An 88485-nucleotide genomic window follows, 5' to 3' on the forward strand; every position below is an offset into this window, starting at 1 on the left:
ACTGGGGTTTGTGGGTGCCAGATGCTCCTTAGAAAGGAGGTGATCCAGCCGCACCTTCCGGTACGGCTACCTTGTTACGACTTCGTCCCAATCGCCAGTCCCACCTTCGACAGCTCCCTCCACAAGGGTTGGGCCACCGGCTTCGGGTGTTACCGACTTTCGTGACGTGACGGGCGGTGTGTACAAGGCCCGGGAACGTATTCACCGCAGCGTTGCTGATCTGCGATTACTAGCGACTCCGACTTCATGGGGTCGAGTTGCAGACCCCAATCCGAACTGAGACCGGCTTTCTGGGATTCGCTCCACCTCGCGGTATCGCAGCCCTTTGTACCGGCCATTGTAGCATGCTTGAAGCCCAAGACATAAGGGGCATGATGATTTGACGTCATCCCCACCTTCCTCCGAGTTGACCCCGGCAGTCTCCCATGAGTCCCCACCATGACGTGCTGGCAACACAGGACAAGGGTTGCGCTCGTTGCGGGACTTAACCCAACATCTCACGACACGAGCTGACGACAACCATGCACCACCTGTATACCAGCCTTACGGGGCACCTATCTCTAGATGTTTCCGGTATATGTCAAGCCTTGGTAAGGTTCTTCGCGTTGCATCGAATTAATCAGCATGCTCCGCCGCTTGTGCGGGCCCCCGTCAATTCCTTTGAGTTTTAGCCTTGCGACCGTACTCCCCAGGCGGGGCACTTAGTGCGTTAGCTACGGCGCGGACCCCGTGGAAACAGGCCCCACACCTAGTGCCCAACGTTTACGGCATGGACTACCAGGGTATCTAATCCTGTTCGCTACCCATGCTTTCGCTCCTCAGCGTCAGTAATGGCCCAGAGACCCGCCTTCGCCACCGGTGTTCCTCCTGATATCTGCGCATTTTACCGCTACACCAGGAATTCCAGTCTCCCCTACCACACTCTAGTCTGCCCGTACCCACTGCAGGCGCGGGGTTGAGCCCCGCGTTTTCACAGCAGACGCGACAAACCGCCTACGAGCTCTTTACGCCCAATAATTCCGGACAACGCTTGCGCCCTACGTATTACCGCGGCTGCTGGCACGTAGTTAGCCGGCGCTTCTTCTGCAGGTACCGTCACTTTCGCTTCTTCCCTGCTGAAAGAGGTTTACAACCCGAAGGCCGTCATCCCTCACGCGGCGTCGCTGCATCAGGCTTTCGCCCATTGTGCAATATTCCCCACTGCTGCCTCCCGTAGGAGTCTGGGCCGTGTCTCAGTCCCAGTGTGGCCGGTCACCCTCTCAGGCCGGCTACCCGTCGACGCCTTGGTAGGCCATTACCCCACCAACAAGCTGATAGGCCGCGAGCCCATCCCTCACCGATAAATCTTTCCACCCCCACCCATGCGAGCAGGAGTCATATCCGGTATTAGCCCCGATTTCCCGAGGTTATCCCGAAGTGAAGGGCAGGTTGCTCACGTGTTACTCACCCGTTCGCCACTGATCCACCCAGCAAGCTGAGCTTCACCGTTCGACTTGCATGTGTTAAGCACGCCGCCAGCGTTCGTCCTGAGCCAGGATCAAACTCTCCGTAAAAGTATCGCACCCACGCCAACCACACAGGCCGGACACGGGCGACTATCCATACGAAGACCAACCCAACCCCCACAACGAGAGCCAGGCGATCCCAACCAACCCCACCAACCCCAAGGAAAAGGAGCCAGCAGAGCCAAAAAAACAAACAAAAACATGAGAACACCACCCACCCGGCCCACCAGACGGCAGACCAGACACGATGACGCCCCCACATACATGGCATCAAAAACAATCACGCACTGTTGAGTTCTCAAACAACCCACCCACAACACACCAACCCAGAACCTTCAGTCCCAAGCCAGCCGCATCAGGGCAACTTGACTATCTTAACCACAAGTTCATCCGGCCGTTCACCACTTTCGCGGTTTGTGACCCGACTTACTTCCGGTCCATCCTCCGGAGCGTCAGCTGTACCGACATTCCCTGTGGATGTCCGCCTTGGCCCGGCGGATCTGGGGGCTGCTGCCCCGTTCGATCCGGTGCCCGGTCCGTGCGGCGAGAAGAAACATTACGCGGGCAGGATCGCGGCGGTCAAGCCAGATCAGGCCCTTTGGAGGTGACCTGCCACACCGGCCGGTGAGCGGCCGCACGGGGCTCACGGCGCGTCGCTGGTTGCGCCGCGACGGGCCGTATGACGTGTGGCCTGGGACCCTTCCGGCCAGGTGCGACAAGGGCCCCACCCGACCACAGCCGGGTCGGACGGGGCCCTGTCGGAGGAAGCCGGATCAGTCCCCCTGGGTCTCCACGATCGCCATCGACTTCTTGCCCTTGCGCAGCACCACCACGCCGCCGGCCAGGAGGTCGTCGGCGGTGAGGAGCCGTTCGTCGTCGTCGATCTTGTGGCCGTTGATCGATGCGCCACCGGAGGCGATGGTGCGCCGCGCGGCCCCGCGTCCGGCCTCCAGGCCGGTGGCGACGAGCAGGTCGATCACGCTGGACTCCCCCACCACGCCCCGCGCGCGGGGCAGCTCGGCGGTGGCGTCGCGCAGGGTGTCGGCGTCGAGCTCGCGCAGGTCGCCCTTGCCGAACACGGCGGCCGAGGCCGCCTGCACCCGCGCCGTCGCCTCGGGCCCGTGGACGAGCGTGGTGACGTCCTCGGCGAGCACCTTCTGGCCGACGCGCGCGAAGGGCCGCTCCGCCACCTCGGCCTCGAGCGCCTCGATCTCCTCACGCGTGCGGAAGGTGAAGATCTTGAGGAAGCGGATGACGTCGTCGTCGGCGGTGTTGAGCCAGAACTGGTAGAAGGCGTACGGGCTCATCATGTCCGGGGCCAGCCACACGGCGCCGCCCTCGGTCTTGCCGAACTTCGTGCCGTCGGCCTTGGTGATGAGCGGCGTCGTAAGGACGTGGACCGGGGCGCCCTCGACCTTGCGGATGAGGTCGAGGCCGGAGACGAGGTTGCCCCATTGGTCGTTGCCGCCGGTCTGCAGCGTGACGCCGTGGCGGCGGTAGAGCTCGAGGAAGTCCATGCCCTGGAGGAGCTGGTAGCTGAACTCGGTGTAGCTCAGCCCCTCGCTCGAGGCCAGGCGCGTGGCGACGGTGTCCTTCGCGAGCATGGCGGACATGCGGAAGTGCTGGCCGACGTCGCGCAGGAGCTCGATCGCCGTCAGCCCCGCGGTCCACTCCATGTTGTTGACGACGGTCGCAGCGTTGTCCCCCTCGAACGAGAGGAAGCGCGAGACCTGCTCGCGCAGCCGCTCGGTCCACTCGGCCACCGTCTCGGCGGTGTTGAGCTTGCGCTCGCCGCTCATCCGGGGGTCGCCGATCATGCCCGTCGCGCCGCCGACGAGCGCGATCGGGTGGTGCCCGGCGTTCTGCAGGTGGCGCAGGAGCAGGAGCTGGACGAGGTGGCCGTGGTGGAGGGAGGGCGCCGTCGGGTCGAAGCCGCAGTAGTAGGAGACCGGTCCGTCGGCGAGGGCCGCGCGCAGCGCGTCCAGGTCGGTGTGCTGGGCGATGAGGCCCCGCCACTGCAGCTCGTCGAGGACGTCGGTCACGACGCGGACTCCTTCATGTCTGTTCGGCGCGCCTCAACGGCGCGGGAAGCCGGTCACGGCTGCCGCGGTCCATCGTGCCACCAGGGCGGGGGCGGTCCGCGGTCAGTCCGGCGTCGGCGTTGAGGTGCTCGGTGCGGAAGCGACGCTGGTGGTGGGCGAGCAGGACGAGGCCGGCCACGTGGGCGGCGCCGGAGACGAGCAGGACCGGGCCGTAGCCGAAGGTCTCGGCGAGCATGAGCGCGAGCGCCCCGCCCGCGAAGGAGACGAGCATGGCGAACGAGCTGACGGCGGTGAAGTCGGTGCCGGGCGACTCCGCGCGGGCGTAGTCCATGTTGATCGTCCAGATGATCGTCGAGCCCACGGCGTAGGCCGCGAAGAACACCGCGACGACGGCGACGACGTACGGCAGCGGCGCCCACCCGTAGGCCACGGGCAGGAACCCGGCGAGGCCGATGGCGGTCAGTCCCCCGACGACGACGAGACTCCGCTGCCGCCCCATCCGGCGCAGGAGGGGGCCGATGCCCATGCTGACGAGGCCGGCGACGATCCCGCCGAACATCGTCAGCACGGCGGCGACGCGCCCGACGGACCAGCCGGCGTCGATGAGTGCGGGGTTGAGCAGGCCGTACGCGGCGGTGAGCCCGCCCCAGGTGACGGGGACGGCGGCGAGGACCCAGAGCTTCGCGCCGGGCTGGCGCAGGAGGGTCCAGGTGGCCGAGAACGGCACCGGGCGGTCGGGGCGCGGGTGCACGGGCTCGCGCAGTCGCACGACGGCGAGGGTCGGCAGCAGCGTGCACGCCGCGAGGGTGAGGAGGGCGACCTGCCAGCCGGCCACCTCGTAGAGCAGGGCGGTGAGACCGCCGCCGAGGATGTTGCCGACGAAGCTGCCGGAGACCTGGATGCCGTTGACGACCTCGCGCTCGCCGGGGCGGACGAGGCGGACGGCGAGCGCGTCGACGGCGATGTCCTGGGTGGCGCTGGCGAGCACGTAGATGGCCGTGAGCGCGACGAAGAGGGAGTACTGCTCGCCGATGTCGGTGAGGAAGGACATCGCCGCGAGCACCGCCGCGCACGCGGGCTGCAGGACGAGGAGCCACGTGCGGTAGTGGCCGCCGCTCCACGTGGGCCCGATGCGGTCGATGAGCGGCGCCCAGAGGAACTTGATCGCCCACAGCATGCCGAGCGAGGTGAGTACGGCGAGGGAGTCGAGCGAGGCGCCCATCTCCCGCAGGATCGAGGCTGTCCCGTAGAAGAGGAAGCCGATCCCGAGGTACTGGGAGACGTACAGGGCGAGCAGGAGCGGGTACCGCGGGACGCGGAGGTCGTGGACGGTGCCGGTGCCTGACGTGCTGGTCGCTCCGGGGGCGGAGGTCACGGGGTCGGAGGTCACGGGGTCGGAGGTCACGGGGTCAGAGGCGCGCACGGCCCACCTTCCAGTAGCCCGTGAACATGATCGAGCGGCGGTCCATGCCGCGCTCCTTGACGAGGTGCCGGCGCCCGCCAGCGGCCGCTGCGGCCTCGGCACACACCCAGCCGTAGTCGGCGCCGTCGAGGTCGGCGCCCGGGAGGGCGGCGAGCAGGGCGGTGCCGGGGGCGTCGTCGCCGCGGACGACGATGGTGATCTCGTCGGCGTCGACCTCGTCGGTCACGAGGTCCATCGAGGGCACCTCGAGGATCGCGGTGAAGCGGCGGTCGGGGTCGTCGCGGTGCACGTCGAGGATGGCGAGCATCGCGGGCAGGGCGGTCTCGTCGGCGAGGAGGACGTGGTGGCCGGTCGTCGGGGCGCTGCCGTAGGGCGCGGTCTGCACGCGCACGCCCACCTCGTCACCCGCGGCGACGCGCTCGATCCAGCGTGAGCCGGGGCCGTCGTGGCCGGTGGCGACGACGTCGACGTCGATCGTTCCCGAGCCGGGCTCCTGCGCGCGGATCGTGTACCAGCGCAGCTCGGGGCGCTCGGCCTCGGGGATCTTGCCCAGCGGGCCGCGCGGCATGAGCGCCGGGGCGGGCAGCCGCAGGGGCTTGCCGACGGGCGGCATGTAGACGCCGATATACTCGTCCGGGCCCAGGCGCTCGACGGTCGCGAGCTCCGGCGCCGCGATCCGCACGCGCCGGAAGGACGGCGTGAGGTCGACAACCTCCGTGACCGTGGCGGGGAACTCCGGGTAGAAGTCGCGCGAGGGCGAGATCGACATCGTGCGCGAGTAGACGGCGCCGACCGCCGAGAGGGCCGTGCGCTGGAGCACGGGGTACCGCTGGTTCATGAGGTCTCCTTGAGTGAGGCGAGCCTTACCTAACTCGAAGGATGCAGGTTGGGGCAAGTCCGTCCTTGTGCTCGTTGCCGATGGGCGGCTCTCGCGCGGCCCCTGCGGCGTCAGTCCGCCGAGCTCTCGCGCGGCCCCTGCGGGGTCAGTCCGCCGAGATCTCGCGCAGCGCGTGCGGGGTCAGTCCGCCGAGCTCTCGGTCTGCAGGCCGAACCGCTCGTTCGCCGCCCGGAGGAGCTCCACCAGCTCCCCCCGGTCGATCGCCAGCGGCTGGTCGATCGTCACCCGCTCGCCACGGATCTCGCGCGTCAGGGCCGTGCGGACCACCGGACGTCGGCCGATCCCGAACGCCGGACGCGCGATGACCGACGGGTAGCTCGGAGACTCCAGCTGCTTGCCGAACCGGACCGTGGTCACCAGCACGACGTTGCGCCAGGGGACCCGGTGCACGTCCTGCTTGTCGCCGTCGACCCACCGGAAGAGGGTGAAATCCTCCGGCGTGAGCTCGAGGAGATAGTTGTGCCGCAACCTGCGGGCGTGGACGACGGGGAACACCACGCCGAACACGACGACGAACACCAGTGCGGACATCGCGACGGTGCCTTCTGCTCCCATCAGCAGGACGACGAGGCCGAGCAGCCCGAGGAGCACGCACCCCACGATGCGAACGATGTACGCGCGGTCCCGGCCACGCGGGATCTCCAGCCACCCCTTCGTGGCGATGTAGTCGAGGCGAAGGGCGTTCCGTTCCGCCTTCGACGCGCCGGGAGGGAAGGTCGGCTCGGTCGCTCCGTCCGTGCCGGAGCTCCGCTGTCGCCCGCTCGGTGAGCTCGTCACTTCTGCCTCCCGTGCGTCACGGATCCACCGTACGTCGAGCGCTGCTGGTACCGGCCGTCCCCGGACGCACGATGGGCGGCAGGCGCCCTGAACCGCACTCTCGACACGTCGGCGATGGGCGCTCCGGTCAGCGGGAGCGCGGCTTGCCGGGGCGGTACGCGGAGACGCCCACGCCGCCGGGGACCCAGAATCGCCAGGGGTATTTCTCGCCGTCGCCGCCCTCGCCCGAGACGCCCACGCGCGGGCCGGTCCGGTACTCCGCACGCTCGTCGGCGAGCTCGAGCCATAGTCGCCCCGACGGCTGAAGCGGCGCTCCCGAGTCCTCGAGGCTGAGGCCGAGGGCCTGTCCGAGGTTCCCCGGTCCGCGGGCGAGGCCGGCATCGGTCCTGGCCCCGCGGCGTCGGGCGCGTGCGAGGTCGTGGCCCCGCACCACCTCTCCCCCGCGCAGCAGCGCACCCGTGGCGCGGCCGTCCTCGCCGCAGACGAGGTTGAGGCACGTGTGCATGCCGTACGTGAAGTAGACGTACACGTGTCCGGCGGGGCCGAACATCGGGGCGGTGCGCGCCGTCGGGATGCCGGAGCGGGCGTGGGAACCGGGGTCGTCCGGCCCGAGGTAGGCCTCGACCTCGGTCAGCCGGACGGCCACCTCCCCCTCGTCCGAGCGCACGACGACGACGCTCCCCAGCAGCTCCGGCGCCACCTCCGTCGCGGGCCGGGCAAGGAACGCGCGAACCGTGTCGAGCGTGGGCTCGCTCAGGAGTCGTCCTCGTCCGCGGTCTCCCCCACCAGGGCCGCGCGCAGCTGGTGGCTCAGCTCGCCGGCCCGGGCGAGCTGCTCGAGCACGCGCACGGGAGCCGTGCCGCCGTGGCCGTCGCGCGCGGCGACCGACCCTTCGGCGGACAGCACCTCGCGGACCTCGGGGGTCAGGTGCTCCGAGACGCCGGCGAGCTCGTCGTCGGTGAGGTCCCACAGCTCCTTGTTCTGGGCCTCCGCCACGCGCACGCACCCCCCGGCGATCTCGTGCGCCTCGCGGAACGGGACGCGCCGGCGCACGAGCCACTCGGCGATGTCGGTGGCCAGCGAGAACCCCTGGGGGGCGAGCTCGGCCATCCGGTCGGTGTGGAAGGTGAGGGTGGCGATCTGGCCGGCGACGGCGGGCAGGAGCACGGACAGGGTGTCGACGGCGTCGAACACCGGCTCCTTGTCCTCCTGCAGGTCGCGGTCGTAGGCGAGCGGCAGGCCCTTGAGCGTGACGAGCAGCGCGGTGAGGTTGCCGATGAGGCGGCCGGACTTGCCGCGGGTCAGCTCGGCGACGTCGGGGTTCTTCTTCTGCGGCATGATGCTCGACCCGGTGGAGTAGGAGTCGTCGAGGGTGACGAAGCCGAACTCCTTGGTGGCCCACGTGATGATCTCCTCTGAGATCCGGGAGAGGTCCACGCCGATCATCGCGGTCACCCAGGAGAACTCGGCGACGACGTCGCGGGCCGCGGTGGCGTCCAGCGTGTTCTCCTCGGCGCCCATGAAGCCGAGCTCGGCGGCCACGGCGTGCGGGTCGAGGCCGAGGGTGTTGCCGGCGAGCGCCCCGGCGCCGTAGGGCGAGAGCGCGGCGCGGACGTCCCAGTCGAGGAGCCGCTCGACGTCCCGCATGAGCGGCCACGCGTGCGCGAGCAGGTGGTGGGCGAGCAGGATCGGCTGGGCGTGCTGCATGTGCGTGCGCCCCGGCATGATCGCGTCCGGGTGGGCGGCGGCCTGGTCGATCAGCGCGTCGACGACGTCGAGCAGGAGGGACCCGATGTGCCGGGACTCCTCGCGCAGGTAGCGGCGCACGAGCGTGGCGATCTGGTCGTTGCGCGAGCGCCCGGCGCGCAGGCGGCCGCCGAGCTCGGTGCCGGCCCGCTCGATGAGGCCGCGCTCGAGTGCGGTGTGCACGTCCTCGTCATCGGTGTGGGGGGCAAAGGCACCGGAGACGACGTCGGCCTCGAGCTGGTCGAGGGCGTCGATCATGCCGGTGAGCTCGTCGCTCGTCAGCAGGTCCGCCGCCGCGAGGGCGCGGGCGTGGGCGCGGGAGCCCGCGATGTCGTGCCGCGCGAGGCGCCAGTCGAAGTGTGTGGAGCGGGAGAGCTCGGTGAGCGCGTCGGCGGGGCCGCCGGCGAAGCGGCCGCCCCACAGGCGCAGCTCGGCGGACTCGGACGACGACGGGGAGGCTTCGGTCATGGGGTCCATCGTGCCGCGTCGCGGGCGATGGGACGAACGGCGCCCACCGCACGACTCAGCGCGTCTGCCCCACCTGCGATCGTCGATAGGCCCGGATCAGGTTGTCCCGACGGCGCTCCTGCACCGGCCTGGGCTCCCGTCGCTCGAGGGCAGCCCGACAATCGCTGTCCTCGCGGATGCTCTGAATGTTCGCCCTCTGCCGGGTCAGCGCCTGCGCCTCGCGTGCCGAGGTGAATCTGTCGCTCATCGCCACTCGCCTCCGTGGGTGTCTGAATAGGAATCACACGCGCGTCAGAGCCCTGAAACCATGTACCCGTCGGCTCCGACGCTTCGGAGCGTAGTCACCAGGTTCGCGTCGAACGGAACCTCACAGGTCGGTCGTCAGCACTCGAAGGCCGAGCCGGTGAGGTTCGAACTCGACGTCGGCGCCTTCGTCCGAGCTCAGGAGATCGACGATCGACGGCGGACGCTCCTGGGCAGCGTCGGCCTGCACCGACCGAGCCTGGGGTCGCTCGACCGGGCTCCCGGCTGGCGAGGAGGCGGCATCGGTCATGGGGGTCCATAGTGCCGCGTCGCGGGCGGTACGACGAACGGCGCCCGGCGGCGCAACTCAGTGGCCGAAGTGCTCCCGCTGGGCCCGGTCGAAACTGAGCTTCGCCGTCAGGTCGATGTTCCGCGCGGCGAGGAAGAGGCCGGCGAACTGGATGATCTGTCCGATCCCCACGACGATCGTGCCGATGGAGACGAGCGGGCTTACCGAGACCGTGCCGTACAGACCGGTTTCGTTCTGGCTCGAACCGATGACGAGAAGGAATACGCCAACCACGGTAATGAGGAACCCGACGAGGATCGGGGTTGCACTCGTCTGGGGCGTGCCGAAAAAGCCTGGTCCGCCCGACTGAGCCGGAGGACCGAACTGCGGAGTCGGCGCCCGGCCGGCCTCATCCGCGGACCAGGAAGGCCCCGGTCCGTGCTGCCCCAGAATCGGCTGATCGTTGGTGGGGATGACGTGGCTCGGGGCGTGGTCGGGGGTGCTCATGTCTGCTCCAGGGGGAAGGGACTCGCTGGGTGGGCGGGAAAAGTGGACGGGTCCTGTCCGACGACAATCGGACCCTCGCGCCCATCCTCGCCGAATTCACTGACATCCCATCGAGTGACGAGGTGTGACGTCGACCAAGCGACGAAGGCGGGGCGCTCAGCCCGTCAGGACTTCGGGTCCTCCTTGAGAGCCTCGGAGAGCTCCGCGACGAACGCACGGGACTCGGCCTCGGTCGATCCGTGGGTGCGGCGGTGGTGCGCGGCGGCGTCGTCGAGCCAGCCCATCTGGACGAGCTGGATGAGGCGGGCGTCCTCCGGGGCGACGGACGGGTCGATCGAGCTCTTCGCCTTGGGCGCGAAGGTCACACTGATCGGGGCTCGCTCACCGTCTTCCTCGGGCGGCAGGAGTGGGGTGAGTTTCTCGAGGGTGCGGGCCAGCCGGTCCACCTCCGCGCTGAGGTCACCAACGCGCGTCTCGAGCCGGTACATGCGGTCGAACAGCTCGCGCAGGTCCTGCCGTTGACCCCAGTCCGTGAAACTCATGACCCGACCGTAGCGGCGCGCATACCGTCCGCGGCCGGGCAGGCACGGGGAGGTCTCCACGCTCCAGACGGGGTCTCCCGCCGGGGTGTTGCGCTGACAGCGGTCCGTCACCAGACGCCGGTCACCAGGCGCGCATCACCGTCGCCACCACCAACGACGACGACGCCTCCGCCCCGAAGGAGCACCCGGCTCCGATGCCACACCCTCCTCCGACCTCGACCCCGGTGTCCGGTCCTCAGCGCCTGCCGGGTCCTCCCGTGCAGCCCGCCACCCGCGGACGATCTCCTCGACGTCGGCCCGACCGACCGGTAGCACGGGCCCGGTCGGCATCCGGATCCACTCCACGACGCGGAGGTTGAGCTCGGAGACGCGCTCGCGCACGAGCTCCTCGGACGGCAGCGTCCGCACGGTCTCCGGCAGCTCGGCGAGCTCCTTCCGCAGGACGAGCACCGGCGGAAGCAGGGCGTCGCTGGGGAGGTTCTCGTCGCGGAGCTTGCGGCGGATCCACCAGTCCTCGTCGCGGGAGTCGATGTCCCGCAGCGGCTTGCCGGCGCCGGGCAGGTTGTCGAACTCGCCGCGCTCCTGCGCCTCACGGATCAGCTGGTCCACCCAGCTGCCCGTCGGCATCTCGGGCGGCTTGCGCTGCGTCATACCCGTCAGTGTCTCCGAGCGAATGCCGCGCCGGCATCCCCATTCCGACGGACAGCTCCCGCACGCCGGGAACCGTCATCGATCCAGCCACTTACTATCAGTTTGGACGTAACTGATAGTAGGGAGACGCTGGGGAATCAGTACCCGCACGCGCCGACGACGTCCACGACGCGTACGCAGATTCCGCCCGCTGCGACTGAGCCGCGCCCTCCGATGCGGCAGACTCCCCTGCCATGGACGACGCCGTGCCCGACACCCCGCCCGTGCCTTTCGTCGGCTCCGAGGTCGGACCGCTGAGAGAGATGATCGTCCACCGCCCGGGCGCGGAGCTCGAGCGCCTCACGCCGGCCACGATGGACGAGCTCCTGTGGGACGACCTGCTGTGGGTCTCCCGCGCCCAGGACGAGCACGACGCTTTCGTCGCCGTGCTCGAGGACGCAGGCGTTCTTGTCCACCAGCTCCCCGACCTGCTGACGCAGACCCTCGCGGTGCCGGAGGCGCGCGCCCACGTCCTCGACGCCACCTTTACGCGCGAACACCTCGGCCCGTCCCTAGCCCCCGCGCTGCTCGCGCACGCGGACTCCCTCGACGACGCCGAGCTCGCCGCTGTGCTCGTCGCCGGCCTCACGGGCCGCGAGGTCGCCGACCGGCTCGGCGGCGTCGACACCCTCCCGCTGCACGTGCGCGGGCCGGAGGCGCTCATCCTCGGACCGTTGCCCAACCACCTGTTCACGAGGGACGCGTCGTGCTGGGTCTACGACGGCGTCGCCGTCAACTCGATGCGGTACGCAGCTCGGGTGCGCGAATCTGTGCACTACGAGGCGATCTACCGCTGGCACCCGAGGTTCGCGGGGCTGCGCCTGGGCGGGACCGCCGACGAGACTGGACCCGGCCCCGGCGAGGTGGGCTCCGACGGCGAGGCGGGGCGGCCGGCAGGGCGCGGCTTCCACCGATGGGCGGCCGGCCCGGCAGAGGGGGCGGCGAACGTCGAGGGCGGAGACGTCCTCGTGGTCGGCGGCGGTGCGGTGGTCGTCGGGATGAGCGAACGCACGACGCCGCAGGGGGTCGAGCACCTGGCCGCCCGCATGTTCGCGGCCGGGTCTGCGGACCGCGTGCTCGCGCTCGCGATGCCGAGCCAGCGCGAGCTCATGCACCTCGACACCGCGATGACGATGGTCGACGAGCGCACGTTCCTGCTCTACGGTGGCCTCGGCGACCTGCCCAGCTTCACCCTCACTCCCGACGGTACCGGCGGTGTCGTCGTCACCGACCACGCCCCGGAGCGCATGCGGGCCGTGCTCGCCGAGATCGTCGGCCGCGACGACCTGCGGTTCCTCACGCCAGACCTCGACGCGCGCACCGCGGCACGCGAGCAATGGGACGACGGCTGCAACGCCCTCGCCCTCGCCCCCGGCGTCGCCGTCACCTACGACCGCGCGCCCGCCTCGAACGCGCACCTCAGGGCCAACGGCATCGAGGTCATCGAGGTGCCCGGTGGTGAGCTGGGGCGAGGGCGCGGTGGGCCGAGGTGCATGAGCTGCCCGGTGCGGAGGGCGGTCGCATAGTCGACTGGGCCTTCGAGGCACCTCCCGCACGGTGGCATGGTGGGAGCTGCCCGCCTCACAACGACTCAACGCCGCGCGACGCGCATCCTCCGCGGGGGTTCGCGAACACCAATACAGTTACGCTCATAGAAGGCGGGGTCTGCTGCACGAGTAGGTGACAGTGGTTCTCGGGCCACGAGTGCGATCTGAGTGGTCATGATGGTCTCGTACTCGATGGGGGTCAGACGACCGAGCCGGTCCTGGCGACGACGGCGGTGGTAGGTGCGTTCGATCCAGGTCACGATCGCGATCCGTAGCTCGGCCCGGGTCGCCCAGCGTCGTCGGTCCAGCACGTTCTTCTGCAGGAGCGAGAAGAAGGACTCCATCGCGGCGTTGTCTCCTGCGGAGGCGACCTGACCCATCGATCCGAGCAGGTCGTGGCGCCGCAGCTCGGCAAGAAATCGCCGAGCCCTGAATTGCGATCCGCGGTCCGAATGCACGACGCAGCCAGCGACGTCACTACCGCGGCGGGTGACCGCAGAGGACAGGGCATCGACCGCGAGGCGGGCCTTCATGCGGTCGCTGATCGAGTACCCCACGATCCGGCCCTAGTGACATCCTTGACCGCGCAGAGATAGAGCTCGCCCTCGCCAGTGGGGTGCTCAGTGATGTCGGTCAGCCACAGCTCGTTCGGCCTGGTGGCGGTGAAGTCGCGCCCTGCGAGATCGTCATGGGCCAGCGGACCGGGCCGCTTCCCGTTCGCACCTCGCTTCTTGCCGAACACGCTCCACCACCGGTTGTCCCGACACGTCCGCCAGGTCGTGCGGTCACAGGCGACGTGGCCTGCTTCGCGGGCCTCGTCGCCCAGGAGCCGGTAGCCGAACTCAGGGTCGTCGCGGTGAGCATCGACCAGGGCGTTGGCGAGGTAGGCCTGCTTAAGGTCGCGGGCACTGACCGGGGCAGCGATCCACCGGTGGTAGGGCTGGCGAGCGAGCCCCTGGACCCGGCACGTCAACGCCACGGGAATCCCGTCACCGGCGAGCTCTTTCACGAGCGGGTACATCATTTTCCCGGCAGATTGGCCTGGGACAGGTAGGCCGCAGCGCGGCGCAGGACCTCGTTCTCCTGCTCCAACAGCCGGACACGCTTCTTGGCCTCGCGTAGCTCAGCTGACTCGCTCCTGGTCACGCCGGGACTATTCCCGTCTTCGACATCGGCGGCCTGCAGCCAGTTGCGCAGGCATGACTCGCTGATCCCGAAGTCTTTCGCGATGTCCTTGATCGGAGCGTCTCCGCGGCGGGCCACGGCCACGACATCGGCGCGGAACTCCTTGGGATGATGTCTAGGCACGATCGACACCCTTCCAGCAGCACCTTCCGGCACCACAGATCAGGTGTCACCTGTCCGTGCAGCAGACCCCTCGATCGGAAGCAATGGGCCACCCGCGACCGGCTCCGGCTCCGGCTCCGGCTCCGGCTCCGGCTCGCGATCGTGCACTGGATCGAGCGGACCTACCGCCGACGTCGACGGCAACGTCGACTCGGCAAGCTTGCTCCGATTGAATACGAACTCGTCCGCCACTAGACCGTCACGCTGGCGAACTGACCCCGAAGTCAACGAAACAGTCAGCAGACCCGACGCCGAACCCCAGCGCTGGAACGTCAACTGACTGGACCTCGGCGTCTATACCACCACGATTACGAGTCGGGTGATGGCTCAGGTCACAGCGACGTTCGCCGAGAGGGAGCGGCGGCGCATTGCCGAGCGCAACCATAACGCTATGGCCACGCCGCCCGCCAACGTGCGCGACCGGATGCGGCGCGGTGGGCGCACCGCAGTCCTCGCCGCGAGGACAGTCGAGCGAGGACGCGCGCCCCAATACGAGGGCCTCACGCTCCAAGGGATCTGCAACCGCCTCACTAACGAAGCAATGCCGACCGCGACGGGCCAAAAGTGGTGGCACGCGACCGTGGCGAAGATCCTCGTGCGCGATGCAGTCCGACAGGGGCGGCGTGTGCTCCACGCCGCATAGTCTCATCCCATGTGGGACCTCCTGAGCAACATCTCGCTGGGATCCTGGCCTGACTGGATCGCCGCCATCGGGACGACTGCCGCATTCTTTGTGGCTGCGATCGCATATGCAAATGACGTCAAGCGGCGTCGTTGGGCGCAGGCGCGGCTCGTGTACTCTCAGCTTAAACATATCGAGTGGCACCCACCTGGGCAGGTGCTGCCCATTCTTGACCGAGGTGCGCAAACTGGCATTGGTGACGTGCCATTCACATCCCTAGGACGGAAAGACGATCGCACGTTCGTCAAGTACAGGGACGCTGTCGGCATCGCCACAGTCGCTGTCCACAACGGAGGCGACGAATTACTAAGCCACACTACGGTGCGAATATTCGGCCGCACTGGCGATGACGTGCCGTGGGACTTCGTGGGCTTCCCGTTGCCTATCGAGCCCCGGAGCCACAATGTCATCGAGCTTGCCTGCTCGAACCCCTTCTTCCCGGACGGACACCCCTCAGTCCAAGTCGAGATCACCTTCCGTGATTCTTCCGGTAACTACTGGCGTCGCCGAGGCCCTGAGGCCGTCTCCCCTACGCGCTTCTGGCCCCAGCGCTACAGGCGCCGCACAATCCGATGGCTCAGGGCCGCCTGGACTTGGCAGAGATCTCGCAGGGGAAGGCTCCGCGCCAGAGTGTCGGGTCGCTCGACCGAGAATGCCGACGCGACAGACGCTCCCGATTGAGGGCTCTTCGGCCTATTCGGACATCTGGTGGGGCTCAAGACCCGGAGCTGTCAATGATCCGATCTAACGAGCGAGCAGCACTCCGTTCGGTCACTCCATCGCCGTAACTTGGGTTTGGATGAACGTGATCTCGTCGGCGTCGAGCCCGTACTTTGTGAAGAGCTGCGCGTCGATGTCGGGGATCGTCTTGGTCCAGTCGATGTCGGACGAGTTCGAGAAGTCCTGAGCCGGGACAAACTTCCAGGTGCTACGAGGATTGTGCTGAGTCACCTTGAGCACGTAGAGCATTACGCGTGCGAATTTTGTCTTCACATACTTCAGACAGGCCCGCGCCTCGTCCTCGGTGTCAAGAGAACCGATGGTGATGAACGTCTGCGTGACTCCGACGCCCGGCTCTACTATCTCGGGCGCCGCCATCCAGCCAAGTTTGTTGCTTTCGTTCGCGGCTGGCAGAGCAACCTTGTACGCACCAAAACTCTCCGGACCGGAAACAAAATCGCTACGAATCCACCGTCGATGCCGTTTGTTCTTAATTACGCCGAGAATTTCAACATAATTGGCTCCATCCACGGGCTTGTCGGCGTGGTACAGGAAAGAGAATTGTTCAAACGTATTCGTATTGACTAGAGCCGCATTACCCTGCGGGCGCAGCGCGCGCGCCTCCGGGTACTCCTCATAGAGTTTCTCGGTGTATCGGTACGAGCGAGAACTCGTAATCCCAGTATCCACCAGGGACTCGGCACTTGATTCGCGAACTTTTTGCTGGATGGCGTTAAGCTCTTCGTATGCCGTAAATACCTCAATTGGCAATCCTGGGCGGTCTGCGTCCCGGTACGTCACAGCTATCCCAGCACGAATCTTGGTGCCAGGAAAGAGTTCTGAGCTGTCGCGAACGTAAATTGGGACCGTAAGGTGCGGGTCGGCGAGCATCCTCGCATTCCATGCCTTGGGTGTGAATCCTGCATTGAAGAGGAAGCGGGCTGGCGTGATGAGCACAGATTTGTGCGAAACTTCGTAAGCTGCGTCCACGAATAGGTGGTAAACTGGCGTATCGCGAGTGCCGCCGCCTTGGGCCTCCTCCTGATAGGGAGGGTTGCCGATGACGACATCGAACTTCTTGGTCACGTCAGTCGTCTCCTAGCATCTCGTTGACTACCTGTTCGCGTTCCTCGGAGGTCATGTGGGCGAGGTTGCCGACGCGGAAGTGTCCAGAGTCTTTCAGCCATGCCCGACGCTCTGGCACTCCACCGCTGACGGCCTCGAGGGTGATGTCGTGCAAGATCTCGTTGTGACTCATCTCGAAGACTTGCCGTGTGAGGATGTGCCGTAAGCGCTCATCCGGGTCAGGGATCACGTCACGCAGTCCGGCGTCGAGTCGGCGTACGATCTCCATGCAGAACAGGCCTGCGGTGGAAAACAGGTCGGCGAACGTTTTGTCGGGGTCGGAGAAGATGCCCGGGTCCTGTTCTTCCAGGGTGTCGCACATGAGCGTCACGACGCTCTTCGGTGTGAACACGAGTGAGGTCTTCTGTTGCGGGATGTACGCGAAGATGTCCTCGGCGAGGTCCGGGTTGAAGTAGTCGGCGAGCTCGGCCTTCTTGTTGAGGAACTCCTGGATCGCCTGGTTGAAAACTGCCTCGTCGAACAGGCCCGGGACCTTGGTGACCTCCCCGGTCGCCGGGTCGGTGACGTCACGACCGCCGCGGAGCTTGCGGAAGTCTTCCTCGGAAATCCCCGTGATCTCTGCGAATATGTCGTCGGGGGTGTAGTCGTCGAAGTTGGCGAGCGTGATGTTCCGGTCTCCGTACGCCATAAGAAACATCGGGATCGTCCGTGCGAACCCGCGCAAGTGGTCGCGGGCGATGTCCATCGTCTTGTTTGCAGCCGATTGAGCCTTCTTGGTCTCCTCACGTCTCACGACGGTCTCGGTGACGGTGTCGAGGGTGTCATGGACGACCGCGAGTATCTGTGCATCGAGCTCTGCCCTTGCCTCGGCCTTCCTGGAATCGAGTGCCTGGAACTCGGCCTCGGTCGCAGTGTCTTTGGCTTCGGCGTCGATGTGGTTCATGGCGATCTGGTGGTCCACGTAGGCCCTCTCCACCCTGGCCTTCACCTGGGCCTCGGTGGCTTTCTCATCGTTCTGGACCTGCTTGGCCGTCATCCCGTACTCGGCTCCGGCCCTGGCCCGTGTCTCACGCGCCTTCTCCGTCACGACCGCAGCGACCTGCTTGGCCGCCTCGGCCGCCTTCGTGGTTGCCGGGTCGAGCGACAGCACATCTTCGTCGGAGTAGATCGGCGTGCCCAACTCGGCGACCTTCGGGTTGATGACGGTGGCCGCGTCGACCTGCACATTTCCGTCAGCATCGGTGGTCGGCGGCGGGACGGGCACCTCGACCGGCTTGCCCTTATCGACCTTCTTCTCCTTGGCGACGGGGAGCTGATTGAGGATGTCCTCGAAGTGCTCCACTGCGCGGAAGATGCCGGACACGTTTGCGAAAAGAAGGTTCGACAGGAAGCCTTGCCGCACGACCTCGCGCGCCTTGAACACCTGCGGGAACGTGAGCACCTGCGCGGCATCGAGCTCGATCATCCGGCCCTCAGGGTCTTCACCTAGGATCGGGAAGAAGTTGAGCAGCTGGCGGATGTTCTCCCTGCGCTCAGCGGCATCGACCGGCGGGCGCGGCGCGAGGTTGTTCGCGAACGCATCGAAGATCGTCAGCGTCCGTTCGGGGGCGAAGTCGAAGATGTAGGCGTTCTTCTTCTGGAGCACCTTGTCGCCACGCATGAAAGTGCACGGGTTCTGCGAACGGAACGCTGCCTGCATGTAGAGCGCGGGCGAAGACAGGTTGGACAGCATGATGACCGCCGTCCACTCGGGCACGGTCACGCCCGTGGTCAACTGACCGACCGAGAGCGTGATCGTCTTGCTGCCTTCGGCCTCCGCCTTCTCGATCGCGTTACGGACCTTGTCGAGGGACTTGCCCACGGTGACAGAGTCGTCCGCGTCCTCGTCCAGGCCGTCGTTCTCGTCCGTGTGGGGTCGGCCATCGCCAGCCGCGAGGATCACCGTGTACTCGCCGAAGACTGGGTGCTTCTTGAGCATTCGCTCCAGCGCCTTCGCCGACGCGACCCGGTTGAGCAGCCAGAACGAGTGCCGGATCTCGTCCCTCAACTCCGAGGTGGAGAACGGGTACTTTTCCTGTGTCGCCAATGCGTCGAGGAACCGTGCCACGTCGGCCTCATAGACGAAGTATCCGTTCTCCTTGGTCGCGAAGAACTCCGCCAGGTCGAACGTGTAGTCCACATTGCCCGCCTCGTCGTCGAGCGCGACGCCCTCGGCGAGCTTGTCGGTGACCATCGGAGAGAGTTGATAGGTCAGCAGGTTGAGGGTCGGGAGCTGGGCATAGGGGTTGTCGACCGCGTCGTCCGCCCACTCCTCCTTCGCGGTCTGTTCGTCCTCATACGTCCAGTTGAAGATCTGGTCCTCACCGAAGCGCCCCGACGCCAGTGCCTTGAACGGGGTTCCCGACAGGTGCAGCGTGTGACGGCGCTTGATCTGGCTGAACGCGACGTCGGTTTTCGTCGTGTCGATGCCCTCGTGCGCCTCGTCGATGACCAGCAGGTCCCAGTCGAAGTCGGCGATGTGCTTGAGCTTGTCGAACGAGCCCCCGAAGTACTGCGACCCCTTGAGGTCCTGGAGCGAGACGAACTCGATGATGCGCGGATCGGCGTCGACGTTCTCTCGCGAGTACGCGCGCCACTGCTCGCGCGTCATCGGGCTGCGACCGGCCAGCGACGGTGAGTCGGAGACGAACTGGTAGCTGGTCTGGTGGGCGATGAACCGCTGGTAGTCGTCGAACCACGGGTTGGCGATCGCCGGTCGGTTGGTGACGATCAGCGCACGCTTGACGTCCAGCTTCCGCATCATGTCGTACGTCGTCAACGTCTTGCCGAACCGCGGCTTCGCGTTCCACAACACCTCATTGACGCCAGCCGAGCCGAACGACGCCGTTGCCTGTGCGACGGCCTGCTGCTGCTCTGGCCGCAACGTGTAGTCGTCCTGTGACGTGCCGGGCGGCGTTGTAAAGGATCTCGAGGCGAAGTCGAAGAAGTACTGCTGACTCGTCTTCGGGGCGCCGGCGAACTTGTGCCACTCGGTGCGATGCGGAGTGACGTTCGGGTCGATCTCACGCTCGATGCCCTGCTGCTTGAGGAACGCATGGAAGTCGGAGTCGCGGAACGTCCCTCCGTCCTCGGTCATGAACATCGCCCTGTACGCCCAGACCTTGATCTTCGAGATGTTGAGCTGGGATGCCTGCTGGCTGATGCGCGTGTCCGCCGAGTCCTGCTCGGTGTACCCGATCTTCTCCCACCCCTCGTACTTGGGGATGTCGGGGGTCCTCCACGAGTAGATGAACGGGACGACCTCACGGAACGTGCTGATGTTGGGAGCGTTGGTCACAACTGGTCGGCCTTCACTTCTTCGTGGACGCGGTCAATACGACACGGTACGTAACGGATGGGATCGATGAGCGAACCGAACAGGTCAGGCGATGGCGCCGCAGCTCGCAGTGAGTTGAAGGTGAACGGCTCGCGGACCACGAAGCCGGCGCCGGAGGGGTCACGGTGCCACCACGAGAACTCGATCTCCTCACCCTCGGGCGACAAGCCAGTGAGGGTGTTACCTCGGACGATATTGGTATCCACGAGAAACCTGGCGGCTCGAATGAGACCGGTGTCAGGGCCACACGGACGACCGTTGTCGGTGTGGAAGGCGAGGAAGACGTCGAGCATCGCGGCCTTGGCGTCGGCATGATTGTCTTCGAGGAGCTCGACGCCGTAGATCGACGCGAGAGCGAACAGGGACTCGTCAGCCCACCGGTCCGGCTCGTAGTGCTGCTGGATCGCGTGGAGCTTGCGCTGGAGGATCGCGACGAGGAAGTTGCCGTCGCCAGCCGCGGGCTCGAGAACCGTCTTGTCGACGAACTCCGGCCCGGTCTCGAGGTCCTCTCGGACCATGTCGAGCATCTGGTCGACCATGTGGCGTGGTGTGAATACCTCACCGTGGGCCTTGACTCGCCGACGCGACCTCACGAGCAGCTCCTCGTCGATGGTCTGCGTCACTCAGGTCTCCTCTACCGCGCCCGGCGGGCGCCCCACCAGGCTACAGCCTGAGATGCCCCGCCCCGAGCCTTCCGGTGGGTGGTCGTTTACGCGGCCCCGGGAGGCTCACGACGGTTCAGTCCTGCACTGAAGGAGAGCACATGCAATACGGCCCATCCTGCGTCGCCCTCAATTTCACAACGCACGGATTGCGAAAGTCGGCTCACGCAGACACGATCAGGACTGATGCTGTCGCTTCGTCAGCAACGTGCTGAACGTCGAACCTTCCGAGCGGCCTGAATGAGCGTCAACCTGTCCGAGCTGCTGCGGGACGCCACGCGCGCGGAGCACGAGCACGCGGAGACCCGCACCTTCGTCACCGACCTCATGGGTGGCGCTCTCGGCCGGGACGCCTATATCGACCTCGCCCGGCAGCACCACGCGATCTACACCGCCCTCGAGGAGGCGGGCGCACGGCTCGCGGACGACCCGGTCGCCGGCGCATTCGTCCGCTACGAGCTCCTCCGGGCTCAGGCCGCCGCGGACGACCTCCACACGCTCGCGGGCGCCGACTGGGCCGAGCTCGAGGTGCTCCCTGCGACCCGCGAGTACGTGGCGCGGCTGCAGTCGATCGACGACGCCGCCACTTACCTCGCGCACGCCTACACCCGCTACCTCGGCGACCTGTCCGGCGGCCAGATCATCGCGCGGATGCTGCAGCGCCACTACGGGATGACGCCCGACGAGCTGGCCTTCTACACGTTCGCCGAGATCCCCAAGACCAAGCCCTACAAGGACGAGTGGCGCTCCGCGATGGACGCCGCCGCCCTCACTGCCACCGAACGCGAGCGCTGCGTCGCCGAGGCGAAGCTCGCCTTCGACCTCAACGCGGCGCTGTTCGTCGCGCTCGACGAACGGCACAGGGCCCAGGTCGACGCCGAGGCGACGGCCTGAGCCCTGCCCCCGCGGGCCACACCCGCGCCTGACTGCTACTCCTGCGGCTCGACGAAGATCGAGTCGTAGTCCGGCTCCTCGGAGATCATCCCCTGCTCGACGGCCGCCGCGGCGAACGCGCGGACGCTGTCCTGGTCGAGCCCCGGCACGTAGGTCGCGAGGTTCGCACCGGCGACGAGCTCCGGGTCGAGGTCGAGGGTCTCGGCGATGACGCGACGCACCTCGTCGGGGTTGTCGGTCGCGTACTGGTTGGCCTGATCCATCGCCCGCTGGAAACCGGCAACCACCTCGGGGTTGGCCTCGGCGAACGCGCCGGAGGTGATGTAGTACCCGAGCTGGGTCTCCGGGAACGACTCGACGAAGTTCGAGCTGAGGTTGACGAAGTCGTGGCTCTCGGAGATCGAGCGGTGCGGCTCGACCGACCAGATCGCGTCGACGTCCCCGCGCTCGAGCGCCGCCGGCATGTCCGAGTAGTTCATCGGCGTGAACTCCAGCGAGGAGCCGTCCACCCCGGCCTCCTCGAGGGCGGTGATGATGGTGAGGTCACCGAGGTTGTTGACGGAGTTGACGGCGATGTTCGCGCCCTCGAGGTCCGCCGCGGTCTCGAACCCGCTGTCCGGCAGCACGAAGATCCCCGACGTGTCCGCCTCCGGGTCCGAGCCCGTGCCGCAGCAGTTGGAAACGAACTGGACGTCGAGGCCCTGGTCGATCGCCTGCAGGTCGCTGACCACGTTCGCGTAGCCGATCGGGCTCTCCTGGTTGACCACCGAGGGGACGATGGCCGAGCCGGCCTCCGCGATCTGCACGGTGACGTCGAGGCCCTCCTCCTCGAAGAAGCCCTCCTCCACACCGAGGTGCAGCGGGCCGGCGTCCATCGTCGTGATCTGCATGACCGTCAGCTCGACGAGGCCCTCCTCGTTCTCGGCCACCTCCTCTCCCCCGCCACCACACGCGGCGAGGGTGAGGGCGGAGGCGGCGAACGCTGCGGCGGCGACGAGGCGCCGGGGGGTGCTGGTCATCAGGGGTCCTTCGTCTGGATGGGTCGTGCAACAGGTCGTGCGGGTCGAACAGTCAGGTCGTGCAGTCGGGTCGCGCGACGGGCTGGTCGCCCGCCGCGGCGCGGATCAGATCGTGTACTCGGGATCCGGCTGCGGGGCGGTGACGAGCTCGCGGATCTCGGAGAACACGCGCGCCCGCAGCTCGGCGAACCGCGGCAGCGCCTTGGTGCGGATCTGGTCGCGGTCGGCCGGTAGGTCGATGTCGACGATCGTCCCGATGCGGCTCGGCGACTTCGTCATCACCGCCACGCGGTCGGAGAGGTAGACGGACTCGTCGACGTCGTGGGTGACGAAGACGACCGTCATCTCGGACTCGGCCCGCAGCGTGAGGACGAGGTCCTCGAGGTCGGCGCGGGTCTGGGCGTCCACGGACGCGAACGGCTCGTCCATGATGAGCACCTTCGGCCGGTAGGCGAGCGCGCGGGCGATGGCCACGCGCTGCTGCATGCCGCCGGAGAGCTGCCACGGGTGCTTGCGCCCGACGCCCTCGAGCCCCACCTCGGCCAGTGCCCGCTCCACCCGCTCGGCGCGCTCCGCCTTGCCCACGCCGCGCGCCTTGAGCGGCAGCCCCACGTTGGACGCCACCGTGAACCACGGGAACAGCGAGCGGGAGTAGTCCTGGAGGACCACGGCGAACTCGTCGGGCACGGAGGTCACGGCCCGGCCGTCGAACTCCACGGTCCCCGAGGTGGCGGGCTGGAGGCCGGCAAGGCAGCGCAGGAGCGTCGTCTTGCCGGCGCCGGACGGGCCGACGATCGACAGGAACTCGCCGTCGGCCACGTCGAGCGTGATGTCGGCGAGCGCCTGGAACGCGGTCGGGCCGTCGCCGTAGGTCTTGGTGAGCTTCTCGATGCGGAGCATGTCGGCTTTCTGGGGGTCGGGAGGTGGGGCGGACGGGGACGGGATCGGGTGCCGGGTCGGTGGTGGCCGTTCGTCGTCGTGCGTCAGTCGGCCTGGTCGTAGTGCCAGCGCAGGGAACGACGCTCGAGCGCCGCGAACGCCAGGTTGAGGAGCACCCCGAGCGTGCCGAGGATGACGATCGCGCCCCACACGGCGGCGAGGTTGAACGAGCTCTGGGCGGTCATGAGGATGTGGCCGATCCCCAGGTTCGTCCCCGTCATCTCGCTGGTCACCACGAGGATGAGGCCGAGCGGGATCGCCACGCGGATCCCGGACGCGGCCCGGGGTGCGATCGCGGGCACGACGACGAAGAGCTGCCGGAACGGACCGCGGATGTTGAAGCTGCGGGTCGTGTCGTGCAGCTGGGACGGCAGGGCGCGGCAGGCGTCGACCACGTTGAGCAGGATCGGGAAGAAGCAGCCGAGCGCGATGATGAAGATCTTCATCTCGGTGCCGATGCCGAACAGGACCATGGCGAACGGGACGAGCGCGGTGGCCGGGATGGCGCGGACGAACTCGAACGTGGGCGAGATGGCCCGGTCGACGATCCGCACCTGCCCCACGAGCAGCCCGATCCCGATGCCGGCCACGATGGCGATGCCGAGCCCGGCGAACAGGTTGATGAGCGAGGACACGAGGTGCTCGGTGCCCGGGCCGGTCAGCCAGTACTCCACGACGCCGGTGAGGACGTCGGGCATCGGCGGGTAGTAGATGTTCGTCGACGAGGCGGAGGTGGCCCACCAGATCGCGAGGGCGAGGACGGCGCCGAGCACCTTGAGCAGGTTGAGGCGGGTCGCGCGGCTCATCGGGTCCCCTTCCGCACGGACGGGTGCCAGGAGATCGCGCGGTCCCCCACCCACCGGATGGCGGCGTTGAGGACGAGCCCCACGATGCCGATGACGACGATGTAGGCGTACATGCGCGCGAGCTCGCCGCCGGAGCGGGCGAGGTTGAGGCCCTGCCCGAGCCCGGGCACGCCGATGAGGATCTCGGTGGTCACCACGATGACGAGCGCCATCGCCGACGCGATCCGCACGCCCGTGATGAGCTGCGGCAGCATCGAGGGCAGGTAGACCCAGGCGATGCGCTGCCGGCCGTTGAGTCCGAACGCGGCCGCGGTCTCCCGCGCGACCGGGTCGACGGAGCGGGCCGAGTCGATCGCCGCGACGAGCATCTGCCAGAACGCGGCGAACGAGGCGAGGAAGACCTCCCCGGTGCGGCCGCCGCCGATGAGGAGGATGACGAGCGGGATGAGCGCGATCGACGGCAGGGGGCGCAGGAACTCCACCAGCGGCGTGGTGAGCGCCCGGAGCGACTCGACGGAGCCGAGGAGGATACCGACCAGCGTGCCGAGCACCGCGGCGATCCCGAGGGACATCGCCCACCCGGTGACGGTGGAGCCGATGTGCCCCCACAGGGTGGCGCCGCCGAGGAGCGTGACGAGCTCGCCCCCGATCTCGGTGGGCGGGGGCAGGTAGTCGGACGGGATCGCCCCGGTCACCGCGAGGACCTGCAGGAGGGCGAGAAGGAGCACGACGACGCCGAGCGGCAGCAGCACGTCGCCCGCTCGGCGGACGCGCAGCCGGCTCCGGACCCGGGCGGGGGCGACGCTCACGAGGCCGCTCCGTCCGCGCGCGGCGACGTGCTCGCTCGCGCACTCGGCGCGAACCGCTCGGCCGCCGGGTCGTCCGGGCTCCCCGCCTGGTCGTCCAGGGCTGCCGCGAGCTCGAGGGCGCGGCGCTCGAGGAGGTGGCGGTCCACCTTGTTCGTGCCGGACAGCGGGAGCTCGTCGACCACGTGGACGCGCCGCGGGTGGGCGAAGGGCTCGAGGTGGTCGAGCGTGTGGCGGCGCAGCTCGTCCTCGCCGGTGGTGGCGCCGTCGGTGAGTACGACGAACGCGACCGGCTTGGCGCCCTTGATCTCGTCGGGCACGGGCACGACGGCGGCGTGCAGCACGGCCGGGTGCGCCTCGAGGACCTGCTCGACGGCGCGCGGGTATACGTTCTCGCCGCCCGAGGAGAACATGTCGTCCTCGCGGCCGGCGAAGAAGTAGTAGCCGTCGTCGTCGACCTCGAAGACGTCCTTCGAGTGGTAGAAGCCGTCCGCGGTCAGCGGGCTGGGGACGTCGGGGCGCTCGTGGTAGCCGCTCATGAGGGCCGGGCAGCGGATCTCGAGGACGCCGCGGCGCGGGTCGACGCTCCCGTCGGCTCCGACGAGCCGCAGCTCGACGTGCGGGGAGGCGAGGCCGACGCTGCCTGTCGGCGTCGGGCGGCCCGGGTCCTCCGTGAAGGCGACCGGGCCGGACTCGGTGGTCCCGTACCCGAAGCGGACGTGGGCGCGCGGGAAGAGGGTGGCGATGGCGGACAGGAGGTCGTCGCTCGCGGGCGCGGAGCCGACGAACACGAAGGCGACGGAGGTGAGGTCGAGGGACTCGACGAGGTCGTGCTCGCGCAGGAGGAGGGCGAACATCGGGGGCACGCCGGTCACCCGGGTCACGCGCTCGTCGGCGCTGACCTGGAGGAACGCGCGGGCGTCGAAGGCCTCGAGGAGGACCACGGTAGAGCCGGCGGCGAGGACGCCCTGGACGTTGGCGAGCGCGTTCATGTGGTACAGCGGCGCGGCCACGAGGGCGCGGTCGCCGCCCGCTCCCCCGCCGGACCCCATCCCGACGGCGATGACCCACAGGTGGCTGGCGTGCGAGAGGACGACGCCCTTGGGGCGGCCCGTCGAGCCGGAGGTGTAGAGGATCATGCCGGGCTCGGCGGTGTCGACTGTGCGGCGCGGGGCGCGGGCGATGGGCTCGGTGCGACCCGTAGGGGCGGCGCCGTCGAGGACGGAGTCGAGCGGGGCGATCGTCACGCCGGCGGGGACGTCGGTGACGGACGCCGGGTCGTCGGCCAGCAGGAGGTCGGCGCCGGAGTTGTCGAGGACGTAGCGCACGCCGTCGGCGGGCAGGCGGTGGCTGACCGGGACGGGGACGAGGCCGGCGCGCTGGGCGGCGTAGAAGGCCACGAGCCAGGCGCCGGAGTTGAGGCCGAGGATCGCGATGCGCGCGCCGGGGGCGTGGCCGGCGGCGAGGCGGTCGGCCTGGGCCTCGATCGCCCGCTCGAGGTCGGCGTACGTCCACCGCGTGGTGACGCCGGCGCGGACCTCGACGAGGGCCTCGGCCTCCGGGTGGTCGGTCGCGACGGCGGCCCCGAGGTTGTCGTACTGGGCGGTCATGCGGGGGTGTGCTCCTGGTGGGAGGTGTCGGGCCCGGTGGGCTCGGAGGTGGTGCCGGACTGGCCGGCCTCCTGCTGGTCGGCCTGCTGGTCGGCCTGCTGGTGCGCGGCGGCGCGGCGGGCGTCGGCGGCGGCGCGGCCCTGCTCGGCCACGGCCGAGAGGAACGACCCGCGGCCGACGGCGAGGAGGCGCCCGTCGGCGTCGTGGACCTCGGCCTCGGCGTGGCTGACCTGCCGGCCGGGGCGGATCGCGCGGCCGGTCACCCGCAGGAGCCCGGGCTGGGCGGCGCGGAGGTAGTTGACGGAGAGGTCGATGGTGGGCACGCCGGTGCCCAGCGCCCCGACGAGCGCCCAGTCCGCCGCGAGGTCGAGCAGCGTGGCGAGGATGCCGCCGTGGACGTACCCGGCGTCGACGTCCGCGATGAACTCCTCGCGGGCCTCGACCTCGATGACGACGCTGCTGCGCGTCACGTCGACCACGCGCAGACCGAGCCAGCGGTGGTACGGGCTGCGCAGGAGCTCGGCCTCGACCTCGGCGGCCGTGAGGAGGGGCAGCTGCTCGCGGGGGCTCATGCGGTCGCCGGCGTGGTCGCGGCCGCGGGCTCCTGGTTGGCCTGCGTGCCGGCGGCGGACTCCTGGCCGCTCTCGAGCCACGGGTCGACGACGACCTTCCCGACCACCCCGCGGTCCCGCACCTTCGCGAGCCCCTCGGCGGCGCGGTCGAGCGGCAGCACCTCGTCGACGACGGGGGCGAGCTTCCCGGCGGCGACGTCGTCGAGGAGGGCGACGAAGTCCTCCCGGCCGAACCCGTTGGAGCCGATGATCTGGAGCTCGAAGGTCCAGATGTAGCGCAGGTCCTCGACCGGGTCGAAGCCGGCGGTGGCGCCGCAGACGAGGATCCGGCCGCCGAGCGCCGTGCTCTTGAGCGTGGGCTTCCAGGTGTCGCCGCCGGTGAAGTTGACGATGACGTCGAAGCCGGTGTCGGAGGTGAAGCGGTTCGGCTTGCCGAGGTGCTCCTTGGTCCAGGCGTAGAAGTCCTGCTCCTTGTAGTTGATGACGTCGTCGGCGCCGAGCTCGCGCATGCGCTGCGCCTTCTCCTCGGACCCGACGGCGGCCACCACCCAGGCGCCGAGCTGCTTGGCGAGGAGGACGGCGGCGGTGCCGACGCCGCCCGACGCCCCGAGGACGAGCACGCGGTCGCCGGCGCTCACCTTGCCCTTGCCGACGACCATGCGGTGGGCGGTGCCGTAGGCGACGGGCAGGGCGGCGGCCTGCTCGAACGTCACGGCGTCGGGGATCGCGATGAGCTGCTCGGCGGCGACGAGGGCGTACTGGGCGAGGCCGCCGTCGACCATCTCGCCCATGAGCTCGCCGGTCTCGCGCAGCGGGTTGACGAGCACGCGGTCGCCGACGTTCCAGCCGGTCACTCCCTCGCCGAGCTCGGAGACCTCACCCACGACGTCGAGACCCGGCACGATCGGCATCGGCACGGTAATCCCGGGCATGCCCTTGACCGTGAAGATGTCGTGGTAGTTGAGCGAGGTGGCGCGGACCTTGACGACCGCGAAGCCGGGCGTCGCCTGGGGGCGGGGGTGGTTCTCCTCCAGGGTGAGGCCGTCGATCTCGCCGTGCTCGTGCAGGACGACTGCCCGCATGGTCTCCGTCATGGTCCTCTTCTCGTGGGTCGTGCTGGTGGTGGTGCTGGTTCGCGTGGTGCTGGTGGTCAGAACGTGAGCTCGCCGGCCGGGCCGCGGACGGTGAGGCCGAGGGCTCGCGCCGCTCCGCCTGGCGCTGCCGGCTCCCCCGCCGCGACCTCGAGGTCGGTGCCGAGGGCCGCGAGGACGCGTCGGTAGGTCTCCGGCTCCGGGTGGCTCGCGGTGAAGGAGACGAGCTCGAGCCGGGCGGCGGTGCTGGCCGCGGGCGAGGTGGTGCTCCCCCAGTCGATGAGGAACGGCACGATGCCGGTCGGCTCGGAGACGGGCCGCGTGAGTCGCCACTCGAGGAGCTCGCCGGACTCGGTGCGGCGGGAGCCGTCGTACGGGGCGCCGGGGTCGATGCCGACGTCGGCCGCGCGGGTCCGGGCGGCGTCGAGATCGCCGGGGTGGATCGCCCAGGTGGAGACGGAGGTGGTGGTGACGTCGTCGAGCCCGAAGGGTCGCCCCGAGGTGACGTCGGTGTTGGCCTCGTCGACGCCGAGCAGCTCGAGGTAGGTGTCGCCGCCGAAGGAGACGAGGTAGTTGCGCGTGCCGAACCGGGGGTGTGCGCCGCCAGGCTCCGGGGCGACTCCGGTGGTGCGCTCGACGAGCCCGACCGCGGCGGCGAGGTCAGGCGTCGTGACGACGACGTGGTCGAGGTCGCGTGGCGCGCTCAACGAGATCCCTCCGGGGGCGTGTGGGTCGTTCGCACGCCGAGGGGACCTCGGGTGCTCATCGACGCTAACGCCGCCGACGGCCCGGTCCATTCCACGACCGCCGTTGGCTCACACCGTGAGACAGCCGACCTCCCGGGCTTTCCCCTCGTCGTCGAGATTGCGGTTTGTCGTCGTCGAGATTGCGGTTGGGGCCCTAACCGCAATCTCGACGAACGCGACGTGCGGCCCTCACCCGCACGATCGACACCCAATGCAGGGTCAGGAGAAGGCGATGCCGCCGTCGACGACCAGGCTCTGCCCCGTGATGAAGCCCGCCGACTCGGAGGCGAGGAACAGCGCCGCCCCGACGAGGTCCTCGGGAACCTCCGCCCGCTTGATCGCGCGCTGCGCGACGACCTTGGGCAGGTAGGCGGGGTCGTTGACGGCGAGGGTCGCCTCGGACTCGACAAGACCGGGGACGACGACGTTGACGGTGATGCCGTCGTCGCCGAGCTCCTTGGCCAGCGAACGGGTGATGGCGTGGACGGCGCCCTTGGAGGCCACGTAGTGGGCGTTGAAGGGGACGCCGTGGACGGTGGTGGAGCCGATGTTGATGATCCGACCGCGGCCGCTCGCGCGCAGGAGCGGGTGGAGGGCCTTGACGGTCAGCCAGGTGCCGGTGGCGTTGACCCGCAGGACCTGGTCCCACTCCTCCAGCGTGATGTCGTCGAACGACTTCTTCGAGCCGATGCCCATGTAGTAGCTGGCGTTGTTGAGCAGGACGTCGACGTGGCCGAGGTGCTTCTCGCAGTGCGCGGCGAGGTCGGCGACGGAGTCCGGGGAGCCGACGTCGGTGGGGTGGAACGTGACGTCGTGGCCGTCGGCGGTGAGGCGGGCCGCGAGCTCCGGTCCCGGCTCACGGTGGCCGGCGATGACGACGCGCGCCCCCGCTGCCGCGAACGCCTCGACGAACGTGGCGCCGATGCCGCGCGCGCCGCCGGAGATGACGGCGGTGGTGCCGGGAGTGACCGTCGGGCTCGGGAAGGATGCGGTGTCGCGGGTCTGCGCGGACTCGTGCGCCGGGGGTGGGGTCTGGGAGGTCACCGGAGCGAGGGTACGTGAGGCCTTGGCGCGTGCCCGGCCTCTGCCGTTGCACGCGATTTCGTCGTACGGTTCGTCCTATGAGAACTCTGACGATCCGCACTGACTCGGAGGTTGAACGAGCGCTCGAGGCGCTCACCCGCGACGGAGCCTCCCGATCCGACGCTGCGCGCTCAGCGATCCTGGCCGCGGAGCGGGCCGACCGGCGAGCCCGGCTCCGTGCGGAGGCCGAGTCTCTGCGTAACGATCCCGACGACGTGGCCGAGTCGCGCGCGCTCGCCGCCGACATGGACGCGCTCCGTGCGTGGTGACATCTACCGGCTCAGGGCGCCGAAGGACTCACGCGGTCATGAGCAGGGCGGCGCACGGCTCGCCGTCGTCGTGCAGTCCGACGACCTCCCGCTGTCGACGTGGCTGGTCGCACCCACATCGACGGGCCGACGACCGGCCTCGTTCCGCCCGGAGGTCAGGGTTCTCGGCTCCACGACCCGAGTGATGCTGGAGCAGATGACCGTCGTCGACCCGGAGGTACGGCTCGGCGAATTCGTCGGAAGGCTCGACACAGCCGAGCTGCACGCCGTCGACGAGGCGCTGCTCCTGGTGCTCGGCCTGGACTGAATGCCGCGATGCCGGCCCTACGACCGCGCCCGCCCTGGTCACTCAGTCAACGTTCCACACCTCACCCACGCCCGACCGCCTTACTCGCTCCGCGCCCGTAGCACCGTCGCCGCGACACCCAGCACGGCGGCGATCCCGAGCCCGATCGCGAACAGCGTCGCGAAATCTCCCCGGTCGGCGAACACCGCGCCCAGGGCGGTTCCGGCCGCGCTGCCGATGAACAGTGACGACGCGAAGAGGCTGACAGTTGTCGCACGGGCGTCGGGCACGACCTCGGTGGCCCACTTCTGCAGCGTGGAGTGCATGAACGCCCACGCACCCGCCAGGAGGGCACACGCGACGAGCACACCGACGGTGCCGCGATCCAGGACGAGCCCCACGAACGCGCCGGCACCGGAAGTGCCGCCGACGGCGACCAGCTGCGTCTGGGTCATGCGGTCCGCGACGGCCTTGACGACGCGGGTGGCCAGGATGACGGCCACGCCGTAGGCCGCGGTGACGACTCCGGACAGCGTGGTGCTCATCCCCTGGTTCTGCAGCACCGTCGGCAGGAGGTTGAGCACGCTGAGCAGCACGACCCCTTCGACGAACGCGAGGGCGAAGACGACGAGCGCCCACCGGTTGCCGAGGACGCGCGTGAGCGCCGCCCGTACCGAGAGCCGCTCGCCCTGCGCCGTGACCTCCGGCAGACGGGACATCAGCACGACGACGACGAGCACCACCACCGCCGGGATCCCGAATGCCAGCCGCCAGCTCGCGAGATCGGCCAGGGCGGCACCCCCGAGCGTGGCCGCGGCCATCCCGACGGCCGTCATCATCATGATGTCCGTCAGCGGGCCGTGGCGTCGGGCCACAGGGACGGTGTCCCCCACGTAGATCAGAGCGCCAGGGACGATGGCTGCGTAGGCACCACCGGCGACGAACCTCGTCACCAGCAGCGTCGCCACGTCCGGCGCAGCCGCGGTGGCGATGCCCGCGACCGCCGCGAGGAGCAGCGCGAGACGCATGGTGCGCACGCGCCCGAGCCGGTCCGAGATCATGCCCCACACGATCTGCATGACCCCGTAGCCCACGAGGTAGACCGAGGCGATGATGCCGGCATCCGCCAGCGAGATCCCGAGATCGTCCGCGATCGCCAGCAGCAACGGCGCGATGACGAGGCGGTCGAACGAGCTGCAGAAGACCGCGAGGTGCAGGAGCCGCAACGACGGCTCCCTGGTCATGGCACTCACCTTGCCAGGTCGGATCTCGACAGGTCCGTCAGGACCGAGCACGACGACGACGGAGCACGCGTCCAGGCCGACGCCTCGCCTCCCGCGGGTCGCCGCATGCCGGAGGACGACACCGTGGAGTGCTCGGGGCCGACCGGACGCATCCTGCTGGGCGGGCCCTGCGGCCGGAGCCGTGTCCAGCCGCAGGCACTCGCGCTAGAGCACCCGGAGGAAGACCGGGGTGCCCGCGACCCAGCGGTTCGGGCCCTCGCGGGTGCCCATGCCGGGGTTCCAGGCGCCGATGTTCTGGCCGTTGCCCGTGTAGATCGCCACGTGGCCGGGCCACCAGATGAGGTCGCCCGGACGCGCCTGGCTCGCCGGCACCTGCTCGAAGTGGGCGAACGCGCCCCACGCCGTGGTGCGCGGCAGGGTGACGCCGAACTGCCCGTAGACGTACCCGGCGAAGCCGATGCAGTCCCAGCCACCCGGCGTGGTCCCGCCCCAGACGTACGGCGACCCGGTGTACTGGCGTGCCACCGAGACGACGGCGTCGCCGCGCCACGCTGGAGCGGCCGCCGGGGGCGGGGTGGGCTCGGGCGCAGGAGCGGGGGCCGGAGGAGCAGGTGCAGGAGCCGGCACGGGCGCCGGGGCCGGCGCGGGAGCAGGCTCAGGTGCCGGCGCAGGCCGCGGGGCGGGAGCGGGCTCCGGCTCAGGGGCGGGAGCTGGTGCAGGGCGCGGGGCGGGCTCCGGCTCGGGCTCGGGCTCGGGCTCGGGCTCGGGCTCGGGCTCGGGCTCGGGCTCGGGTGCAGGCTCCGGCGCGGGAACCGGCTCCGCCGCAGGCTCTGCCGCGGGAGTCGGCTCAGGCTCGGGCTCCGGAGCGGGTTCCGGCTCCGGGGTCGGCTCAGGCTCAGGCTCGGGGGTCGGCTCGGGCTCCGGCGTCGGCTCGGGCTCCGGCGTCGGCTCTGGAGTCGGCTCAGGCTCGACCACCGGCTCGGGCTCAGGTGCAGGCTCAACCACCGGCTCGGGCTCCGGCGCAGGCTCGGGAGTCGGCTCAGGCTCCACGACCGGCTCGGGCTCCGCCACCTGCACGGGCTCGGGCTCGACGACCGGCTCCGGCTCCGGCTCTGCGAGCGGGCCCCGGTCGATCGCAAACGTGCTGCGTCCGTCGGCGCGGATCCCGACGACGATCGGGTCGCCCGCCTGCCCGTAGTGGAAGACGTGGTCGGCGGCACCGTGGTCGCGGGCGTTACGCACGTACATGGCGTTGCCGCGGCGGACGGTCACGGAGACGGAGCCGTCGCCGTCCCAGTCGCCGACGAACAGGGCGTCGCCCTGGGCACCCGGCTCCATCGTCGTCGTGCGCGTCTCGTCGGCACCGGACAGCGGAGCGGCCGGCTCGTTCGAGGGCCAGGCGGCCATCGCGCGGGTCGGCGTGAGCGGCCGCGTGGACTCGGGGCCGAAGGTGAAGGCACTCGTCGTCGTCGATCCGAAGGTGAAGGCGCTCGACGCCGCGATCGGCCCGTGCATGGCGATCCGCGCGAACTGCTCCCCCTGGGGCGTCGTTCCCACGTTGCCGTCCGTGCCGTACGCGGCCGAGCTGGCCACGCACGCGATCGCCAGGCCCATGCCCGCACCTGCGGGCAGCCATCTCGTCAGACGCACAGTTCTCTCCTCGTTCGCGCTCAGGCCCCCCAGCCCCGTCCCACCTGCGTCGCTGCACGCGAGTTGTGGTGGCTGTCCCCGGCACGATGGCCGTGTTACTCGTGAGACTAGAGATAAAAAGAGTGCATTAGAGTGACTCGAGTGAAATGAGACGTACATCTCATCGAGACACGGTCGCCACCGAACCGTGACTCGGTCACGACGGTGCTACCAACACGGCCGCCGTTCGTCGTCGTGGGCCGTTCATCGCCTCGTCACCGGCGATTGAGCCGGTGTTCGACCTGGTCAGACATGGTGCGTGCGATCACGCCAGATCACGGCTGATCACACATCCATCCCAGGGGGACCACCATGCGCACGACCACTCGTCGGATCTCGACCGCCGTCGCCACCGCCGCCCTCGCGGCAGCCGTCACGGCTCCCGCCTTCGCGGCCCAGACCGACTCGCTCGAGTCGATCGCCCACCGCGGCGACAAGGAGCACCACCCGGACAACAGCGTCGCGGGCATCCGGAGCGCCGTGGACAAGGGCGCCGACCTCGTCGAGATCGACGTCATCTACAACCCGGACGGCGACACGTTCTTCCTCAACCACGACAACAGGTGCAGCGGCCCCGGCGGCTCGGCCACCATCGACCGGGACGCCTACGAGGTCGTGACCGAGCGGTGCGCGCTACCCGAGCTCGACGACGTCCTGGCCACGTACGGGAGCGAGGGCTACCTGTCGTTCGTCGTCGAGTACAAGTCGACGTCGCGGACCACCACGGAGTCGGCCGACGACCTCGTCGAGACGATCGAGGCGGCCGGCGCGATCGACGACATGTGGGTCTCGTCCCTCGACGACGACCTCCTCGCCGCCGTCCGGGACACCGGCACCGACATCTCGCTCATGCGGGTGCGTGGCTACAGCGGGCCGATCAACGTGGGCGACGCCTGGCTGCGCGAGACCGCCGAGCTCGGCTACGACGCCGCGAACGTCAACATCGGCGCCTGGACCCGCGCGAAGGCCGACCTCGCCGAGTCCCTCGGGCTGGAGACGGTCGGCTGGGCGTGGCCGACCGCGAGCGAGGGCGACAACACCACCGCGATCGAGTACGACCTCGACATGTTCATGACCGACCGGCTCGACGACCTGCACGCCCAGCTCGGCCGCTGAGCGATCGCGGGCTGGCCGGCCCGCCGAGCTCATCCGCACGAACCACCCATCCCCGACACCGCCCTGACTAGCACCAACGGGTGAACGGCCGCGTCGTCGGCCGTTCACCCGCGGGGCGGTCGACGGCCATCGGCCGGTCACTCGCGTTCCGCACGATGTCGGTCGGCGTCACGCCGGTCCCCCAGGCGCCGGTCCCGAGCCGCCGGTCCCTCCGACCGCCTTTCCCCTCCCCTGTGTTCTCCCCACCACCTCGTCAAGGAGCTTCATCTTGCGAACCACCCTGCGTGTCAGCGCCGTTGCGGGCGCCCTCCTCCTCACCGCCGCGTGCGGAGGTGGCGGGTCCGACGACGGGTCGGGCGGCGACGGCGGGTCCTCGGACGACATCGTCATCAGCTACAACACCCCCGCCGAGTGGGCGAACTGGGGCGGCGTGCTCGAGGCGTTCACCGAGGAGACCGGCATCGAGGCGCCGAACGACCCGAAGAACTCGGGCCAGACGCTTGCCGCGCTCGAGGCCGAGGCCGCCGCGCCGGCCGCCGACGTCGCCTACTACGGCATCGTCTTCGGCTACCAGGCCTCCGACGCCGGCCTCGTGACGAGCTACGAGCCCGAGGGGTTCGACGAGATCCCCGAGAACCTCCGCGACGAGGACGGCGAGTGGTTCACCGTCCACCAGGGCGCCGTGGCGTTCATCGTCAACACCGACGAGCTCGGCGACGTGCCCGTGCCGCAGAGCTGGGAGGACCTGACCGACCCGCAGTACGAGGGCATGGTCGGCTACCTCGACCCGACCCAGGCGGCCGTCGGCTACTCGGTCCTCACGGCGGCCAACCTCGCCCTCGGCGGCACGCTCGACGACCCGACCCCGGGCCTCGAGTGGGCGTCCGCGATGGCGGACAACGGAGTCGTCAACCCGGCCCAGACGGCCACGGCCTCCGTGCAGCAGGGCGAGATCCCCATCCTCATCGACGCCGACTTCAACGGCCACCAGCTCGCGGCGGCCGGCGACCCGATCGAGGTCGTCTACCCCGAGGAGGGCTCGCTCGCGATCCCCTACGTCATGAGCCTCGTGGCCGAGGCCCCGCACGAGTCCGCCGGCCAGGCCCTGCTCGACTACTCCCTCAGCGACGAGGCCCAGGCACTGTTCGCTGAGAGCTACCTGCGCCCGGTGCGCGACGTCGAGATCCCCGAGGAGATCGCCGAGGTCTTCCCCGAGAACTACGACGAGCTCGTGACGATCCCGGACTTCGAGGAGATGCAGACCGTCCAGGAGGACGTCCTCGCGCAGTTCGAGTCCGAGGTTCAGTGATCTCTCGGTCCATCGACGGGAGCCGCCGCAGCCCGGCGGCGGCCCTCGTCGCACCGATCGTCCTCGTCCTGCTCGTCCTCCTCGTCTGGCCGATGATCCTGCTCGTCGTGCGCAGCACGGGGGCGGAGGCGGGCGGCTGGAGCCTCGACCGGTACGGCGAGGTGCTGACGAGCAGCCGCTACCTCGAGTCGCTCCTGTTCACCGCCGGGATCGCCGTGGCCTCCACCGTGCTGGCCCTGGTCATCTGCGTGCCGGCGGCCCTGTACCTCGAGCGCGACCGCTCCCGCGCGGGCCGGCTCCTCGCGACGGCGATGACCATCCCCCTCAGCTTGCCCGGGATCGTCATCGGCTTCTTCGTCATCCTGCTCGTGGGCAACACCGGCGTGATCCCCAAGCTCTTCGAGGCGGCGACCGGGGAGCGGGCGCTCCAGATCGCCTACACGTGGGTGGGACTGCTCATCGCCTACCTCTACTTCCAGATCCCGCGCGTGGTGCTCGTGGTGCGCGGCGCGGCCGGGGCCGTCCGTCCGGAGACGATCGAGGCCGCCCGCTCGCTCGGGGCGTCCACCGCGACCATCTACCTCCGCGTCATCCTGCCCGCGCTCCGGCCGGCGATGGCGAGCTCGGCCGCGCTGGCCCTCGCGACCGGGTTCGGCGCGTTCGGCACGGCCGCCACCCTGAGCCGCGACCTCAACGTGCTGCCCGTCGAGATCGCCTCGGCGTTCACGGACGGCTTCCAGCCCGAGCTCGCGGCCACCCTGTCCGTGCTCCTCGCGCTCCTGACCACGGTGATCCTCGTCGGCGTCGGGAACCTCGGGGACGTCAAGGTGAGGAGGAGCGCGCCATGAGCGAGGCGACCACCCCTGCCGGGGTCACGACGACGAACGGCGCACCCGGGCTCTCCGCGGCACCGGACGCTCAGGGAACCCCGGACACCCCCGGGCCGACGACGACGAGCCGGCGCGCGCGGTCCGCCACCCCGCTCCGGCACGACGGCGTCACCCGGGTCGGCCAGGTCCTCGCGATCGTCGCCGCCCTGGTCACCACGCTGCCGATCCCCCTCGTCCTGCTCGTCGCGCTGAGCCGCAGCTGGCGCGAGGGTCCGCTCGGGGGCCTCACCCTCGAGTGGATCGTCGAGGCGTGGGACGACATGGCCGGCAACATCGGCGTGAGCGTGAGCGTGGCGCTGCTCGTGCTCGTCATCGACATGGCCATCGGCCTGCCGGCGGCCTGGGCCATCGCCCGCTACCGGTTCCCGGGCCGGTCGCTGCTCCGGGCCGTGACCAACGTGCCGATCGCCGTGCCGGGCATCGCGCTCGGCCTCGGCCTCATCCTCGCCTACCCGCTGCTGCGCCCCTCGGGAGTGCTGATGATCGGCGGGCACGTGCTCTACACACTGCCGTTCCTCCTCAGCGCGCTCACCCCCGCGATGGCCAGCCCCGCCCTGCGCCTGCAGGAGTCGGTCGCCGAGTCGCTCGGCGCCGGCCCCGTCCGCCGCTTCCTCACGGTGACCCTGCCCGCGTCCCGGGGCGCGCTGCTGGCGGCCACCCTGCTCGTCCTCACCCTGTCCTTCGGAGAGTTCAACGTGTCGTTCTTCCTGTTCACGCCGCTGCAGCAGCCGGTCCCGGTCGTGCTGTACGACGGCTACCTCACCGGCCGCCTCGAGGCCGCCGCCGCCGCGACGGTCCTCTTCCTCGTGCTCGTGGTCCCCGCGGCCCTCGCGCTCGAGCGGCTCGGCGGCGCGAAGATGGGCCAGGCATGAGCGTGACGACGACACCCACGACACCCGGCACGACGTCGACACCCACCGCCCAGGACGCCGCCGCCCTCACCTGCCGCGGCCTCGGCTTCCGCTACCACGGAGCCGAGGGCAACGCCCTGACGAACCTCGACCTCGACGCCGCGCCCGGATCGATCACCGCGCTCGTCGGCCCCTCGGGCTGCGGGAAGACGACGCTCCTCAAGCTCGTCGGCGGGCTCCTGCGTCCCACCGCGGGCACGATCCACGTCGACGACGTCGACACCACCACCGTGCCGCTGGCCAAGCGCCGGGTGGGGTGGGTGCCGCAGCAGTACGCCCTCTTCGACCACCTCGACGTCACAGGCAACGTGACGTTCGGCCTGAAGGCCCAGGGCGTTCCGGCCCAGAAGCGGGCCGAGCGAGTGACGGAGATGCTCGAGCTGTGCCAGATCGCGGACCTCGCCCACCGGCCGGTCACCGAGCTCTCGGGCGGTCAGCGCCAGCGCGTGGCCATCGCCCGCGCGCTCGCGCCCTCGCCCCGGCTGCTCCTCCTCGACGAGCCGCTCGCCGCCCTCGACCCCCAGCTGCGGGTCCTGCTCCGCTCCGAGCTCGCCGCGCTCGTGCGGGCCTCCGGCGTGACCACGCTGCTGGTGACCCACGACCAGGACGAGGCGTTCGCGCTCGGCGACCAGCTCGTGCTGCTGCGCGCGGGGAACCTCGTGCAGTCCGGGGAGCCCGCCGAGCTCTGGGACCGGCCGGCGACCTCGTGGGCGGCGGAGTTCCTCGGCCACGCCGTGGTCGTCCCCGCCACACGGGACGGCGAGCACCACGCGCGTCTCGCCGGCGGCCTCCGCCTCCCGGCGGGAACATCCCCCGACGACGACACCACCAACAGCCTGGAGGACACAGACATGCACGTCGCACTGCGCTGGACCGACCTGACCGCGTATCCCACCGACGCAGAAACCGCCGCGCTCACGAACGGGGCCGCCACCGGCACCGTCGTGACGTCCGAGTTCGCCGGCGACCGGTACCGCCTCACGGTGGCCCTGACCGACGGCCCCACCGTCCCGGCACACAGCGTCTACGCCAGCGAGGTCGACTCGGCCGTCGCCGTGCGGCCCAGCGGCTCGCGCGCGGTCCCGGTGGTGACCCGATGAGCGCGACCCTCACCGTCCTCGGCGCCTCAGCGACCGCGCCGTCCAGCCTCGGCGCCGCCGTCGGCTACCTCCTCCACCACGAGGGCGGGGCCACGCTCGTCGACTGCGGGCCCGGCGTCGTCGCGGAGCTCGCCACGCGCGGCCACCTCGGCGAGCTGAGCTCGATCGTCATCTCCCACGAGCACGCCGACCACTGCGCGGACCTCACGGCCCTCGCCTACCGGCGCGGCTTCCCCGAGCGGCTGCCCGCTGTGCCGATGTGGGCGCCGACGGGCTTCGGGAAGAAGCTCGTCGGGCTCGACGGCGTCTACGGGATCCCCTCGCTGCCGGCACTCGCGGCGCCCCTGAGCGACGGGTTCGACCTCACCGAGATCGAGCCGGGCGCCACCGTGACGGTGGACGGCACGACGCTGACCACGATCCCGGCCTTCCACCCGGTACCGACGCTGGCCATGCGGTTCGACGACCTCGGCCTCGCCTACACCGCCGACACGGGGCTGACGGACGAGCTCGTCGAGCAGTGCCGGAACGTGCCCGTCCTGCTGGCGGAGGCGACGTACCGGCACAGCGCCGGGATCGACGTGTCCAACCACGGCCACCTCACGGGCCGGACGGTTGGCGAGCTCGCCGCGGCCGCCAACGCCGGGCGGCTCGTCATCACGCACCTGGCCGACCCGGCGGACGGCGAGGAGATCCTCGCCGAGGCGCGCGCCGTCTACGACGGCCCGGTCGAGCTCGCGGCCCCCGGCCTCGTGATGCAGCTGGGCTGACCGGCCGGAAGGCCGACTCACACGCGGTCGTGACCGCGCGATGCCCAGATCAGGTGCACGAGCTCGGCCCGGCTGTGCACACCGGTCTTGGCGAAGATCCGCTTGATGTGCTGCTTGACCGTGTTCTGGCTGACGAACGCGATGTCGGCGATCTCCTTGGTCGTCATGCCCTTGCTGACGTACTCGGCGATCTCCTGCTCACGAGGGGAGAGCACCTCCCACGCGGGGAGCGCGCAGTCCTCCTCGTCGGGCGCCTCGAAGACGACGGCGATGATGGCGTCGTAGGTCGGCGCGATCGAGCACTTGATGATGAGGCGCTCCCCCGAGGCGTCGTCGCGCACGTTCGCCGTGAGTGCGCGCCGCCCTTCCGCGACGAAGTCGGCGACGACCGAGTCGATGAGCCCGTGCGCCGACTCCGGGAACCGGACCTCCAGGTTGCGCGAGGCGAACACGCGCTCACCGCTCGTGGCGTCGGCGACGACGACCATCTGGGAGAGGTGATCGAGCGCTCCGCCGAGAAGTGCGGCCCGGTCGCCGGCCTGCTCGAAGCGCCGCGCCCGTTCGAGCGCGAGGCTGAGGTGCTCGCTGACGAACCTGGCGGTCGTGAGGTCGACCAGCGTGAACGGTTCGGCGTCGGTCGCGCGGGCGAAGTTCACGGTTCCGGCGACCTCGCCGGCAATGAGGATCGGTGCCTCGAGGGAGTGCGCCAGGTTCTCCCGCAGCAGCACGGCACGGGCGCCGGACTCGAGCCATCTCTGTTCGCGCACGACGTTCGTCGAGTCCGCGGGCAGCACGTTGTCGGTGACGGCGTCGAGAACGGGATCGTCGTTGCGACCCTCGGCCTCGTACGCGGCCATGAACTCGTCGCTGAGGTTGGAGGCGAAGAGCGCAGGCACGCCGGGACTGGCGAACCGGTACATCCCGATCCCGTCCGCGGGGATGATGAGACTGACCGCCTCGTGATACGCACGACGGACCTCGTCCACGCTCACGGCGCTCTGGATCGCACGTACGTACTCGAACCGGCTCTCGAGCTGCCTGTTCTCACCTGTGACCATCAGTCCGTCCACCCCTTCGTCAGACCCCCTCGCCGGTCACCGGCTGCCTCGTCCTCGCGTCGCCGTCGACGCCTGGTGGTACCGCCCGCCGGGCGGCACCGGGTGATCGTGCCCGATGCCGCCCCGGTCGCGCATCGGCCGATCAGATCCGGTCGGCCATCCAGTCCGTCAGCCGGGACGCCGCAACCGCGAGGTGGTCGTAGTTGCAGTGCAGCGAGCCCGCGCCGTCGTAGATGTCGAAGGTGACGTCCTCGACGGTCAGTGCGTCGACGAACTTCTTCGCGCCCTCGATGTCCATGATGATGTCCTTCGTCCCGTGCATGACGTAGACCGGGACGTCGATCTTCTCGGCCACGCCGTCGAGCGTGAACTTCGCCAGCTTCTCGCGCGCCTCGGCATCGTCCTTCGAACCCGAGAGCCACTGCAGCTGCTCGTGGAGCGGGGGGTAGTACTCGTAGAAGTCCGTGAGGATGCTCCACGTGCCGCACCAGGCCGCCACGGCCTTGACCCGCGGCTCGAACGCGGCGGCGCGCGGCGCGTAGTAGCCGCCGAAGCTCACCCCGGCCAGACCGATGCGGTCCTTGTCGACGTCGTCCCGCTGCTCGAGGAAGTCGAGGATCGCCGCGACCGGGACCTCGTAGTCAGGTCGGCTGTAGAGCTCCTTGAAGCGCAGCGACGAGCCGCGGCCCGGGGTGTCGACCATGACGACGTTCATCCCGCGGGCGGGGAACTCCGTCCCGCCGAGGAAGTACAGCTCCTCGGCCCACGAATCGGCACCACCGAGGAAGAGCACGGTGGGACGCTTGGCACCCGAGTTGTCGGGACGCACGATGTAGCCGTCCATGGTGATGCCCTCGAAGGGCACGTGGATGCGCTCGATGAGTCCGTCGGTGAGCTCGGCGGCACGCTGGAAGTTCTTGGTCCCCTCCGTGTAGGCCTCGGTACGCCGCGGGTCGGACGAGTTGAGGAAGAACTCGCTGTGGCGCCAGTAGCTCATCGAACGGAAGAGTGCGCGCCGGCCGGTGGCGATGTGCCCCTCGGCGATGGCCTTCTCCCCCGCCGCCGCGGTGGCCTTGGCGGTGTTGCTCCACTCCTGCTGCCACAGCTCGGGGTCGGTCGAGTCGCCGATGCGCGCGGCGGTGCGGGCGCACTCGAACAGGTCGGATCCGCCTACCGCGACCTGTGCAAGCAGACGCATGGTCTGCAGGGACCAGTCCTCGTCCTGCGGGAACAGCTCGATGACGGACAGGGAGTCGTCCTGGGTCGGCGTCTCGGTCATAACTTCTCCTTGGGTGGTGTCGGACTGCTTGGTCAGGTTCGGTCGATCAGCGCACGGCCGAGATCGCGGCGGGTGCGATCTCCTGCCACGGCACCTGGTCGCGGATGGCCGTGCGGTACTTGACGAGCTGGCGGGGTGCGTTGACCGCCACGGCGCCACGGATGACGCCGTCCCGCCCGTACAGGGCGGTCAGGCGCGTGTCGGTCGCGTCCTCGACGACGACGTCGGTGGCAGCGATACCGGTCCCGACGAAGCGCATCTTGGCGGTGAACTGGTCGGACCAGAAGTAGGGGACGCTGCTGTACGCCTCGCTGGTACCGAGCAGCGTGTGCGCGGCGTGCCGGCCCTGCTCCACGGCGTTGGTCCAGTGCTCGACACGCATCTCCTCGTCGAAGAGCGGGTTGTACCAGCGGGCGATGTCACCGGCTGCGACCACACCGGGGACACCGGTCGACAGGTCGGCACCGGTGAGCACGCCGTTGGCGACACTCAGACCAGAGCCCTCGAGCCACTCGACGTTCGGTGTAGCCCCGATCCCGCCCACGACGATGTCCGCATCGAGCACGTCGCCCGTGCTGAGCTCAGCACGCACGCCGCCCCTGGTCGCCTCGAACCGCTCGACCGAGCACGTGCACACGATGTCGATGCCGTTGCGCGTATGAAGGTCGCGGAACCACGCACCGACCTCGTCCCCCAGCGCGCGGGCCAGCGGTGCTCGACCGACCTCGATGACGGACACGTCGACGCCCATCTGGCGGGCGGTCGCAGCGATCTCAAGGCCGATGAAACCGGCACCGACGAGCAGGAGGCGCTTGCCCGGACGCAGCTTCTCACGCAGCTCCGCCGCATCACCGATGTCGCGCACGACGTGTGCGTCCGGCAGCCCGGAGACGACGGGCAGCCGGCGGGCCCGCGACCCGGTCGCGAGCACGAGGCCCTCGTAGGGCACCTCGGTTCCGTCGGCGAGGTGGACGACGGTGTTCGTGACGTCGAGGCCGGCCGCCGCGGCCCCGAGCCGCACGTCGATCGCGTGGTCCTCGTACCACTGCGGCGAGCGCAGGTAGAGCTTCTCGACGTCGACGCCGCTCGAGAGTGCTTCCTTCGACAGCGGCGGGCGGTCGTAGGGCAGGTGCTGCTCCGCCGAGATGATGGTGATCTCTCCGTCGAAGTCGCGCTCGCGCAGGGCTTCGGCGGCGTGCACGGCGGCGAGCGACCCACCGACGACGACGACCCGTCTCATCTCAGTCTTCCTCGAGCGCGATGGCGCGCGCCGGGCAGCCACGCACCGCGTTCTCCGCGAGTGCACGATCGCTGTCCGGGACGTCCTCCTTGAGGAGGATCGCCTTCTCCGCCTCGTCGTCGAAGTCGAAGTAGCCCGGTCCCTCGATCAGGCAGTTGGCATAGCCCTGGCAGAGGTCGAGGTCGAGCGTGAGCTTGAGTGCCATGAGTAGTCGTCTCCTTCGTGATCCGGGCGGGTGCCCGGCGGTGCTCAGTGGCCGGAGGACGCCAGGTGCGCGAGCGCCGGCGTCGGCGTGACGGAACGAGCGGATGCGGGTGTGTTGCGGGAGCGCAGGGCGCGCACCTCTCCCCCGGTGACGACGGCGGCGATGCCGGGGATGTCACCGGTGGCCAGGGCGCCGTGCGCGTCTCCGGCGAGCGAGCCCCAGGGGGCGTCCATCAGGACGAGGTCGGCCGTACGGCCCACCTGGAGGAAGCCGGCCGGCAGGTCCCACGTGCGGGCGTTGTTGCCTGAGGCGGCGGCCCACAGCACGGCGGGATCGACGTCGGTCCACGAGGACAGCTCGGCGACCGTCTTGATGACACCGAGCGGCATGACGCCGGTCCCGGTGGGCGTGTCGGAACCGATGACGATCCGGGCCAGCATGCCCTTCGCGGCGGCCCGCTCGAGGATGCGCACCGAGGAGCGGAAGTTGCCGGCCTGGACCAGCTGGAGAGCCATGTCGGTCTCGTCCATGATCCGGTCGACCCCCGCGGGGTCCAGCGCGGTCGGCCCACCGTTGATGTGGCCGCAGATGTCCGGGGACAGGGCGAGCAGGTGGTCCGGGGTGATCGGCTGGCTCCCCGGGATCGACGCACCACCGGAGTGGCACATGACGCGGATGCCGTGCTGCTGCGCCCAGCGCACCTGGTCGGCGCCGTCGGCGGGGTCCTCGTAGAGGCCGAACCCGAACTTGGCGAGGTTGACCCCGGCCTCCTGCAGGTCGGCGAAGTCCTGCTCGGTGAGCGTGGGCTCGAGGACGACGGCGCCGGCGTGCACGGTCATGCCGCCGGGGCTGAAGTTCCGGAAGGTCGAGCGCGCCGCGATGGCGAGCGCCTTGACGCCGATCGCGTCGTGCGGTCGGCCCGGCGCGTGGATCTCGCCCGGCGACACCACGGACGTGATGCCGCCGTGGACGTAGCTGGCGAGGAAGTCGACCGTCTTCTGCCGTGGCGTGTAGTCGCCGAGCACGACGTGGCAGTGCGAGTCGATGAGGCCGGGGGCGAGCGTCATCCCGTCGGCGTCGAGGACCTGGTCGGCGGACTCGACCTCTGCGGCGAGCGACGCACGGGTCCCGAGGGCCGTGATCGTGCCGTCGGTGGCGATCAGCGTGTCGATCCCGTCGAGGACCGGAGAGTCGATGTCCCCGGAGAAGACGGCTCCCGCGCCGACGACAGCCAGGCTGGTCACGCCGTCGCCCCCTTCTCCTTCGCCTCGGCGAGCGACATGCCGCCGACGCGGGCGTTGATCCGGCCACGGTTGGTGACGGCGCCGATGATGAGCAGCTCGTCGGGACGGGGCGCGTCCGGGACGCGGACCTCGGTCGCGTCGTAGTGGCTGCGCACCCAGACGTCGTCCTTGAAGGCGGTCGGCACGTCGATCGTGTCGCCGGCCAGCCCGACCTTGGTCACCGAGGTGATCCACGCCTTCCCGCCGCCGATGGCGTCGCGGAACGCGTTGCCGTAGACGGAGGTCAGTGCCGCGTTCACGTGCTCCTGCTCGCCGTTGATGCCGGCGATCCCCGCCTTGCCGTAGCTCTCGACCGGCGCGCCGAGGAGTTTCGCCGCCTCGGTCCCCAGTAGCGTGCCGAGCTCGGCGGAGGCGTCGATGATCGGCTGGAGGTCCTCGATGAAGCCCTTCCCGGCGTAGGGGTTGGCCACGACGGCGGCGACGACGACCTTGCGCAGCGGCTCACCGTCGTCGGTCGCGCCGGCAGCGGTGTAGGTCACGTCGACCTGTGAGAAGAGCTTGCGGATCTCGAGCACGTGGTCCTCCGGTGGAGTAGTGGTGGCGGTGCGGGCGATCGGCCCGGCGACGGTGGATCGGACGATGGTCGGAACGCCGTCGCTACGCTGGTACGGCTCCTGTGATGCGTTCGATGCTAGGTCGGCGACGAGAAGCGGCCCATTACCCAGCCGGGTCAATTCGGCCCGTTCCGCACCGCCGGATCACCCGCTCAGGACCCGGTGCGGCCGGAACCGGCGGTGCCCGCGGCGCGCTCGCGCAGGTCCTTCTTGACGACCTTGCCGGACGCGTTCCGCGGCAGACGATCGAGCACCTCGTACGTTCTCGGCACCTTGTAGGCGGCAAGCCTGTCCCGCAGGTAATCCTTGAGCTGCTCACCGTCGACGCTCCCGCCGTCGACGAGCACGACGTACGCGTGCCCGACCTCCCCCCAGCGTTCGTCGGGAACGCCGACGACGGCGCAGTCGGCAACGGCGGGATGGCGGAACAGAGCATCCTCCACCTCGGCCGGGTAGATGTTCTCGCCGCCCGAGATGATCATGTTCTTCAGCCTGTCGACGATGTAGACGAACCCTTCCTCGTCCTGGATCGCCACGTCGCCGGATCGCAGCCAGCCGTCGGCGTCGACCGTCTCGGCGGAGGCTTCCGGCATCTCCCAGTACCCCCGCATGACGTTGGGACCGGAGAGGATGACCTCGCCCTTCTCGCCCTGACGTACGTCGTTGCCGAGCGGATCGACGATGCGGAGGTCGCTGAAGAAGCAGGGCGTCCCCGCGGAGCCGACCTTCTCGAGCGCCCGGTCCGCACGCAGGAAGGTCGCGTTGGGCGAGGACTCGGTCATCCCGTACCCCTGGAGGAAGGTCAGGCCCCTGTCGGCGTAGGTCTCGATGAGCGCGCGCGGCAGGGGCGCCGATCCGCACGGGAGCGTGCGCAACGACGAGAAGTCGGCGCCCGCCCAGCGGTGAGACTGCGCGAGAACCTGGAACATCGTCGGCACGCCGAGGAACATCGTCACTCGGTGGCGCTCGATGAGGTCGACGGCGAGATCGACCTCCCACGAGCGCATCATCACGGTGGTACCGCCCTTGAGGACGGTGGTGAGGAAGCAGTTGTTCATCCCCGCGGTGTGGAACAACGGGGCGACGAGCAGGCTGATCTCATCGGTACGGATGTCGATGTCGATCATCATGTTGATCGAGTTCCACGTGATGTTGCCGTGCGTCATCATCACGCCCTTGGGGTGTCCGGTGGTCCCCGATGTGTACTGGATCATGGCGACGTCCTCGAGCGTGACGGGTTCGTCGATCGGGGTCTCGGCACCTCCCGCGAGGACCTCCTCGAACTGCTCTGCACCATCGACCGGCAGGTCCCCGACGGCGATCCGGTGCTCGATCGGCAGGTCGTCGTCGAGGGCGGCAACGGTCTCGCGCAGGTCGCCGTCGTGGATGATTACCTGGGCCCGCGAGTCGGACAGGACGTAGGAGTGCTCGGAGGGGGCCAGGCGGACGTTGAGCGGGACGATGACGGCCCCGAGCATCGTCACCGCGAAGAACGTCTCGGCGAGCGCCGGGTGGTTCGGACCGAGGTAGGCGACACGGTCTCCGTGGCGGACACCCCTGGCACGCAACGCATGAGCGAGCCGCACGCTGCGCCGGTGGAGCTCGCGGTAGCTGAGCTCGGCACCCTCGAAGAGGATGGCGGTCTTGTCCGGGGTGGCTCGAACCTGGCGGGCGGGCCACGAGCCCACTCCTGCGTCGCGCATGGTGCTGCCCTCTCGTTGCTAGCTCTCGGACTGGATCCGCAGGAGCTGCACGAGCAGCTCCTCGCGGCGTCGGCGGACTGCTTCCGCACCGTCCGCCACGACGGCGGCGGCTTCCTCCTCGACACGGGCGCGCAGCTCGTCGTCGAGTGTCGGCGTGGTCTGGTCGGCCCAGATGGCCTCCATGGTCGGACCCATGCGGTCGTGGATGTCGGCCAGTCCCCCCTCGCCGCCGGAGAGATGCAGGTTGACGAACGGGCCGTACTGGGCCCAGCGAAGGCCGGGTCCGGCACTGATCGCCGTGTCGACGTCGGCCACCGAGACGGCACCGGTGGCGACCAGCGAGTAGGCCTCGCGCCACAGGGCACCCTGGAGGCGGTTGGCGACGTGGCCGACCAGCTCGGCCCGCACGTGGATGGGCCGCTTGCCCAGCGCGGTGTAGGCATCGAGCGCACGCCGCACGTCGGCGGTGCTCGACGCCTCTCCTCCCACGACCTCGACGAGAGGCACGATGTGCGGCGGGTCGAACGGGTGCCCGACCACGACGCGCCCCGGGCGGTGGTCGCAGTGCGCCTGCAGGTCCGTCGGCCGCAGTGCGGAGGAGCTCGAGGCGATGACCACCTCGGCTGCCGCAGCTGCGTCGGCGTGACTCAGCACCTCCTGCTTGAGGTCGAGATGCTCCGGCAGGTTCTCCTGGACGAGCATGACGCCGTCGACGGCCTCGGTGAGGTCGCCGACCACGGAGAGCGTGCCCCGATCTCGGTCGGGCGCGAGCCGGCAGGCCGCGTCCCAGCGCTTCCCGACCCCGGCCCTCAGCCGCTCCTCGGCATCGTCTGCGACGTCGTACGCCAGGACGTCGTACCCGCGGGCCAGGAAGTGCGTGGTCCAGCTCGCGCCGATGAACCCCGTCCCGACGACGCCGACGGAACCGGCACTCACGCGTCCTCCTCGCCGCCACCCGCGGGGCGCACCCGCTCGGACCGACCGGACAGGAAGTCGCCCAGCCTCGACCGAGCCTCGGTGTCCTGCTGCGCGACGGCCACCATGAGCGACTCGGTCACCAGCGCCGCCTCCTGGCCGGCGTCGTGCATCCGCGGCAACATCTGGGTGAGCGCGAAGTTCGTCATCCGCGCGTTGCCGGCGATCCGCTCAGCGATCTTGATGGCCTTCTCGGTCGCCTGCCCCTCGCCGACGAGGTACTGGACGATGCCGGCCCGTTCCCCCTCCTCCGCAGTGAGAACGCGGCCGGTGAGCATCATGTCCGTCATCAGGGCTGTGCCCATGAGCCGCGGAAGACGGGCTGTTCCTCCGCCACCGACGTAGATCCCCCGGGCCCCTTCGGGGAGAGCGAAGTAGGTCGACGTGTCGGCCACCCGGACGTGCGTGGCTGCGGCGACCTCGAAGCCCCCACCGATGACGGCGCCGTGCAGCGCACTGACGACAGGCACCGCCCCGAACTGCACCTGGTCCATCAACCGGTGCCAACGCCTCGAGTGGGTCAGTGCCCCGACGGCGTCGGTCTCATGGAGCTCGTTGAGATCGAGACCAGCACTGAAGTGCGGACCGTTGGCCGCGAGGACGACGCACCCGATGTCGTCCGGCGCACCTCCCACCGCGTCGGCGATCGCCGAGGCAGTGGTCTGGTCGAGCGCGTTGCGCTTGGCGGGTCGGTCGATCGTCAGGACGAGCACGCGTCCGTGCTGCTCCCGGTGCAGAGTCTCGGCCATGGCGTCGTACCTCCTCAGGTCTCAGCTGACGGAGAACAGGATGATCTCGGGGAACACGAAGAAGAGCGCGATCATCAGCCCGAAGGGGATGAGGAAGGGGAACGTCCCACGGAAGACGGTGACGACGTCCAGCGTCTTGTCGAGCCCAGCCGTGATGAACACGTTGACGCCCACCGGTGGTGTGATCGCCCCGATCGTGGTCACCAGCGTGAGGACGATCGTCACCCACACGATGTCGTATCCCAGGCCGGTCATCACTGGGAACAGCAGCGGGATGCTGATGACGAGGAAACCGAGGGCGTCCATGAGGGCACCGCCGAGCAGGTAGATGCCGATGACGATGATGGCGACCACCGTCGGGGCGACGGGGAGGGCCGAGACCCACTCTGCGAGCTCGAACGGCACACGGCTCAGGGCGAGGAAGCGACCGAACACGATGGCGCTGGCGACCAGCAGGATGACCATCGCCGAGATGCGGAGCGTCTCGATCACGCACTGCCAGAACAGCTTGAGCGACATCGTGCGCGTGACCAGGCTGATGACGATCGCACCGAAAGCACCGACGGCTGCGGCCTCGGTCGGAGTGAAGAAGCCGGCGAACATTCCGACGATCGCGACGGTGAACAGGATGCCCACCTCGATGGCGCCGCCGAGGGACCGGAAGCGCTCGCCCCACGTCGCCCTGGGGCCGGCCGGGCCCATCTCCGGCTTGAGCGCCGCGATCACGAAGACGGTGATGAGCAGCGCGAGCCCCGTCAGCAACCCCGGCAGCAGCGTGGCTCCGAACAGGGTGGTGATGGACTGCTCGGACTGCACCGCGATGATGATGAGCGCGGTCGACGGTGGGATGACGATGCCGAGCGTGCCGCCGACGGCAACTGCCGCCCCGGCGAGCCGCGGGTCGTAGTCGTACTTCTTCATCTCCGGCAGCGCGACGGAGCCCATCGTCGCGGTCGCCGCAGAGTTCGACCCGGACACGGCGGAGAACGCGATGCTCGCGAGCACCGTCGTCGCAGCGACTCCCCCCTTGAAGTGGCCGACCCACTTGTACGCCGCATCGAACAGCTTCGAGCTCATCCCGGTCCGGAAGATGATCTGCCCCATGAGGATGAAGAGGGGGACCACGGCCATCGTGTAGGACGAGAACTGCCGGTACAGATCCGAGGCAAGGAGCTGGAGCGCCGCGTCCTGGCCGCTGAGCGTCACGGAACCGAAGAATCCGACGGCGAGCATGGCGAAGGCGACCGGGAGCCTGAGGAAGAGGATCCCGAGCAGGATGACGATGCCGAGAACGGCGATGACCGTGGGACTCACGAGTGGTCTCCTTGGGGAGGTACGGGGTGGGACGCGGGACCTGGCCCGCGGTTCACCAGATGTCCAGCTCGGGGCTGCGGTCGCGCCAGGCGCGAACGACGCGCCCGAGGTCGCCGAGCAGCGCGAGGACGAGCCCGCCGAAGCCGACGACGAGGATCCAGACGATCGCGCCGATCGGGAGCTTGAGGAAGTCGGTCGACGCGCCCGAGGCGGTCATGTTCGAGGAGTAGATGGTCAGGGCGAGCACGACCTGGACCATCAGCGCGATCGAGGCAACCGTCACGATCGCTCCGACGACGAGCTGCACCTTCTTGGGCAGCCGCACGGTGACGATGTCGATGGCGACGTGGGCCTTGTAGACCTGGGCCTCGCCCAGGGCCAGTGCACCGACGATGATCGAGCACAACGAGACGAGCTCGAACGTTCCCGCGAGCGGCTGGCCGAAGAGTCGGAGCACGTAGTTGCCGATGATGACGGCAAGCATCGCGACCACCCCGAGGCCGGCGCCCCAGGCGAGGACACGACTGACCCGCTCGGTGAGGAGGACGAAGGCGTTCATCGCGGTCAGCCCTCTCCGTGCTCGGCCGCGTGCTCGTCGGCCAGCTCGCGCATACGGTCGAGGACCTCCTGGGCGTCGAAGTCCGCGCCCTCGTTGGCTGCCACCCAGTCGTCGGCCAGCCCGCTCATGATCTCGTCCCACTCGGCGGCCTCGGCCTCGTCCACGTCGACGAACTCGACGCCGTGCTCCTCCTCGGCGAACGTCAGCGACTCGGCGACGTTGTCCCCGTCGTGAAGCTCGGACGCAAAGACGCTCATCTCCTCGCGCAGCTCGAGGATGGTGTCCTGGACGTCCTGAGGCAGGGCGTCGAAAGCCTCACGGTCCATGACGGCGACGAAGCTGTTGGACACGCCGAACGGGTAGTCGGTGACGTAGCTGACCATCTCAGCGAGCGAGAAGTCGCGCATGACCTCGCGCGAGGAGATGTACCCGTCGACCACACCGGTCTGCAGGTTCTCGGCGACGTCGGCCATCGACAGCCCGACCGGGTTGGCCCCGAACGCCTCGAGGGTGGGCACGGCCGCACCGGAGCTGCGCAGGCTCACCCCTTCGAAGTCGGCCGCGGTGGTGATCGGGTTCTCGGACTGGATGTAGGCCGGCTCCGTGGTGAAGGCGGTGATGATGACGTAGTCCTCGAACTCCGCGGGCTCGTACTCGAGAAGGAGATCGAGGAAGGTCGCGCTGGCGACCTGGGCGTTCTCCATGCCGATCGGCTGGTTGATGACCGAGGAGAATGCGAACCGTTCCGTGTCGTAGGCGGGAGAGTCCAGCCCGACGTCGACGACGCCCTGACTGACGCCGTCGTAGATGTCTCCGGCGCTGAGGAGGGTGCCACCGGGGAAGGTCTCGACAATGACCTGACCGTCGGTGCGCTCGTTCATCTGGGTCGCCCACTCCTCCATCTGGATCGAGGGGAACGACGCGGCGGGGGCGAAGAAGGCGTACGACAGCGTGATCGCCTCGTCCTCGCCGCCTGCGGCATCGCCGCCCCCGCCGCTACCGGTGCAGGCGGCGAGGACCAGAGCGGTGGCGCTGACGGCAAGGGTGGCGCTCAGGGTCTTGCGCTTCATGATGTGCTCCTTCGGGACGTCGAGGGACGTGACGGATGGTGGGAGGTCGAACTACTGCTGCGCGCTGTGCTCGGCCACGAGCTCGAGCGCTCGGTCGAGGACCGCCTGGGCGTCGAAGTCGGCACCCGCGTGGGCCTCGACCCATTCCTGCTGCACCTGGCTCGTGATCTCGTCGAAGGCGGCCGCGTCCTCCTCGGTGGGTTCGATGAACTGCACGTCGTACTCGGTCTCGGCGTGCTCGATCGCGCCGGCGACGCTCTCGTCGTCCTGGTAGGCGGCCGCGAACTGGGACATCTCGGCGCTGAGCTCGTCGATGACCGCCTGGTCCTGATCGGACAGCGCGTCGAAGTCCTCCTGATCCATGACGGCGACGAAGGTGCCGGCCAGGCCGAAGGGGTACTCGATGACGGTCGAGATCGACTCGGCGAGCCCGAAGTCACGGAGCACGTCTCGCGAGGAGATGTAACCGTCGACGACGTTGGTCTGGAGCGCCTCGGCGACCTCCGGGATGGGCATACCGACCGGGACGTAGCCCAGTGCCTCGGCGAGCGGGACCGTCGCCCCGGACACCCGCATCTCGGCGCCGGCCATGTCGGTGTACGACTCGATGGTCGACACGGACTGGATGAAGGACGGCTCGGCGGTGAAGGCGGTGACGACGTGGTAGCCGTCGAACTCGGTCGGCTCGAACTCCTCGATCAGGTCGTAGTAGACGGCGCTGCCGACCCGACCGTCGGGGATCCCGAGCGGGACGGTGAGGACGGAGCTGAGCGGGAAGCGCGAGGCGTCGTTGTGCGGGGAGTCGAGCCCCACGTCGACGACGCCCTCGGTGACACCGTCGTAGATGTCACCGGCGCCGAGCAGCGTGCCGCCCGGGAACGTCTCGACCTCGACACGGCCCTCGGTCCGCTCCTCGACGAGGGTGGCCCACTCCTCCATCTGCTGGCCCGCGTGCGAGCCCGCCGGACCGAAGAAGGCGTACTGGAGGGTGGTGACCCCTCCCTCGCCACCGGACCCCTCGTTCCCGCCGCCGCTACCGGTGCAGGCGCCAAGAGCTCCGGAGCCGAGCATGGCTACGGCGATCACTGTCGTTCGACGGCGAACGTTCATGCGGTGCTCCTCAGGTGGACAGCCCCGACCTCGTTGTGGGGTGCAGTTGAAGGTAGTTCGGTAAGCCAGTGGCGAATGTGCCCCGACCGGGTACTTTCTCTCGTCAAAGGTCCAACGGGACATGATTGGCCGGCACGGGCGGAGTCATCAGTCCGTGCCGAGCTCGAGACCGAGCAGCCGCGCGGCATTGCGCCGCACGATCTTGTCGAAGACGTCCTCGGGCAGTTCGTACGCCGCAAACTCGTCGAACCACCGGTCCGGGGTGATCGCCGGGTAGTCCGAGCCGAACAGGACCTTGTCCTGAAGCTGTGTGCGGGCGTACCGGACGAGCTGCGGGGGGAAGTACTTCGGCGCCCAGCCCGAGAGGTCGATGTAGACGTTGGGCTTGTGGAGGGCGACCGCGATCGCCTCGTCCTGCCACGGGAAGGAGGGGTGTGCGATGACGATGTCAAGATCCGGGTGGTCGACCGCGACGTCGTCGAGTCTCATGGGGTCGGAGTACTTCAGCCGGATCCCTCCCCCGCCCCGCTGACCACGGCCCACCGCGGTCTGCCCCGAGTGGACGATGATCGGTACGCCGAGCTCGGTGATTGTCTCGTACAGCGGGTAGAACTGGCGATCGTCGGGGTAGAAGCCCTGCTGGCTCGGGTGCAGCTTGACACCGCGGCAGCCGAGCTCACGCACGTGCCGCTCGACATCCCGCAGAGCCTCGACCCCTCGGTGCGGGTCGACCGAGGTGAACGGTATGACGACGTCGTCCAGACCGTGCTCCACCACGGCGAGCGCGATCTCCTCCGCAGACACTCCGGGGGGCTGCCCGGAACGGGTGCGGTCGTCGACGGTGAAGGCGACGAGGGCGAGGTTGCGCTGCCGGTAGTACTCGGCCATCTCCAGGAGGTCGAGGAACCTCCCGCCTCGGAAGGTCGCAGCGATCGCCTCCTCCGCGGGGTTGAGCCGGGTGTCCTCCTGCCCGATCGATCGCATGACGTGCGTGTGGATGTCGATGCCACGGACGTCTCGTCGAATGGTCACGGTGAGTTGCTCCTCGTCGTCGCGGGTGGGAGGTGCCGGTGCGTCGACCGCATGGGGTGCGGCCGGCTCCGTCGGCACCGGATCTCAGTGCCCGAGGAAGTCCTGTTCCGCCCATGGGCCGACGACGTCGGGATCGATGCGCAGGTCGAGGACGTAGGCGCCGTTCGGTTCGCCGCACCAGGAACGGAAGTCGGCGAGATCATCGGTGCCGCGCACCACGGAGCTGCGCAGGCCGAGCGTGGCAGCGACGGAGGCGAAGTCCGTCTCGGGGAACTGGACGAGGTCGAGGCCGGACCCGAGTCGGCGGAAGTGATGGACCTCGGCGCCGTAGGCCGCGTCGTTGTAGATGATGACGGCGACGGGGTGGTCGAGCCGCGACAAGGTCTCGAGCTCGGGAAGAGACATGAGCAGTCCGCCATCGCCTGCCGCGAGCACCGTGAGCCGGTCGGTGCGGGCGACGGCGGCACCGATCGCCGCACCGATCCCGAGTCCGATCGACTGGAAGCCCGCGCTGGAGAAGACGAAGCCGGCCGGGTCGGGGACTCCGATGCACCGGACCGGCCACCCGATGAAGTGCCCACCGTCGACGACCAGCGTGCGCGCGGCGGGCAGGATCTCGTCCAGTGCGCAGGTGATGTCCCCCGGATGACAGCGCCGGTCGGTCGCACGGTCCCCTGCGCCTGCGGTCTCGTCGGCATCGACCTCGCGCTCCTGAAGCCCGCGGGGTTCTGGCTCCACGACGGTCGCCGCTGCTCCCTCCGCGCGCAGAGTCTCGAGCAGCGCCGACACGGTCTCGCGGACGTCGCCGAGCACCTCGAGGTCGACGTGGTCGTTGAGCGACAGCGACACGGGGTCGTCGTCGACCTGGACGACGGTGGGAGCGTGGTCGAAGATCGTGTCCCCGCGCGTGGTCCATGTGGTGAGGGACGCGCCGAGCGCAAGGATGAGGTCGGCGCTCTCGAGCGCCTCGACGGCGGGCTGGTCCGAGAAGCCTCCTGCGATGCCGACGTCCCGGGCGTGACCGGCGAACATGCCCTTCGCGAGCGCGGTCGTCGCCAGTGCCGCGCCGATGGCTTCGGCGAGATCGGTGATCTGCTCTGTCCCGCCGGACTGCCACGCGCCGCGGCCGGCGACGATGACCGGTCGGGACGCGGCGCGCACGGCGCGGGCCAGCGCGTCGAGAGAGTCTGCTGCCGGGACCGTGCGCGGCAGCGGTGCGACGGGAGCCGAGGGCGGCAGGGGGCCCACGATCACCTCGCCCTGGACGTCGAGGGGCATGTCGAGCACGACCGGCCGCCGCTCGACCAGGGCGCGACGGTAGGCGCGGCGAACGTCCTGGGCGACGGTGGCGGCTCCGTAGATGCGCTCGGCGACCCCACCTGCGGCCTCGACGAGCCGCGCCTGGTCGATGTAGAAGTTCGACCGGGTCGCGCCGGCCGACGTGGCACCGGCGATGACGACGAGTGCCGACCGTGCCTTGGCGGCATCGGCAAGGGCCGTCAGCGTGTTGGTCAGTCCAGGACCCTGGTGGACGGTGCACACCGCGATCGCGCCGCTCGTGCGCCAGTAGGCGTCGGCCGCGCCGGTGGCGGCCGACTCGTGACGGGTGCCGACGAAGCTCGCTCCGGCACGGACGAGCGCCTCGGTCGCCTCGAAGTTGCCGCTGCCGACCACGCCGAAGACGTGTGAGACGCCGAGCTCGGCGAGCGTCTGGCCGACGACCTCGGACACCAGTGTCCTGCCGTGTGCACTCATGGTCAGTGTCTCCGTCCACCGTCGGTGTTGATGACGATCCCCGTGACGATGCCGGACTGCGCGGCATCGGCGAGGTAGGAATAGGCGCCGGCGTGGTCCGCCGGCGTGGGCGTGCGCCCCAGCAGCGTGCCGGCGGCGATCCGCGCGTCGCGGCTCGCGTCCTGGTCGGCCGTCGACGTCTGGTCGAGGGTCGATAGCCCGCCGAACCTCGTGCCGCCGGTGCCGCCCGGGGCGACGCCGTTGACGCGGACCTCGGGGGCAAGATCCGCGGCGAGGTGGGCGACGACGCCGCGCAGCGCCCACTTCGAGCTGCCGTACAGCACGCCGCCACCGACGGGGTGGAACGCGGACTCCGACAACGTGAGGGTGACGGAACCCCTGCGTGCCCTCAGCGCCGGGTAGGCGGCGTTGACCGCGAGCAGCGTCGTCAGGACGTTGAGGCGCCAGATCTCGACGGCGGCCTGCTCCAGCGCGGCAGCGTCCAGCTCACGGATCGAGGCGTACTGGTCGAACACTCCGACGCAGCAGGTGAGGTGGTCGAGACCGCCGTCCACGCCGGCTTCGTCCACGGCGCGAGAGACGGTGTCCGCGTCCGCCGCGTCACCCACCACGACGCGTACCGCGTCACCGTGGTCCTGCCGCAGCCTCGCGGCGTTGGACTCGGACCGCTCGAGCACGGTGACCCGCGCACCGTCGGCCACGAATCGGTCGGTCACCCCACGACCGATCCCGGACCCGCCGCCCGTCACGAGGACAGCGGGTCCGGTCGCGGTCTGTGTCATGCTCCCGGGTTCCGGGCCAGCAGCGACGTGATGAACTCCGGTTCCTGGTAGCTCAGGCAGTCCAGTGCCACCGCGTCGTAGCGGACGGCGGTGCCACGCTTGGGCGACCAGATCTCGAGCCGCATGCCGTTGCGGGTCTCGACCTTGCGAACCACCACGTCGGCGAACTCGTTGGCGATGATGATCGGACCGTCGTTCCCGCCGTCGCGCGGATACTCGAGCATCTCCCCGGTCTCGGGGTTCTCGGCGTCGGGCGTGCCCTGGTTCTCGCTCATGTCTCTCCTCCCCTCAGATGAAGATCGAGAGGTTGTGTGCGTTGATGACCGACTGGTCGATGACTGCCCAGCGCCGGGAGATCTCGAACGTGTCCCCGGTGCGCCGCACCGTGTCGGTGCGTGCGACCGAGTACAGGTTCGGGTCGGGGCTGTCCCCCCGGCTCCGGTAGATGAGGCAGTTCGACCGCACCAGGTACTCGCCGTCGACCTCCCCCGGGTCGACGACGATGCCCGTCACGTAGTGCCGGGTCCGAGACGGCGGCTGCTCGGCCCAGGCGAAGTCCGTCTCGAGGCGCTCGACACGGATCGTCAGGGTCTGCTTGTCGTCGTCGAAGATCCGCGCAGTCGGCGAGACCTCCCACTCCGCCAGCCCCTCCCGGGTCACCCGGAGGGGCACCTCGTACCGGATGTCCTCGGCGAGGTACTCCAGCCAGTCCCGGTACCGCCGCTCGTCGAGTGCCAGGGCCTCACGGTTGAGGAAGTCCTGGATCGCGAACACGGTGTCGGGCCCCACGCGTGTCCTGCCAGCTTCGACATCTGCGTTCACCTGGACCACGCCCGTCCGGTCAGGTAGTCCGACCACCGACTCCACAAGTTCCTGAAGTTGGTGTCGTTGACGTAGGGCGTGACGACATGGCCGGGTCCCGCGAACTCCGGGTCAGGCTCCGACTCCATCCCCATGATGTAGGGGAACTCCACGTTCCGCTGCCGCAGGATGGACGACTTCGCCGACCGGGTGACCCGCGCCCAGTTCTCGAGGTCGTCCTGCTCGAACGTGCCTGCCTGGGCGAAGGCCAGGGTGTAGCACCGGTATGCCTCGTCCTTGTACGCCTGGGGCGCGTCCTTGGGGACGAGGCACCACGAGTACATCTCGGTCCTGCCCGGACCGATGGGGTGGTAGAGCCGCATCGTCGTGAACCTGACCCCGGCCTCGCCGGGGATGAGGCTGAACGGCTGCATGAGGAAGGAGAGGTTGGGGAAGATCGTCCCTACCCCGGTGCGCACCTGGGAGAAGACCTCGATCTGCTCGTCGGTCCACGCGTTCTTCATGCTCTCCACGACCTCGTCGGGGAAGCCGGCGAAGGGCGGGAAGTTCGGCGAGTGGCCGAGCCCGATCCCGTGTCCCTTGCCAGGGATGCTGGCCGCCCACCCCTGCGAGTGGGTGGCACCCGAGGACGGAAAGTACCCAAGGTTGAAGCCGAACTGGTGGGCCACGGGCGTGTGGTAGCCGTCGCCCGCGAAGTTCTCGGCCGCGATCTTCCAGTCGGTCTCGGTGATCCAGTGGTCCGGCGGACCGTGCACCTCGCTGCCTGCGACCCCTTGCTTGAGGAAGAAGTCGAGGTAGAAGGTGAAGTCACCGAGGTAGTCCTCGAGCGGCTCGACGTCGGGGTCGAGGCATCCGAAGATCAGGCCCGCGTACGTCTCGATACGCACGGGGAGCAGCCCCCACTCCTTGCGCTTGAGCCGACCCTCGTACCCCTCCTTCATGTAGGGCACGCCGATGAGCTGACCGGAGTTCTTGTACACCCAGCCGTGGTACGAGCACCGGAAGTGGGACGCATTGCCCATCTCCGACTTGCACATCATGTTGCCGCGGTGCCGGCACATGTTGAAGCTCGCGTGGATCTCGCCCTTCTCGTCCCGCGCCACGATGATGTTGTTGTTCCCGATGTAGCGCGTGACGTAGTCACCGTTCTTCGGGATCTCGGTCTCGTGCGCGAGGAAGCACCACGACTTGGCGAAGACTCTGTCCTGCTCCAGGTCGAAGATCTGCTGGTCGTTGTACACGTAGGACGGCAGTCGTCCTTCGGGGACCCCGGTGCGGATCTGCTCCAGGACCTCCTCGATGTCCGTGCCGACCGAATCCGTCGTCATGTCATCACCTACTTGGTGGGCTGCTTGGTCAGCGGCACGCCCAGGCGCTCCTCGATCTCCTTGCCGATCTGGAGGTAGCGCTTGACGTGCTCCTGGGTGGTGCGGACGTGCTCCTCGGGGACGAAGTCGTCCGTGTAGGGCACGCGGCTCTCGCCGACGTTCATGTAGCCCGCACCGTTGACGCGGATCTTCTCGAGCTGGATGTTGTACTTCGCGAACTCGAAGAAGTCCTGTCCGACGATGAACGGCTCGTGCGCCCAGCGCAGCCGCTCGGTCAGCCAGCGGGCATCCTCCGTGCGGCCCTGCTGGAGGGCGTCGCGCAGGGCAAGGACCGGGCCGGGGCCCATGGCGGTCGTGGAGGACCAGGCGATGCCGACGAGGTCCTCGCCGTACATCTCCCAGGCCGGGAACCAGTCGGTCTCGATCGGCATGAGCGGGAAGCTCGTCCCCGTGTGCGCCATGTCGTTGTGGTAGCGGAAGCCGACCGAGGCGCCGCCGGCGTACTTCACCGCCACGACCTGGGGGAGCTCGACGAGCGTCTTGTAGACGGGGCGGGGGATGATGCCGCCGAACGCCGCCGTGTTGTCGTAGACGACCACGGCGAGCTCGGGGACCGCCTCGGTGACGTCGCGGTAGAACTTCTCCATCACGGGGCCGACCATGTTGCCCCACATCGGGCGACCGAGGAGGGTCCCGGTGGCGCCGATCTCGGCGAGGTACTTCATGCGCGAGACGGTCTCGCGGGTGCTCAGCGTGGTGGCGCCGACGAAGATCGGCACGTTGTCGTTCTCGGCCTTCGCGGTCTCGACGACGGCCTGCGCGAACGTCTTCCACTCGTCGAGGGTCAGCGTCGCCATCTCTCCGAGCGTGCCGTTGGTGGCGATCGCGTCGACGCCGTCCCTGATGAGGTTCTGGATCATCCGCTGCGTCTCGTCGACGTCGACCGTGTCGACGGCGTCCACGGCGGACGCCCCGGGCAGTGCGGGCGTCGGGGGGTAGGCCATGACTCCACGGAGGTCGGCGCCAGTCACCTTGGGAAGCTTGCTCACATGTACTCCTTGGTCGTGCGCGGGGTGCGCGGGGTGGTGCGTGCTGTCAGGTCGGATGCCCGGGTCAGACCCGGGCGGCAGCCACGGAGGTGCCGGTGAGCCACTCGGGGATCGGCTCGTAGGCCAGGACGTCGAACGGCGCGCCGCCGACGGCGCCGGCGGCGACGATCCAGGTGCGGATCTCGTGCGCGCCGTTGCCGGCCGCGTCGATGTCCTCGGGCGAATAGGACTTGAGCTGCTCCGGGTCGCCGGACTCGATGCGCTCGATGAAGTCGCGGTCGAACTCCTCGTTGACGGTGCCGGACTCCGGCAGGCCGACCCAGTGGGAGAGTCCGCCCGTGCCGACGACGACGACCGTCTGCACCTCGCTCTGCGCCTCGACGGCGGCCTTGATCATCTCGCCGAAGTGGTAGCTGCGGCGGGCGGTCGGCCACGGCGGGTTGACGCCGTTGACGATGATCGGCACGAGCGGGTACTTCGACTCGGGGTCGATGAGCTTGAAGGGCACGCAGAAGTTCTCGTCGAACGCGAGCCCGCCCTCGACGAGCGCCGGGTCGAAGTCGGCCTTGAGGGCGAACTCGTAGATGTGGCGGCCCAGCTTGCCGTTGCCCGGGTACTCGTGCTGCTCGACATTGAGGAACTCGCCCATCTCCTTGGTCACCGGGCCGAGGTAGGAGTCGGCGGTCGCGATCGCGAAGGCAGGCAGGTTGGCGAAGCTGAAGTTGGTGAAGTGCTCGACGGAGACCGCGACGATCGCGTCGGGGTTGATCTCGTCGATACGCCGGCGGACCTCGTCGTAGGCCGCGTAGACCTTCTCCTTCTTGGTCTGGTCCGGGCGCTCGGGCCAGCCGGTGATGCCGGGTGAGTGCGAGGCCGTGAACGCCCCGGCGATGCGTCCGTTGTTCGACGTCATGACAGCTCCTTCTCGCCCCGGATCTGGGCGTAGTAGTCGGCGCGGTCCACCTGGAGCTGGATCGCGCAGAAGTAGATGAGGTAGGGGTTGTAGCCGAGCTCGTGCATCGCCTTGAAGTCGAGCTCCTTGAGAGCCCGACGGGGCTCGCCTTCGACCTCGTACTCGTCGAGGACCTCGTCGGCGTCCGCGAGGAATCGCTGGTTGACCGCGGGGACATTCCGGATGTCCCACAGCAGCTTGTGCATGCTGTACATCTGCCGCTCCCTCCTTGTTCTCCGTCGAACCGGGCATCGATCCGTTCGCTCCGCGTCGGGCTCCCGGCGTGCGACGGGGCCCCGGTGCGGGCGGTGGATCGGACTGCTCCTGCGAGGCTATGGCGCGTGCGGGATCCGCCACAGTTACCCGAACGGGTCCATTCCTTCTCGACGGGTCCGGTCCCGCTGGGCGGAGCGGGCGATCGTACGGTCGCGACCGACGAGCAGACCGACGAGCAGCTGGCCGGCGCCCAGTGCGCCCATCAGCCAGAGGATGTGGGTGCCGGGGCCCGCGACGTCCCGGATCACGCTCGCCAGCACGAGCACGACGGCGACACCGCTGTAGGCGACCGTCTGCGCCATCGAGGAGAGCCTGGCGGCCGCGTCGGGATCGGCGCTGCGCAGGCTGATGAGGCTGAGCGAGAGCACCATCGACCCGCCCGAGGACAGCCCGAGGATCCCGACCCACAGCAGGTCGGCCCCCGGTGCCACGACGAGGCCCACGAGCGGCAGCGGGACCAGCAGCGGAAGGAGCACGGCGACGAACCGCTGGTCGCCCCCGACGTTCATGAGTCGGGGCACGGCGACGTTGGCCGCGATGGACACGAGCATGAGCCACGAGACCTGCCAACCGGCACGAGCCTCGGAGAATCCGAGGTCCACGGTCACGCTCGGCAGCCAGTTGATCGTCAGGTAGAAGACGCCGGACTGCAACAGGAAGTAGCCCGCGACCTGCCAACCCACGGCGGTACGCCAGGGCGAGCGCGGCACGGAACCGCCCACCGATCTCTCGCGGATCACTCTCTCCACCGGCGTGCGCAACCGCGGCAGCCAGAACAGCAGGGCGGCGATCCCGGGGATGCCCCAGGCGCCGAGCGCCACCTGCCACGACCCGGTCTGCGCGTGGAGCGGGACGACCAGGCCGGCGGCGAGCGCCGCCACGATCGTCTGGACGGCCATGTAGGCGCCGGTGACGTCGGGGGCGCGGGACGGGAAGTACCGTTTGGTGACCACGGGGACCAGGACGTTGCCGACGGCGACCCCCGCGCTGAGCACGGTGGTACCGGCCAGCAGGGTCACGGCCGAGTCCGTCGCCGAGCGGAGGACCGCTCCCCCGACGATGAGGGCCAGCCCGAGCACCACCGTCCGTTCGACGCCGAGTCGGCCGGACATCGAGTGCACGAGCGGCGACACCACCGCGAAGCCGATCACAGGCAGAGCGGTGAGGATGCCGAGGACAGCAGGTCCGACGCCCGTCTCTTCCTCGAGCGTTCCCAGGATCGGGCCGACAGGCGTGACGAGTGCCCGAAGCGTCGCCGCGACCAGGAGGATCCCGATGAAGGCGCCGAGCAGGCCGGTCGGTGACGGCCGACCTCCGTCCGTCACTCGGTCACGTCATCCACGTGGACGCCGAGGACCGCGCACGGGGCGTTCTGCATGATCTTCTGGGCGTTGGAGCCCATGAGGAGCTTGCCGACGAGCGAGCGCCGACGCAGCCCGAGCACGACGAGCCGGGCACCGCTCTCCCGTGCCACAGCCACGATGTCCTCGCCCGGATCGATCCCACGTTCCGGCAGTGAGGGATCGGTGCCGCGCACGGCCGGCTTGCCTGTGAACCTGCGCATCTCGTGCTCGATGCCGATCGTATCGAGGTGGTCGGTGATCACCTTGCGCTCGGCGGCCAGTGCGTCCTGCTCGTCCTGGTCGAACTGGCTGTCGATGGTGTCCGTGTACACGGTGATGAGCTTCCAGCCCCGCAGCTCGGCCTCGTGGGCTGCACGGCGAAGAGCGGCTCGCCCCACATCGGTGGGGACGTATCCGACGACGACGGTCATGGCGGGGCTCCTTTGCCGTACGGCGGCGCGGTGGCCCCGCGCCGCCGTAAGTTGCGGGTGGTGAGGTCTCGGCACCGTATGGCCGCTCACCGTGAGGACGACAGTCCCCGAACAGGTACTGGTGGACGGAACGGAGGTCGGGACGGCGTCGGGATCAGGACCGTCCACCGATCGGTGGCGCCGGACCCCGGTCAGTACGGGAACCGGCGCCGACCCCGGTTGACGGAGATCCACTTCATCTCGGTGAACTCGTCCAGGCTCCACTGGCCGTTGAGCCGGCCGAACCCGGACTGCTTCGAGCCGCCGAACGCGATGATCGGCTCGTCGTGGATCGAGGCGTCGTTGATGTGGATCATCCCGGTCTCGACGTTGCGGGCGATCCGCATGCCGCGCTCGATGTCGGTGGTGTGCACCGCGCCGGACAGGCCGAAGTCGGAGTCGTTGGCGATGCGCACGGCGTCCTCGTCGGCGTCGAACTCCTCGAGGACGACGACGGGGCCGAACATCTCCACGCGCGCCACCTCCATGTCGCGGGTGACGTCGGTCAGGACGGTCGGGTGGACGAGGGTGCCGTCGACCTCGCCCTTGACCAGCGGGCGGGCGCCGGCGTCGAGGGCGCGCTGCACGAGGCCCCCGAGGTTGGTGGCCTGCCGCTCGTTGATGACGGGGCCGATGATCGTGTCCTGCGCTCCCGGGTCGCCGACGGTGAGCGACTCGACCTTGGCGACGTACTTCTCCTCGAACGCCGGGCGGATGCCCTTCTGGACGAGCACCCGGTTCGCCGACATGCAGATCTGGCCCTGGTGGGTGAACCGGGAGAAGACGGCGGCGTCGACGGCGAGGTCGAGGTCGGCGTCGTCGAGCACGATGAAGGCGTTGTTGCCGCCGAGCTCGAGCAGCACCTTCTTGAGGTTGCGCCCGGCGACCTCGGCCACGTGCGCGCCCACCGCGTTGGAGCCGGTGAAGACGATGGCGCGCGGGACGGGGTGCTCGACGAAGCCGTCGCCGATCGTCGAGATGTCGGTGACGACGACGTTGAGCACGCCGGCCGGCAATCCCGCCTCCTCGAAGATCTTCGCCAGCAGGGTGCCACCGGTGACGAGGGTGTCCTCGTGCGGCTTGAGCACGACGGCGTTGCCGGCACCGAGCGCCGTGGCGACCGGCTTCATCGACAGGAAGAAGGGGAAGTTGAACGGGCTGATGACTCCGACGACGCCGAGGGGCTCGCGGAACAGGTAGTTCTCGCGGTCCGGGATCGGCGAGGGCATGATCTTGCCCTCCATGCGCAGCGGGAAGGTCGCCGCCTCCTTGAGTATGTCGATGACCAGGCCGATCTCGAAGTTGGCCTTGAGGGCGGTGCCTCCGACCTCCTGGCGGATCATCGTCACGATCTCGTCGTGGTGGCTCTCCACGTACGCCACGGCGTTCTCGAAGATCCCGCGACGCTCGTACGCGTTCATCTCGCGCCAGCCACGTCGCGCCTCGTCCGCTGCGCGGTAGGCGGCGTCAAGGTCGTCGAGCGAGGCGGCGGGGTAGCTCGCCAGGACCTCACCGCTGAAGGGGTCGGTGTTGAGCAGCTCCGTGCCGCTGCTGCCCTCACGCCACCGGCCGCCGATGAACTGAGCAGTGAGGTCAGTGATGGTCAGCGCAGGGGCGCCGGTGATCGTCACGTGATGCTCCTTCGGATCGTCGTGGACACGCGCCGGTCCGCGGTGCCCGGCGTGAGTGACCGGGGTCGGTGGACGGTCGGTCGTTGACCGTCGGCCGACGCCGTGCGCCGTCGCCTGCGTTCTGTCACAAGGTAATGGCTGGCACGTCGGCCGAACAGTCACCCGAACGGGTACCAGCGACGGATGCCCGACGACGACGGCAGGCCGGCAGCGCGGGGCAGGCGCGGTCCTCGACGCTCAGGACCGGGCCGGCGGCAGCGGGTACAGCGGCTCGCGGCCCTCGAGCAGGTCGACGACCTGCTCGACGGCGAGCTGGGACATCCGCGCGTAGCTCTCCTCGCTGTGGCCGACGTTGTGGCCGGTCGCGATGACGTCGGGCCGGCCCAGCAACGGGTGGTCGGGTGGCGGCGGCTCGGTCTCCCAGACATCGACGGCCGCCCCGGACAGGTGGCCGGCGTCGAGGGCGGCGGCGAGCGCGAGCTCGTCGACCACTCCCCCGCGGCCGATCGTCACCAGCGCCGACCCGGGACGCATGGCTGCCAGCTCGTCCGCTCCGACGAGACCGCGGGTGGTCTCGGTGAGCGGGACCTGGACGCTGATGACGTCGGAGGCGGCCAGCAGCTCAGGCATCGTCACCGGTTCGACGCCCGGGGTCCGACCGGCTGCCGAGCTCGTCGAGACCATCCGGCAGCCCCACGGGGCCAGCCGCTCCGCAACGCCGGAGCCGATGCGGCCCAGGCCGATGAGCCCGATCGTCCGTCCACTGACCAGCCCACCGACGTGGGCCGGTGGGGCCTGAGCGAGGAGCGCCGCCTCCTTGGCCTTGATCCGGTGCACGAGTGCGACGACGAGCCCGGCGGCGGCCTCCGCCATGCCGATGACGTTCTCGGGGAACGCGCCGTGCGCAACCGGGATGCCGCGCTCGGCGAGGGCGGCCAGCGGTAGCTGGTCGGTGCCGATGACGGGGCTGACGACGGCGCGCAGCCGGGGTGCTGCCGCGAGCTCGCCCGTTGTCAGCCCGCGTGCGGGCGGGAGGATGGCGCCGATCGCTCCGCCGAGCGCCACCTCGTCCGCCGTCCCGGCGGGAAGGGCACGCCAGGCATGGCCGGCCGACTCAAGGGCTCCCGTCACCGAGGGGCTCGTGGCCAGGTGGCCGGCGAGCAGGACCCAGCCGTCGTCATCGGGTCGGGTGACGCCACCGCTCTGCCTCACATCGTCCATTCCTCACCTCAGTCGTCTCCGCCGTCACGACGTCCGGCGGACCCACGCGGCGTCGGTCATCGCCGCGCCCGGTCGTCCGGGTCAGCTCCAGTCGATGCTGAAGTACTGGACCTCCTGGTACTCCCGGATGCCCTCGTGCCCACCCTCGCGGCCCAGCCCGGACTCCTTCACGCCGCCGAAGGGTGCGGCCGGGTCGGAGACGAGGCCGCGGTTGAGACCGACCATCCCGGTCTCGAACCGCTCGGCGATGCGCATCGCCCAACCAAGGTCGCGGGAGAACAGGTACGCCGAGAGTCCCAGCTCGGTGCCGTTGACCTCGGCCAGCATCTCCTCGTCGTCGGTCCACGTGACGATGGGCGCGACCGGCCCGAAGATCTCGGTGCGCACGAGAGGGGAGTCGGCAGGGACGTCCCGCATCACGGTGGGTGCGTAGAAGTAGCCCTCGAGGCCGCCGGGGAGCTCGGCACGATGCGTGACACGGGCACCGGCCTCGACCGCCGCGTCGACCAGCTGGGCGACCCCGGCGAGCGCCTTCGTGTTGATGAGCGGACCGATCTCGGTGGACTCCTGCTGCGCCGGACCCACGCGAAGTGCCGCGACCCGCTCCCCGAACTTCTCGGTGAACTCCTCCACCACGTCGGCATGCACGTAGAGCCGGTTGGCGGCCGTGCACGCCTGACCTCCGTTGCGGAACTTCGCCAGCATCGCGCCCGCGACCGCCTGGTCGACGTCCGCATCCGCACCGACGACGAGCGGTGCGTTGCCACCGAGCTCCATCGACGAGCTGATGACCCGCTTCGCCGCCTGCGCGAGCAGGAGCTTGCCCACGCCGGTCGAGCCGGTGAAGGAGAGCTTGGCGACGCGCTCGTCCTCGAGCCACGTCGTGACGACCGAAGACGCCGACGACGTCGGGACGATCCCCAGGACCCCGTCGGGCAGTCCCGCCTCGGACAAGATCTGGCCGATGGCCAGGGCGGTCAGTGGGGTCTCCGACGCGGGCTTGAGCAGCACCGTGCAGCCGGCGCCGAGCGCCGGCGCGATCTTGCGGGTCGCCATCGCCGCCGGGAAGTTCCACGGCGTCACCAGAGCAGCCACACCGATCGGTCGGTGGGTGACGACCGTGCGCACCCCACCGGCCGGGGCGACCGTGTACTCGCCGGCGCCCCGCACCGTCTCCTCGCCGTACCAACGGAAGAACTCGGCCGCATAGGCGACCTCGGCCCGCGCATCCGTCATCGCCTTGCCGTTCTCCACCGCGATGAGCTCTGCCAGCAGCTCACGCCGCTCCATCATCAGGTCGAAGGCCCGGTGCAGGACATCGGCCCGGGCACGCGGTGCCGTCGCGGCCCAGCCCGGCAGTGCGCCCGCCGCGGCATCGACCGCCCGCCGCGCGTCCACCTCCCCGCCGTCGGAGATCCGGGTGATCTCCATGGTGCTCGCCGGATCCACGACCGCGAAGGTGCTACCGCCGGCGGCCGCGCTCCCACGCCCGCCGACCCAGATCCCAGCAGCCGGCTCCAGCTGCTCGACGAGCGCCGTCACGGGTGCGGGAAGGGTGGGCTGCTGAGTCATCATCGTCTCCTTGTCGACCGGGCCACCGGCGTCACGGGGCCCACCTGGCACTGTGCGTCGTCACGCGTGGGCGCCACCAGGCCCCGGACGGGTACACCGACGAATCCTTGAGCGCACATGCGACCGACAGGTGCCGATCTCGGGCGCGGCGCCGGCGCGTCTCATTGTCGTCCCGCCGTGATGCAGGCGTCACCGCATGCCCCGGTGTCAGTTACGCCCTCCGCCGACTCCACGCCGGCTCGCGACGGCGTGCGCAGGACGTCGGAGCACGTCCACGGAGTTGAGCTCGACGACTACGAGGCGTCCCCCGTGTGCTCCTCGATCAGCTCACGCGTACGGTCCAGGACAGCCTGGGCGTCGAAGTCGGCGTCACTGTGGGCCTCGACCCACTCGTCGCCGAGCGAGCTCATGATCGCGTCCCACTCCGCACGCTCAGCGTCGCTGAGCTCCGTGATCTGCAGGCTGTGCTCGGTCTGGGTCCACTCGACCGACTCGGCCACGTTGACCTCGTCGTGGTACGAGCTGGCGAAGAGCGACATCTCTTCGACCAGCGTGTCGATCTCGGACTGCACGTCCTCGGGAAGCGCCTCGTACTCCCCCTCGCTCATGAGGGCGACAAAGGTTCCCCCGATACCCAGGGGGTAGTCGACCATGTAGTTCAGGAACTCTCCCAGGTTGAGGTCCTTGAGGACGTCACGCGAGGAGAGCGATCCACCGACGAGATTCGTCTGCAGGGCCTGTGCCAGTTCCGGCGCGGGCAGACTGACAGGCGTGATGCCCAGCTCCTCCGCCATGCGGATGAACGGCCCGGGCGTCCGCATCTCGAGCTGCGCGAGGTCGTCCAGCCCGGTGACCTCGGTGGTGGTAAGCACGTACGCGGGTTCCGTAGTGAACGCCGTCACAAGGTGGTAGCCGTCGAACTCGGTGGGTTCGAACTCCTCGATCAGGTCGAGGAAGATGGCGCTGGCGACCTGCGAGTTGGGGATGCCCAGCGGCAGGTTCATCACCGAGCTGAACGGGAAGCGGGCCGCGTCGTTGTGAGGGCTGTCCATACCGACGTCGACGACGCCTTCGGTGATGCCGTCATAGATGTCGCCCGTGCCGAGCAGTGTGCCACCGGGGAACGTCTCGACAGTCACCATCCCGTCTGTGCGTTCCTCCATGAGAGATGCCCACTCGTTCATCTGCACTCCGGGGAAGGAGGGCTCGGGCCCGTAGAAGGCATAGCGCAGGGTGACCTGCTCGGTCGCTTCACCTCCCGATCCGTTGTCTCCGTCGTCGGAGCTGGAGCCGGTGCAGGCGGCGAGGAGAAGTGCGGTGGCGCTCGCGCATGCCAGCATCGTGGCTGCCTCGCGCTTTCGCGTGCTACCGGTCAGTCGGAACTTCATGGGTCTACCTCCGGGTACGTCGCAACACTGCGACTGCTGTGGGTGGGGGGGTGATGGTCAGCGACGCCACCAGGTCCGTGACGTCGCTCGCCGCTTGGTGGGGACGGTCAGATCAGCGCGGTGACGTCGGGCTCCGGGCCGGTTGAGATTGTGCGGACCGTCGTGAACGACTCGAGGTCGACCATCGCGACCTGGTTCGAGTCGAGCAGCGTCACGAACGCGATCGGTTTCGAGTGATGGAACGAGATTCCCGCCGGAACGGCGTCGAACTGCAGGGACTGCACCTCACGTAGATCGACGTCGTAACGGGTGACGGTGCGGTTCTCGATATCGGTGGTCAGAAGGGTCTCCTCGCCGGGGACGACGTAGACCCGGAGGGGGTCGCCCTGCACGGCCACTCGCTTCTCCTGCCGCAGCGTCGCGGCGTCGAGCTGCACGATTTCCTTGGCGCCGCGCACCCCCACGAAGAGGCTCGTCTCATCGTCGCTCAGGGCACAGCTCTCCGGAAGCGGCCCCACCGCCGCGACGACCGGGGGCCTCGATGCGTCGTGGGGGTCGACCGCGCTCACGGTGCCGGAGACGAGCCCCGTTACATAGGCCCGGCTGCCCGAGCGGTTGGCCACCACCATGTGCGCCTTGATCGCGCCCGTGGCAACCGCGCCCGAGGGTGCCGTGGCATGCGCGGCGTCATCGATGCGCAGAAGGACCCCCTTCTCCTCACTGAGGACGTAGAGGCGGTCCTGGTCGTCGATGGCAATCCCGTGCAGTCGGTTGAACGGGCTCAGCTCGATGGTGCGCACGAGCTCTCGCCTCGCGAGGTCGACGACGAAGACGCACGTTCCGCCCGGTCCGACGTTGCCGGACATGCGGACGCCGTAATGGGCGAGGTAGGCATTCTGCCGGGCGCTGTCGAGCACCATCTCGTGGGGATACGGGCCGAGTTCGACGCGCTCGAGAAGCGAACCGTCGGAGACGTCGTGGAACGCGATCGCGCGGCCGCTCTTCTCCACGACGGCCAGAGTTTCCACCGCTGCCACGCCCCGGTCAGGACCGGCGGTGGGCGCCGGCTCGACGGCAGCGCCGCTCCCGGGATACTCGCTTGCCGTCATGCGGATCGCCTTTCGTCGGTACGAGGAACGGAGCCTTCTGTCGACACGGGACTGCCACGAGGTTCGAGATGGAACGGATCCGGCTAGCCGACGGGGTAGACGGCCTCGCGACCGGCCAGCAGTCGGGTGACCTGCTCCACCGAGAGCCGGGCCAACCTGTCGTAGGCCTCGTTGCTGTGCCCTGCATTGTGCAAGGTGGCGATCACGTCCGTCCGGCCCAGCAGGGGATGGTCCGGAGATGGCGGTTCGTCCGCCCAGACATCGATGGCGGCGCCGGCCACCTGGCCGCGGTCGAGTGCCTCGGCGAGTGCGACCTCGTCTACCACGCCTCCGCGGCCGATGTTGACGACGAACGCGCCCGGCTTGACCGTCTGGAACGCCGCGAAGTCGAACAACGCGCGGCTGTCGTCGGTCAGCGGGACCTGGATACTGATGACGTCGGAGACCCGGAGCAGCTCCGCGAGCGGGAGCACCTCGACACCGTGGACCTCGTCCACCTGGGGGTCCGAGCCGACGAGCCGGCAGCCGAAGGCCGTCAGGCGCTCGGCAACAGCACGCCCGATCCGGCCCAGTCCGACGAGCCCGATGGTCCGGTTGCTGAGGAGTCCACCGACATCGGTGAGACGCTCCTCGCGGTTCAGCAGGTTCGCCTCCTTCACCTTGAGGTGATGGACGATCGACAGCATGAGCCCCACCGCGGCCTCCGCCATCCCCACGTAGTTCTCCGGCGCCGCTCCGTGCGCCACCGGGACACCCCTGTGCGCCAGCGCCTTGAGCGGCAGGTGGTTGGTCCCGATGACCGGGCTGACCACGGCGCGCAGCTCGCGTGCCCGTCCCACCTCGTCCTCGGACAGGATCCGCTCAGGCGGGACGACGAGCGCGACTGCCCGTTCGAGAAGCTGGTCGGCTCGCGCGCCCGGCTCCTCGAGCAGGGCCCATTCGAGTCCCGCCTCGTCGAGGGCGCTCTCGACGAGCGAACGACGGAACTGCTCCCTGCCGACCAGCACCAGACCGCCGGACATCAGTCCCACTGCCCAGCGACGAGGAACTGCTCGATGGCGTCGGGCAGCAGGTCGAAACCGTGGCCGACGGTGTCGGGGACACGTGCGTGCCCGTTCTCGAACTTCAACGTGTTGACGAGCCACTCGTCGGCCCAGGGGAACTGCTCGAGATAGGCAGCGTTCGGGTAGGCAGCCATGAGGTGGATATGAATCTCGGGCAGGAAGTGCGGGGCAAGTGCGGCACCCTCGGACAGCGCGACGTTGGCAATCTGGAAGAACTCCGTCGGGCCCGCGAGCTGTCCGACATCCGGTTGCAGGAGATGGGCTGCGCCGCGACGGGCGTACTCCTGGAACTCCCCGGCGCTCTGGAGGTGCTCTCCGACCGCAATGGGCACGTCGATAGCCCTGGCAAGTGCTGAGTGACCGGCGACGTCGCGCGCATCCATCGGCTCCTCGAACCAGTAGACGTCGAGGTCAGCAAGCCTGCGCCCGAGCGAGATCGCCTCGGGCAGAAGCAGGCGCTGGTTCGCATCGCACATGATGCGCAGCGACTCACCGAACTCGGAACGCAGTGCCTTGATCCGGCTGATGTCGTTCTCCGGGTCGATACCCACGCGGAGCTTGACCGCCGTCAGACTCATCTCCAGCTGCTTGTGGACGTTCTCGATGACCTTTTCCATCGGTAGCGTCGGAGCGAACTGACCGCTCGAGTATGCGGGAACCGATGTCACGACCTTGCCGGCATGGTCCGCCAGCGAGATTCCACGCTCCACCGCGGCAAGGTCCCACAAGGCCATGTCCACGGCGCCGATCGCGATCGACGCAAGTCCACGCCGGACGCGGTCGAGCCTGAGCATGCTCTTGCGCCAGATGTCGGCCACGTCGTAACTCCTGCGGCCGATGACAGCGGGAAGGAGCACCGAATCGATGACCGTCTTGATTGCGGGGGCACCGTCCCACTCGACGGTGAAACCGAAACCGCGGCCGATGTGGCCGTCCTCGGTCTTCAGCGTGACACCCGCCATGTTGTGGTCCTTCTCATCACCGACGCGGTGGTCGCCCGGCAGGGGGATCCGCAGGATCCAGCTGTGGGCCTCGACGATCCTGGACATCAGCACTCCTTGGTAACTGGCTCGTGAATCAGGTGGCGACTACTCGCCCAGGACGCCCTGCAGGAGTTCCTCCTGCTCGGCGAGGTAGTTCTCAAGCTCCTCACCCGTGAGGAACTGTGGCTGCAGCAGGGAGGACTCGATGTAGGTGTCGTAAGCCTCGGTCTCGGTGTAGGCCTCGACCATGTCTTCCCAGTAGGTCCGCTGCTCGTCGGTGATTCCGGGAGGCGCGAGCACACCTCTCAGCTGGCTGACCGCGACGTCGTATCCCTGCTCGGCGGCGGTCGGAATGTCGCCCAGGTCGGAGTCCTCCGGGTAGCGTTCGTCCGCAAACACGGCTATGGCGACAAGGTCGCCGCTCTCCAGCTGGCCCGCTACCTCGTTGGGGTTGACGATCGCCATCTCGATGTTGCCTGCCAGGATCGCGGTGACGATCTCGGCGCCCGACTGGAAGACCACGCGGTCGAACTCGGAGCCGGTCTCGTTGATGAGGACGTCGAGCGTGACGGAGTCCGGTCCGTCCTGACCGGCAACTCCCGCCCGGACGTTCGCCGCGTCCTCGACGACAGCCTCGAGCGAGTCCCACTCGGAGTCCGCCCGCACCACGGCGATGGACACGTCGGTACCGACCATGGCGATCGGGGTGAAGCTCTCCCACGTGTAGCTGACGTCCGTCGTGATCGGCAGTGACAAGGTCGAGATCGTCGCGGTCAGGAGAAAGTGCGGGTCTCCCTCCTGCTGCTGCACATAGGAGGATCCGGTCGCGCTCGAGCCACCCGGACGGTTCTCCACCACGACCGTGACCGAGTCGTCCGTCTGTGCGAACGAGTCGGCCATCGCCCGCGCGAACAGGTCCTGTCCACCGCCGGCGTTGGCCGGCACGACGTAGTTCACGTCCCGCTCCGGCGACCACGCGCCATCCCCGCCCTCCTCGCTGCCGCCGTTGTCGTCACTGCTGGAACAGGCGGCCAGGATCAACGTCGATCCGGCCAGCGCGGCGAGTGCCCGCGTCCTGCGAGTTCGGTGTGTCATGTTCTTCTCCCTACGGTCAACGTGGACGCCGAGTTCGTGCTCAAATCTGTGGACTGATGTCGTGGGGCGGCCGTTGCTTCCTCTCCGGCCCCGCCCTCCGTCAGACCTTCTCCATCGGGATGGCCGCCGCTCTCTTCTTCTTGATGAGACGGGTGACTGCGGGGACCACGAGGAAAAGCAGGGCCAGAGCAAGAAAAACCATCGCTAGTGGGCGATCGATGAAGATCCCGTAGTTTCCGCCGCCCATCTGCACGGACTGCGCCAGCCCTTGTTCGAGCATCGGGCCGAGAATGAGACCAAGAATGAGCGGGAGCAACGGGTAGTCATACTTCTGCAGGAAATAGCCCACGACGCCGAACACCAGGGCCACCCAGACCCCCGTCATGGTGTTCTCGACGGCATAGGCACCGATGATGCACACCGCGAAGATCACGGGATAGAGCCGCTTGTAGGGCACCGTGAGCACAGAGGCGAACGCCGGGGCGAGCGGCAGGTTGAGGATCAGCAGGATCGCGTTGCCGATGAGGAACGAGCACAGAACCCCCCAGACCAGAACGGGCTGCTGCTCGATGAGGAGAGGTCCGGGCTGGATACCGTGAAGTGTCAGCGCCCCGAGTAGCACCGCCGTAGTCGCTGATCCAGGAATGCCGAGCGAGAGCGTGGGGATGAACGAACCGTTGGCACCGGCGTTGTTCGCCGCCTCGGGGCCCGCAACACCCTGAATGGCACCCCGCCCAAATCCCCGGCCCCCGGCACGAACACGTTCGACGCCGTAGCTTGCGAACGAGGCGAGCGTCGACCCTGCGCCCGGCACGACGCCCATCACCGTGCCGATCGCACTTCCTCGAAGAATCGGGCCACTGCTGTCCTTGATGTCGCTCTTGGACAGCATCATCTCCTTCCACGACGGACGCGAGACCTGCCTGAAGTGGCGGGCGGAGACGTTCCGAAGGATCTCCGCGATCGCGAACACGCCGATCACGACCTCGATGAAGCCGAGTCCGCCGAGCAGCTCGATGCGGCCGAATGTGAAGCGCTCGGTCCCGAGTACCGGGTCGATGCCCACCGTCGCCACGATCAGGCCCAGACCCAGGCACAGCAGCCCTTTGATCCGGCTGCCGTCGGTGATGCCGACTGTGGCGACAAGCGCCAGCAGGATGACGGCGACCATCTCCGGGGGCCCGAACCGGAGCGCGACGTCGGCAAGCAGGGGCGACACGAACATCACGACGATGAGGCTCAGCAGGCCTGCAACGAACGAGGCGATGGCGGCAATCGCAAGAGCTTGTCCTGCGCGTCCGCGCTGGGCCATCTGATGGCCCTCCAGCACGGTCACGGCCGTGGCTGCTTCACCAGGCGCTCCGATGAGGACCGAGGAGATCGTCCCGCCGTACTGAGATCCGTAGTAGATGCCAGCGAGCATGATGATGGCGGTGACTGGTTCGAGCCCGAACGTCAAGGGAAGGAGCAGGCCCACCCCCGAGGCAGAACCGAGCCCGGGAAGCATCCCGATCACGGTGCCGAGCGTGACTCCGAGCAGGCAGTAGAGCAGGTTCGTCGCTGTGAAGGCCGTTTGCAGGCCGAGAAGAATGTCAACCATCGCGCATCAACCGAGGAATCCGGTGGGCACGGGCACGGAAAGGAGCTCTTGGAAGATGAGCCAGACCGTCCCGCCGATCGCAACGGCGAACAAGAGGCTGTACACAATCTTCCACCGTTCGATCAAGAATGACACCAGAAAGACATAGATGCCCACGGCCGGAGCGAGCCCCACGACCGGGATCACGAGCGCCAGGGCCATCAGCCCGGCGACGTTGACCCAGCGTTTCCACATGGCATCGGCAGGTTCGCCGGTCGCGTTGTCAGCGGAAGAACCGGACGTACTCGCCGCACCCTCGGCGCCAACGCCGTCGTGCGAATCTGCGGTGTTCGTGGCCGCGGAGCGACGTCGGACCGCGAGTCGCCGCTTGCCCGATATAGCGAGGAGGGTACCAGCCAGTATCGCCATCACCGAGCCGACGACTGCCGGGACCATCCCGGCCCCGAGCGAACCACCTTCGACCGACAGTCCGATGTCGAATCCCTGACCTGCTACCAAAACTCCAACGACCAGGAAAACGACCTGCACCACAAGATCGCCCGTCTGACTGTATTTCGGCCCGATACCTTTCGAGTTCCCGTCGTCGAGCGTAGATTCATTCGTCTGATTGCCGCCGGAAAAAACGTGGGTCATACGTGGACTTCTCCGTCACGTGGGTCGATGCGTCATTGCTCGGCCGTGCGTCGAGTATGTGGTGCTCGACACTATGGGTGAGTGCATCGACCGTTAAGTACCCGTTCGGGTACATTGCCCGACCGGACACACTCCGTTGTTCTGGGTCCGCACACTGCGCGGCGGGCGCCTGGCCGGGCGATGTTCGTCGTCGGACGTGTTCCGTGACGTCCGTACGATTGGGCCATGACCAGCGCCCCCATCGACCTCACCGGCCGCCACCTGCTCAAGGAGCTCGACTTCACGCCGGCGGAGTGGCTGCACCTCGTCGACCTCGCGGAGCAGCTGAAGGCCGAGCGACGCGAGGGGCGTGAGGAGCGGCGGCTGACGGGCAAGGCGGTCGCGCTCATCTTCGAGAAGACCTCCACGCGGACGCGCGCAGCGTTCGAGGTCGCCGCCGCCCACCAGGGCGCCGCCACCACGTACCTCGACCCGTCGGGCTCGCAGATCGGCCACAAGGAGTCGATCGCGGACACCGCCGCGGTGCTCGGCCAGATGTACGACGCCATCGAGTACCGCGGCGACCACCAGACCACCGTCGAGACCCTCGCCGAGCACGGCGGCGTCCCCGTCTACAACGGCCTGACCGACGCCTGGCACCCCACCCAGATGCTCGCCGACGCCCTGACGATCCGCGAGCACGTGGCCAAGCCGTTCTCGGACGTGGTGCACGCCTACCTCGGCGACGCCCGCTTCAACACCGGCCGCTCCCTTCTCGTCTCCTCGGCGCTGCTGGGGATGGACGTGCGGATCGTCGCGCCGGAGGCGTACCAGCCGCCGGCCGACGTTGTCGACGCCGCGCGCGCGATCGCGGAGACCACGGGCGCCCGGATCACGCTGACGTCCGACGTCGCCGAGGGGGTACGCGGCGCCGACGCCGTGTCCACCGACGTGTGGGTGTCCATGGGCGAGAAGAAGGAGGTGTGGGCGGAGCGCGTGGCCGCGCTGCGCGACTACCAGGTGACGAGCGAGGTCATGGCCGCGACGGGGAACGACGCCGCGATCTTCCTCCACTGCCTGCCGGCGTTCCACGACCTCGGCACCGCGGTCGGGCGCGACGTCTACGAGACCACCGGCATGGACGCCCTCGAGGTCACCGACGAGGTCTTCCGCTCCCCCGCCTCGAAGGTGTTCGACCAGGCCGGGAACCGGATGCACACGATCAAGGCCGTCCTGGTAGCGACGCTCGCGGGGGCCTGAGCGGAGCGAGGCGGGGTGCCTGTCGAAGGCGGCAGCTCGCAGGAACGCAGTAACGAACTCGCAGGAACGCGGGGCTCAGCTCGCGGCGACGACTTCTCCGTTCCGCACGACGCTCGTCGGCCGCAGGTCGCCGTCGGAGAGGACGACGTCGGCCCGCGCACCCGGGACGAGCACGCCGACGTCGGACAACCCCAGCACCCGTGCCGGCACCGCGGACGCCATGTGCACCGCGTCGACGAGCGGGACGCCGGCGCGGTGGACGGTTCGCACGACGTCGATCAGGTGACTCGTGCTGCCGGCGAGCGCCCCGCCGTCGGGCAGCCGGGCGACCCCGTCGGTCACGGTCACGCGCATCCCGGCGAGCTGGTGGTCGCCGTCGGGCATGCCGGTAGCGGCGAGGGCGTCGGTGATGAGAACCGCGGAGTCCCGCCCCACGATCTCGACCACGTCGCGCACCAGCGAGACGTCGAGGTGGACGCCGTCGCCCACGAGCTCGACGACGACGAGCCCCCGCGCGGCCGCCGACACGATCGCCGGGATCGGACCCGGGTCGCGGTGAGCGAACGGGCGCATGCCGTTGAACAGGTGCGTGACCGTCGGGCGGGCGTCCCCGAGCACCTCCACCGCGTGCTCGATCGCCCCACGGGTCGTCGCCGCATCGGCGTCGGTGTGGCCGAAGGACGGGAGCGCACCGCCGGCGATCAGCGCCTCCACCACTCGCTCCACCCCGGGCAGCTCCGGCGCGATCGTCATCGTCCGCACGTGCCCGCGCCCGATGTTGAGCAGCTCGGCGGTGAGCGCGGCGTCGGGCGGGTGGATCGCCGACGGGTCCTGGGCGCCGGCCCGGGCCGCCGAGAGGAACGGTCCCTCGAGGTGGATCCCGGCGATCTCCCCGGCGTCGCACAGGTCGGCGAGCACCGCGACGCGCTCCCTGAGGACCAGGGACGGAGCGGTCACCAGGGAGGCGAGCATCGTCGTCGTGCCGTGGTTCCTGTGCTCGTGGACGGCACGGAGGGTGGTGGCGGCGTCGACGTGGTCCGGGAAACCCACTCCCCCGCCGCCGTGGTTGTGCAGGTCGACGAGGCCGGGGAGCACGAACCCGTCCGTGGTCAGTGTCCGTGCCCCGGCGAGGTCGAGCTCGCGCGCCGGTCCGACCGCCACGATGCGGTCGCGCTCGACGAGGACAGCGGCGTCGTCGAGCACGGCGTCGGGCGTGACGACGCGGCCGAGGAGGGCGAGCCGGCCGGTCGTGGTCATGGCACCAGCCTGCCGCAGGTGGCGCGGTGGATCGCCCTCCGGGACCCCGCGGCCGGTCGCGCTGCGGCGGGACTACCGTGACGCCATGCCTCGACGCCTTCCCCGCACGCTGACGACCGCGCTCGCCGCCGGCCTCCTCGCCACCACCCTCGCCGCGTGCGGGAGCGACGACGAGCTGACCGAGGCCGAGGCCTGCGAGGAGTACACGACCACGTTCGAGGAGTTCGGCGAGCGCTCCGCCGAGGAGGGCGGCCCCGACGCCGGCACCGACCTCTACGAGGAGTACGAGACCGAGATGCTCGACCTCGCCGAGCGCTCGCCGGACAACCTCGCGCCGCTGTTCGAGGAGGAGGCCGCCCTCATGCGCGCGATCGTCGACGGCACCGCCGACGTCACGATGCTCGAGAGCTCGCAGGAGAACACGGCCGCGATCGAGGAGATCTGCGGCTGAGCGACGAGGTGTGTCGTCCCGGCCGCGACCTCCGTCCGGCAGTAGGCGCCGCAGCGCCCACACCCTCGTGGACGGGGAGCGCTCCCCCTGTCCGGCCCGCCCCGGCCGTCACTAGGTTCGACGCAGGCCCGCACGGTTCGCGAGCCGCCCACCGCGACCTCCCGGAGCCACCATGCACGCGCGCAGGACCGCCCCGCTCGTCGTCGTCGGGCTGGTCGTCGCCGCCCTTGCCGCCTGCGGGGACGAGCCCGAGCTGACCGAGGCCGAAGCCTGTGCCGAGTACGACCGCATCGTCTCCGACATCGAGGCCACCAACCCCACCTTCCTCGACCCGAACCAGGTCATGCAGCCCGACCTCATGGACGAGTACGGCAAGCAGATGGCCGACCTCGCCGACCGCGCGCCGGGCGACCTCGCCGACCTCTTCGACGACGAGGCCGAGTTCGCCGAGACCCTCCTCGACGGCAGCGAGGTCGACGAGGACACCTTCCCCGACCACCTGGCCACCGAGAACGCGATCCACGCGGCGTGCGGGACGGCCTCCGGGGCGGACGCGAGCTGAGCGCTCCCGCTGCCTCACACCCCTGCCCGACGACGAACCCCCACCCACCGAACCCATCGGAGACACCATGACCGTCCGCCGTCCCGCCGCCACGATGTTCACCGTCGGCCTCCTCGCCACCTGCCTGGCCGCATGCGGCGGCGGGGGCGAGGAGCTGTCCGAGTCCGAGGCGTGCGACGAGTTCAGCACGATCTACCAGGAGATGGAGCAGCGCACGCTTGAGCTGACCGACCTGTCCGACGTCGGCGCCGTGCAGGAGATCTTCGCCGACTACGGGGAGCAGTCGGCCGACCTCGCGGAGCGGTCCCCGGACAACCTGCGGCCGCTGTTCGAGGAGGAGGCCGCGTTCGGCGAGGCCGCGGGCGGCGGAACGCCGGACCCCGACCTCATCGCGAGCAACGCCGAGAACGAGGCCGCGATCCGGGAGATCTGCGGGGAGTTCAGCGGGTACGGCACCGGCGGAGGCTCGGTCGGCTGATCCCATCGCACGGGGTGACCGTGACGACCTCGCAGCACGCAGGAGGGCGGGCGCCGACCAGTGATCCGGTCGGCGCCCGCCCTCTTAGCGCATCTCGGGCGATGGGCAGCCGCGTCGGCCGCCCACCACACCTGCTCAGTCGGTGAAGAAGTCCACCCCGTTGCCGAACTTCTCGTCGCGCGCGGCGGACAGCTTCGAGGTGAGGCCGTAGATGTCGATGAACCCGACCGAGCTCGACTGGTCGAACGTGTCCCCGGCGTCGTAGGTCGCGAGGTTGAAGTCGTACAGCGACGACTCCGACCGGCGCCCGGTGACGACCGCGCGGCCGCCGTGCAGCGTCATCCGGATCTCGCCGGAGACGTAGCGCTGGGTCTCGGCGACGAACACGTCGAGCGCCTTCTTCAGGGGCGAGAACCACTGGCCGTCGTAGACGAGCTCGGCCCACCGCTCGGAGACCCGGCGCTTGTAGCGCGCGAGCTCCCGCTCGATGGTGACGTTCTCGAGCTCCTTGTGCGCGGCGAGCAGGGCCATCGCACCGGGGGCCTCGTACACCTCGCGGGACTTGATGCCGACGAGCCGGTCCTCGACCACGTCGATCCGCCCGATGCCCTGGGCGCCGGCGCGGCGGTTCATCTCCTGGATGGCCTGGAGGGGGGTGACGGCCACGCCGTCGATCTCCACCGGGATGCCCTGCTCGAAGCGGATGACGACCTCGTCGGGCAGCGGCGGGTACGTGGGGTCGTCGGTGTAGCTGAAGATGTCCTTGGTCGGGGCGTTCCAGATGTCCTCGAGAAAACCGGTCTCGATGGCGCGGCCCCACACGTTCTGGTCGATGGAGAACGGGTTGTTCCTCGTCGTCTCGATCGGGAGGTTGTGCTTCTCGGCGTACTCGATGGCGACGTCGCGGGTCAGAGCGAGGTCACGGACCGGCGCGATGCACCTGAGCTCCGGCGCGAGCGAGGTGATGCCGACCTCGAAGCGGACCTGGTCGTTGCCCTTGCCGGTGCAGCCGTGGGCCACGGTCGTGGCGCCGAACCGCTTGGCCGCGCGCACGAGGTGCTTGACGATGACCGGCCGCGAGATCGCGGACACGAGCGGGTAGGCGTCCTGGTAGAGGCCCTGCGCCTGGAGCGCCGGCATGCAGTACTCGGCGGCGAACTCGTCCTTGGCGTCGGCCACGTAGGCGTCGACGGCGCCGCAGTCGAGCGCACGCTGACGGATGACCTCGAGGTCCTCACCACCCTGCCCGACGTCGACGGCCACCGCGATGACCTCCGCCCCCGTCTGCTCGCCGATCCAGCCGATGGCGACGGAGGTGTCGAGCCCGCCGGAGTACGCGAGGACGACGCGCTCCTTGCCGCTCGCGGTTCCGCCGGCGCTCCCGGCCTGGGGCGCCGGGGTGGTCTGGGAGGTCTCGGTGGTCATGCGTCCATCCTTTCGCCCTGATCAGGGCTGGTCGTCTCCGTGCGGGAGGTGGAGCGGGGCCCGCCGCGGCGGGCAAGGTCGAGGAGCCGGGCGACGAGCCCGGCGGCGGTCTCGTCGTCGCGCGTGATGACGAGGACCGTGTCGTCGCCGGCCACGCAGCCGAGCACCCCCGGGAACCGGGACTGGTCGACGGCGGAGGCCAGCAGCTGGGCCGCCCCCGGCGGGGTGCGCAGGACGGCGAGGTTCTGGGCGTGGTCGGCGCCGACGAGGACCTCGACGCACCACCGCTCGAGGCGCGCGTGCACCTGGGTGGCGTCCGTGGCCGGAGCCGGCGAGACGAGGGCGGGCAGCGCGTAGACCTGCGAGCCGTCGGTGCCGCGGACCTTGACGGCGCGCAGCTCGTCGAGGTCGCGGGAGACCGTGGTCTGGGTGACGCTCACCCCGCGATCCGCGAGGAGGCCCTGGAGCTCGGACTGCGAGTGGACCTCGCCCGCCCCGATGAGCTCCTCGACGATCGCGTGCCGCGCGGCCCGGGTGGTCGGGGCGCTCATCGTCGGCCGTCCTCGGGGCCGGAAATCCCCTCACTCGTCAGGTTCTGCTCGACGCGGTCGAGCGCGAGGGCGAGCTTCTCGGCCGCCTCGGCCACGTCGTCCTCCGAGAGGATCAGCGCGGGCGCGAGTCGCACGGTGTCCGGGGCGACGGGGTTGACGATGAGGCCGGCGTCCTGGGCGGCGGCGGTGACCGCGGCGGAGTGCTCGCCCGTCAGCCCGACGCCGACGAGCAACCCCGCGCCCCGCGTGCCCGCCACGAGGGGCGAGCCGATGGACTCGATCGCGGCGCGCAGGGACTTCCCCGTCTGCTCGACGCCGTCGAGGAAGCCCGGGGCGCCGACGACGTCGAGGACCGCGAGCGCCGCGGCCGCCGAGGTCGGGTTGCCGCCGAACGTCGTGCCGTGGGCGCCGGGGCCGAGCTGCGTGGCCGCGTGCTCGCCGATCGCGATGGTCGCGCCGATCGGCATGCCGCCGCCGAGGCCCTTGGCGAGCGTGACGACGTCGGGGACGAACCCGCCGCCGAGCTCTCGGCGGTGGTGCCCGAGCCAGCTGCCGGTGCGGCCGATGCCGGTCTGGATCTCGTCGACCACGACGAGTGCGCCGGCGTCGCGGGCGGCCTGCCCGGCCTCCGCGAGGAACCCCTCGGGAAGCGGCACGACGCCGGCCTCCCCCTGGATGGGCTCGACGATCAGTCCGCCGACGTCGCCGACCGCCAGCTCGCGGCGGACCGACTCGATGTCCCCCGGCGCGACGAACGTGACGTCCGGGCCGAGCGGCGCGAACGGCTCGCGGTAGGCGGCCTTGTGGGTGAGCGCGAGGGCACCGAGGGTGCGGCCGTGGAAGGCGTGCTCGAGCGCGAGGATCCGCCCCGGCCGGCCGGTGCCGAACCGCTCGGTGCCGTGCCGGCGCACGATCTTCAGCGCCGCCTCGTTGGCCTCGGTGCCCGAGTTCGAGAGGAAGACGCGCGAGCCCTCGGGCGCACCGCCGGGCACGACGATCTCGAGCAGCCGCTCGGCGAGCCGCACCTGGGGGTCGGTCGTGAAGAAGTTCGAGACGTGCCCGAGGCGCGCGACCTGGTCCGCGACGGCGCCCACGAGCGCCGGGTGACCGTGGCCGAGCGAGAGCACCGCGATGCCGCCGAGCAGGTCGAGGTACGTGCGGCCCTCGGAGTCCGTGACGTGCGTGCCCGACCCGGAGACGAGCTCGAGGCGCGGCGTGCCGAACGTGTTCATCACGGCGCCGGTGTAGCGGTCCTGCCAGGTCGTGGGCTGGGCGGGCTGGTCCGGCGCAGCGGCTGTCTCGGCGGGCTGGTCCGGCCCAGCGGCCGGCTCACCGGTCGGCGCGACCGACGTCACCCCGTCCGCCCCGTCCACCGGGGCGTCCACGGCAGGATCGCGGTCGTCGCCGGGCTGCGGCGTCGTCGTGCTCATGAGTGCTCCCCCTTGCTCTCGGCGACCATCGGGTCGGCGGCCTGGTCGGCGGCCCGCTGGGCGGGCGCCTCGTCGTCGTGCCCCTCGTCGTCGGGCAGGACGAGCGTCCCCACCCCCTCGTCCGTGAAGATCTCCAGCAGCATCGAGTGCGGCGTGCGGCCGTCGATGACGTGCGCCTGCGGGACCCCGGCGCGCACCGCCCGCAGGCAGGCCTCCATCTTGGGAACCATCCCGGACTGCAGGCTCGGCAGCATCGCGGCCAGCCGGCTCGCGGAGACCTGGGACAGCAGCGAGGAGCGGTCGGGCCAGTTCGCGTACAGTCCCTCGACGTCGGTGAGGACCACGAGCTTACGCGCCCCCACGGCGGCGGCGACGGCGGCGGCCGCGGTGTCGGCGTTGACGTTGAGCACCTCGGCGGGGTCGTCGACGTCGACCGCGATGGTCGAGACCACCGGGATGCGCCCGGCGTCGAGCAGCTGGGTGATCGCGTCCGGGTTGACGGTGACGACGTCACCCACGTGCCCGACGTCGACACTCTCGCCGTCGACCGTGGCCGTGCGCCTGCGGGCGAGGAGGAGCCGCCCGTCCTCGCCGGACAGGCCCACGGCGTGCGCGACGTCGTGGTTGAGCAGCGTGACGAGCTCGCGCTGGACCTGACCGGTGAGCACCATGCGAACGACGTCCATCGCCTCGCCGGACGTGTAGCGCAGCCCGCCGCGGAACTCCGAGTCGATACCGAGGCGGCCGAGCATCGAGGAGATCTGCGGGCCGCCGCCGTGCACGACGACCGGGCGGAGCCCCACCTGGTGGAGGAAGAGGACGTCGGAGGCGAAGGCGCGCTTGAGCTCGTCGTCGACCATCGCGTTGCCGCCGTACTTGACGACCACCGTGGCGCCCGCGAACCGCTGCAACCACGGCAGCGCCTGGACGAGGACCTCCGCCTTCTGGTGCGGGAAGAGGTCGCGCTCGGTGTCGAAGCGGAACTCGGGGGTGGCGGTGGGCGCGTCGCCGGACGGCCCCGTGGACGGGGCGGTCGTCGGGGCGTCGTTCGTCGTCGTGCTGGTCGAGATCGTCGGTTTGCTCATGTGGAGTACGCGCTGTTCTCGTGGATGTAGTCGTGCGTGAGGTCGTTGGTCCAGACGGTGACGGTGGCGTCGCCGGCCTTGAGGTCGACGAGGACGCTCACCTCGCGCTCCGCGGCCAGGTCGACGAGGTCGCGCGGCTCCCCCACCCCGGCGTTGCGGCACACCTGGACGCCGTTGACCGCGACGTCGATCGTGGTGGGGTCGAAGGGCGCGACGTCGACGGGCACCGTGCCGGCCGCGGCGATCACCCGGCCCCAGTTCGGGTCGTTGCCGAACACCGCCGCCTTGAAGAGGTTGGACCGCGTGATCGCGCGGGCGACGGCAAGGGCGGCGGGCTCGTCGGACGCGTTCGTGACGGTCACGGCGATGTCGTGGGACGCGCCCTCGGCGTCGGCGACGAGCTTGCGGGCGAGGTCCGCGCTCGCGGCGGTGACGGCGTCGGCGAGCTCGTCCTCGGTCGGGGTGACCCCGGAGGCGCCGGACGCGAGGAGGATGACCGTGTCGTTGGTCGACATACAGCCGTCGGAGTCGACGCGGTCGAAGGTCGTGGCGGTGGCGGCGCGCAGGACGCGGTCGGCGGTGGCGGCATCGACGACGGCGTCCGTGGTGAGGACGACGAGCATCGTGGCCAGGCCCGGCGCCAGCATCCCGGCGCCCTTGGCCATGCCGCCGACGGACCAGCCGGCGCCGGGGACGTGCACCTGCTTGGCGACGGTGTCGGTGGTCATGATGGCGTGGGCCGCGTCGTCGCCGCCGGTGGTGGCGAGGGTGATGGCGGCGGTGTCGATGCCGCCGAGGAGGCGCGGCATGTCGAGCCGCTCACCGATGAGGCCCGTCGAGCAGACGGCGACGTCGCCGGCAGAGACGCCGAGCGTGGCGGCCACGTGCTCGGCCGTGCGGTGGGTGTCGGCGAAGCCCTCGGGGCCGGTGCACGCGTTGGCACCCCCGGAGTTGAGGACGACGGCGTCGAGGCGCCCGTCCGCGACCGCCTGGCGCGACCAGGTCACCGGTGCGGCCTCGATGCGGTTCGTGGTGAGGACCGCGGCGGCGACGCGGTCGGGGCCGTCGTTGACGACGAGCGCGACGTCGGGGGCGCCGGAGGGCTTGAGGCCCGCCGTGACGCCGGCGGCCCGGAAGCCCTTCGGCGTGGTGATGCCGGGGGTGGTGGCGGGCGTGTTCTCAGGCTCGGGCGTGTTCGTGTCGGTCACGGGGCGACTCCCATCGTCGTGGGTCCGGAGGTCGGTGTGCTCATGGGAGACGCGGTGCTCACGGGGCGACTCCCGTCGTCGGCAGTCCGGCGGTCTCGTCGAGGCCGAGGGCGAGGTTGAGGGACTGGATCGCGCCGCCGGCGGTGCCCTTGACGAGGTTGTCGATGGCACACAGGGCGACGACTCGGCCGGCGCGGTGATCGACGGCGACCTGCACGGTGGCGAGGTTGGAACCGGCGACCTGGCTCGCGGTGGGCCACGTGCCCTCGGGCAGGAGACGGACGAAGGGCTCGTCGTCGTAGGCGGCGTGCCAGGCGGCGGCGACGTCCTCGGCCGTGGCGCCCTCGGCCAGCGGCGCGGTGACCGTGGCGAGGATCCCGCGCGAGATCGGCGCGAGGACCGGCGTGAAGGAGACCTTGGGGGTGGCGGCGCCGGCGACGGTGAGGTTCTGCTCGATCTCCGGGACGTGCCGGTGCGTGCCCGCGAGGCCGTAGGGCTGGAGGTTGCCGGCGGCCTCGGCGGCGGTGAGGTGCGGCTTGAGCGACTTCCCCGCGCCCGAGTAGCCGACGGCGAGGACCGCGACGACGTCGGAGGAGTCGACGACGTCCGCCGCGACGCCGGGCTGCAGCGCGAGCGTGACCGCCGTGACGTTGCAGCCGGGGACGGCGATGCGACGCGATGTGGTGAGGGCCGTGCGCTGGGCCGCGGGCGCGGTCTCGTCGGCGTGCAGGAGCTCGGGCAGTCCGTAGGGCCAGGCGCCGGCGTGCGGGGTGCCGTAGAAGTCGTCCCACGCGGTGGGGTCGGTGAGGCGGTGGTCGGCCCCGGCGTCGACGACGAGGCCCTCGTACCCGACGTCCTCCAGCGCGGCCGTGACCTCGCCGGAGGCGCCGTGCGGGAGGGCGAGGACGACGACGTCGTGCTCCGCGAGGCGCGCCGGGTCCGTGGGCTCGAGGACGCGGTCCGCGAGCGGGAGGAGGTGGGGCTGGTGGCGGAGCAGCGGGTCGCCGGCGGAGCTGTTGGCGGTGAGGGCGCCGACGGTGAGGTCGGGGTGCGCGAGGGCCAGGCGGAGGACCTCGCCGCCCGCGTACCCGGAGGCGCCGGCAACGGCTATCGAGAAAGACACCGCATCATCATACATGGGCTTGCATATCCATGCGGGCTGGGTGGTGAGGTGCGGCTGCGCCCCGGCACGAGATCAGGTGATCGGCGCGAGACCAGGGGATGCACCTGTCAGCGGCCATGAAAAGCTGCCCATAGGTGGCCAGGGAATGACCCGCTGACGGCCACAAGGACTGCCCAGTGATGGCCACCGGCTCTGCCCGGTGCTGGCCATCTGGTTTGCCCGCGCTACTCGTTGCCCGCCGCGTCGTGAGACGGCGGGGGCCCCTTCCCCGGGTTGGATATCGGTGTCGAATCGAATCCAGCGAGGAAGAGGCCCTGAATGAAGGATGCCGTAGAAACCATGAGAATACTCAGTGCCTATGACCTGACCAGGTCATTGCGGGGTGCCGCCGAGTTGACCGGTTGCTCCCACCACACCGTGGCCCGGCTGGTGCAGGCCCGCGATGCCGGCCAGGCCCCTGGAGCCGGAGCCAGTCGCCCGAGGGTCACCGACGCGTGGCTGCCCAAGATCGAGGAATGGGTCGAGGCCTCCACCGGGCGGATCCGCGCCGATGTCGTGCACGACAAGCTCACCGTGATGGGCTACACCGGCTCGGAGCGTTCCACCCGCCGGGCGGTGGCGGAGGTGAAGGCCGCCTGGCGGGCTGGGAGGCGGCGGGTGCACCGGCCCTGGATCACCGAGCCCGGGGGCTGGTTGCAGTACGACTTCGGCGATGGGCCGGTGATTGACGGGGCCAAGACGGTGCTGTTCGTGGCCTGGCTGGCCTGGTCTCGCTTTCGGATCGTCATCGCCCTGCGTGATAGGACGGCTCCGAGCGTGTTCGCTGCCCTGGACCGGTGTTTCCGGCTGATCGGGGGTGCCCCGACGTATGTGCTCACGGACAACGAGAAGACGGTGACGGTCTCCCATGTGGCCGGGGTGCCGGTGCGCAACCAGGCCACCGTGGCGTTCGCGGCGCACTACGGGGTGGAGGTGCTGACCTGCCGGCCGGCGGACCCGGCTGCCAAGGGCGGGGTGGAGAACGCGGTGAAACTGGCCAAGGCCGATCTGGTTCCGAAGGACACCAACCTGCGGACCGAGTACACCTCGTTCGCCGAGCTCGAAGAGGCATGTCAGTCGTTCATGGCCCTGGTCAACGCCCGGGAGCACCGGGTGACCCGCCGCCGCCCGGCCGACATGCTCGCCGAGGAGGCTGGCGCGCTGCACCGCATCCCCGCCACGGCGCACACCGTCTCCTACGGGGTCGGACGCAGGGTGCCGGAGAACACGCCGATGGTCTCCTTCGAGAACGCCCAGTACTCGGTGCCGGCGCACCTGCTCGGGGCCGAGGTCTTCGTCCGCCATCACGGCACCGGCCCGGACTCGCAGGTGGTCATCATGCACGCCGGTGCCGATGGTCCGGTGGAGGTCGCCCGGCATCAGCTGGCCCGGCCCGGGTCTCCGGCCATCGACGACGCGCACTTCCCCGGCCACCAGGCGGACAAGGTGCCCGGGGACTACACCCCGACGCCTCGTTCGGCGGCGGAAGCGGAGTTCCTGGGCATCGGGGCCGGGGCGAGGACCTGGCTGGTGGAGGCCGCCGCGGCCGGCACGGCGCGGATCGGCCAGAAGATGGCCGAGGCCGTCACCCTGGCCAAGCTGACCGGCACCGACCAGGTCGACAAGGCCCTCGGGGTCGCCGCCGTGCACCACCGCTTCGCCCACGGGGACCTGTCCTCCCTGCTCACCGCCGCCGGCCACCGCACCGGGACTCACGCCGCGACGGAGGAACGGTCCCTGACGCAGGGCACCGCCGGCTGGGCCGGCCTCGGCACCACCAGCACCGAGGGGGCAGCCCGATGAGCATCACGACCCCGAACACCACCGCACCGGCGCTGCCGGCCGAGCTCGAGGCGCTGATGCGGCAGCTGAAGATGCCCCACGCCCGAGGGATCGCCGCCGAGGTCCTGGCCACCGCCCGGGCCCAACGCTGGGAACCGGCCGAAGTCCTCAAGGCTCTCTTGACGGAGGAGACCGCCGGGCGGGCCCGGTCCATGCTCGCCGCCCGGCGCAAGGCCGCCGGATTCCCCACCGGCAAGACCTTCACCACCTGGGATGAACAGGCCTCCTCGATCCTGGCCCCCACCCAGCAGTCCCTGCGCACCCTGGAATGGCTCTCACGCAGGGAGAACCTCGTGGTCTGCGGGCCCTCCGGCACCGGCAAGACCTTCTTCCTCGAGGCCCTGGGCCAGCAAGCCGTCGAGGAGGGCCGACGGGTGGCCTGGTTCACCCTTGAGGACCTCGGGGCGATGATCCGAGCTCATCGGCCCGATGACACCATCACCAAGGCCGTGGCCCGGATCCTGCGCGCCGACCTGGTCATCATCGATGACATCGGGCTGCTGCCGGTCGCCGACGATGCCGCCGAGGGCCTCTACCGGATCGTGGACGCCGCCTACGAGAAACGCTCCGTGGCCATCAGCTCCAACCTGCACCCAGCCGGTTTCGACGAACTGATGCCCAAGACCCTGGCCACCGCCACCGTGGACCGGCTCCTGCACCACGCCCACGTCTGCCAGACCACCGGAGACTCCGTGCGGATGACCCAGGCGATGGCCGGGAAGGGAGTCATGCCACTGAACTGATCCCATCACGGTGGCCAGCATCACCACCCAAGCGGGCAAACCAGCTGGCCACCAGTGGGCAGTTCTGATGGCCACCAGCGGGACGAAACACTGACCGCCTATGGGCAGAACTCAACGGCCCTTGACA

82 protein-coding genes, 1 rRNA gene and 1 pseudogene are annotated in these 88485 nt (G+C 69.6%); 17 read left to right on the forward strand and 67 right to left on the reverse strand.

Annotated features, from left to right (window positions below):
- Positions 1-32: 32 nt before the first annotated feature.
- The 11 genes from ACZLMO_RS14175 to ACZLMO_RS14225 form a co-directional block, all read right to left on the reverse strand.
- A 16S ribosomal RNA gene (locus ACZLMO_RS14175) occupies positions 33-1553 on the reverse strand.
- Between the two features lie 725 nt (positions 1554-2278).
- Positions 2279-3547: a tyrosine--tRNA ligase gene (gene tyrS / locus ACZLMO_RS14180; RefSeq protein WP_463654100.1), complete on the reverse strand. Its 1269-nt coding sequence runs from the start codon at positions 3545-3547 to the stop codon at positions 2279-2281.
- 13 nt (positions 3548-3560) lie between these two features.
- Complete coding sequence (locus ACZLMO_RS14185) at positions 3561-4970, reverse strand: MFS transporter (RefSeq protein ID WP_463654101.1); 1410 nt, start codon at positions 4968-4970, stop codon at positions 3561-3563.
- The gene (locus tag ACZLMO_RS14190) at positions 4957-5808 is read right to left on the reverse strand and encodes a siderophore-interacting protein (protein ID WP_463654102.1); all 852 of its coding nucleotides are present in this window, start codon (positions 5806-5808) and stop codon (positions 4957-4959) included. The genes ACZLMO_RS14185 and ACZLMO_RS14190 overlap by 14 nt, the downstream gene beginning before the upstream one ends.
- A gap of 180 nt (positions 5809-5988) precedes the next feature.
- Entirely contained in the window at positions 5989-6645 is a 657-nt protein-coding gene (locus ACZLMO_RS14195; RefSeq protein ID WP_463654103.1) for a hypothetical protein, read from the reverse strand.
- 127 nt (positions 6646-6772) lie between these two features.
- Positions 6773-7345: a DNA-3-methyladenine glycosylase gene (locus ACZLMO_RS14200; protein ID WP_463654104.1), complete on the reverse strand. Its 573-nt coding sequence runs from the start codon at positions 7343-7345 to the stop codon at positions 6773-6775.
- Between the two features lie 53 nt (positions 7346-7398).
- On the reverse strand, positions 7399-8859 hold the full coding sequence (argH, locus tag ACZLMO_RS14205) for an argininosuccinate lyase (protein WP_463654105.1): 1461 nt from the start codon (positions 8857-8859) through the stop codon (positions 7399-7401).
- Between the two features lie 367 nt (positions 8860-9226).
- A complete protein-coding gene (locus tag ACZLMO_RS14210) occupies positions 9227-9352 on the reverse strand; it encodes a hypothetical protein (protein ID WP_463654106.1) in 126 nt (41 codons plus the stop codon).
- A gap of 117 nt (positions 9353-9469) precedes the next feature.
- The gene (locus tag ACZLMO_RS14215) at positions 9470-9898 is read right to left on the reverse strand and encodes a hypothetical protein (RefSeq protein WP_463654107.1); all 429 of its coding nucleotides are present in this window, start codon (positions 9896-9898) and stop codon (positions 9470-9472) included.
- A gap of 164 nt (positions 9899-10062) precedes the next feature.
- Positions 10063-10440 carry a hypothetical protein gene (locus tag ACZLMO_RS14220; protein ID WP_463654108.1) on the reverse strand — a complete coding sequence of 126 codons (378 nt, stop codon included), beginning with the start codon at positions 10438-10440 and terminating at the stop codon, positions 10063-10065.
- A gap of 135 nt (positions 10441-10575) precedes the next feature.
- On the reverse strand, positions 10576-11091 hold the full coding sequence (locus ACZLMO_RS14225; protein WP_463654109.1) for a DnaJ family domain-containing protein: 516 nt from the start codon (positions 11089-11091) through the stop codon (positions 10576-10578).
- 233 nt (positions 11092-11324) lie between these two features.
- On the opposite strand from ACZLMO_RS14225, the gene ACZLMO_RS14230 reads away from it, so the two are divergent.
- On the forward strand, positions 11325-12656 hold the full coding sequence (locus tag ACZLMO_RS14230) for an arginine deiminase (protein ID WP_463654110.1): 1332 nt from the start codon (positions 11325-11327) through the stop codon (positions 12654-12656).
- Positions 12657-12826: 170 nt separating this feature from the next.
- On the opposite strand, the pseudogene ACZLMO_RS14235 reads toward ACZLMO_RS14230, so the two are convergent.
- Positions 12827-13985 (reverse strand): annotated as a pseudogene (locus ACZLMO_RS14235) (IS3 family transposase); the annotation flags it as partial.
- A 463-nt stretch (positions 13986-14448) separates the two neighbouring features.
- Between ACZLMO_RS14235 and ACZLMO_RS14240 the strand changes: the two are divergent.
- Positions 14449-14667, forward strand: a complete 219-nt coding sequence (locus tag ACZLMO_RS14240; RefSeq protein ID WP_463654141.1) for a recombinase family protein — start codon at positions 14449-14451, stop codon at positions 14665-14667.
- 810 nt (positions 14668-15477) lie between these two features.
- Here the strand turns inward: ACZLMO_RS14240 and ACZLMO_RS14245 are convergent.
- The 3 genes from ACZLMO_RS14245 to ACZLMO_RS14255 are packed head-to-tail and all read right to left on the reverse strand — an operon-like array spanning position 15478 to position 20511.
- Positions 15478-16512: an Eco57I restriction-modification methylase domain-containing protein gene (locus ACZLMO_RS14245; protein ID WP_463654111.1), complete on the reverse strand. Its 1035-nt coding sequence runs from the start codon at positions 16510-16512 to the stop codon at positions 15478-15480.
- 1 nt (position 16513) lies between these two features.
- The gene (locus ACZLMO_RS14250) at positions 16514-19849 is read right to left on the reverse strand and encodes a DEAD/DEAH box helicase (RefSeq protein ID WP_463654112.1); all 3336 of its coding nucleotides are present in this window, start codon (positions 19847-19849) and stop codon (positions 16514-16516) included.
- Positions 19846-20511, reverse strand: coding sequence for an N-6 DNA methylase (locus ACZLMO_RS14255; protein ID WP_463654113.1), 666 nt, complete (start codon positions 20509-20511; stop codon positions 19846-19848). The genes ACZLMO_RS14250 and ACZLMO_RS14255 overlap by 4 nt, the downstream gene beginning before the upstream one ends.
- Before the next feature lie 279 nt (positions 20512-20790).
- Here ACZLMO_RS14255 and ACZLMO_RS14260 point away from each other — a divergent pair, with 279 nt between their 5' ends.
- Positions 20791-21444: a biliverdin-producing heme oxygenase gene (locus ACZLMO_RS14260; protein WP_463654114.1), complete on the forward strand. Its 654-nt coding sequence runs from the start codon at positions 20791-20793 to the stop codon at positions 21442-21444.
- 35 nt (positions 21445-21479) lie between these two features.
- On the opposite strand, the gene ACZLMO_RS14265 is transcribed toward ACZLMO_RS14260, so the two are convergent.
- From ACZLMO_RS14265 to ACZLMO_RS14305, 9 genes are all read right to left on the reverse strand, one after another.
- The gene (locus tag ACZLMO_RS14265) at positions 21480-22463 is read right to left on the reverse strand and encodes an ABC transporter substrate-binding protein (RefSeq protein WP_463654115.1); all 984 of its coding nucleotides are present in this window, start codon (positions 22461-22463) and stop codon (positions 21480-21482) included.
- A gap of 105 nt (positions 22464-22568) precedes the next feature.
- Positions 22569-23363, reverse strand: a complete 795-nt coding sequence (locus tag ACZLMO_RS14270) for an ABC transporter ATP-binding protein (protein ID WP_425713161.1) — start codon at positions 23361-23363, stop codon at positions 22569-22571.
- An 83-nt stretch (positions 23364-23446) separates the two neighbouring features.
- Complete coding sequence (locus ACZLMO_RS14275) at positions 23447-24208, reverse strand: ABC transporter permease (protein WP_463654116.1); 762 nt, start codon at positions 24206-24208, stop codon at positions 23447-23449.
- On the reverse strand, positions 24205-25017 hold the full coding sequence (locus ACZLMO_RS14280; RefSeq protein ID WP_425713159.1) for an ABC transporter permease: 813 nt from the start codon (positions 25015-25017) through the stop codon (positions 24205-24207). The genes ACZLMO_RS14275 and ACZLMO_RS14280 overlap by 4 nt, the downstream gene beginning before the upstream one ends.
- Positions 25014-26624, reverse strand: coding sequence for a class I adenylate-forming enzyme family protein (locus tag ACZLMO_RS14285; protein WP_463654117.1), 1611 nt, complete (start codon positions 26622-26624; stop codon positions 25014-25016). The genes ACZLMO_RS14280 and ACZLMO_RS14285 overlap by 4 nt, the downstream gene beginning before the upstream one ends.
- Entirely contained in the window at positions 26621-27196 is a 576-nt protein-coding gene (locus ACZLMO_RS14290) for a PaaI family thioesterase (protein ID WP_463654118.1), read from the reverse strand. Before ACZLMO_RS14290 ends, ACZLMO_RS14285 begins: the two co-directional genes overlap by 4 nt.
- The gene (locus ACZLMO_RS14295) at positions 27193-28290 is read right to left on the reverse strand and encodes a zinc-binding dehydrogenase (RefSeq protein WP_425713156.1); all 1098 of its coding nucleotides are present in this window, start codon (positions 28288-28290) and stop codon (positions 27193-27195) included. The genes ACZLMO_RS14290 and ACZLMO_RS14295 overlap by 4 nt, the downstream gene beginning before the upstream one ends.
- A gap of 56 nt (positions 28291-28346) precedes the next feature.
- Complete coding sequence (locus ACZLMO_RS14300; protein ID WP_425713155.1) at positions 28347-28994, reverse strand: VOC family protein; 648 nt, start codon at positions 28992-28994, stop codon at positions 28347-28349.
- Between the two features lie 258 nt (positions 28995-29252).
- Positions 29253-30077, reverse strand: a complete 825-nt coding sequence (locus ACZLMO_RS14305; RefSeq protein WP_463654119.1) for an SDR family NAD(P)-dependent oxidoreductase — start codon at positions 30075-30077, stop codon at positions 29253-29255.
- Between the two features lie 77 nt (positions 30078-30154).
- On the opposite strand from ACZLMO_RS14305, the gene ACZLMO_RS14310 reads away from it, so the two are divergent.
- A complete protein-coding gene (locus ACZLMO_RS14310; RefSeq protein ID WP_425713195.1) occupies positions 30155-30385 on the forward strand; it encodes a hypothetical protein in 231 nt (76 codons plus the stop codon).
- Entirely contained in the window at positions 30375-30692 is a 318-nt protein-coding gene (locus ACZLMO_RS14315) for a type II toxin-antitoxin system PemK/MazF family toxin (protein ID WP_463654120.1), read from the forward strand. The genes ACZLMO_RS14310 and ACZLMO_RS14315 overlap by 11 nt, the downstream gene beginning before the upstream one ends.
- 80 nt (positions 30693-30772) lie before the next feature.
- Here the strand turns inward: ACZLMO_RS14315 and ACZLMO_RS14320 are convergent, their stop codons facing one another.
- Positions 30773-31915 carry an MFS transporter gene (locus tag ACZLMO_RS14320; RefSeq protein ID WP_463654121.1) on the reverse strand — a complete coding sequence of 381 codons (1143 nt, stop codon included), beginning with the start codon at positions 31913-31915 and terminating at the stop codon, positions 30773-30775.
- Between the two features lie 204 nt (positions 31916-32119).
- Positions 32120-33565: a C40 family peptidase gene (locus ACZLMO_RS14325; RefSeq protein ID WP_425713151.1), complete on the reverse strand. Its 1446-nt coding sequence runs from the start codon at positions 33563-33565 to the stop codon at positions 32120-32122.
- Positions 33566-33916: 351 nt separating this feature from the next.
- Between ACZLMO_RS14325 and ACZLMO_RS14330 the strand changes: the two genes are divergently transcribed.
- The 6 genes from ACZLMO_RS14330 to ACZLMO_RS14355 all read left to right on the forward strand — a co-directional run bounded on the left by ACZLMO_RS14330 (position 33917) and on the right by ACZLMO_RS14355 (position 39700).
- Complete coding sequence (locus ACZLMO_RS14330) at positions 33917-34720, forward strand: glycerophosphodiester phosphodiesterase (protein WP_425713150.1); 804 nt, start codon at positions 33917-33919, stop codon at positions 34718-34720.
- A gap of 268 nt (positions 34721-34988) precedes the next feature.
- The gene (locus ACZLMO_RS14335; protein ID WP_425713149.1) at positions 34989-36029 is read left to right on the forward strand and encodes an extracellular solute-binding protein; all 1041 of its coding nucleotides are present in this window, start codon (positions 34989-34991) and stop codon (positions 36027-36029) included.
- The gene (locus ACZLMO_RS14340) at positions 36026-36877 is read left to right on the forward strand and encodes an ABC transporter permease (protein ID WP_425713148.1); all 852 of its coding nucleotides are present in this window, start codon (positions 36026-36028) and stop codon (positions 36875-36877) included. The genes ACZLMO_RS14335 and ACZLMO_RS14340 overlap by 4 nt, the downstream gene beginning before the upstream one ends.
- The gene (locus ACZLMO_RS14345; protein WP_425713147.1) at positions 36874-37791 is read left to right on the forward strand and encodes an ABC transporter permease; all 918 of its coding nucleotides are present in this window, start codon (positions 36874-36876) and stop codon (positions 37789-37791) included. The genes ACZLMO_RS14340 and ACZLMO_RS14345 overlap by 4 nt, the downstream gene beginning before the upstream one ends.
- A complete protein-coding gene (locus ACZLMO_RS14350) occupies positions 37788-38930 on the forward strand; it encodes an ABC transporter ATP-binding protein (RefSeq protein ID WP_425713146.1) in 1143 nt (380 codons plus the stop codon). Before ACZLMO_RS14345 ends, ACZLMO_RS14350 begins: the two co-directional genes overlap by 4 nt.
- Entirely contained in the window at positions 38927-39700 is a 774-nt protein-coding gene (locus tag ACZLMO_RS14355) for an MBL fold metallo-hydrolase (protein ID WP_425713145.1), read from the forward strand. The genes ACZLMO_RS14350 and ACZLMO_RS14355 overlap by 4 nt, the downstream gene beginning before the upstream one ends.
- Positions 39701-39717: 17 nt before the next feature.
- Here ACZLMO_RS14355 and ACZLMO_RS14360 read toward each other — a convergent pair whose 3' ends face one another.
- From ACZLMO_RS14360 to ACZLMO_RS14525, 34 genes are all read right to left on the reverse strand, one after another.
- On the reverse strand, positions 39718-40758 hold the full coding sequence (locus ACZLMO_RS14360; RefSeq protein WP_425713144.1) for a helix-turn-helix transcriptional regulator: 1041 nt from the start codon (positions 40756-40758) through the stop codon (positions 39718-39720).
- A gap of 142 nt (positions 40759-40900) precedes the next feature.
- A complete protein-coding gene (locus ACZLMO_RS14365; protein ID WP_425713143.1) occupies positions 40901-42037 on the reverse strand; it encodes an alpha/beta hydrolase family protein in 1137 nt (378 codons plus the stop codon).
- 46 nt (positions 42038-42083) lie between these two features.
- Positions 42084-43277: an NAD(P)/FAD-dependent oxidoreductase gene (locus ACZLMO_RS14370; RefSeq protein WP_425713142.1), complete on the reverse strand. Its 1194-nt coding sequence runs from the start codon at positions 43275-43277 to the stop codon at positions 42084-42086.
- Position 43278: 1 nt separating this feature from the next.
- Complete coding sequence (locus ACZLMO_RS14375) at positions 43279-43482, reverse strand: ferredoxin (RefSeq protein ID WP_425713141.1); 204 nt, start codon at positions 43480-43482, stop codon at positions 43279-43281.
- Between the two features lie 44 nt (positions 43483-43526).
- Entirely contained in the window at positions 43527-44726 is a 1200-nt protein-coding gene (locus ACZLMO_RS14380; RefSeq protein WP_425713140.1) for an amidohydrolase family protein, read from the reverse strand.
- Positions 44723-45301, reverse strand: coding sequence for an amino acid synthesis family protein (locus tag ACZLMO_RS14385; RefSeq protein ID WP_425713139.1), 579 nt, complete (start codon positions 45299-45301; stop codon positions 44723-44725). Before ACZLMO_RS14385 ends, ACZLMO_RS14380 begins: the two co-directional genes overlap by 4 nt.
- Before the next feature lie 191 nt (positions 45302-45492).
- Complete coding sequence (gene menE, locus ACZLMO_RS14390) at positions 45493-47043, reverse strand: o-succinylbenzoate--CoA ligase (RefSeq protein ID WP_425713138.1); 1551 nt, start codon at positions 47041-47043, stop codon at positions 45493-45495.
- An 18-nt stretch (positions 47044-47061) separates the two neighbouring features.
- Positions 47062-47979 (reverse strand): 3-hydroxyacyl-CoA dehydrogenase NAD-binding domain-containing protein, encoded by a 918-nt coding sequence (locus tag ACZLMO_RS14395; protein WP_425713137.1) that lies wholly within the window; start codon positions 47977-47979, stop codon positions 47062-47064.
- On the reverse strand, positions 47976-48767 hold the full coding sequence (locus ACZLMO_RS14400; protein ID WP_425713136.1) for a crotonase/enoyl-CoA hydratase family protein: 792 nt from the start codon (positions 48765-48767) through the stop codon (positions 47976-47978). The genes ACZLMO_RS14395 and ACZLMO_RS14400 overlap by 4 nt, the downstream gene beginning before the upstream one ends.
- 21 nt (positions 48768-48788) lie before the next feature.
- Positions 48789-50081, reverse strand: coding sequence for a TRAP transporter large permease (locus ACZLMO_RS14405; RefSeq protein WP_425713135.1), 1293 nt, complete (start codon positions 50079-50081; stop codon positions 48789-48791).
- A gap of 52 nt (positions 50082-50133) precedes the next feature.
- On the reverse strand, positions 50134-50640 hold the full coding sequence (locus ACZLMO_RS14410) for a TRAP transporter small permease (protein WP_425713134.1): 507 nt from the start codon (positions 50638-50640) through the stop codon (positions 50134-50136).
- A 5-nt stretch (positions 50641-50645) separates the two neighbouring features.
- Positions 50646-51710, reverse strand: a complete 1065-nt coding sequence (locus ACZLMO_RS14415) for a TRAP transporter substrate-binding protein (RefSeq protein ID WP_425713133.1) — start codon at positions 51708-51710, stop codon at positions 50646-50648.
- Between the two features lie 51 nt (positions 51711-51761).
- Positions 51762-52820 (reverse strand): TRAP transporter substrate-binding protein, encoded by a 1059-nt coding sequence (locus ACZLMO_RS14420; RefSeq protein ID WP_425713132.1) that lies wholly within the window; start codon positions 52818-52820, stop codon positions 51762-51764.
- Positions 52821-52967: 147 nt separating this feature from the next.
- A complete protein-coding gene (locus ACZLMO_RS14425) occupies positions 52968-53852 on the reverse strand; it encodes an amidohydrolase family protein (protein WP_425713131.1) in 885 nt (294 codons plus the stop codon).
- An 84-nt stretch (positions 53853-53936) separates the two neighbouring features.
- Entirely contained in the window at positions 53937-55607 is a 1671-nt protein-coding gene (locus ACZLMO_RS14430) for a thiamine pyrophosphate-binding protein (RefSeq protein WP_425713130.1), read from the reverse strand.
- A gap of 2 nt (positions 55608-55609) precedes the next feature.
- A complete protein-coding gene (locus tag ACZLMO_RS14435) occupies positions 55610-56389 on the reverse strand; it encodes an SDR family NAD(P)-dependent oxidoreductase (protein ID WP_425713129.1) in 780 nt (259 codons plus the stop codon).
- Complete coding sequence (locus ACZLMO_RS14440) at positions 56386-56664, reverse strand: hypothetical protein (protein WP_425713128.1); 279 nt, start codon at positions 56662-56664, stop codon at positions 56386-56388. The genes ACZLMO_RS14435 and ACZLMO_RS14440 overlap by 4 nt, the downstream gene beginning before the upstream one ends.
- 13 nt (positions 56665-56677) lie before the next feature.
- Positions 56678-57178 carry an aromatic-ring-hydroxylating dioxygenase subunit beta gene (locus ACZLMO_RS14445; protein WP_425713127.1) on the reverse strand — a complete coding sequence of 167 codons (501 nt, stop codon included), beginning with the start codon at positions 57176-57178 and terminating at the stop codon, positions 56678-56680.
- 29 nt (positions 57179-57207) lie between these two features.
- Positions 57208-58539 carry an aromatic ring-hydroxylating oxygenase subunit alpha gene (locus ACZLMO_RS14450; RefSeq protein ID WP_425713126.1) on the reverse strand — a complete coding sequence of 444 codons (1332 nt, stop codon included), beginning with the start codon at positions 58537-58539 and terminating at the stop codon, positions 57208-57210.
- A gap of 8 nt (positions 58540-58547) precedes the next feature.
- Complete coding sequence (locus ACZLMO_RS14455) at positions 58548-59588, reverse strand: dihydrodipicolinate synthase family protein (protein ID WP_425713125.1); 1041 nt, start codon at positions 59586-59588, stop codon at positions 58548-58550.
- Positions 59589-59652: 64 nt separating this feature from the next.
- Positions 59653-60501, reverse strand: coding sequence for a DODA-type extradiol aromatic ring-opening family dioxygenase (locus ACZLMO_RS14460; protein ID WP_425713124.1), 849 nt, complete (start codon positions 60499-60501; stop codon positions 59653-59655).
- Positions 60498-60755 carry a hypothetical protein gene (locus ACZLMO_RS14465; protein WP_425713123.1) on the reverse strand — a complete coding sequence of 86 codons (258 nt, stop codon included), beginning with the start codon at positions 60753-60755 and terminating at the stop codon, positions 60498-60500. Before ACZLMO_RS14465 ends, ACZLMO_RS14460 begins: the two co-directional genes overlap by 4 nt.
- Positions 60756-60899: 144 nt before the next feature.
- Positions 60900-62141 carry an MFS transporter gene (locus tag ACZLMO_RS14470; protein ID WP_425713122.1) on the reverse strand — a complete coding sequence of 414 codons (1242 nt, stop codon included), beginning with the start codon at positions 62139-62141 and terminating at the stop codon, positions 60900-60902.
- Positions 62138-62590, reverse strand: a complete 453-nt coding sequence (locus ACZLMO_RS14475) for a universal stress protein (RefSeq protein WP_425713121.1) — start codon at positions 62588-62590, stop codon at positions 62138-62140. Before ACZLMO_RS14475 ends, ACZLMO_RS14470 begins: the two co-directional genes overlap by 4 nt.
- Before the next feature lie 191 nt (positions 62591-62781).
- The gene (locus ACZLMO_RS14480) at positions 62782-64260 is read right to left on the reverse strand and encodes an aldehyde dehydrogenase family protein (RefSeq protein ID WP_463654122.1); all 1479 of its coding nucleotides are present in this window, start codon (positions 64258-64260) and stop codon (positions 62782-62784) included.
- A gap of 237 nt (positions 64261-64497) precedes the next feature.
- A complete protein-coding gene (locus ACZLMO_RS14485; protein WP_463654123.1) occupies positions 64498-65481 on the reverse strand; it encodes an NAD(P)-dependent oxidoreductase in 984 nt (327 codons plus the stop codon).
- An 81-nt stretch (positions 65482-65562) separates the two neighbouring features.
- Complete coding sequence (locus ACZLMO_RS14490) at positions 65563-67053, reverse strand: NAD-dependent succinate-semialdehyde dehydrogenase (protein WP_463654124.1); 1491 nt, start codon at positions 67051-67053, stop codon at positions 65563-65565.
- Between the two features lie 293 nt (positions 67054-67346).
- Positions 67347-68441 carry a TRAP transporter substrate-binding protein DctP gene (gene dctP, locus ACZLMO_RS14495; protein ID WP_463654125.1) on the reverse strand — a complete coding sequence of 365 codons (1095 nt, stop codon included), beginning with the start codon at positions 68439-68441 and terminating at the stop codon, positions 67347-67349.
- Positions 68442-68548: 107 nt separating this feature from the next.
- Positions 68549-69550 carry a YncE family protein gene (locus ACZLMO_RS14500; RefSeq protein ID WP_463654126.1) on the reverse strand — a complete coding sequence of 334 codons (1002 nt, stop codon included), beginning with the start codon at positions 69548-69550 and terminating at the stop codon, positions 68549-68551.
- 83 nt (positions 69551-69633) lie between these two features.
- Positions 69634-70572, reverse strand: coding sequence for an NAD(P)-dependent oxidoreductase (locus ACZLMO_RS14505; RefSeq protein WP_463654127.1), 939 nt, complete (start codon positions 70570-70572; stop codon positions 69634-69636).
- Complete coding sequence (locus ACZLMO_RS14510) at positions 70572-71663, reverse strand: mandelate racemase/muconate lactonizing enzyme family protein (protein ID WP_463654128.1); 1092 nt, start codon at positions 71661-71663, stop codon at positions 70572-70574. The genes ACZLMO_RS14505 and ACZLMO_RS14510 overlap by 1 nt, the downstream gene beginning before the upstream one ends.
- Positions 71664-71702: 39 nt before the next feature.
- Complete coding sequence (locus ACZLMO_RS14515) at positions 71703-72692, reverse strand: tripartite tricarboxylate transporter substrate binding protein (protein ID WP_463654129.1); 990 nt, start codon at positions 72690-72692, stop codon at positions 71703-71705.
- 100 nt (positions 72693-72792) lie between these two features.
- Positions 72793-74292, reverse strand: a complete 1500-nt coding sequence (locus ACZLMO_RS14520) for a tripartite tricarboxylate transporter permease (RefSeq protein WP_463654130.1) — start codon at positions 74290-74292, stop codon at positions 72793-72795.
- 6 nt (positions 74293-74298) lie between these two features.
- On the reverse strand, positions 74299-74925 hold the full coding sequence (locus tag ACZLMO_RS14525; RefSeq protein WP_463654131.1) for a tripartite tricarboxylate transporter TctB family protein: 627 nt from the start codon (positions 74923-74925) through the stop codon (positions 74299-74301).
- A 225-nt stretch (positions 74926-75150) separates the two neighbouring features.
- Between ACZLMO_RS14525 and argF the strand changes: the two genes are divergently transcribed.
- Positions 75151-76164: an ornithine carbamoyltransferase gene (gene argF / locus ACZLMO_RS14530; RefSeq protein WP_463654132.1), complete on the forward strand. Its 1014-nt coding sequence runs from the start codon at positions 75151-75153 to the stop codon at positions 76162-76164.
- A 75-nt stretch (positions 76165-76239) separates the two neighbouring features.
- On the opposite strand, the gene ACZLMO_RS14535 is transcribed toward argF, so the two are convergent.
- Positions 76240-77421, reverse strand: a complete 1182-nt coding sequence (locus tag ACZLMO_RS14535; RefSeq protein ID WP_463654133.1) for an N-acetylglucosamine-6-phosphate deacetylase — start codon at positions 77419-77421, stop codon at positions 76240-76242.
- A gap of 85 nt (positions 77422-77506) precedes the next feature.
- On the opposite strand from ACZLMO_RS14535, the gene ACZLMO_RS14540 reads away from it, so the two are divergent.
- The 3 genes from ACZLMO_RS14540 to ACZLMO_RS14550 all read left to right on the forward strand — a co-directional run bounded on the left by ACZLMO_RS14540 (position 77507) and on the right by ACZLMO_RS14550 (position 78912).
- Complete coding sequence (locus tag ACZLMO_RS14540) at positions 77507-77872, forward strand: hypothetical protein (protein ID WP_463654134.1); 366 nt, start codon at positions 77507-77509, stop codon at positions 77870-77872.
- 172 nt (positions 77873-78044) lie between these two features.
- On the forward strand, positions 78045-78434 hold the full coding sequence (locus ACZLMO_RS14545; protein ID WP_425713105.1) for a hypothetical protein: 390 nt from the start codon (positions 78045-78047) through the stop codon (positions 78432-78434).
- Between the two features lie 67 nt (positions 78435-78501).
- Positions 78502-78912 (forward strand): hypothetical protein, encoded by a 411-nt coding sequence (locus ACZLMO_RS14550; protein WP_425713104.1) that lies wholly within the window; start codon positions 78502-78504, stop codon positions 78910-78912.
- Between the two features lie 135 nt (positions 78913-79047).
- Here the strand turns inward: ACZLMO_RS14550 and ACZLMO_RS14555 are convergent, their stop codons facing one another.
- From ACZLMO_RS14555 to argC, 6 genes are read right to left on the reverse strand one after another with little or no spacing between them, the layout of a single operon-like run.
- A complete protein-coding gene (locus tag ACZLMO_RS14555; RefSeq protein WP_463654135.1) occupies positions 79048-80337 on the reverse strand; it encodes an argininosuccinate synthase in 1290 nt (429 codons plus the stop codon).
- Entirely contained in the window at positions 80334-80888 is a 555-nt protein-coding gene (gene argR / locus ACZLMO_RS14560) for an arginine repressor (protein WP_463654136.1), read from the reverse strand. The genes ACZLMO_RS14555 and argR overlap by 4 nt, the downstream gene beginning before the upstream one ends.
- Positions 80885-82318 carry an acetylornithine transaminase gene (locus ACZLMO_RS14565; RefSeq protein ID WP_463654137.1) on the reverse strand — a complete coding sequence of 478 codons (1434 nt, stop codon included), beginning with the start codon at positions 82316-82318 and terminating at the stop codon, positions 80885-80887. The genes argR and ACZLMO_RS14565 overlap by 4 nt, the downstream gene beginning before the upstream one ends.
- Entirely contained in the window at positions 82315-83403 is a 1089-nt protein-coding gene (gene argB / locus ACZLMO_RS14570) for an acetylglutamate kinase (RefSeq protein WP_463654138.1), read from the reverse strand. The genes ACZLMO_RS14565 and argB overlap by 4 nt, the downstream gene beginning before the upstream one ends.
- Positions 83400-84611 (reverse strand): bifunctional glutamate N-acetyltransferase/amino-acid acetyltransferase ArgJ, encoded by a 1212-nt coding sequence (gene argJ / locus ACZLMO_RS14575; protein ID WP_463654139.1) that lies wholly within the window; start codon positions 84609-84611, stop codon positions 83400-83402. The genes argB and argJ overlap by 4 nt, the downstream gene beginning before the upstream one ends.
- A 58-nt stretch (positions 84612-84669) precedes the next feature.
- Complete coding sequence (argC, locus tag ACZLMO_RS14580) at positions 84670-85749, reverse strand: N-acetyl-gamma-glutamyl-phosphate reductase (RefSeq protein WP_463654140.1); 1080 nt, start codon at positions 85747-85749, stop codon at positions 84670-84672.
- 303 nt (positions 85750-86052) lie between these two features.
- On the opposite strand from argC, the gene istA reads away from it, so the two are divergent.
- Both istA and istB read left to right on the forward strand, forming a co-directional pair.
- On the forward strand, positions 86053-87576 hold the full coding sequence (gene istA, locus ACZLMO_RS14585) for an IS21 family transposase (RefSeq protein ID WP_463654081.1): 1524 nt from the start codon (positions 86053-86055) through the stop codon (positions 87574-87576).
- Positions 87573-88358 (forward strand): IS21-like element helper ATPase IstB, encoded by a 786-nt coding sequence (gene istB, locus ACZLMO_RS14590; protein ID WP_463654080.1) that lies wholly within the window; start codon positions 87573-87575, stop codon positions 88356-88358. Before istA ends, istB begins: the two co-directional genes overlap by 4 nt.
- Positions 88359-88485 lie beyond the last annotated feature (127 nt).

The sequence above is a fragment of the Georgenia sp. G2120 genome, assembly GCF_055326485.1.

Excerpts from the sequence above, each read along its gene's own strand:
- ACZLMO_RS14525 (WP_463654131.1), bottom strand. The coding sequence starts at position 74,925 with ATGACCCACGTTTTTTCCGGCGGCAATCAGACGAATGAATCTACGCTC.
- ACZLMO_RS14535 (WP_463654133.1), bottom strand. The coding sequence starts at position 77,421 with ATGACCACGACCGGCCGGCTCGCCCTCCTCGGCCGCGTCGTCACGCCC.
- ACZLMO_RS14190 (WP_463654102.1), bottom strand. The coding sequence starts at position 5,808 with ATGAACCAGCGGTACCCCGTGCTCCAGCGCACGGCCCTCTCGGCGGTC.
- ACZLMO_RS14320 (WP_463654121.1), bottom strand. The coding sequence starts at position 31,915 with ATGACCAGGGAGCCGTCGTTGCGGCTCCTGCACCTCGCGGTCTTCTGC.
- ACZLMO_RS14330 (WP_425713150.1), top strand. The coding sequence starts at position 33,917 with ATGCGCACGACCACTCGTCGGATCTCGACCGCCGTCGCCACCGCCGCC.
- istB (WP_463654080.1), top strand. The coding sequence starts at position 87,573 with ATGAGCATCACGACCCCGAACACCACCGCACCGGCGCTGCCGGCCGAG.
- ACZLMO_RS14545 (WP_425713105.1), top strand. The coding sequence starts at position 78,045 with ATGCACGCGCGCAGGACCGCCCCGCTCGTCGTCGTCGGGCTGGTCGTC.
- ACZLMO_RS14290 (WP_463654118.1), bottom strand. The coding sequence starts at position 27,196 with ATGAGCCCCCGCGAGCAGCTGCCCCTCCTCACGGCCGCCGAGGTCGAG.
- ACZLMO_RS14225 (WP_463654109.1), bottom strand. The coding sequence starts at position 11,091 with ATGACGCAGCGCAAGCCGCCCGAGATGCCGACGGGCAGCTGGGTGGAC.
- ACZLMO_RS14230 (WP_463654110.1), top strand. The coding sequence starts at position 11,325 with ATGGACGACGCCGTGCCCGACACCCCGCCCGTGCCTTTCGTCGGCTCC.
- ACZLMO_RS14435 (WP_425713129.1), bottom strand. The coding sequence starts at position 56,389 with ATGACACAGACCGCGACCGGACCCGCTGTCCTCGTGACGGGCGGCGGG.
- ACZLMO_RS14500 (WP_463654126.1), bottom strand. The coding sequence starts at position 69,550 with ATGACGGCAAGCGAGTATCCCGGGAGCGGCGCTGCCGTCGAGCCGGCG.
- ACZLMO_RS14355 (WP_425713145.1), top strand. The coding sequence starts at position 38,927 with ATGAGCGCGACCCTCACCGTCCTCGGCGCCTCAGCGACCGCGCCGTCC.
- ACZLMO_RS14515 (WP_463654129.1), bottom strand. The coding sequence starts at position 72,692 with ATGACACACCGAACTCGCAGGACGCGGGCACTCGCCGCGCTGGCCGGA.
- argB (WP_463654138.1), bottom strand. The coding sequence starts at position 83,403 with ATGAGCAAACCGACGATCTCGACCAGCACGACGACGAACGACGCCCCG.
- istA (WP_463654081.1), top strand. The coding sequence starts at position 86,053 with ATGAAGGATGCCGTAGAAACCATGAGAATACTCAGTGCCTATGACCTG.
- argF (WP_463654132.1), top strand. The coding sequence starts at position 75,151 with ATGACCAGCGCCCCCATCGACCTCACCGGCCGCCACCTGCTCAAGGAG.
- ACZLMO_RS14310 (WP_425713195.1), top strand. The coding sequence starts at position 30,155 with ATGAGAACTCTGACGATCCGCACTGACTCGGAGGTTGAACGAGCGCTC.
- ACZLMO_RS14415 (WP_425713133.1), bottom strand. The coding sequence starts at position 51,710 with ATGAAGCGCAAGACCCTGAGCGCCACCCTTGCCGTCAGCGCCACCGCT.
- ACZLMO_RS14540 (WP_463654134.1), top strand. The coding sequence starts at position 77,507 with ATGCCTCGACGCCTTCCCCGCACGCTGACGACCGCGCTCGCCGCCGGC.
- ACZLMO_RS14505 (WP_463654127.1), bottom strand. The coding sequence starts at position 70,572 with ATGTCCGGCGGTCTGGTGCTGGTCGGCAGGGAGCAGTTCCGTCGTTCG.
- ACZLMO_RS14295 (WP_425713156.1), bottom strand. The coding sequence starts at position 28,290 with ATGACGGAGACCATGCGGGCAGTCGTCCTGCACGAGCACGGCGAGATC.
- ACZLMO_RS14370 (WP_425713142.1), bottom strand. The coding sequence starts at position 43,277 with ATGAGACGGGTCGTCGTCGTCGGTGGGTCGCTCGCCGCCGTGCACGCC.
- ACZLMO_RS14260 (WP_463654114.1), top strand. The coding sequence starts at position 20,791 with ATGAGCGTCAACCTGTCCGAGCTGCTGCGGGACGCCACGCGCGCGGAG.
- argH (WP_463654105.1), bottom strand. The coding sequence starts at position 8,859 with ATGACCGAAGCCTCCCCGTCGTCGTCCGAGTCCGCCGAGCTGCGCCTG.
- ACZLMO_RS14220 (WP_463654108.1), bottom strand. The coding sequence starts at position 10,440 with ATGAGTTTCACGGACTGGGGTCAACGGCAGGACCTGCGCGAGCTGTTC.
- ACZLMO_RS14365 (WP_425713143.1), bottom strand. The coding sequence starts at position 42,037 with ATGACCGAGACGCCGACCCAGGACGACTCCCTGTCCGTCATCGAGCTG.
- ACZLMO_RS14465 (WP_425713123.1), bottom strand. The coding sequence starts at position 60,755 with ATGTACAGCATGCACAAGCTGCTGTGGGACATCCGGAATGTCCCCGCG.
- ACZLMO_RS14440 (WP_425713128.1), bottom strand. The coding sequence starts at position 56,664 with ATGAGCGAGAACCAGGGCACGCCCGACGCCGAGAACCCCGAGACCGGG.
- ACZLMO_RS14240 (WP_463654141.1), top strand. The coding sequence starts at position 14,449 with ATGCGGCGCGGTGGGCGCACCGCAGTCCTCGCCGCGAGGACAGTCGAG.
- menE (WP_425713138.1), bottom strand. The coding sequence starts at position 47,043 with ATGCGCGACGCAGGAGTGGGCTCGTGGCCCGCCCGCCAGGTTCGAGCC.
- ACZLMO_RS14400 (WP_425713136.1), bottom strand. The coding sequence starts at position 48,767 with ATGGCCGAGACTCTGCACCGGGAGCAGCACGGACGCGTGCTCGTCCTG.
- ACZLMO_RS14485 (WP_463654123.1), bottom strand. The coding sequence starts at position 65,481 with ATGGACGATGTGAGGCAGAGCGGTGGCGTCACCCGACCCGATGACGAC.
- ACZLMO_RS14215 (WP_463654107.1), bottom strand. The coding sequence starts at position 9,898 with ATGAGCACCCCCGACCACGCCCCGAGCCACGTCATCCCCACCAACGAT.
- ACZLMO_RS14510 (WP_463654128.1), bottom strand. The coding sequence starts at position 71,663 with ATGTCCAGGATCGTCGAGGCCCACAGCTGGATCCTGCGGATCCCCCTG.
- ACZLMO_RS14490 (WP_463654124.1), bottom strand. The coding sequence starts at position 67,053 with ATGACTCAGCAGCCCACCCTTCCCGCACCCGTGACGGCGCTCGTCGAG.
- argC (WP_463654140.1), bottom strand. The coding sequence starts at position 85,749 with ATGTATGATGATGCGGTGTCTTTCTCGATAGCCGTTGCCGGCGCCTCC.
- ACZLMO_RS14565 (WP_463654137.1), bottom strand. The coding sequence starts at position 82,318 with ATGAGCACGACGACGCCGCAGCCCGGCGACGACCGCGATCCTGCCGTG.
- ACZLMO_RS14430 (WP_425713130.1), bottom strand. The coding sequence starts at position 55,607 with ATGAGTGCACACGGCAGGACACTGGTGTCCGAGGTCGTCGGCCAGACG.
- ACZLMO_RS14450 (WP_425713126.1), bottom strand. The coding sequence starts at position 58,539 with ATGACGACGGATTCGGTCGGCACGGACATCGAGGAGGTCCTGGAGCAG.
- ACZLMO_RS14345 (WP_425713147.1), top strand. The coding sequence starts at position 36,874 with ATGAGCGAGGCGACCACCCCTGCCGGGGTCACGACGACGAACGGCGCA.
- ACZLMO_RS14360 (WP_425713144.1), bottom strand. The coding sequence starts at position 40,758 with ATGGTCACAGGTGAGAACAGGCAGCTCGAGAGCCGGTTCGAGTACGTA.
- ACZLMO_RS14520 (WP_463654130.1), bottom strand. The coding sequence starts at position 74,292 with ATGGTTGACATTCTTCTCGGCCTGCAAACGGCCTTCACAGCGACGAAC.
- ACZLMO_RS14475 (WP_425713121.1), bottom strand. The coding sequence starts at position 62,590 with ATGACCGTCGTCGTCGGATACGTCCCCACCGATGTGGGGCGAGCCGCT.
- ACZLMO_RS14275 (WP_463654116.1), bottom strand. The coding sequence starts at position 24,208 with ATGAGCCGCGCGACCCGCCTCAACCTGCTCAAGGTGCTCGGCGCCGTC.
- ACZLMO_RS14265 (WP_463654115.1), bottom strand. The coding sequence starts at position 22,463 with ATGACCAGCACCCCCCGGCGCCTCGTCGCCGCCGCAGCGTTCGCCGCC.
- ACZLMO_RS14410 (WP_425713134.1), bottom strand. The coding sequence starts at position 50,640 with ATGAACGCCTTCGTCCTCCTCACCGAGCGGGTCAGTCGTGTCCTCGCC.
- ACZLMO_RS14270 (WP_425713161.1), bottom strand. The coding sequence starts at position 23,363 with ATGCTCCGCATCGAGAAGCTCACCAAGACCTACGGCGACGGCCCGACC.
- ACZLMO_RS14285 (WP_463654117.1), bottom strand. The coding sequence starts at position 26,624 with ATGACCGCCCAGTACGACAACCTCGGGGCCGCCGTCGCGACCGACCAC.
- ACZLMO_RS14350 (WP_425713146.1), top strand. The coding sequence starts at position 37,788 with ATGAGCGTGACGACGACACCCACGACACCCGGCACGACGTCGACACCC.
- ACZLMO_RS14550 (WP_425713104.1), top strand. The coding sequence starts at position 78,502 with ATGACCGTCCGCCGTCCCGCCGCCACGATGTTCACCGTCGGCCTCCTC.
- ACZLMO_RS14375 (WP_425713141.1), bottom strand. The coding sequence starts at position 43,482 with ATGGCACTCAAGCTCACGCTCGACCTCGACCTCTGCCAGGGCTATGCC.
- dctP (WP_463654125.1), bottom strand. The coding sequence starts at position 68,441 with ATGAAGTTCCGACTGACCGGTAGCACGCGAAAGCGCGAGGCAGCCACG.
- ACZLMO_RS14555 (WP_463654135.1), bottom strand. The coding sequence starts at position 80,337 with ATGACCACCGAGACCTCCCAGACCACCCCGGCGCCCCAGGCCGGGAGC.
- ACZLMO_RS14420 (WP_425713132.1), bottom strand. The coding sequence starts at position 52,820 with ATGAACGTTCGCCGTCGAACGACAGTGATCGCCGTAGCCATGCTCGGC.
- ACZLMO_RS14460 (WP_425713124.1), bottom strand. The coding sequence starts at position 60,501 with ATGACGTCGAACAACGGACGCATCGCCGGGGCGTTCACGGCCTCGCAC.
- argR (WP_463654136.1), bottom strand. The coding sequence starts at position 80,888 with ATGAGCGCCCCGACCACCCGGGCCGCGCGGCACGCGATCGTCGAGGAG.